The sequence below is a fragment of the Flexivirga sp. B27 genome (assembly GCF_052905685.1).
This window is the reverse complement of sequence record NZ_JBPYUM010000001.1, coordinates 513986-627774: the sequence shown is the minus strand read 5'-3', so window position 1 is coordinate 627774 and position 113789 is coordinate 513986. Positions and strand designations below refer to the sequence as shown.

At 68.3% G+C, this 113789-nt stretch carries 108 protein-coding genes and 1 riboswitch (2 of these 109 running past the window's edge); of the genes, 61 read left to right on the top strand and 47 right to left on the bottom strand.

The genetic code is table 11. From position 1 onward, the window contains the following. Nucleotides 1–435 carry the 3' end of a nucleotidyltransferase domain-containing protein gene (locus tag ACSZL9_RS03035; protein WP_446663988.1) on the top strand. Its footprint begins 459 nt before the window's first position, so the window shows 435 of its 894 coding nt (coding positions 460–894); its start codon lies beyond the left edge, outside the window; the stop codon is at nucleotides 433–435. Nucleotides 436–444: 9 nt separating this feature from the next. Then, entirely contained in the window at nucleotides 445–1479 is a 1035-nt protein-coding gene (locus tag ACSZL9_RS03030; protein ID WP_446663987.1) for a glutathione S-transferase family protein, read from the top strand. On the opposite strand, the gene ACSZL9_RS03025 is transcribed toward ACSZL9_RS03030, so the two are convergent. Next, complete coding sequence (locus ACSZL9_RS03025) at nucleotides 1464–2540, bottom strand: DUF2330 domain-containing protein (protein ID WP_446663986.1); 1077 nt, start codon at nucleotides 2538–2540, stop codon at nucleotides 1464–1466. The genes ACSZL9_RS03030 and ACSZL9_RS03025 overlap by 16 nt on opposite strands. A 121-nt stretch (nucleotides 2541–2661) precedes the next feature. Between ACSZL9_RS03025 and ACSZL9_RS03020 the strand changes: the two genes are divergently transcribed. Next, complete coding sequence (locus ACSZL9_RS03020; RefSeq protein WP_446663985.1) at nucleotides 2662–3618, top strand: nucleoside hydrolase; 957 nt, start codon at nucleotides 2662–2664, stop codon at nucleotides 3616–3618. On the opposite strand, the gene ACSZL9_RS03015 is transcribed toward ACSZL9_RS03020, so the two are convergent. Then, nucleotides 3582–4340, bottom strand: coding sequence for a phosphotransferase (locus ACSZL9_RS03015; protein ID WP_446663984.1), 759 nt, complete (start codon nucleotides 4338–4340; stop codon nucleotides 3582–3584). The two genes, ACSZL9_RS03020 and ACSZL9_RS03015, sit on opposite strands and share 37 nt — an antisense overlap. 74 nt (nucleotides 4341–4414) lie before the next feature. Between ACSZL9_RS03015 and ACSZL9_RS03010 the strand changes: the two genes are divergently transcribed. From ACSZL9_RS03010 to erpA, 3 genes are all read left to right on the top strand, one after another. Beyond that, nucleotides 4415–5089: a M50 family metallopeptidase gene (locus tag ACSZL9_RS03010; RefSeq protein WP_446663983.1), complete on the top strand. Its 675-nt coding sequence runs from the start codon at nucleotides 4415–4417 to the stop codon at nucleotides 5087–5089. 29 nt (nucleotides 5090–5118) lie between these two features. Next, nucleotides 5119–6144, top strand: a complete 1026-nt coding sequence (locus tag ACSZL9_RS03005) for a glycerate kinase (protein WP_446663982.1) — start codon at nucleotides 5119–5121, stop codon at nucleotides 6142–6144. A 108-nt stretch (nucleotides 6145–6252) separates the two neighbouring features. Further along, nucleotides 6253–6615 (top strand): iron-sulfur cluster insertion protein ErpA, encoded by a 363-nt coding sequence (gene erpA, locus ACSZL9_RS03000; RefSeq protein WP_446663981.1) that lies wholly within the window; start codon nucleotides 6253–6255, stop codon nucleotides 6613–6615. Nucleotides 6616–6836: 221 nt separating this feature from the next. Here erpA and ACSZL9_RS02995 read toward each other — a convergent pair whose 3' ends face one another. After that, a complete protein-coding gene (locus ACSZL9_RS02995) occupies nucleotides 6837–8138 on the bottom strand; it encodes a M20/M25/M40 family metallo-hydrolase (RefSeq protein ID WP_446663980.1) in 1302 nt (433 codons plus the stop codon). Nucleotides 8139–8229: 91 nt separating this feature from the next. Between ACSZL9_RS02995 and ACSZL9_RS02990 the strand changes: the two genes are divergently transcribed. From ACSZL9_RS02990 to ACSZL9_RS02970, 5 genes are all read left to right on the top strand, one after another. Next, nucleotides 8230–9216, top strand: coding sequence for a carbohydrate kinase family protein (locus ACSZL9_RS02990; RefSeq protein ID WP_446663979.1), 987 nt, complete (start codon nucleotides 8230–8232; stop codon nucleotides 9214–9216). 10 nt (nucleotides 9217–9226) lie between these two features. Further along, nucleotides 9227–9943 (top strand): leucyl/phenylalanyl-tRNA--protein transferase, encoded by a 717-nt coding sequence (gene aat / locus ACSZL9_RS02985; RefSeq protein WP_446663978.1) that lies wholly within the window; start codon nucleotides 9227–9229, stop codon nucleotides 9941–9943. Nucleotides 9944–10099: 156 nt separating this feature from the next. Next, nucleotides 10100–11053 carry an aa3-type cytochrome oxidase subunit II gene (ctaC, locus tag ACSZL9_RS02980; protein WP_446663977.1) on the top strand — a complete coding sequence of 318 codons (954 nt, stop codon included), beginning with the start codon at nucleotides 10100–10102 and terminating at the stop codon, nucleotides 11051–11053. Beyond that, the gene (gene ctaD, locus ACSZL9_RS02975) at nucleotides 11053–12825 is read left to right on the top strand and encodes an aa3-type cytochrome oxidase subunit I (protein ID WP_446663976.1); all 1773 of its coding nucleotides are present in this window, start codon (nucleotides 11053–11055) and stop codon (nucleotides 12823–12825) included. The genes ctaC and ctaD overlap by 1 nt, the downstream gene beginning before the upstream one ends. 9 nt (nucleotides 12826–12834) lie before the next feature. Then, nucleotides 12835–13236 carry a cytochrome c oxidase subunit 4 gene (locus ACSZL9_RS02970; protein ID WP_446663975.1) on the top strand — a complete coding sequence of 134 codons (402 nt, stop codon included), beginning with the start codon at nucleotides 12835–12837 and terminating at the stop codon, nucleotides 13234–13236. Between the two features lie 63 nt (nucleotides 13237–13299). Here the strand turns inward: ACSZL9_RS02970 and ACSZL9_RS02965 are convergent, their stop codons facing one another. Then, nucleotides 13300–13659, bottom strand: coding sequence for a metallopeptidase family protein (locus tag ACSZL9_RS02965; protein WP_446663974.1), 360 nt, complete (start codon nucleotides 13657–13659; stop codon nucleotides 13300–13302). A gap of 125 nt (nucleotides 13660–13784) precedes the next feature. Here ACSZL9_RS02965 and ACSZL9_RS02960 point away from each other — a divergent pair, with 125 nt between their 5' ends. Beyond that, complete coding sequence (locus ACSZL9_RS02960) at nucleotides 13785–14318, top strand: hypothetical protein (RefSeq protein ID WP_446663973.1); 534 nt, start codon at nucleotides 13785–13787, stop codon at nucleotides 14316–14318. A gap of 114 nt (nucleotides 14319–14432) precedes the next feature. Here the strand turns inward: ACSZL9_RS02960 and qcrB are convergent, their stop codons facing one another. From qcrB to ctaE, 4 genes are read right to left on the bottom strand one after another with little or no spacing between them, the layout of a single operon-like run. Then, on the bottom strand, nucleotides 14433–16220 hold the full coding sequence (gene qcrB / locus ACSZL9_RS02955) for a cytochrome bc1 complex cytochrome b subunit (RefSeq protein ID WP_446663972.1): 1788 nt from the start codon (nucleotides 16218–16220) through the stop codon (nucleotides 14433–14435). Nucleotides 16221–16222: 2 nt separating this feature from the next. After that, nucleotides 16223–17368 carry a cytochrome bc1 complex Rieske iron-sulfur subunit gene (qcrA, locus tag ACSZL9_RS02950; protein WP_446663971.1) on the bottom strand — a complete coding sequence of 382 codons (1146 nt, stop codon included), beginning with the start codon at nucleotides 17366–17368 and terminating at the stop codon, nucleotides 16223–16225. Further along, nucleotides 17368–18147, bottom strand: coding sequence for a cytochrome bc1 complex diheme cytochrome c subunit (gene qcrC, locus ACSZL9_RS02945; protein WP_446663970.1), 780 nt, complete (start codon nucleotides 18145–18147; stop codon nucleotides 17368–17370). The genes qcrA and qcrC overlap by 1 nt, the downstream gene beginning before the upstream one ends. A 54-nt stretch (nucleotides 18148–18201) precedes the next feature. Next, nucleotides 18202–18864, bottom strand: coding sequence for an aa3-type cytochrome oxidase subunit III (ctaE, locus tag ACSZL9_RS02940; protein ID WP_446663969.1), 663 nt, complete (start codon nucleotides 18862–18864; stop codon nucleotides 18202–18204). Nucleotides 18865–19045: 181 nt separating this feature from the next. Between ctaE and ACSZL9_RS02935 the strand changes: the two genes are divergently transcribed. Further along, complete coding sequence (locus ACSZL9_RS02935) at nucleotides 19046–19486, top strand: hypothetical protein (RefSeq protein ID WP_446663968.1); 441 nt, start codon at nucleotides 19046–19048, stop codon at nucleotides 19484–19486. Nucleotides 19487–19500: 14 nt separating this feature from the next. Then, nucleotides 19501–20559 carry an anthranilate phosphoribosyltransferase gene (trpD, locus tag ACSZL9_RS02930; RefSeq protein WP_446663967.1) on the top strand — a complete coding sequence of 353 codons (1059 nt, stop codon included), beginning with the start codon at nucleotides 19501–19503 and terminating at the stop codon, nucleotides 20557–20559. 9 nt (nucleotides 20560–20568) lie between these two features. On the opposite strand, the gene ACSZL9_RS02925 is transcribed toward trpD, so the two are convergent. From ACSZL9_RS02925 to ACSZL9_RS02915, 3 genes are all read right to left on the bottom strand, one after another. Next, nucleotides 20569–20850 (bottom strand): Lrp/AsnC family transcriptional regulator, encoded by a 282-nt coding sequence (locus ACSZL9_RS02925; RefSeq protein ID WP_446663966.1) that lies wholly within the window; start codon nucleotides 20848–20850, stop codon nucleotides 20569–20571. A 92-nt stretch (nucleotides 20851–20942) separates the two neighbouring features. Next, nucleotides 20943–22721: a DEDD exonuclease domain-containing protein gene (locus ACSZL9_RS02920; RefSeq protein ID WP_446663965.1), complete on the bottom strand. Its 1779-nt coding sequence runs from the start codon at nucleotides 22719–22721 to the stop codon at nucleotides 20943–20945. A 48-nt stretch (nucleotides 22722–22769) separates the two neighbouring features. Further along, nucleotides 22770–23366, bottom strand: coding sequence for a LysE/ArgO family amino acid transporter (locus ACSZL9_RS02915; RefSeq protein ID WP_446663964.1), 597 nt, complete (start codon nucleotides 23364–23366; stop codon nucleotides 22770–22772). 72 nt (nucleotides 23367–23438) lie between these two features. Here ACSZL9_RS02915 and ACSZL9_RS02910 point away from each other — a divergent pair, with 72 nt between their 5' ends. From ACSZL9_RS02910 to ACSZL9_RS02875, 8 genes are all read left to right on the top strand, one after another. Continuing rightward, the gene (locus tag ACSZL9_RS02910) at nucleotides 23439–24308 is read left to right on the top strand and encodes a LysR family transcriptional regulator ArgP (RefSeq protein WP_446663963.1); all 870 of its coding nucleotides are present in this window, start codon (nucleotides 23439–23441) and stop codon (nucleotides 24306–24308) included. A 72-nt stretch (nucleotides 24309–24380) separates the two neighbouring features. Further along, a complete protein-coding gene (locus ACSZL9_RS02905) occupies nucleotides 24381–24599 on the top strand; it encodes a hypothetical protein (protein WP_446663962.1) in 219 nt (72 codons plus the stop codon). Next, a complete protein-coding gene (locus tag ACSZL9_RS02900) occupies nucleotides 24596–25459 on the top strand; it encodes a hypothetical protein (protein WP_446663961.1) in 864 nt (287 codons plus the stop codon). The genes ACSZL9_RS02905 and ACSZL9_RS02900 overlap by 4 nt, the downstream gene beginning before the upstream one ends. A gap of 20 nt (nucleotides 25460–25479) precedes the next feature. Next, nucleotides 25480–25923: an SRPBCC family protein gene (locus ACSZL9_RS02895; RefSeq protein WP_446663960.1), complete on the top strand. Its 444-nt coding sequence runs from the start codon at nucleotides 25480–25482 to the stop codon at nucleotides 25921–25923. Nucleotides 25924–25957: 34 nt separating this feature from the next. After that, nucleotides 25958–26941, top strand: coding sequence for a hypothetical protein (locus ACSZL9_RS02890; RefSeq protein ID WP_446663959.1), 984 nt, complete (start codon nucleotides 25958–25960; stop codon nucleotides 26939–26941). Nucleotide 26942: 1 nt separating this feature from the next. Continuing rightward, a complete protein-coding gene (locus ACSZL9_RS02885) occupies nucleotides 26943–27509 on the top strand; it encodes a hypothetical protein (protein WP_446663958.1) in 567 nt (188 codons plus the stop codon). Further along, the gene (locus ACSZL9_RS02880; protein ID WP_446663957.1) at nucleotides 27506–28513 is read left to right on the top strand and encodes an ROK family glucokinase; all 1008 of its coding nucleotides are present in this window, start codon (nucleotides 27506–27508) and stop codon (nucleotides 28511–28513) included. The genes ACSZL9_RS02885 and ACSZL9_RS02880 overlap by 4 nt, the downstream gene beginning before the upstream one ends. 8 nt (nucleotides 28514–28521) lie before the next feature. Next, nucleotides 28522–29226 carry an endonuclease/exonuclease/phosphatase family protein gene (locus ACSZL9_RS02875; protein ID WP_446663956.1) on the top strand — a complete coding sequence of 235 codons (705 nt, stop codon included), beginning with the start codon at nucleotides 28522–28524 and terminating at the stop codon, nucleotides 29224–29226. A gap of 25 nt (nucleotides 29227–29251) precedes the next feature. On the opposite strand, the gene ACSZL9_RS02870 is transcribed toward ACSZL9_RS02875, so the two are convergent. Beyond that, nucleotides 29252–29818, bottom strand: a complete 567-nt coding sequence (locus ACSZL9_RS02870) for a hypothetical protein (protein ID WP_446663955.1) — start codon at nucleotides 29816–29818, stop codon at nucleotides 29252–29254. 39 nt (nucleotides 29819–29857) lie between these two features. Beyond that, nucleotides 29858–30619: an alpha/beta hydrolase gene (locus tag ACSZL9_RS02865; protein ID WP_446663954.1), complete on the bottom strand. Its 762-nt coding sequence runs from the start codon at nucleotides 30617–30619 to the stop codon at nucleotides 29858–29860. A gap of 163 nt (nucleotides 30620–30782) precedes the next feature. Here ACSZL9_RS02865 and ACSZL9_RS02860 point away from each other — a divergent pair, with 163 nt between their 5' ends. Continuing rightward, on the top strand, nucleotides 30783–31661 hold the full coding sequence (locus ACSZL9_RS02860; protein WP_446663953.1) for a lysophospholipid acyltransferase family protein: 879 nt from the start codon (nucleotides 30783–30785) through the stop codon (nucleotides 31659–31661). A gap of 47 nt (nucleotides 31662–31708) precedes the next feature. Then, the gene (locus ACSZL9_RS02855; protein ID WP_446663952.1) at nucleotides 31709–33082 is read left to right on the top strand and encodes a class II 3-deoxy-7-phosphoheptulonate synthase; all 1374 of its coding nucleotides are present in this window, start codon (nucleotides 31709–31711) and stop codon (nucleotides 33080–33082) included. An 84-nt stretch (nucleotides 33083–33166) separates the two neighbouring features. Here ACSZL9_RS02855 and ACSZL9_RS02850 read toward each other — a convergent pair whose 3' ends face one another. The 3 genes from ACSZL9_RS02850 to ACSZL9_RS02840 all read right to left on the bottom strand — a co-directional run bounded on the left by ACSZL9_RS02850 (nucleotide 33167) and on the right by ACSZL9_RS02840 (nucleotide 38378). Then, nucleotides 33167–35524 carry an FUSC family protein gene (locus ACSZL9_RS02850; RefSeq protein ID WP_446663951.1) on the bottom strand — a complete coding sequence of 786 codons (2358 nt, stop codon included), beginning with the start codon at nucleotides 35522–35524 and terminating at the stop codon, nucleotides 33167–33169. An 83-nt stretch (nucleotides 35525–35607) separates the two neighbouring features. After that, complete coding sequence (gene pknB / locus ACSZL9_RS02845) at nucleotides 35608–37473, bottom strand: Stk1 family PASTA domain-containing Ser/Thr kinase (RefSeq protein ID WP_446663950.1); 1866 nt, start codon at nucleotides 37471–37473, stop codon at nucleotides 35608–35610. Between the two features lie 68 nt (nucleotides 37474–37541). Further along, nucleotides 37542–38378 (bottom strand): lytic transglycosylase, encoded by an 837-nt coding sequence (locus tag ACSZL9_RS02840; protein WP_446663949.1) that lies wholly within the window; start codon nucleotides 38376–38378, stop codon nucleotides 37542–37544. A gap of 286 nt (nucleotides 38379–38664) precedes the next feature. On the opposite strand from ACSZL9_RS02840, the gene ACSZL9_RS02835 reads away from it, so the two are divergent. From ACSZL9_RS02835 to ACSZL9_RS02825, 3 genes are read left to right on the top strand one after another with little or no spacing between them, the layout of a single operon-like run. Next, nucleotides 38665–39033, top strand: coding sequence for an Rv2175c family DNA-binding protein (locus ACSZL9_RS02835; protein ID WP_446663948.1), 369 nt, complete (start codon nucleotides 38665–38667; stop codon nucleotides 39031–39033). A gap of 4 nt (nucleotides 39034–39037) precedes the next feature. Then, nucleotides 39038–39358, top strand: coding sequence for a lycopene cyclase domain-containing protein (locus tag ACSZL9_RS02830; RefSeq protein ID WP_446663947.1), 321 nt, complete (start codon nucleotides 39038–39040; stop codon nucleotides 39356–39358). Beyond that, complete coding sequence (locus ACSZL9_RS02825) at nucleotides 39355–39699, top strand: lycopene cyclase domain-containing protein (RefSeq protein ID WP_446663946.1); 345 nt, start codon at nucleotides 39355–39357, stop codon at nucleotides 39697–39699. Before ACSZL9_RS02830 ends, ACSZL9_RS02825 begins: the two co-directional genes overlap by 4 nt. On the opposite strand, the gene ACSZL9_RS02820 is transcribed toward ACSZL9_RS02825, so the two are convergent. The 3 genes from ACSZL9_RS02820 to ACSZL9_RS02810 form a co-directional block, all read right to left on the bottom strand. Next, entirely contained in the window at nucleotides 39588–40529 is a 942-nt protein-coding gene (locus ACSZL9_RS02820) for a phytoene/squalene synthase family protein (RefSeq protein ID WP_446663945.1), read from the bottom strand. The genes ACSZL9_RS02825 and ACSZL9_RS02820 overlap by 112 nt on opposite strands. Next, entirely contained in the window at nucleotides 40522–41964 is a 1443-nt protein-coding gene (locus ACSZL9_RS02815) for a phytoene desaturase family protein (protein ID WP_446663944.1), read from the bottom strand. Before ACSZL9_RS02815 ends, ACSZL9_RS02820 begins: the two co-directional genes overlap by 8 nt. An 89-nt stretch (nucleotides 41965–42053) precedes the next feature. Further along, the gene (locus ACSZL9_RS02810; protein ID WP_446663943.1) at nucleotides 42054–43133 is read right to left on the bottom strand and encodes a polyprenyl synthetase family protein; all 1080 of its coding nucleotides are present in this window, start codon (nucleotides 43131–43133) and stop codon (nucleotides 42054–42056) included. A gap of 68 nt (nucleotides 43134–43201) precedes the next feature. Between ACSZL9_RS02810 and ACSZL9_RS02805 the strand changes: the two genes are divergently transcribed. The 3 genes from ACSZL9_RS02805 to ACSZL9_RS02795 all read left to right on the top strand — a co-directional run bounded on the left by ACSZL9_RS02805 (nucleotide 43202) and on the right by ACSZL9_RS02795 (nucleotide 45349). Further along, the gene (locus ACSZL9_RS02805; RefSeq protein WP_446663942.1) at nucleotides 43202–44107 is read left to right on the top strand and encodes a methylenetetrahydrofolate reductase; all 906 of its coding nucleotides are present in this window, start codon (nucleotides 43202–43204) and stop codon (nucleotides 44105–44107) included. 151 nt (nucleotides 44108–44258) lie between these two features. Continuing rightward, nucleotides 44259–44702 (top strand): SAV_6107 family HEPN domain-containing protein, encoded by a 444-nt coding sequence (locus tag ACSZL9_RS02800; protein ID WP_446663941.1) that lies wholly within the window; start codon nucleotides 44259–44261, stop codon nucleotides 44700–44702. Between the two features lie 251 nt (nucleotides 44703–44953). Then, on the top strand, nucleotides 44954–45349 hold the full coding sequence (locus tag ACSZL9_RS02795) for a DUF3040 domain-containing protein (RefSeq protein ID WP_446663940.1): 396 nt from the start codon (nucleotides 44954–44956) through the stop codon (nucleotides 45347–45349). Nucleotides 45350–45409: 60 nt separating this feature from the next. Here ACSZL9_RS02795 and ACSZL9_RS02790 read toward each other — a convergent pair whose 3' ends face one another. The 3 genes from ACSZL9_RS02790 to ACSZL9_RS02780 form a co-directional block, all read right to left on the bottom strand. Next, nucleotides 45410–45889 carry a DUF456 domain-containing protein gene (locus ACSZL9_RS02790; RefSeq protein WP_446663939.1) on the bottom strand — a complete coding sequence of 160 codons (480 nt, stop codon included), beginning with the start codon at nucleotides 45887–45889 and terminating at the stop codon, nucleotides 45410–45412. A 90-nt stretch (nucleotides 45890–45979) separates the two neighbouring features. Then, the gene (locus ACSZL9_RS02785) at nucleotides 45980–46192 is read right to left on the bottom strand and encodes a DUF7455 domain-containing protein (RefSeq protein ID WP_446663938.1); all 213 of its coding nucleotides are present in this window, start codon (nucleotides 46190–46192) and stop codon (nucleotides 45980–45982) included. Between the two features lie 205 nt (nucleotides 46193–46397). Beyond that, on the bottom strand, nucleotides 46398–47681 hold the full coding sequence (locus tag ACSZL9_RS02780; protein WP_446663937.1) for an MFS transporter: 1284 nt from the start codon (nucleotides 47679–47681) through the stop codon (nucleotides 46398–46400). Between the two features lie 209 nt (nucleotides 47682–47890). Between ACSZL9_RS02780 and ACSZL9_RS02775 the strand changes: the two genes are divergently transcribed. Further along, the gene (locus tag ACSZL9_RS02775) at nucleotides 47891–50014 is read left to right on the top strand and encodes a DNA gyrase/topoisomerase IV subunit B (RefSeq protein ID WP_446663936.1); all 2124 of its coding nucleotides are present in this window, start codon (nucleotides 47891–47893) and stop codon (nucleotides 50012–50014) included. A 25-nt stretch (nucleotides 50015–50039) separates the two neighbouring features. Here the strand turns inward: ACSZL9_RS02775 and ACSZL9_RS02770 are convergent, their stop codons facing one another. Further along, complete coding sequence (locus ACSZL9_RS02770) at nucleotides 50040–51191, bottom strand: zinc-dependent alcohol dehydrogenase (protein ID WP_446663935.1); 1152 nt, start codon at nucleotides 51189–51191, stop codon at nucleotides 50040–50042. 71 nt (nucleotides 51192–51262) lie between these two features. Between ACSZL9_RS02770 and ACSZL9_RS02765 the strand changes: the two genes are divergently transcribed. Together ACSZL9_RS02765 and ACSZL9_RS02760 are read left to right on the top strand one after the other, a co-directional pair. Further along, nucleotides 51263–52546, top strand: coding sequence for a hydroxyacid-oxoacid transhydrogenase (locus ACSZL9_RS02765; RefSeq protein ID WP_446663934.1), 1284 nt, complete (start codon nucleotides 51263–51265; stop codon nucleotides 52544–52546). A 33-nt stretch (nucleotides 52547–52579) separates the two neighbouring features. Next, a complete protein-coding gene (locus tag ACSZL9_RS02760; RefSeq protein ID WP_446663933.1) occupies nucleotides 52580–52990 on the top strand; it encodes an MmcQ/YjbR family DNA-binding protein in 411 nt (136 codons plus the stop codon). Here ACSZL9_RS02760 and guaD read toward each other — a convergent pair. From guaD to ACSZL9_RS02710, 10 genes are all read right to left on the bottom strand, one after another. Next, nucleotides 52987–54279, bottom strand: a complete 1293-nt coding sequence (gene guaD / locus ACSZL9_RS02755; RefSeq protein WP_446663932.1) for a guanine deaminase — start codon at nucleotides 54277–54279, stop codon at nucleotides 52987–52989. The genes ACSZL9_RS02760 and guaD overlap by 4 nt on opposite strands. Beyond that, complete coding sequence (gene xdhC, locus ACSZL9_RS02750; RefSeq protein ID WP_446663931.1) at nucleotides 54276–55097, bottom strand: xanthine dehydrogenase accessory protein XdhC; 822 nt, start codon at nucleotides 55095–55097, stop codon at nucleotides 54276–54278. The genes guaD and xdhC overlap by 4 nt, the downstream gene beginning before the upstream one ends. Nucleotide 55098: 1 nt before the next feature. Beyond that, nucleotides 55099–57504 carry a xanthine dehydrogenase molybdopterin binding subunit gene (gene xdhB / locus ACSZL9_RS02745; protein ID WP_446663930.1) on the bottom strand — a complete coding sequence of 802 codons (2406 nt, stop codon included), beginning with the start codon at nucleotides 57502–57504 and terminating at the stop codon, nucleotides 55099–55101. Further along, nucleotides 57501–58943 carry a xanthine dehydrogenase small subunit gene (locus tag ACSZL9_RS02740; protein ID WP_446663929.1) on the bottom strand — a complete coding sequence of 481 codons (1443 nt, stop codon included), beginning with the start codon at nucleotides 58941–58943 and terminating at the stop codon, nucleotides 57501–57503. The genes xdhB and ACSZL9_RS02740 overlap by 4 nt, the downstream gene beginning before the upstream one ends. An 82-nt stretch (nucleotides 58944–59025) precedes the next feature. Next, entirely contained in the window at nucleotides 59026–60408 is a 1383-nt protein-coding gene (locus tag ACSZL9_RS02735; protein WP_446663928.1) for an 8-oxoguanine deaminase, read from the bottom strand. Next, nucleotides 60405–62390 carry a 2-oxo-4-hydroxy-4-carboxy-5-ureidoimidazoline decarboxylase gene (gene uraD / locus ACSZL9_RS02730; RefSeq protein ID WP_446663927.1) on the bottom strand — a complete coding sequence of 662 codons (1986 nt, stop codon included), beginning with the start codon at nucleotides 62388–62390 and terminating at the stop codon, nucleotides 60405–60407. Before uraD ends, ACSZL9_RS02735 begins: the two co-directional genes overlap by 4 nt. A 265-nt stretch (nucleotides 62391–62655) precedes the next feature. Beyond that, complete coding sequence (locus ACSZL9_RS02725; RefSeq protein ID WP_446663926.1) at nucleotides 62656–63042, bottom strand: helix-turn-helix domain-containing protein; 387 nt, start codon at nucleotides 63040–63042, stop codon at nucleotides 62656–62658. Beyond that, nucleotides 63035–63277, bottom strand: a complete 243-nt coding sequence (locus tag ACSZL9_RS02720) for a thiamine-binding protein (protein ID WP_446663925.1) — start codon at nucleotides 63275–63277, stop codon at nucleotides 63035–63037. The genes ACSZL9_RS02725 and ACSZL9_RS02720 overlap by 8 nt, the downstream gene beginning before the upstream one ends. Before the next feature lie 33 nt (nucleotides 63278–63310). Beyond that, complete coding sequence (locus ACSZL9_RS02715; RefSeq protein ID WP_446663924.1) at nucleotides 63311–64270, bottom strand: MBL fold metallo-hydrolase; 960 nt, start codon at nucleotides 64268–64270, stop codon at nucleotides 63311–63313. Then, nucleotides 64267–64839 carry an HhH-GPD-type base excision DNA repair protein gene (locus tag ACSZL9_RS02710; RefSeq protein WP_446663923.1) on the bottom strand — a complete coding sequence of 191 codons (573 nt, stop codon included), beginning with the start codon at nucleotides 64837–64839 and terminating at the stop codon, nucleotides 64267–64269. The genes ACSZL9_RS02715 and ACSZL9_RS02710 overlap by 4 nt, the downstream gene beginning before the upstream one ends. A 73-nt stretch (nucleotides 64840–64912) precedes the next feature. Between ACSZL9_RS02710 and ACSZL9_RS02705 the strand changes: the two genes are divergently transcribed. Together ACSZL9_RS02705 and ACSZL9_RS02700 are read left to right on the top strand one after the other, a co-directional pair. Further along, nucleotides 64913–65476: a DinB family protein gene (locus tag ACSZL9_RS02705; RefSeq protein ID WP_446663922.1), complete on the top strand. Its 564-nt coding sequence runs from the start codon at nucleotides 64913–64915 to the stop codon at nucleotides 65474–65476. Beyond that, nucleotides 65473–65967, top strand: coding sequence for an N-acetyltransferase family protein (locus ACSZL9_RS02700; RefSeq protein ID WP_446663921.1), 495 nt, complete (start codon nucleotides 65473–65475; stop codon nucleotides 65965–65967). The genes ACSZL9_RS02705 and ACSZL9_RS02700 overlap by 4 nt, the downstream gene beginning before the upstream one ends. 134 nt (nucleotides 65968–66101) lie before the next feature. Here ACSZL9_RS02700 and ACSZL9_RS02695 read toward each other — a convergent pair whose 3' ends face one another. Beyond that, nucleotides 66102–67082: a sucrase ferredoxin gene (locus tag ACSZL9_RS02695; protein ID WP_446663920.1), complete on the bottom strand. Its 981-nt coding sequence runs from the start codon at nucleotides 67080–67082 to the stop codon at nucleotides 66102–66104. A gap of 156 nt (nucleotides 67083–67238) precedes the next feature. On the opposite strand from ACSZL9_RS02695, the gene ACSZL9_RS02690 reads away from it, so the two are divergent. Both ACSZL9_RS02690 and ACSZL9_RS02685 read left to right on the top strand, forming a co-directional pair. Then, nucleotides 67239–68594: a DUF222 domain-containing protein gene (locus ACSZL9_RS02690; protein ID WP_446663919.1), complete on the top strand. Its 1356-nt coding sequence runs from the start codon at nucleotides 67239–67241 to the stop codon at nucleotides 68592–68594. A 31-nt stretch (nucleotides 68595–68625) separates the two neighbouring features. After that, entirely contained in the window at nucleotides 68626–69465 is an 840-nt protein-coding gene (locus ACSZL9_RS02685) for an MBL fold metallo-hydrolase (RefSeq protein WP_446663918.1), read from the top strand. Here the strand turns inward: ACSZL9_RS02685 and ACSZL9_RS02680 are convergent. The 3 genes from ACSZL9_RS02680 to ACSZL9_RS02670 all read right to left on the bottom strand — a co-directional run bounded on the left by ACSZL9_RS02680 (nucleotide 69417) and on the right by ACSZL9_RS02670 (nucleotide 72993). Next, nucleotides 69417–71882, bottom strand: a complete 2466-nt coding sequence (locus ACSZL9_RS02680) for a DNA gyrase/topoisomerase IV subunit A (RefSeq protein WP_446663917.1) — start codon at nucleotides 71880–71882, stop codon at nucleotides 69417–69419. The genes ACSZL9_RS02685 and ACSZL9_RS02680 overlap by 49 nt on opposite strands. A 145-nt stretch (nucleotides 71883–72027) precedes the next feature. Then, nucleotides 72028–72621, bottom strand: a complete 594-nt coding sequence (locus tag ACSZL9_RS02675; protein WP_446663916.1) for a sunset domain-containing protein — start codon at nucleotides 72619–72621, stop codon at nucleotides 72028–72030. A gap of 171 nt (nucleotides 72622–72792) precedes the next feature. Beyond that, on the bottom strand, nucleotides 72793–72993 hold the full coding sequence (locus ACSZL9_RS02670; RefSeq protein ID WP_446663915.1) for a hypothetical protein: 201 nt from the start codon (nucleotides 72991–72993) through the stop codon (nucleotides 72793–72795). A gap of 661 nt (nucleotides 72994–73654) precedes the next feature. On the opposite strand from ACSZL9_RS02670, the gene ACSZL9_RS02665 reads away from it, so the two are divergent. Then, a complete protein-coding gene (locus ACSZL9_RS02665) occupies nucleotides 73655–74305 on the top strand; it encodes a hypothetical protein (RefSeq protein ID WP_446663914.1) in 651 nt (216 codons plus the stop codon). Nucleotides 74306–75000: 695 nt separating this feature from the next. Here ACSZL9_RS02665 and ACSZL9_RS02660 read toward each other — a convergent pair. After that, complete coding sequence (locus ACSZL9_RS02660) at nucleotides 75001–75822, bottom strand: LLM class F420-dependent oxidoreductase (RefSeq protein WP_446663913.1); 822 nt, start codon at nucleotides 75820–75822, stop codon at nucleotides 75001–75003. A gap of 36 nt (nucleotides 75823–75858) precedes the next feature. Here ACSZL9_RS02660 and ACSZL9_RS02655 point away from each other — a divergent pair, with 36 nt between their 5' ends. After that, complete coding sequence (locus tag ACSZL9_RS02655; RefSeq protein ID WP_446663912.1) at nucleotides 75859–76911, top strand: alpha-hydroxy acid oxidase; 1053 nt, start codon at nucleotides 75859–75861, stop codon at nucleotides 76909–76911. On the opposite strand, the gene ACSZL9_RS02650 is transcribed toward ACSZL9_RS02655, so the two are convergent. Further along, a complete protein-coding gene (locus tag ACSZL9_RS02650) occupies nucleotides 76898–77506 on the bottom strand; it encodes a nitroreductase family protein (protein ID WP_446663911.1) in 609 nt (202 codons plus the stop codon). The genes ACSZL9_RS02655 and ACSZL9_RS02650 overlap by 14 nt on opposite strands. Nucleotides 77507–77720: 214 nt before the next feature. Between ACSZL9_RS02650 and ACSZL9_RS02645 the strand changes: the two genes are divergently transcribed. The 7 genes from ACSZL9_RS02645 to ACSZL9_RS02615 are packed head-to-tail and all read left to right on the top strand — an operon-like array spanning nucleotide 77721 to nucleotide 86803. Further along, on the top strand, nucleotides 77721–78227 hold the full coding sequence (locus tag ACSZL9_RS02645) for an RNA polymerase sigma factor (RefSeq protein ID WP_446663910.1): 507 nt from the start codon (nucleotides 77721–77723) through the stop codon (nucleotides 78225–78227). Further along, nucleotides 78224–79678 (top strand): hypothetical protein, encoded by a 1455-nt coding sequence (locus ACSZL9_RS02640; RefSeq protein WP_446663909.1) that lies wholly within the window; start codon nucleotides 78224–78226, stop codon nucleotides 79676–79678. Before ACSZL9_RS02645 ends, ACSZL9_RS02640 begins: the two co-directional genes overlap by 4 nt. Nucleotides 79679–79699: 21 nt before the next feature. Continuing rightward, entirely contained in the window at nucleotides 79700–82411 is a 2712-nt protein-coding gene (locus ACSZL9_RS02635; RefSeq protein ID WP_446663908.1) for a bifunctional acetate--CoA ligase family protein/GNAT family N-acetyltransferase, read from the top strand. Nucleotides 82412–82416: 5 nt separating this feature from the next. Then, entirely contained in the window at nucleotides 82417–83025 is a 609-nt protein-coding gene (locus ACSZL9_RS02630; protein WP_446663907.1) for a DUF5998 family protein, read from the top strand. Continuing rightward, complete coding sequence (locus ACSZL9_RS02625) at nucleotides 83022–84173, top strand: alkaline phosphatase family protein (RefSeq protein WP_446663906.1); 1152 nt, start codon at nucleotides 83022–83024, stop codon at nucleotides 84171–84173. The genes ACSZL9_RS02630 and ACSZL9_RS02625 overlap by 4 nt, the downstream gene beginning before the upstream one ends. A gap of 28 nt (nucleotides 84174–84201) precedes the next feature. Then, nucleotides 84202–84927 (top strand): thymidine kinase, encoded by a 726-nt coding sequence (locus ACSZL9_RS02620; protein WP_446663905.1) that lies wholly within the window; start codon nucleotides 84202–84204, stop codon nucleotides 84925–84927. Nucleotides 84928–84934: 7 nt separating this feature from the next. Further along, nucleotides 84935–86803: an MFS transporter gene (locus ACSZL9_RS02615; protein WP_446663904.1), complete on the top strand. Its 1869-nt coding sequence runs from the start codon at nucleotides 84935–84937 to the stop codon at nucleotides 86801–86803. Here the strand turns inward: ACSZL9_RS02615 and sepH are convergent, their stop codons facing one another. Beyond that, nucleotides 86804–88294: a septation protein SepH gene (gene sepH / locus ACSZL9_RS02610; protein WP_446663903.1), complete on the bottom strand. Its 1491-nt coding sequence runs from the start codon at nucleotides 88292–88294 to the stop codon at nucleotides 86804–86806. Nucleotides 88295–88546: 252 nt separating this feature from the next. Between sepH and ACSZL9_RS02605 the strand changes: the two genes are divergently transcribed. The 5 genes from ACSZL9_RS02605 (at nucleotide 88547) to ACSZL9_RS02585 (ending at nucleotide 92410) form a co-directional block, all read left to right on the top strand. Continuing rightward, nucleotides 88547–89704 carry a ferrochelatase gene (locus ACSZL9_RS02605; protein WP_446663902.1) on the top strand — a complete coding sequence of 386 codons (1158 nt, stop codon included), beginning with the start codon at nucleotides 88547–88549 and terminating at the stop codon, nucleotides 89702–89704. 6 nt (nucleotides 89705–89710) lie between these two features. Further along, the gene (locus ACSZL9_RS02600) at nucleotides 89711–90571 is read left to right on the top strand and encodes an inositol monophosphatase family protein (protein WP_446663901.1); all 861 of its coding nucleotides are present in this window, start codon (nucleotides 89711–89713) and stop codon (nucleotides 90569–90571) included. Nucleotides 90572–90744: 173 nt separating this feature from the next. Continuing rightward, a complete protein-coding gene (locus ACSZL9_RS02595; RefSeq protein ID WP_446663900.1) occupies nucleotides 90745–91044 on the top strand; it encodes a DUF4193 domain-containing protein in 300 nt (99 codons plus the stop codon). 89 nt (nucleotides 91045–91133) lie between these two features. Beyond that, the gene (locus ACSZL9_RS02590; RefSeq protein ID WP_446663899.1) at nucleotides 91134–92027 is read left to right on the top strand and encodes a DUF3710 domain-containing protein; all 894 of its coding nucleotides are present in this window, start codon (nucleotides 91134–91136) and stop codon (nucleotides 92025–92027) included. Nucleotides 92028–92032: 5 nt separating this feature from the next. Next, nucleotides 92033–92410: an OB-fold nucleic acid binding domain-containing protein gene (locus tag ACSZL9_RS02585; RefSeq protein WP_446663898.1), complete on the top strand. Its 378-nt coding sequence runs from the start codon at nucleotides 92033–92035 to the stop codon at nucleotides 92408–92410. A 45-nt stretch (nucleotides 92411–92455) separates the two neighbouring features. Here the strand turns inward: ACSZL9_RS02585 and ACSZL9_RS02580 are convergent, their stop codons facing one another. Next, a complete protein-coding gene (locus ACSZL9_RS02580; protein WP_446663897.1) occupies nucleotides 92456–93157 on the bottom strand; it encodes a potassium channel family protein in 702 nt (233 codons plus the stop codon). Between the two features lie 37 nt (nucleotides 93158–93194). After that, nucleotides 93195–93857, bottom strand: a complete 663-nt coding sequence (locus ACSZL9_RS02575; protein ID WP_446663896.1) for a potassium channel family protein — start codon at nucleotides 93855–93857, stop codon at nucleotides 93195–93197. Nucleotides 93858–94050: 193 nt separating this feature from the next. On the opposite strand from ACSZL9_RS02575, the gene ACSZL9_RS02570 reads away from it, so the two are divergent. From ACSZL9_RS02570 to ACSZL9_RS02550, 5 genes are all read left to right on the top strand, one after another. Next, a complete protein-coding gene (locus ACSZL9_RS02570) occupies nucleotides 94051–96054 on the top strand; it encodes an APC family permease (RefSeq protein ID WP_446663895.1) in 2004 nt (667 codons plus the stop codon). After that, nucleotides 96051–97286: a class I SAM-dependent RNA methyltransferase gene (locus ACSZL9_RS02565; protein ID WP_446663894.1), complete on the top strand. Its 1236-nt coding sequence runs from the start codon at nucleotides 96051–96053 to the stop codon at nucleotides 97284–97286. The genes ACSZL9_RS02570 and ACSZL9_RS02565 overlap by 4 nt, the downstream gene beginning before the upstream one ends. 40 nt (nucleotides 97287–97326) lie before the next feature. After that, the gene (locus ACSZL9_RS02560) at nucleotides 97327–97887 is read left to right on the top strand and encodes a TIGR03086 family metal-binding protein (protein ID WP_446663893.1); all 561 of its coding nucleotides are present in this window, start codon (nucleotides 97327–97329) and stop codon (nucleotides 97885–97887) included. Nucleotides 97888–98050: 163 nt separating this feature from the next. Next, a complete protein-coding gene (gene acnA / locus ACSZL9_RS02555; protein ID WP_446663892.1) occupies nucleotides 98051–100726 on the top strand; it encodes an aconitate hydratase AcnA in 2676 nt (891 codons plus the stop codon). A 177-nt stretch (nucleotides 100727–100903) separates the two neighbouring features. Further along, nucleotides 100904–102250 (top strand): peptidase C39 family protein, encoded by a 1347-nt coding sequence (locus ACSZL9_RS02550; protein WP_446663891.1) that lies wholly within the window; start codon nucleotides 100904–100906, stop codon nucleotides 102248–102250. A 62-nt stretch (nucleotides 102251–102312) separates the two neighbouring features. Here the strand turns inward: ACSZL9_RS02550 and ACSZL9_RS02545 are convergent, their stop codons facing one another. From ACSZL9_RS02545 to ACSZL9_RS02535, 3 genes are all read right to left on the bottom strand, one after another. Next, on the bottom strand, nucleotides 102313–103011 hold the full coding sequence (locus tag ACSZL9_RS02545; protein ID WP_446663890.1) for an energy-coupling factor transporter transmembrane component T family protein: 699 nt from the start codon (nucleotides 103009–103011) through the stop codon (nucleotides 102313–102315). Then, a complete protein-coding gene (locus tag ACSZL9_RS02540) occupies nucleotides 103008–104444 on the bottom strand; it encodes an ABC transporter ATP-binding protein (RefSeq protein WP_446663889.1) in 1437 nt (478 codons plus the stop codon). The genes ACSZL9_RS02545 and ACSZL9_RS02540 overlap by 4 nt, the downstream gene beginning before the upstream one ends. After that, nucleotides 104441–105073, bottom strand: coding sequence for an ECF transporter S component (locus ACSZL9_RS02535; RefSeq protein ID WP_446663888.1), 633 nt, complete (start codon nucleotides 105071–105073; stop codon nucleotides 104441–104443). Before ACSZL9_RS02535 ends, ACSZL9_RS02540 begins: the two co-directional genes overlap by 4 nt. Beyond that, nucleotides 105064–105166, bottom strand: a riboswitch (TPP riboswitch). Its footprint overlaps the gene before it by 10 nt. A 140-nt stretch (nucleotides 105167–105306) precedes the next feature. Between ACSZL9_RS02535 and dxs the strand changes: the two genes are divergently transcribed. Both dxs and ACSZL9_RS02525 read left to right on the top strand, forming a co-directional pair. Continuing rightward, a complete protein-coding gene (gene dxs, locus ACSZL9_RS02530) occupies nucleotides 105307–107181 on the top strand; it encodes a 1-deoxy-D-xylulose-5-phosphate synthase (protein ID WP_446663887.1) in 1875 nt (624 codons plus the stop codon). After that, nucleotides 107178–108326: an aminoglycoside phosphotransferase family protein gene (locus ACSZL9_RS02525; RefSeq protein ID WP_446663886.1), complete on the top strand. Its 1149-nt coding sequence runs from the start codon at nucleotides 107178–107180 to the stop codon at nucleotides 108324–108326. Before dxs ends, ACSZL9_RS02525 begins: the two co-directional genes overlap by 4 nt. Nucleotides 108327–108440: 114 nt before the next feature. Here ACSZL9_RS02525 and ACSZL9_RS02520 read toward each other — a convergent pair whose 3' ends face one another. Continuing rightward, nucleotides 108441–109724: a YbiU family protein gene (locus ACSZL9_RS02520; protein ID WP_446663885.1), complete on the bottom strand. Its 1284-nt coding sequence runs from the start codon at nucleotides 109722–109724 to the stop codon at nucleotides 108441–108443. An 88-nt stretch (nucleotides 109725–109812) separates the two neighbouring features. Between ACSZL9_RS02520 and ACSZL9_RS02515 the strand changes: the two genes are divergently transcribed. Then, entirely contained in the window at nucleotides 109813–110913 is a 1101-nt protein-coding gene (locus ACSZL9_RS02515; RefSeq protein WP_446663884.1) for an ROK family transcriptional regulator, read from the top strand. Here ACSZL9_RS02515 and ACSZL9_RS02510 read toward each other — a convergent pair. Beyond that, on the bottom strand, nucleotides 110887–111951 hold the full coding sequence (locus ACSZL9_RS02510) for an FUSC family protein (RefSeq protein WP_446663883.1): 1065 nt from the start codon (nucleotides 111949–111951) through the stop codon (nucleotides 110887–110889). The two genes, ACSZL9_RS02515 and ACSZL9_RS02510, sit on opposite strands and share 27 nt — an antisense overlap. Before the next feature lie 110 nt (nucleotides 111952–112061). Here ACSZL9_RS02510 and ACSZL9_RS02505 point away from each other — a divergent pair, with 110 nt between their 5' ends. Next, the gene (locus ACSZL9_RS02505; RefSeq protein WP_446663882.1) at nucleotides 112062–112646 is read left to right on the top strand and encodes a hypothetical protein; all 585 of its coding nucleotides are present in this window, start codon (nucleotides 112062–112064) and stop codon (nucleotides 112644–112646) included. 199 nt (nucleotides 112647–112845) lie between these two features. Then, on the top strand, nucleotides 112846–113789 hold the 5' portion of the coding sequence (locus ACSZL9_RS02500) for a DEAD/DEAH box helicase (protein WP_446663881.1). The gene runs 571 nt beyond the window's last position; 944 of the gene's 1515 nt are visible here — the first part of the coding sequence; the start codon lies at nucleotides 112846–112848; its stop codon lies beyond the right edge, outside the window.

The following is a 113789-nucleotide window of genomic DNA, read 5'->3' as shown; positions in this document are numbered from 1 at the left end:
GCGGAGGACGATGAACGTGGGCCGGATGTTGCGCGTCTAGAAGGGATCGGTCGGGAATTCGCGCGTCAGCTGGCCATCTTTCCCGATGCGGTGGTGGGCCGCGAGGACTGGCTGCTCGGCCAGGAAGCGGTGCACAACTACCGTCTGTTCCTCTACGAGCTGTATGTCGAGTCCAACCAGCCGCTGCCCCCGATGGGTGTGAAGCAGTGGTCGGCGAAACTGACTGCTGCGCAACGGGATCGACTTGCCGCGCTGCGCGTGCCGACAGCGGACGAGGAGTCGGTCATCGACGCGATGCGGCAGGTGCAGCAGGTGATCCGGAGCGAGGGTCGCGCATTGGTGGAGTCGGCAGGCGGCACCTGGCCGGGGGCTGCCGTGCAAGCCGGCCTGGCGCGCTGGGCGGCCCGCGGCCTCGAAGGGAGTCTCGAGGGGTAACGTCGGGTCATGGCACAGGGCAGTTACGTCGAAGCGTCATACGAGCGCGACACGCGCTACATCAACGACCGCATCACCAAGGACGGTGCTGACGGGTGGCCGGTCGAAGCCGGCCGTTACCGACTCGTCGCCGCGCGGGCGTGTCCGTGGGCGAGCCGCGCGATCATGGTGCGCCGGTTGCTCGGTCTGGAGGACGTCATCTCCCTCGGACTGTGCGGGCCGACGCACGACGCGAACAGTTGGACCTTCGACCTGGACGAGGGCGGCCTCGACCCGGTGTTGCAGATCCCGCGGTTGAAGGACGCCTACGACAAGCGCTTCCCGGACTACCCGCGCGGCATCACCGTGCCCGCGGTCGTGGACGTGCCGTCCGGTGGAGTCGTCACCAACGACTTCGCCCAGATGACACTGGATTTCATGACCGAGTGGACCGATCACCATCGCGAGGGCGCGCCCGACCTGTGGCCGGTCGCGCTGCGGGACGAGATGGCTCCGGTGATGAAGCGCATCTACACCGAGGTCAACAACGGCGTCTACCGGTGCGGCTTCGCCGGCACCCAGGAGTCGTATGACGCGGCATACGACCGCCTCTTCACGGCACTCGACTGGCTGGAGGAGCGCCTGACGAATCAGCGCTACCTGATGGGGGAGCACCTCACCTGCGCCGACGTCCGGCTCTTCACCACACTCGTCCGGTTCGACCCCGTCTACCACGGGCATTTCAAGTGCAACCGGCAGAAGCTGGCCGAGTTCGACGCACTGTGGGCCTACGCCCGAGACCTGTTCCAGACGCCCGGTTTCGGTGACACGGTCGACTTCGTGCAGATCAAGCGGCACTACTACGAGGTGCACCGCGACGTGAACCCGACCGGCATCGTGCCCCAGGGCCCCGACCTGACGAACTGGCTGGAGCCGCACGGTCGTGAGTCGCTCGGTGGTTCGCCCTTCGGCGACGGCACCGCGCCCGGCGAGATCGCGCCCGCCGAGCGGGTGCCGCAGGACGCCAACCCGGCAGTCGGCGCGGACGGTCAGCTGCGCCGCTGATGCCGCACCACCACCACGACGCCACCGACCAAGCCGGCGAGCGTCAGGGCCAACAGGATCGCCACGTCGATGGGGATGACGTAGTCGTCGACGTAGCGGTACTCGATCACCGGTGTGTCGTCAGCGGCCGGCGCGAACGTGAAGTCGCTGCGCACCTGGGTGGCGGGGTCGTCGAAGGACTGGTCGAGGACCGTCAACCACTGGTTGCCACGAGCCAGCCGCTTCAGGTCCGGCGAACTGACCAGCGCTGGGCGGATACGTGCCGCGTATGACGTCTCCAACGAGCCCTGCGACGCGCTCGGGTCGGTGCGCCGGACCCGGTGATCGGCCAGCACGAAAGTCTTGACGGTCTGGTCCTCCTTGGCGCCGCGGGACATCCGCATCGGATAGACCAGCCGGTCGCTGGTGAAGGACAGGCTCACCGGTGGCAGATCGCCGGAGAGTGCCTTGCCCTCCGCGGTGAGGCTCATCGCGGTGAACGCCCAGCCCTTGTCGAGGTATGGCGTCACGAGAGACTCGAACTCGTGCGACATGACGAAACCGTGCTTGCGCAACCAGGTGTGCAGGTCATCGGCGTTGCCCGCGGTCAGCGTCACCGCCTCCAGGGGGCCGAGGTCGACCCGGTCGAGCACCCGCACGCTCGACGGCCCGCGGTCGCCGGAGTAGTTGACTCCGCCAGCCGGGTCATCTGTGCCGAAGAGGGCCGGCGGCCCGAAGAAATGATGGCGCGTCCGTTCCCGCGGCAACGTCTGCTGCTCGAGGTCGGTGAAGAGCTTCTTGTCCGCCAGGGATGCCTTGGCCGGTTTTGGTGTCGGCACCAACAGGCCGGCGCGCGTCGCTTCGGACCTGGCGTGCAACGACATCACGATCGTCTCGCGGTCCCCGTGCCGGGTGACCAGCGCGGTCTCGCCGGAGACCGTCATCGACATACCAGGGGCGCTGACCGCACCGCCGCACGCGCACGCATCGGCGGCGGGCGTCACCACCACCAGTGCGAGCGTCGTCAGGAGTGCAGCCAGCAGGATCTGGGCCGAGCGGCGTAGCCACAAACCGGGCGCCATCGGTGTTCCTCTCCTCGTTCTTCCCCCCACGGGGCGTCACGCGTGCGATGCGACAACCCTCACCGCAGGTTTCCGCCGCACAGCGGATGTTGCCGAATCGTGACGGCGATACGGTCGTGGCATGCAACGGATTCCGGTGGTCATGGATGTCGACACGGGCGTCGACGACGCCTGTGCGCTGCTCCTGGCGGCGCAGCATCCCGAGCTCGACCTGCGTGCCGTCACCTGCGTCGGTGGCAACACCGACGTCGACCAGGTCACGCGAAACACGTTGGCAGTGCTGGATATCGCCGGTCGGCCGGAGATTCCGGTCGCGCGCGGTGCGGCGCGGCCACTGATCGAGCGTGCGGTGCACGCACGGCACGTGCACGGTGACGACGGGATGGGCGACCTCGGCTGGGTGCAGACCGACCGGGAGCCGGATCGGCGGCACGCGGTCGAGTTGCTGCACAACGTGCTGACGACGTCACCGGACCCGATCACGCTCGTGCCCACAGCGCCGATGACCAACCTGGCGCTGCTGGCGCGGACCTACCCGGACGCGATGCGCGGGTTGGGCCGGATCGTCTTCATGGGCGGTGCGGCGCATCGGGGCAATGCCACCGCGTCTGCGGAGTTCAACGTCTTCCACGACCCCGAGGCGACGGCGATCGTGCTCGACGCGGCGACCGAGTTCGGCATACCGGTGACGATGTACGGCTTGGACGTCTTCTATGCACCCACCGTCACCCGAGCGCAGGCGAAACGCCTTGCCGCATCAGTGTCGCCGGCAACCCGCCTGGCCGGGGAACTCGTCGAATTCCAGTGTGACCGCTTCGAGTCCGAGCAGGCCACCATCGGCGATGCCGGTGCCGTCTGCGTGGTCGCCGACCCGGAGGGCGTCGCGACGACCTCGCTGCCGGTGCGCGTCGAGCTCGCCGGCACGTGGTCCCGCGGCCGGACCGTCGTCGACGTCCGCGACTGGAGCGGCGACCTCGCGCACGACCCGCACGGTCGCGCCGACGCGGTGATCGACGTCGCGCTCGAGGTCGACGGTCCGCGTTACGCCGACCTGTGGCTGCGCACTGTGGGGCGATAGGAGCCCAAGTGCGCGACGTGTTCCGCACCGTCACGCACCCGTGACACCACCTCGTCGACGTCGCTCCGGCCCTGCAGCCAGCGCCCGGTCCGCCAGAGGACCGAACCCGCCAGCCGTTGGCGCACCACCCCCGGCAGAACCTCGATCTCGCCGGCCTGCAGGTCGCGCTCGGCGTCCAGGGTGTCCGCCAGCCAGCCCACGTCCACATCGTGCTTGGCCAGACGCGCCAGCAACTCCTCGGGAGCCGGCAAGCCGGGGTGTATGTCGCACAATCGCGTCGTGCTCCAGTCGCGCGGAGCGAGCTCGGGGGGAGCATCGGCCAGGGTGAGTAACAACTGAGCGAACGCCGTTGCAGTCAGGGCGATCTCGCGATCGGTGTCGTTCGGCCGATCACCGGGGATGAACGCGTGCACGGACGCCACACCACCGTCGGGCAGTTCGGCGAACGTCGTCCCGGACGTCGTGCGCAGCGGCACCGGGACACTGAAGGGGAGCTCCCTGCTGTCCAACCACTGCAGCAGTCGGTGCTCAGCCACGACCTGTCTCGCGGACAGATTCTCGTATCTACGAGACGAGGCGCCCCTGCGTTGTCCGCACGATTCGCACGTCGTTGTTCGTCCCGCGAGAGGACCGTTGCACCTGCGCGGCGGCAGTCGGAATGGCCCACGGCTCGAGGTCGGGAAGGTCCATACCGGGCAGCCTCGTCCGATCAGCCATCGCACGGCAATGCGTTTTCGGCCGGAACGGATCGCGGCTGCGGTGCGTTGCGGCGGTCGTGGACCGATGGTGGGAGCAGGTGACTGCGACGACGCCGGCGCCGGACCTCCGGGTCACGGTGCTGCTGGCGCTCGTCGCGCTCGCGTGCATCGCCTGGGCTCCCGTATGGCGAATGACCCGGCACCTGGTCACCGTGGTCCACGAGGGCGCGCACGGCGCCGTCGCACTGCTGGTCGGACGACGGCTGTCCGGCATACGGCTGCACTCCGACAGCTCCGGGCTGACCGTGTCCAAGGGCAAGCCCACCGGCATCGGCATGGTGCTCACCCTGCTGGCCGGGTATGTCGGACCGGCGGCGCTCGGCCTGCTGGTGACGCTCGGCGTCTACCAGGAGCGTGCCATCGCGACCCTGTGGCTGCTGCTCGTCGCATTGGCGTTGCTACTGCTGCAGATTCGCAACATGTATGGGCTGTGGGTCGTCCTGGCCAGCGGTGTCGCACTGGTCGCGGTGACCCGGTGGCTCGACCCGACGGCACAGACCGCCGTCGCCCAAGCACTCGGCTGGTTCCTGCTGCTCGCGGGCCCGTGGTCGCTGGTCGACCTGCAACGCAGCCGCCGGGCGGGTGCCGCCCGGCAGTCCGACCCCGACCAGCTCGCGCGCATCACCCGGGTGCCCGGCACCCTCTGGTGGGCACTGATGCTGCTGATCTCGCTCGGCTGCCTGGCCGGGGGAGCACGGCTCCTGCTGAGCTGACCGCCCGCGGTGGTCGGCACAATGGTCCGGTGCGCGTTCTGATCTGCAGCGACCGCTGGGCCGAGCTGTCCGCGACCGACATCACCTCCGCCATCGCCGCCGGCTGGCGGGAGCGTCAACCGACCGCCGACGTCCTGACCGTGCCCTTCTCCTGCGGCGGCGCCGGATTCGTCGACTCGCTGTCCGCGACGCTCGCCCCCACCCCGGACGAGGTATGGCGACTGCGTGACGGCACCACCCACTATCTGGACGGGGCACTGCTGACCTCGTCCGGCGGTTCTGCCCGGCTCGGCACGGCGCTCGCGGACTCGGTCGACAGCGGAGCCCGCCGGATCGTGGTCGGCGTCGGAGGCGCAGGAGATGTCGACGGGGGAGCCGACCTGCTGCACACGCTCGGCGACAGCGACGACCTGGAAGTCGCACTCCGACGGGCCGAGGAGCGCGTCAGCGGCATCGAGCTGGTGGCGGCATACCAAGGAGACACACCGTTGGTCGGCCTGAAGGGTGCCTCCGCGGTCGCCGTGGAGTTGCTCGGCTGGACCCGGCAGCAGGCGCAGGACCACGAGCGACGCATCGGCGAGTTCGCCGACCGGGCCAAGCGGATCCGACCGCCACGCACCGACCTGTTGACCGGCAAGCAGCGACGGCTCGATCTCGAGCCCGGCAGCGGTGCCGGCGGGGGAGCCGGGTTCGCGCTCGGCGTGCTGGGTGCCCGGCTGGCGCCCGGTGCGGACGTCTTCGCCGAAAGCGTGGGATTCGGCAACGAGGTCGCCCGCGCCGATCTCGTCGCCGTCGCCACGCGGATCTTCGACTGGCGCAGCCTCGCCTACGACACCGTCGCCACCACAGTCGCTGCCGCGGTCGCCGCCGCGACCCCGGCGATCCTGCTCGCCGAGGAAGTCGAGGTCGGCCGCCGCGAGACCATGTCGCTCGGCGCGTCGGCGGCATACCCGCTGGTGGACCCGCGGAGCCTGCGACACCGAGACGATCCCGACACACTGACCGGACTGACCGCCCTGGCACGCCGACTGGCGGGGACGTGGTCGGCAGCGTGACCGGAGGACGTACGCTTGAACCACCACGCACGGGAACAAGAGCGGGCGGCACCGTGTTGCAGCAGCTGACCGCCAGCAGTTCGACCGCAACGAGAAGGACTTGATGCAATGAGTGTCGACACCAATACTTCCTCGACCACCGAGACCCATAACGTCGAGTTGACGGACGTCGCCGCGTCCAAGGTCAAGAGCCTGCTCGACCAGGAGGGCCGCGACGACCTGCGCCTGCGCGTCGGCGTGCAGCCCGGCGGGTGCTCGGGCTTGGTCTACCAGCTCTACTTCGACGAGCGCACCCTCGACGGTGACCTCGTGCGCGAGTTCGACGGTGTCGAGGTCGTCGTCGACCGGATGAGCGCCCCCTACCTCGAGGGCGCCAAGATCGACTTCGCCGACACCATCGAGAAGCAGGGCTTCACCATCGACAACCCCAACGCCGGCAGCTCCTGCGCCTGCGGTGACAGCTTCGGCTGAACCTTCTGCTTCAGCTCCTCGCAAGACAGGGAGAGGGCGGCAACGAACGAGTTCGTTCCCCCCCTCTCCCTGTCTTGGTTGTCGCTTCCGCGGGCCGTCGGCTGGTCGTTCGGTCGCCTTGATGTGGGCTGTCGCCGATCCGCCTGCCCACTGACGCACTTATCGCCGAGTGACGCAGTTGCAACTGCGTCACTCGGCGCGAACTGCGTCAGTCGGCGACGTCAGAGTGCTTGCAACAGGGCGCGGTACCAGCGGATCCCTTCCAAGTAGGACTCGACCTCGAGGTGCTCATCGACGTTGTGCAGGCTCTGCCGTTGTGCCTCGTCCATCCGGAACGGATTGAACCGGTAGCAGTTGTGCCACACCTGCTGGAAATGGCGGGCGTCGGTGGCAGCCATCACGACATACGGCACCGGCACCACGTCCGGCATCACCTCTCGCGTCGTGGTTTCCAGCAAGTCGAACGCGTCACCGAGGTCGGCGACCGGGCTCGGGTCGTACGCGTCGTGCACGACCACCTCGATATCGTCGCCGACAAGGGTGCGCACCCGCTCGATCGCATCCTCGGCGGTCTCGGTGACGGCGACCCGCAGATTGACGCCCGCCGACGCGGTGGTCGCCAGCACGTTGTTCGCCCGCGCACCGCGCAGCTCGGTGATCGCGTAGGTCGTGCGTGTCATCGCCGCCGTCGTGGGACCCATGCGGGCGAAGACCTTCGACAACGGTCTGCGCAGGGTTTGCGCGCGGCCGACCAGCGCACCGAGCGGGCCGTGCACGTGCGGGGCGACGCGTTGCAACATCTGCACGGTGGGCTCGGGCAGCTGCGCCGGCGCAGGGTGCTTGTCCAACGCCAGGATCGCCCGCGCGAGTTTCGCCGGAGCACCGTCCTTCGGCGGCATCGAGGCGTGCCCGCCCTCGGCGCGCGCGACGAGCTCGAGCGAGACCACGCCCTTCTCCGTCAGCCCGATGACCGCAAGTGGCTCGGTGACGCCGGGGAACGCGCCGCTGACCGCCATACCGCCCTCGTCCAGGATCAGCCAGGGCTCGACGGCTCGCTCGCGCAGTGCGGTGACAGCCGCGGTCGCCGTGCTCCCGTGCACCTCCTCGTCGGCGCCGAACGACAGCCACACGTCCTGTGCAGGTCGCACGCCGTCGGCGATCAGCTCCTCCACCGCGGCGCAGATGGCCACCAGCGAACCCTTGCAGTCCAGTGTGCCGCGGCCCCAGATGATGCCGTCCGCGACGACACCGTCGTATGCCGGATGCGTCCACTCGTCCCGCGGGTCGACCGGCACGACGTCCTGGTGGGCCAGCAGCACGACGGGCCGTTCGCTGCTCTCGCCCGGCCACCGCAACAGCAGGGCGTGGTCGGGCAGGTCCACCTGCTCGCAGGTGTCGAACAGCTTCGGGAAATGGTCGCGCAGGTCCGCGTGCAGAGCGTCGAACTCCGCGTCGTCCTTGGCTTCTCCGGCCATCGTGCGGCGATGGACGGCGGCCTGCAACGCAGCGACTGGGTCGGTCATGGCCGGAGTCTAGGCACGTATGGCGGAGGTACTAGGGATTCTTCGCGTGGTCCCGCGCAACCGATGCGGGCCCGGGCCGTAGGTTGGTCCCATGAAAATTGCAGTGACCGGCTCCATCGCCACCGATCACCTCATGACCTTCAAGGGTCGCTTCTCCGACTCCCTCGTCGTCGACCAGCTGGACAAGATCTCGTTGTCCTTCCTCGCCGACGATCTGCAGATCCGGCGCGGGGGAGTGGCGGCCAACATCTGTTTCGGTATGGCGAACCTCGGCCTGCATCCCTTGTTGGTCGACGCTGTCGGTGAGGACTTCGCCGACTACCGCTCCTGGCTGGAGCGCCACGGCGTCGACTGCGACTCGGTCTACATCTCCGAGACCAAGCACACGGCCCGATTCGTCTGCACCACCGACGAGGACATGGCCCAGATCGCAACCTTCTACGCCGGTGCGATGAGCGAGGCCCGGGAGATCGAGCTGGAGCCGATCGCGCGGCGCGTCGGCGGCCTGGACATGGTCATGGTCGGCCCGTCCGACCCCGAGGGCATGCGCCGGCACACCGTCGAATGCCGGCAGCGCGGCATACCGTTCATCGCCGACCCCAGCCAGCAGTTGGCCTTCGCCGACGGGCCCTTCATCCGCGAGCTGATCAGTGGTGCCGACTACCTGTTCACCAACGAGTACGAAGCGCACATGACCGAGCAGAAGACCGGCTGGTCCGCCGAGGAGATCCTGGAGCAGGTCGGCACCCGCATCGTCACCAAGGGAAAGGCCGGCGCAGCGATCCTGCGGCACGGCGAGGACCCCATCGAGATCCCCGTCGCCGGCGAGGTCAGCCGGGTCGACCCGACCGGCGTCGGCGACGCGTTCCGCGCCGGCTTCCTGGCCGGGCTCACCTGGGAGCTGGACCTGCGCACCTGCGGCGAGATCGGTTCGATGCTCGCGACCTACGTCCTGGAGACGGTCGGCACCCAGGAATACATCCTGCGCAAGGAGGACTTCCTCACGCGCCTGGGCGAGTCCTATGGCGAGCAGACCGCATCCACCGTCCGGCCGCTGCTGAGCTGCCCGCGCGGCTGACCGATCGCCCGTGCCCGTCGAACCCGCTCCGAGTCGCTGGAACCTCGACGAGCAGCAGCAGGAGGACGTCGCGCAGGACCTGATCGCCGTCGGTGCCGACCTGCAGCCCGGCACGCTACTGGCGGCATACCGCGCGGGCATGTTCCCGATGGGCATCGGCGACGAGGGGCGCAAGCCGATCGGCTGGTGGTCCCCGGTTCGCCGCGGCGTGCTGCTGCCCGGCGACTTCCATCCGTCCCGATCGCTGCGGCGGTCGCGTCGCCGTTTCCGGCTGACCTACGACACTGCCTTCGGTCCAGTCGTCGACGCGTGCGGTGACCCGTCACGTCCCGGGCGCTGGATCACTGCCGAGGTCAAGGCGGCATACGAGCAACTGCACCGGCTGGGCTGGGCACACTCGATCGAGGCATGGGCCGAAGACGGCACCCTGGCCGGCGGTCTGTATGGCGTGTGCACCGGGGGAGTGTTCGCCGCGGAGTCGATGTTCCACCACGCGACCGACGCGGGGAAGGTCGCAGTGTGGGCCCTGACCGACCTGTTCTTCGCCGATGGCGATCCGCGGCGGCTGATCGACGTGCAATGGCAGACCGCGCACCTGGCGACGCTCGGGATCCGGGAAGTGCCACGCGCCGACTACCTGCGCCGCGTGCAGCTCGCGGCGGCGGTCGAACTGCCCCGTTGCTGGGCCGACACGCCCGGCTCCGGGCACCCGTTCGACGATATGTAGAGCGGCGTGGTCGACCCGTGGAGGCGGCCGTCGTCCGCAACGCGAGGGTGGCTCGGGCACGTTTCGGTCGAGTTGGGCGTTGGGACAGTGGAATTGATCTGCTCGGAAGGCCTGCCCTGACGTCAACTTCGAATGGGGCTGGGATAGAGTCTGGGTGTGCCCGGATCTGACAAACCCCTCGTGGAATCGGCGCGCCGTACCCAGCCTTCTGGGCGGCGGCGACGCAGCAGGATCGCCTTCGGAGGTCTGATCGCCGTCAGCGCGTTGCTGCTGACCGGCTGCACCCCCGTGGAGAAGCGCGGTTACCTACCAAAGGGCGTCACCAGCCTGAGTCAGGAGATCACCGACTTCTGGGTGTCTGCTTGGGTCTGGGCGCTGGCGGTCGGCGTCATCGTGTGGGGGATGATGTTCTACTGCATGGTCCGCTACCGGCGGAAGAAGGCCGACGTCGGTCTCCCGCCCCAGCTGGCCTACAACGTTCCCATCGAGATCCTGTTCACCGTCGTGCCGATCTTCATGGTCGCCGTCTTCTTCGGCAAGACCGTGGAGATGGAGAACAAGATGCTCGACACGAGCCAGACGCCGGACGTCATGGTCAATGTCGTTGCCAAGCAGTGGTCCTGGGACTTCAACTACGTCAACTCCAACGTCTATGACGCGGGAGTGCAGGCCGATATGAAGGCGCCCGACCCGGAGAAGACCATCCCGACGCTCTACCTCCCGGTCGACAAGAAGGTCGAGTTCGTGCTCACCTCACGCGACGTCATCCACTCCTTCTGGGTGATCCAGTTCCTGGAGAAGATGGACGTCATACCGGGCAAGGTCAACCACCTCCAGGTCACGCCGACCGAGATCGGCACCTACCAGGGCAAGTGCGCCGAGCTCTGCGGCGCCTACCACTCGGAGATGCTCTTCAACGTCAAGGTGGTCAGCCAGTCCGACTACCAGAAGAAGATGAACCAGCTGAAGGCACGCGGCAACGTGGGCTTCCTGTCCAACGCGTTGAACCGCGACGAGTCCCACCTCGAGGCGAAGGACGCCAAGAAGTTCCAGCAATGGCTCCCCAAGGGCGTCAAGGGCTCTGACATCGTCAGTGAAGGAGCGAAGTAATGGCTAGCATCGTTACGCCACGCGTCGGAGACTCCGGCGACACAGGCGACGCGCGCTCAGCCACCCGGGTTCGCACTCGCCACCCCGGTCGCACGTTCGTCAAGTGGATCACCGCCACCGACCACAAGGTCATCGGCAACCTCTACTTCATCACCTCGTTCTCGTTCTTCCTGATCGGCGGTGTGCTCGCGCTGATGATCCGCGCCGAGCTGGTCGAGCCGGGGCTGCAGATCGTGGACAACCCCGAGCAGTTCAACCAGCTGTTCACCATGCACGGCACGATCATGCTGTTGCTGTTCGCGACACCACTGTTCGCCGGGTTCGCCAACGCGATCATGCCGCTGCAGATCGGCTCGCCCGATGTGGCGTTCCCGCGACTGAACATGTTCGCCTACTGGCTCTACCTCTTCGGTGGTCTGATCGCCAGCGCGGGCTTCCTGACGCCCCAGGGCGCGGCTTCGTTCGGCTGGTTCGCCTACGCGCCGCTGTCCAACGCAACCTACAGCCCGGGTGCCGGCGGCAACCTGTGGGTGTTCGGTCTGGCGCTTGCCGGTTTCGGCACCATCCTCGGTTCGGTCAACTTCATCACCACCATCGTGTGCATGCGCGCACCTGGTATGACGATGTTCCGGATGCCGATCTTCACCTGGGGTGTTCTGATCACCTCGATCCTGGTCCTGGTGGTCTTCCCGGTCCTGGCCGCCGCGCTGTTCGGCCTCGGTGCCGACCGCATCGCCGGCGCGCACGTCTTCGACGCACAGACCGCGGGAGCAATGCTCTGGGAGCACATGTTCTGGTTCTTCGGGCACCCGGAGGTCTACATCATCGCGTTGCCGTTCTTCGGCATCATCTCCGAGATCGTGCCGGTCTTCTCGCGCAAGCCGGTCTTCGGTTACAAGACCCTGGTCTTCGCGACGATCGCGATCGCGGCGCTGTCCACGAGTGTGTGGGCGCACCACATGTACGCCACCGGTCAGGTGCTCCTGCCGTTCTTCGCGATCATGACGATGCTGATCGCCATCCCGACGGGCGTGAAGTTCGTCAACTGGGTCGGCACGATGTATGGCGGATCGATCACCTTCGAGACACCCATGCTCTGGGCGATCGGCTTCCTGGTCACCTTCCTCTTCGGTGGTCTGACCGGTGTCATCCTGGCCAGCCCCGCACTGGACTTCAGCCTGACCGACTCCTACTTCGTGGTGGCGCACTTCCACTACGTCGTGTTCGGCACCGTGGTCTTCGCGATGTTCGCCGGGTGGTACTTCTGGTGGCCCAAGCTGACCGGTCGGATGCTGGACGAGAAGCTGGGCAAGCTGCACTTCTGGATGCTGTTCATCGGCTTCCACGGCACCTTCCTGATCCAGCACTGGTTGGGTGTGAAGGGCATGCCGCGCCGGTATGCCGACTACCTGCCGGCGGATGACTTCCAGTGGATGAACGACATCTCCTCGGTCGGCGCCCTCATCCTGGGCCTGTCGATGCTGCCGTTCATGTACAACGTGTGGAAGTCTTGGCGGACCTCGCCCAAGGTCGAGGTCGACGACCCGTGGGGTTACGGCGCCTCGCTGGAGTGGGCGACGTCCTGCCCGCCGCCGCGCCACAACTTCGACTCGATCCCGCGGATCCGCTCCGAGCGCCCGGCGTTCGACCTGCACCACCCGCAGGCAGCGAACTGGTCGGTGAAGCCGGCCGAAGACACCTTGGCGCAACTGTCCGGTGCCGGAGCCGGCACCGACACGACGTCGTCCGACGCAGCCGGAAAGGGCGAGTGAGGATTCACCATGCAGGTCGAATACAAGATGTTCGCAGTGATCTGCGCCTTCTTCGTAGTGGTCGGATCCATCTACGGTGTCTTCAGCAACTGGGAAGAGCCGGTCGGATCGGTCGCTCTCTACCTCACCGCAGGCATGTGCGCCCTGATCGGCGGATTCCTGTGGTGGACGGGACGCAAGATCGACCTGCGACCGGACGACGACCCGTTCGGTGAGCAGGCTGACGCCGAGGGCGACTACGGCTTCTTCAGCCCGCACTCGTGGTGGCCGCTGTACCTCGGCGCCTCCCTCGGGGTTGTCGCGCTCGGTCTGGCCGTCGGCTGGTGGCTGGTGATGCTGGCAGTGCCGTTCGTCGCACTCGCCGCCATCGGTTGGGTCTTCGAGTACTTCCACGGCGAGCACTCCATCTGATCACCCCGCGAAGTTTTTTTCAGCGGCCCGTCATACCACTTGGTATGACGGGCCGCTGCACGTTCACCCCCAGCCGAGTTCGTGCAGCCGCTCGTCGCTGATGCCGAAGTGATGCCCGATCTCGTGCAGCACCGTGACTCGGATCTGCTCGAGCAACTGGTCGCGGGTGTAGCAGTAGCGCGTGAGCGGGCCCCGGAAGATGTAGATGTGGTCGGGCAGCTGCCCCAGCCCGTAGCTGGAGTCCCGTGCCGTCAGTGGCACCCCGACATACAGGCCGAGCAGGCCGGGTGCGCTGCCCGGCTCGGGCTCCTCCTCGACGGTGATCACGACGTTGTCCAACCGGTCCAGCAGATCCTGCGGGATGGTGTCCAGAGCGTCTGCGACGGCTTCCTCGAACTCGTCGCGGCTCATCCGGATCGGCATGGGCATGTTCTCCGTTCAGGCGATGGACACCCAGCCTAGGATCAGCGCAGACCGGGCAGTCTCCTGGTCTCATCCTCGGTGTGACGAGGCGATGGACAACGAGACCGACAACGACAGGATTCAGCATGCACGTCCCGACCGGGCTGGAGTTGATGTCCGACGACGAGCGCGCCCTGCTGGACGCCGGTGAACGTGTGCTGGCCTGTGAGAGTGCGACGCAGCTGGCCGGACACTCCGGTATCGGCGATGAGGCGCGCCCCGGGCCGGGCGTCGGCTTCGACGCCGACCCGATGGCCGGGGGTGTGACCGTCGACCAGCGATGGGTGGATGCCGCCGTCGGGGGAGTGAACGCGGCAGGCGCTCGTGGTTCACTCGCCGACCGGTTCAGCGCAGCCCTCGATGTCGCCGCGGCGAAAGTGGTGATCACCGACCGGCGGCTGCTTGTGCTGGGCGACGAGGGAACGTTGCGGACCACGCCGGTGCGCATCCGGTTCGAGGTGCCGCGGGCCGGCGTGGTGGAGCTGACCAGAGCCCCGCGTGCGCTGCAGCGGGGCAGAGTGCGGATCAGCTTTCGCGACGGCTCGTGGGCGATGGCCATGACGGGACTGGTGAAGAAGGCCGCTGCCGACCGATTGGTGACGGCCTACCGGCAGAGTTGACTCCGGCAGGCCAGCTTGCCGCACCCAACGCAGCCGCCACCTAACGCAGTCGCACGCAAGGAAGCGGCCCAGCACACCGAGTGTGCTGGGCTGCTTCCTTGCTGAGCGGGTTGCTCAGTCCTGCTTCTCGCGGGGTGTCGGGTGGCCGTATGCGTGCGGTGTGCCGATCTCCTCGGCACCGCCGTGCATGTGGCCGGACTCCGCGTCGTCCGGGTGGGACTCGATCTCCTCGGTCTCGTGACCGTGGTGGTGCGCTGCCGCCAACTCCATCGGGGTGACCGGCTCGATGCGGTCCTTGAAGTAGTAGTGCGACAGGCGGGCGCGGAGCCGATCCTTGCGGGCGCCCTTGCGACGTACGCCGTTCTCGTCGGTCGCCGGCTCCAACTCGACAGGAGCGGGGGAGTCGTAGGCGACCAGCGGCCAGCGGTCGTATTCGTTGAGCTCCTCGTGCGCCTCGAAGAAGCGGCCCTTGGCGGTGCGGACCAGGCGGCCGCTCTCGCGGCCGTGCAGGACCAGATCACGGTCGTAGCGCTGCAACGACAAGCACATGCGCTTGACCACCCAGAACACGATGATCGGCATGACGATCAACCCGATCTGGAAGGCACGGGTGATGTCGTCGATCGACAGGTGGAACTTGATCGCCATGATGTCGTTGCCGCAGGCGGCGAACAGGATGCCGTAGAAGGTGATGGCAGCCATGCCCAGACCGGTGCGGGTCGGACGGTTGCGCGGCCGGTCGAGGAGGTGGTGCTCCTCGTTGTCCCCGGTGACCCACTTCTCGACGAACGGGTAGAGACCCATGATGGTCCACAGGATCGGGATCATCAGGATCGCACCGATCATGATGTTGAAGCTCCAGGTCTTCCCGAACAGGTCGAACTCCAAGAAGCCCGGCAATAGTCGCAACGCACCGTCGGCGAAGCCCATATACCAGTCCGGCTGAGAGCCTGCCGTCACCATGGTGGGTTCGTAGGGACCGTACATCCAGATCGGGTTGATCGAGATCAGTCCCGCGATCAGCGCGGTGATGCCGAAGACGACGAAGAAGAAGCCACCGGCCTTTGCGGCATACACCGGCATCATCGGGAAACCGACGACGTTCTTGTTGGTGCGGCCCGGCCCGGGGTACTGGGTGTGCTTGTGCACCATGACCAGGATGATGTGCGCGGTGAACAAGCCGACCAGGATCGCCGGGATCAGCAGCACGTGGAGGGTGAAGAACCGCGGGATGATGTCGTGCCCGGGGAAGCCACCGCCGAAGAGGATGTAGCTGACGTAGGTGCCGATCACCGGGATCGAAAGGATGAAGCCCTGCATTGCGCGGATGCCGGTGCCCGACAGCAGGTCGTCCGGCAGCGAGTAGCCGAGGAAGCCCTCGACCATGGCGAGCATCGCGAGCAGCAGACCGATGATCCAGTTGATCTCACGCGGCTTGCGGAACGCACCGGTGAAGAACACGCGGAACATGTGCAGTGCGATCGACACCACGAAGATCAGCGCGGACCAGTGGTGGATCTGCCGGATCAGCAGACCGCCCTTGACGTCCATCGAGATGCGGACCGTCGAGGCGAAGGCCTCGCTCATCTGCATGCCCTTGAGCGGGACGTACTGGCCCTGGTAGACGGTCTCACCCATGCTCGGCACGAACCAGAAGGTGAGGAAGGTGCCGCTGATCAGCAGGATGACCAGCGAGTACATCGCGATCTCACCGAGCATGAACGACCAGTGGTCCGGGAAGACCTTCTTCATCAAGTAGCTGACGCCCTTGGCACCACCGGTGCGCTCGTCGACCCAGCTGGCGACTGCGCCGACCGGGCCGGCGTTCGGGGCCGGTGCGTCCTTCTTGTCGTCTGCACGCAGCGCGTCAGCGGTGCTGCGGGCCTTGGTCTGCTCGCTCATGCTCAGCCACGCTCCCAGAAGCTCGGACCGACCGGCTGATCGAAGCCGTGCGGCGCGTAGATGTACCCGTCGGAGTCGACATCGATCTTCAACTGCGGCAGCGGGCGCTTGGCCGGACCGAAGACGACGTGGCAGTCGTCGGTGAGGTCGAAGGTCGACTGGTGACACGGGCACAACAGGTGGTGGGTGGTCTGCTCGTAGAGGCCGACCGGGCAGCCGACGTGCGTGCAGATCTTGGAGTATGCGACGACGCCGTTGATGCCCCAGTCACGCTCCCGGGCGTGCTTGATGCGGTCCTCCTGCAACGAGATGAGGATGACCGACGCCTTGACCTTCTCGGCGGCGGGGTTCTCGGTGTCGTTGATGCCCTCGGGCAACACGTGGAAGACCGATCCGAGCGTCACGTCCGACAGGCGGATCGCGGTGCCGTCGGGGTCACGCATCAGGCGCCGGGCTCGGGTGACCGGCTTGCCGTTCTTCATCTCGGGCTTGCCGTCGGCGCCGAGCACCGGGACCTGCGTGTCCCACAGGGTGGTGCGCAGGTCTTCGACGTCACCCTTGAACGGGCCGAGGCCGCCGACGAGCTGCAGGCCGAGCGGGACGGCGAACAGGCCGAGCGCACCGCCGAGGCTGTACTTGATGAGCGGACGACGCTTGATCTGCGCCTGGTCCGCACCGTCGGTCATCACGCCGACGAAGTCAGCGCGGGCCTCGTCGTCCGAGCGGAGGGTATGGCGCTCCTCGACGACCTCCTCGTCGGACATCAGCGTCTTGGCCCAGTGGATCGCGCCGAGCCCGATGCCGAGCAACGACACAGCCAGGGTGACGCCGAGCGCCACGTGCAGGGCGTGCACCTTGCCGATGATGGGCAGGGTGACGTTGTCCTCCTTGCCGATGACGGCATAGGCGACGACGAACAGGACGGTGGCGAGCATCGACAGCCCGAACAGCGACGCCACCTGACGCTCACTGCGTCGTGCGGCGGCTTCGTCGTGGTCGCCGAGCCGGTGCACGTGCTCGGGCAGGCCGGGGTTCTCGAAGCGCTCGGGGAGCGCGTCGTGCTCGTCGGCACGGGTCGCGACGGCACTGCCGGACTCGTGAGCGGTCACTGCCGACTCCTCGGGGGTGGAAGGTTCGTGGTCAGTCATCAGGCCGCCTTCTTACCGAGCCAGACAGCGATCAGGATCAACATGCCGATGCCGATGGTCCAGGCGAACATGCCCTCGGGGACCGGGCCGAGGTTGCCCATGCTCCAACCGCCGGGGCTGGTCTCGGCGTCGACGTTCTGCAGGAACGAGATGATGTCCTTCTTGTCCTGCGGCGAGAGGTTCGAGTCGTTGAAGACCGGCATCGACTGCGGGCCGGTCAGCATTGCTTCGTAGATGTGCTTGCCGGAGACGCCACGCAGGCTCGGCGCGAACTTGCCGCGGGTGAGCGCTCCGCCGGAGCCGGCGAAGTTGTGGCACATCGCGCAATTGACCCGGAAGAGCTCGCCACCCTTGGCGATGTCTCCGCCGCCCTTGGTCAGGCTGCTGGACGGGACGGACGGGCCCTCACCCAGGGACGCAATGTATGCCGACAACTGCGAGGTCTGCTTGTCGTCGAACTGCGGCTTGCCGCGCTCGGCCTGGACGCCGGGGTTGGCCAGCGGCATACGGCCGGTGCCGACCTGGAAGTCGACGGCTGCCGCACCGACGCCGACGAGCGAGGGACCGTCGTCGGTGCCCGTGGCGTTGACGCCGTGGCAGCTGGCGCAATTGCTCAGGAAGAGCTTGTGGCCGGCCTTGGCGGCTTGGGCCGTGCTGCTTGCGGCGTCGGCGTTCTTGGGTGCGAACGCGGAGTAGAGGCCACCGGTGATGATGAGACCGAGAAGCAACACGATCGCGATCGCTGCCGGGTGCCGGCGGCGGGCAACGAGTGAACTCACGAAGTCGTCCTGTCGTCGTTGGAGGGATGGGGAATCGACATCAGCGGCAGTCCGTCACTGGAGGAGGTAGATGGTGGCGAACAGCGCGATCCAGACGACGTCGACGAAGTGCCAGTAGTAGGACACCACGATCGAGCCGGTCACCTGGTGATGCGTGAACTTCTTGGCGGTGAAGGTGCGGCCGATGATCATCAAGAAGGCCATCAGGCCACCCGTCACGTGCAGTGCGTGGAAGCCGGTGGTCATGTAGAACATCGAGCCGTAGGCGTCAGAGCTGAGCGTGATGCCCTCGCCGACCATGTTGGAGTACTCCAGCACCTGGCCGGAGACGAAGATGGCGCCGAAGATGAACGCCAGGACGTACCACTCGCGCATGCCCCACGAACCGAGCTGCCACAGCTTGCCATCGCGGGAGGGCTTGCCGGCCTCGGCCTTGAAAACGCCGAACTGGCACCAGATGGAGGAGATCACCAGGATCACGGTGTTGCCGAAAGCGAAACCGACCTCGAGGTGACTGGTGCGCTCGTCCCACAGCGGGCCGGCCACGGAGCGAATCGTGAAGTACATCGCGAAGAGCCCCGCGAAGAACATCAACTCGCTGGCCAGCCACACCATGGTGCCGACTGCCGTCAGGTTGGGTCGACTGACAGGTCCATGTCCTGCCGGGATCCGGGAATCGCTCGAATGAGCTGTCGTTGCGGTCGCCACGTCCGCCATTATGGCCCCTTTGGCGCGGACATGCGCGAGCGACCCCCCGAGGTCTGACAAGAATGACTCTGGCGCGAGTTTCTTTTCGTGCCAGCGCTTCTCTTCGGACGCCGTCATCCTGCGGGTGTCTGCTCTGACAACGACCGGCTGCTGTCGTTCGTGCCCGGCCCGACCAGTAGCATTCAGGGTTATGAGCTCCTCCTCCGCAGTGGTCCCGGCAGGTAAGACAACCGGTGGCGTCCACCAGCTGACCGTCCTGCTCTACAGCGACGACATCGCGACCCGCGATGCCGTCCGGCTCGGTGTCGGTCGCCGGCCCGCCAAGGACGTGGAGATCAGCAGCTGGCGCGAGTGCGCGACCCCCGCCGCCGTCGTCGAGGCAGTGGACAACGAGCACTACGACCTGCTGATCCTGGACGGCGAAGCCGCCAAGCTGGGCGGTCTGGGCCTGTGCCGGCAGCTGAAGAATGAAGTCTTCGAATGCCCGCCGGTCCTGGTGCTGACCGGCCGCCCGTCGGACGGCTGGCTCGCCGTGTGGTCGCAGTGCGACGCCGCGGTGCCGCACCCGATCGACCCGCTGGCGATCAGCACCGCCATCGCGGACCTGACGCGCCGCGGCGCAACTTCCTGAGCAGACACTTCGCAATGGCGGAGATCACCTGGCCCGGTCTGCTCGACGCGCTGCTGGACGGCGTGGACCTGACGGCACCCCAGGCGGGGTGGGCCATGAACCAAATCATGTCGGGCGTGGCCACCGGCTCGCAGATCGCGGGCTTCCTCGTCGCGCTGCGTGCCAAGGGCGAGACCGTCGACGAATTCCGCGGCCTCGCGGACGAGATGATCCGGCACGCCGTGCCGATCGAGGTGCCGGGGCGCACGCTGGACATCGTGGGCACCGGCGGCGACGGCGCACACACGGTCAACATCTCGACGATGTCGGCCATCGTGTCCGCCGGGGCAGGCGTGACTCTGGTCAAACACGGCAACCGTGCCGCGTCCTCACGGTCCGGCGCCGCCGATGTGCTCGAGGCCCTGGGGGTGCGGCTCGACCTCGACGCCGGTCAGGTGGCCGAGGTCGCCGGGACCGCCGGCATCACCTTCTGTTTCGCGCAGACCTTCCATCCGTCGTTCCGGTTCACGGCACCGACCCGCAGTGAGCTCGGGATCCGGACGGCGTTCAACGTGCTCGGCCCGCTGACCAACCCCGCAGCGCCGCGCTATGCGTCGATCGGGGCTGCCGATGCGCGCATGGTGCCGTTGATGGCCGGTGTCTTCGCCGAACGTGGTCGCAATGCGGCCGTCTCCCGCGGCGACGACGGCCTGGACGAGGTCACCGTCACGACGACCTCCACCGTGCACTGGGTCAGTGACGGTGAGACCACCGTGCACAGTCTCGACCCGCGCCGGCACGGCATCGACCTCGCCGGTCTGGACGCGCTGCGCGGCGGTGACGCCAACTTCAACGCGGGAGTCGCCCGTGAGGTGTTCGGCGGCGCGACCGGAGCAGTGCGCGACGCCGTGCTGCTCAACGCCGGGCTCGCGCTGGCAGTCGTGGACGCGGGGGAGGCCGAAGGCCGCTTCGGCGCGCACGGATCCTTCGACGATGCGGTGGCCGCAGGTATGTCGCGGGCCCGTGACGCGATCGACTCCGGAGCTGCGGCCGCGGTCGTGGACCGCTGGGCCACGGCGACGGCACGCGCCTAAGCGTCGCGCTCAGTCATCCAGGCCGATGGCGAAGGCTGCCCCGAGATCCCGGTTGGAGTAGGTGCGGAACGCGATGTGCGTCTGCGAGTCGCGCACGCCGTCCACCTTGTTGAGCCGATCAGCGATGACGTCGGCGAAGTCCTCGTGCTTGGCTACCTTCGCGACGGCGATCAGGTCTACGTCACCGGTGACGCTGTAGACCTCGGCGATCCCGTCGATCTCCGAGATCTGCTGTGCCACCTCGGGAATGCGGTCGACGTCGGCCTTGATCATCACGATGGCAGAAATCATGCGACAACCTTAGTCGCAGCTCACCCGGCCGCGCGCCGGTGTGGCCGCAGCCGCAGTGTTGTTGATTGCACTCCTCGCGGGCCGGGTTGCGATCAGATTGCTCGCAAGCTCGCATCAGATCGCACACCACCCGGTCGTCGTCGCAAGGCGGTCGACTCCTCGAAGCCGGGGACGTCGGAGCGGTCGAAGGTTTGGTCGAGCGTCGCCTGCGCCCCCGCGGCGCCGCCCACCGGGCAGACCCAGACGCCGTCGATGTCGACGATGCGCACACCGGGCTGCTCCATCCAGTGCAGGATCTTCTCGGTCTCCTCGTAGGTGGCGGCCGGCACCGGAGCGTCCGGACGCGCAACGTGCTCCGCACCGGCGCGAAGCGCGGCGATGAAACTCGTCGGGTCCGCGCGCGGCGGGCACACCGTCGCACCGGCGAAGCGGCCGTAACGCACACAGGTGAACTCCCAGCCGCCGGCCGGTGTGGGTGCAGCGGCGACGATCTCCGGGCTGGTGGCCAGCGGCGTCATACGCTGTGCACGGGCGGCGGCACGCACGAGTGCGAGCATGCGGTCGCGAACCGTGGCGGCGTCCTCGAACCGCTGGTCGGCCGACAGCGCTCGCAGCCGGTCGCCCAACGCGTCGATCACCTGGTGGCCGTCACCGTCGAGGGCGCGTGCCACTCGGTCGGCGATCGTGGCGTAATCGTCCGGTGACTGGCGCCCGATGCAGGGCGCGCCGCAGCGCCCCATCTCGGCCAGAACGCAGGCGGTGCCGGTGCCCTTGCGGGACAGCTTGCCCGTGCATTGCCGCAACGGGACCACCTCGTGCACCGCGGCAGCGGCCTGCTCGGCCAGTGCGCGGGAACCGAACGGCCCGGCGTAGGTCGCGCCGTCGTCGCGGACGGTGCGCACGATCGACAGCCGCGGGAACACCTCGGCCGTCAGCTTCAGCCACATCGCCCGCTCCGGGTGCCGGGACCGCCGGTTGTAGCGGGGCTTGTGCTCGGCGATCAGTCGCAGCTCGCGAACCTGGGCCTCGAGCGTCGTCTGGCAGACGATCGGTGTGACGGCCGTTGCGAGGCGCACCATCTCGGCCATCCGGCTGCGTTGCTCGCTCGCGGTGAAGTAGTTGCGGACCCGGCGCTTGATGTCGATCGACGTGCCGATGTAGAGCGGCTCGCCCCGCTCGTCCTTGAAGATGTAGACGCCGGGCGCGGAGGGCAACGAGTCGGCCAGGAACCGCTTGCGCCGCTGGGCGGGCGTGACCCGGGAGGTGTAGGAGCTCAGCTCCTCCAGCGTGTGCACGCCGAGGCTGCCGACGCGCTCGATCAGCCCGTGCAGGACGTCGACGGTCGCCTGCGCGTCGTGCAGCGCGCGGTGGTCGGGTGTGACGCGGGTGCTGAACAGGCGGGCGAGTGAGGAGAGCTTGTGGTTGGGTGCCTCGTCGCGTGTCACCAGCTGGCGGGCCAGGTGCACCGTGTCGAGCACTCGGCTGCCGGGCCAGGTGAGGCCCAGCCGCTCGCAGTTGACCTTCAGGAAGGTGATGTCGAAGCGCGCGTTGTGCGCGACGAGCACGGCGTCGCCGATGAACTCCAGGAATGCCGGCAGCGCGGAGTCGATGTATGGCGCGGACGCGACCATCGGGTCGGTGATGCCGGTCAGGACCGAGATGAACGCGGGGATCGACTCACCGGGGTTGATCAGCGTCTGGAACTCGCCGAGAACCTCACCGCCGCGAACCTTCACGGCGCCGATCTCGGTGATCTGGCACTCGGTCGGACTGCCGCCGGTCGTCTCCAGATCGAGCACGACGAACGTGACGTCGGCCAGGGGCGTGCCCAGGTCGTCGAACGTCGATTGGATCGGAGCGTGGTTCGGCATGTCTCCGAACGTAGGTGTGGGGTATGACAATCCGGCTGTGACGCGCCGTCAGCCGGTGATCAACAGGACCGCGATCGTGAGCATCGTCAGCCCGATCAACACGTCGAGGATCCGCCAGGTGATCGGGCGGCTCATCAGGGGTGCGGCGAGTCGTGCGCCATACCCGATGGTCAGGAACCAGGTGACGCTGCCGAGGCAAGCGCCGGCGGCGAACCACCACCGGCCGGTGATCCCCTGCTGGTTGGCGATGTTGCCCAGCATCAGCACGGTGTCGAGGTAGACGTGCGGGTTCAGGAAGGTGATCGCGAGCGCTGCGCCGACGACCGAACCACGGGTGGCGGTGCGTTCGGCGGCCAGGGCGCGTGGCCGCCGCGCCGCAGCCAGCGAACGTATGCCGAACCACACCAGGTATGCCGCGCCGGCCCAGCGCAGCACCACGAGCACGTCTGCATGGCTGCGGATGATGGCGCCGACGCCGGCCACGCCTGCGGTGATGAGCAGGACGTCTCCGGCGATGCAGACCAGGACGACGGACCCGATGTGCTGCAGTGTCAGCCCTTGTCGGAGCACGAAGGCGTTCTGGGCTCCGATGGCGACGATGAGGGAGAGGCCGGTGAACAGGCCGGCGAAAGTGGGACCGAGCATGGTGCGGCCAATCTAAGTGGACCGCGGTGTGAAGACCAGCGAAAGATTCTGCATAAGCATTAGCATTGTTTCATGCAGGCGGAGCAGCTGGAAACCCTGGTCGCGGTCGCCGACGAGGGCACCTTCGAAGCGGCGGCACGTCGGCTGCACATCACACCGTCGGCGGTCAGCCAGCGCATTCGTGCGCTCGAGGTCGCGGTGGGTGCCGTTGTGGTGCAACGCAGTTCACCGGTTCGTCCGACCAGCGCCGGACAGATCCTGTTGCGGCTCGGGCGGCAGCAGTCAGCCCTCGAGCAGGAGGCGCTCGCCGAGCTGGGGCTGCGTAAGACCGGTGTCGAGTCGCTCGCCGTGGCGGTGAATGCCGACTCGCTGGCCACCTGGTTCACCGGCGTGCTGTCAGCTGTGGCCGAGTGGGAGAGATTCGCACTGCAGCTACGTGTCGAGGACCAGGCACACAGCAGCACCCTGCTGCGCACCGGCGCCGTGGTTGCCGCGATCACCTCCGATCCGGTTGCCGTGCAGGGGTGTTCGGTGCTTCCGCTCGGGCGGATGCGCTATCTGCCGCTGTGCACACCGGGGCTGCGCGACCGGCACCGCACGGGGCGCGCGCTGGACCTGGGCCGTATGCCGATGGTCCGCTTCAACGACCGGGACGACCTGCAGGACGAGCTGCTGCGGGCGCGAGGGGTCGAGCCCGAGGGTCCGGTGCACGAGGTGCCGTCCTCCGAATCCTTCGTGTCCGCAGTTGCATCCGGCCTCGGGTGGGGCATGGTGCCGATCGCGCAGGCGCAGGACCGGATCCAGCGTGGTGAGTTGGTGCGTGTAGTGCGCGGCTATGCCGCGGACGTGCCGTTGCACTGGCAGGCATGGCGGTTGCGGACCGAGCGTCTGCAGCGGCTGACCGACGTGATCACGGCGGCTGCCGGGACGGGGCTGTCATAGGTCACGCCTAGCGTCCGAGTCAATGGTTGACAGGTAGGCAGAGTCGACCACAGAGGACGAAGAGGTGAAGACATGCGGATCGACTGCGAGACGTGCCCGGTGCGCGACCGACACTGCGCCGAGTGCATGGTGACTGCGCTGCTGCAGCTCGCGCCGCTCGAGCAGCGGCTGGACGCCGATGAACGACGTGCGGTCGACGGCCTCGCGTCGGTCGGCCTGATCACCGCGCAGGAAGCAGCATCGGCGAGCGCGCGGATCGAGCCCTGGAAGCCATTACGGTCGACCGGGTGAAGGAGTCCACCTGGCCGGCGCGCAGGGGCCGCGTCGTGTGCGTCCTGTGCTGGGTGCTGCTGGTCGTGCCGTTGGCCGGCTGCTCCTCCGTGAGCCAGTCGGGCAGTCGGTCAGCAAGCCAGTCGGTAAGCCAATCGGGGAGCACAGCAGCGAGTGCTGTCACCACCGTGCGTGGCGCGGACGTGGTGGTGTCCGGAGACGTGCCGCAGTCCCGGTTGCGCGAGGTTTCGCGTGATGCCCGTGACGCGGTCGCCGACGTCCGACAGGTGTGGGGTGACTCGGTGCTGGTCGGCCGGGTGCAGGTCGAGGTGGCCTCCGACGCCGCCGACTTCCGCCGCCGCGGCGGCAACACCGAAGCCGGCGGGCAGGTGGCCGCGACCACCACTGCGGACGATCACGTTGTGCTCGCGCCGGCGCTGTTCAGCCGAGTGACGCAGCAGGGGAGGGTGGTCGTGCTGACGCACGAGCTGACGCACGTCGCACTGCACCAGGCTGATCGTTCCGACATCAGCCGATGGATCGTCGAGGGTGCGGCGGAGCTGACCGCCTATCGCCCGACGCGGCTGGGCCTGGCCAGCGCGGCACCGCAGCTCGCCCGCGCCGTTCGTGCCGGACGCGTGCCGACCGGGCCACCGAGCGACGCACGCTTCCGGTCCGCGCCCGAGGCGGCATACCAGGAGGCGTACGGGTGGTGCGCATTCCTCGTCCACCGCTTCGGCCTGAGCACGTTCACGCATTTCGTGCGGGAGGTGGACGGCGGCCGATCCGGTGCATTCCGAGCAGTGTTCGGCGTGACCAGTGACTCGCTGCAGGGCGAGTTCGCCGCTTTTCTGAGACAACAGATCGACAACGGGGAGTGACCGGCGGGTAGGCTCCCCGCATGGCTGAGAGCACCAAGTCCACTGTGACGATCAAGGCGCCGCCTGCACAGGTTCTCGACGTGATCGCCGACTTCGACTGCTATCCCGAGTGGACCGGGCAGATCAAGCACGCGAAGGTCCTGACCGAGGACGACCAGGGCTGGCCGCTCGAGGTCGAGTTGACGCTGGACGCCGGCGTCATCAAGGACACCTACGTGCTCTCCTACACCTGGGACGTCGGGGAGGATGGGACTGGAGTCGTCACCTGGGAGTTGGTCCGGTCCAGCATCCTGAAATCGCTCGACGGCGTCTATCGGCTGTCCGGTGACGACGACGGGACGGACGTGGTCTACGAGCTCACCGTCGATCTGAGCATCCCCGTGATCGGCATGATCCGCCGCAAGGCCGAGAAGACGATCATCGAGACCGCCTTGAAGGGCTTGAAGAAGCGCGTCGAAGGCTGATGAGAGTCAGTCCTGCAACCTCGGGACGCGGCTGATGGCCCCTCGCGTCCTAGTGGTCGCCGGGCCGGGGGGAGCGGGCTCGTCGACGATGGCGGCGGGCATCGCCGACCACCTTGCCGCCGCCGGGCGGCCGGTCACCGTCCTGGACAACGACCCCTACACCGGTGCCCGCTCCCGGTGTGCCGAGGCAATACCGGCCGCCGGACCTGCCGCTGCGCTGGCGGCTTCGAAGACCGTTGACCTGCAGAGCCTGTTGTCGGTGCTCGGCGACTCGGCGGAGGTGGTGGAGCCGCTTCGGCATACCGACACCGCCGCAGCTTTGCGCTTGTTGTGGTCGATCCCGGTCGAGGCTTCCGACGAGCACATCGTCGTGGTCGACGCCGGTAGCAATGGACCGGATCTTGCCCGGCTGGCCCGCATGCTGCCCGCCAGCCTCCTGCAACTGTCTCGGGTGAGCAGCAAGTGGTTGCGCACTGCGCGGCCGTTTGCCGCGGCCGTCGGCGGGAAGCTGCCCGGGCCCGCGCTGCTCGGGCAGGTGCAGGCCAGCGCGGAACGAGCACGCGCGATCCGGAACGCCGTGTGCGGTGGCTCCGGTGGCGTGTTGCTGGTCGGCGGTGACCCGGGCAAGACGGCCCGGATCGGCGTCGGTGTCGCCCTGAGCGGTGTGCTGGTGCGCGGCGTGGTCGGGCTGGAGAACGGACCGGAGGATCTGTTGCCGGGCGTGCCACGTGTCGCGTCGCCAGTGGACTGGCTGGCGTCCGACTGGGACACGCAGCCGCCGGTGCAGATCGTCGCGGATATGACTGACGAGGGATATCAGATGCGAATGCCGTTGCCACTCAGTGATTTTCGTGAGTTGAAACTGCGCTGGTCCGGGCACAGTCTGACGCTTGCGGCGACCGGGCACCAGTCGGTGCTCGATCTGCCGTCCGTGCTGCAACGGTGCCGCCCGTCCAGTGCCAGTCTGCGGGACGGCATGCTTGACGTTGCATTTCGCCCTACCCGAGCAGGAGCCTGACGTGACACCCGACGGAAGCTCAGACGGACCCACTGACGGTGCCGCTGACCAACCCACCGGCAACGACGAGTCGCAGACCGGAGCGGCCTCGGTCGCCGAGGAGGCGATGCGGTTGGCCGAAGCCTTCTCGGTGTGGGCGCAGAACAGCAAGCTGGCGGCGGACGCGGCAGCGACGCCGGACGAGGCCACCGGCGCAGGGCGTGAGGAGCAGCCTGACACCGGCGCGGCGGAGCCGAAGGATGCGGACGCGAGGCACCCGGAGCCGAGGGACACCGTGCAGCACTGTGACTGTGCGCACGGCCCCGCTGTCGAAGCCGTATGCCGCATGTGCCCCGTATGCCGACTTGCCGGGCTGGTGCAAGCCGTGCAACCGGACCTGCTAGATCGTGTTGCGGACCTGCTGGGTGTGGTGGCCGGAGGCCTGCGCACCGCGGCACAGGACCGCCGCACCGCCGATGATCCCGGTGCAGGCACGCCCGGCGCGGACGACATGGAAGTCCCGGTCACGGACGGTGCCGAGGACGGCGGCAAGGGCAGCGACGAGGACAACAACGGGGATCGCCGATGAGCGCGCCCGAGCAGGTCGCGATCGGGATCGACATCGGCGGAACGAAGGTCGCCGGCGGTGTGGTCGATCAGAGCGGACAGGTCCTGCACCACGTGCGCCGGGACACCCCGCACCGCACCACCGAGCCGAAGGTCGTCGAGGACCTGATCGTCGAGGTCGTCGAGGAGTTGCAGGGCCGAGCGCGCAGCGAGGTGATCGCGGTCGGCATCGGGGCCGCGGGCTTCGTCGCCGCAGACCGCGCGACCGTCGTCTTCGCGCCGCACCTGTCCTGGCGGCACGAGCCGTTGCGCGAGGCGCTGGTCCAGCGCCTGGCCACCCCGGTCTTCGTCGACAACGACGCCAACGCGGCGTGCTGGGCCGAATACCGCTTCGGCAACGTCCAGGGCGAGTCACACGTGGTGATGGTCAACCTGGGCACCGGCATCGGCGGGGCGATCATCGTCAACGGCCGCATCCAGCGCGGGCGGTTCGGCATCGCGGGCGAGTTCGGGCACATGCAGGTCATGCCGGGCGGGCACCGCTGCGAGTGCGGCAACCGGGGCTGCTGGGAGCAGTACGCGAGCGGGAACGCCCTGGTGCGGGAGGCACGTTCGCTGGTGTTGGCCGGCTCACCGCTGGCGCACGACCTGGCGGCCAGCATCGGTGGTGACCCCCGACAGCTCACCGGGCCGATGATCACCGAGGCAGCACGCGCGGGTGACCCGACGGCCGAAGAGTTGCTGGCCGAGATCGGCACCTGGCTGGGCACCGGCCTGGCCAACCTCGCCAACGCCTTCGACCCGGGTGCCTTCGTCATCGGTGGCGGGGTGAGCGCTGCGGGGAACATGCTGCTGGACCCGGCACGTGACTCCTTCCGCCGGCACCTCGCGGGCCGTGGCTATCGTCCCGAGGCGCGGGTCGTGCAGGCCGGACTCGGCAACGAGTCGGGTTTCGTGGGTGCCGCGGATCTGGCGCGCACCGCTGTTCTCGAGGCCGCCGCAGCGGACACCGGGCAGCCGCGGTGAGCGCGGGTATGCCGCGCCCGGCTCGCCGCGACCACGTGATCCGGGTTGCGTCATACAACATCCGCGCGTTGAAGGACGATCGCGCGGCGTTGGTCGAGATCATCCGGGCGATCGCGCCGGACGTGCTGTTGCTGCAGGAGGTGCCCAGACATCCGGTGTCCGGTCACCGGATCGCCGGGCTGGCCGACGAGGTCGGGCTGACGTGGTTCGGGGGCAAGCGTTTCCGGATGAGCACCACGCTGATGACCAGCCTGCGGCTCGACGTCCTCGAGGCGCACCACGGCAAGTTGCCGGTGCGCAGCTATGACGAGCCGCGCGGCTACGGCATGGCCACGGTGCGGTTGCCGGGGCATCGCCCGCTGGTGGCGGCCAGCCTCCACCTGTCGTTGCGCGGCACCGACCGGCTGCCGGAGGTCGAGGCGTTGCTCGCGGCGGCCGGCACTCCGACACCGCCGATGGTCACCGGGGGCGACCTCAACGAGGAGCCGAAGGGCAAGACCTGGCGCCGCCTGGCGAGTGCCCTGCCGGAGGTCTCGGCGGACCGGCCGACCTACTCCGCGAGTCGACCGCACAAACGCATCGACGGGATCTTCGCTTCAGCCGAATTGCCAGGAAGCACACCGGAATTGGCGCTTCCGGCAGAACGGCTGGCGGCCGCCACGGATCATCTCCCGGTGGTGGTCGATCTCGACGTCAGCGCACTGGCCGACTGATCGATCTGTGACCGATCGACCGTTGCTAGAGAACGGCCCCGTCGTCGTCATCGTCTAGGTCGTCGCGGTTCTTCGGGGACCGCATGAACAACTGGATGACGCCGGCGACGAAGAGCGTGCAGGCCAGCACCCACCACAGTGACTGGGCGTAGCGGTCGAAGAAGTAGAGGTAGAGCAACCACGCCGGCCCGCCGAGCAGGCAGCCGACCATCGTCCAGAAGCCGAGGTCCTCGCCGCTCGGCAGCGGCTGCGGCGGCGCGGGCACGAAGGTGTCGTCCTCGTCGTCGAGCAGTGACGACGGGCCGTCGGTCGGCATCCGCCACTGGTCGGGTATGTCGGCCAGCGGCGAACGCGCCGGGGTCTCTTCAGCGGGCTCGATGGGCTCGTCGGGTTCTTCGAGGCCGGCGAGGTCGTTGGGGTCCAGCGGGCCCGGCTCCTGCCGGCTCCGGTCCGCCGGGCCGTTCTTCGACGGCTCGGTCGGTGCCGGGGTGTCGGAGATGGTGAACGACGGGTCGATATTCCAGATGATGTCGGCAAACCGGCGATCGATGTCGGTCTGCTCCTCCGGCTCCTCGCGCCTGTCGGGACTCATGATCTTGGACTCATGATCTTTTGACTCATCATCGTGGTCTCACGATGCTGACGACGGCTCGGTCACCCGCTGGATGAACTGCACAGTCTCATCCTCGATCAGTGCGGCATCGTTGTCGAGCGTTGCGACGTGATAGCTGTCGGTCAGCAGGATCTCGGTCTTGTCGGTGCTGGACACACGCGCGAGCAGCATCGCGGAACACTCCGGCGGGACGATGTGATCGTCCGGGGAGTGCATCAGCAACACCGGCTGGGTGACCTGGGGCAGGTCGCGGGTCACCTGCGCCCACATCCCGCGCTGGGACTGCAGCGCCCGCAACGGAGTGCGTTCGTAGGCGAGCTCGGTGGCGCCGTCCTTCTTGATGTCGTTGGCGATGGAGGGGATCGACGGCACGACATGCTGTAGCAGCGGCAGGGCCTTCAACCGCAGGTCGCGCATCGTGTATGCCGGGTTGATCAACACCAGGCCGTCGATGCCACGAGGATGTGTCTGCGCGGCGAGGGTGGCCAGCGTGCCGCCCATCGACAGCCCGACCGCGATGACCCGGTCGCACCGCTCCTCGAGCTCGCGGTAGGCGCCGTCGACCGCCGACCACCAGTCGGTCCATCGGGTGCGGTTGAGGTCCTTCCAGTGCGTGCCGTGGCCGGGCAGCCGGGGGAGCCGTACGGTGTAACCCTCGTCGGCGCAGCGGCGCGCGATCGGCAGCATGCTCTGTGGCGTGCCGGTGAAGCCGTGGCAGACCAGCACGCCGGTCGAGGAGCCGTCGTGTGCAAAAGGTTCTGCTCCCGGCAGCACGTCCATCGTCGTACCTCCACTGCGGTTTCGATGCAATATTCGTTCACGGTCCGTGCCCATCCTTTCACCTGACGTGTGGTGGACCGCGGCTGCCGTATCCTGCACCAGATCGGTGAAGTTGGTTCGGCTCGGCACTGCAGCCATCACGTCGCGGTGCGAAGGAGACACGGTGTTCTATTGGTTGCTCAAGTGGGTGCTGCTCGGCCCACTGCTCAGAGGCATCTTCCGACCGACGGTCGAGGGTGCCCAGAACGTCCCGGATCGCGGACCGGTGATCCTGGCCAGCAACCACTTGTCGATCGCGGACTGGCTCTTCATGCCGCTGGTCATCCCACGCCGAGTGACGTTCGTCGCCAAGGCCGAGTACTTCAACACCCCCGGCATCAAGGGACGCCTGCAGAAGGCGTTCTTCTCCGGGGCCGGCCAGGTGCCGATCGATCGCTCCAGCGGGAGCGCGGCGGCGGGCGCGCTGCAGACCGGCCTGCGGATCCTGTCCGAGGGCGAGATCTTCGGCATCTACCCGGAAGGCACCCGCTCACCCGACGGGCGCCTCTACAAGGGCAAGACCGGCATCGCCCGCATCGCCCTCGAGTCCGGCGCACCAGTGATCCCGGTGGGGGTGAGCGGCACCGACGAGATCGCGCCGCAGGGGAAGCTCTTCGGCAAGGTCGTTCAGCCGCACGTCCGCTTCGGTGAGCCGATCGACTTCTCCCGTTACGAGGGCATGCAGGACGACCGGTTCGTGCTGCGGTCCATCACCGACGAGGTGATGTACGAAATCATGCTGCTCACCGGGCAGGAGTACGTCGACGTCTACGCCGCCTCCCTGAAGAAGGGCGGGTTGACCCAGAAGGCCAAGGAGATCGGCGGTGGCGCGGCGGCGCTCGCCACGCAGGCCAAGGGTCGACTGCAGCCGCGCAAGGACTCTGATGCCGCGGACGCCGATGCCGTGGGCTCTGAGGACGCCGTCGACGCCGAGGATGCTGTGGACGCCGAGGGAGCCGTGGACCCCGGGGGAGTCGACGAGCCCGAGGAGAAGTCCCAGTAGGCAATACCGGGCGCGGCATACTCATGCGGCGCCCGTAGTCTTGGCCCGTGAGCACGACGACCCCTGAGACCCGTTCCACACCCCGGCTGCTGACCGAGCACATCGAGTGGCCGACGCTGCCTGCTCTGCAGCAGCCCCGGTGGCCGGACGGTGACGAGGTCTATCGGGTCCGCGCCGAACTCGCGGCGGCGCCGCCGCTGGTGTTCGCCGGTGAGTGCGACGTCCTGCGGTCGCGACTGGCCGCTGCGGCCACGGGCGATGCGTTCGTCCTGCAGGGCGGGGACTGCGCGGAGCGATTCTCCGAGTCCACCGCCGACAACATCCGCGACCGGATCAAGACGATCCTGCAGATGGCCGCGGTGCTGACCTACGGCGCGAGCACGCCCGTGGTCAAGATCGGTCGGCTGGCCGGGCAATACGCCAAGCCACGCAGCAACGACACCGAGACCCGCGGCGACGTGACCCTGCCGGCGTTCCGCGGCGACATCATCAACGACTTCGAGTTCGACGCGGCGTCGCGGACGCCGGACCCGCAGCGACTGCTGCGCGCCTACCACACGGCAGCGTCCACGCTGAACCTCGTACGCGCTTTCACCACAGGCGGATTCGCCGATCTGCGGCAGGTTCACGAGTGGAACCGCGGCTTCATCTCCAACGCGGCCTACTCGCGTTACGAGTCGATCGCCCGCGAGATCGACCGGGCGATGAAGTTCATGCTGGCGTGCGGTGTCGACTTCGAGTCGACCCCGCTGTCCGGTGTGGAGTTCTTCGCCAGCCACGAAGCGTTGCTGCTGGACTACGAGCAGCCGCTGACCCGCATCGACTCCCGCACCGGCAACCCCTATGCCGTGTCCGGCCACTTCGTGTGGGTGGGGGAGCGCACCCGTCAGCTGGACCACGCGCACGTCGACTTCGCGGCACGCATCCACAACCCGATCGGGGTCAAGGTCGGCCCGACCGCGGACCCCGACGAGATCGTGCAGTTGATCGAGCGGCTGGATCCCGAGCGTGAGCCGGGCCGGTTGACGTTCATCACCCGGATGGGTGCGGGCAACGTGCGCGACAAGCTGCCGGCGATCGTGCGACGGGTCACCGAGACCGGCGCGAAGGTCGTGTGGATCTGTGACCCGATGCACGGCAACACGTTCGAGTCGTCCACCGGTTACAAGACCCGCGAATTCGACGACATCATCGACGAGGTCCGTGGCTTCTTCGAGGTGCACCGCGACCTCGGCACAGTGCCCGGCGGTCTGCACGTGGAGTTGACCGGCAACGACGTCACCGAATGCCTCGGCGGCAGCGAGAAGATCATCGACGCCGACCTCGAGAAGCGTTATGAGACCGCCTGCGACCCTCGGCTGAACCACCAGCAGAGCCTGGAGCTGGCCTTCCTCGTCGCGGAGATGCTCTCCCGCCGCTGACTCCGTCTCAGAGGTGGTTGAGCTTGTCGAAACCACCTGAGAGGTGGTTGAGCTTGTCGAAACCTCAGAGGTGTGGTTGAGCCCTCAAAGGTGGTTGAGCTTGTCGAAACCACGCTTGGCCTCGACAGGTTCGGCCAGCTGGGGGGAGACCTCAGTCGCCAGCAGGGCCGCGTCGGCGTCCAGCGCGCGCACCTGCAGGTCGGCCGCGGCAGCGAACGCCGCCATGGACTCGTCGAGCAGGCGGGCGTCGCGCAGCAACAGCTGCTCCGGCGTGATGAGCTCGGCATCCGGCCGGCCGGTCCCGATGACATCGAAGAGCGACGCCGACCTCGTGTAGACGTGATCGCTCGCGCGATGGTCGTCTGACAACGCAGTCGCGATCTGTTCGACCGACCCGGTGAGCCGGTCCCGTGCCGCGTCGAGGCGCTCGGCGTCGGGCCGTAACCCCTCACCCGGGCCCGCGACGACCTGTGTGCTCTCGCGCAGCATCATCCGCGCTCGGTGGACCGAGGCGTCTGCTGCGGACCGGAGCCCGCGGTGTACTTCGCTGCCGGGGCCGGGCAGCCCCCGCAGCGGGCGGAGCGCCGCGACGAGGCTCTGGTGGGCGCCGTCGAGTGTCCTTGCAGCGCTGCGCAATTGGGCATCTGCGCACTCGCCCGTGACGCGGCGCAGGGCTCCGTCGGCAAGTGCCTGGACCGCCTCGGCGTGAGCGCGAGCGGCTACCCGGACGACTTGCCACGAACGCAGCGGGAAGACGACCAGCACGGTCACGATCGCAACTGCGGCACCGATGGCCGTCTCCTCCAGACGGAGCCGGAGCAGGAAGTCGGAGTATTCGCCGAGCTGGACATACATCTGCGACACCATGACGGTGATCCCGATCACCATGAAGGCGTAGCTGACGCGCAGCAGGTAGATGCCCAGGCCGATCGAGATCAGCACCGTCAGGATGGCCAGGTCGGTGCGGTGCCCGATCACGTGGGCGAGCAAGGAGCCGACGAAGACGCCGACGAGTGTGCCGAGCACCCGCAGGAGCCCCTTGCGGACCTGCTCGAGGGCGTTGTTGGCGCCCATGAAGGTCACGAACGCCGCGATGACGGCCCAGTAGAACCGGCGCTCCGACAGCATGCTGCCCAGCACGATGGCGCCGCTGACGGCCACCGCGATCTGTAGCGCGACCCGCACGTTGTTCGGCAGTCGCACCCGGTCGATGCGGCGCGGACCTCGCTCCGTCGATGCGCTCGCGCTGACCTTGGACGAGCCCGGCAGCCAGCCGCCGACGAGTTCGACGGAGGAGGTGAACTCCAGATCGTCGTCGGTGCTGTGCGACCCGAACGGGTCGGCAGCCAGGCGGGACCAGTCCCGGACGCTGGTGGCGAAGCGGTGGAGTATGACGCGCCGGTGCCGCGCGGTGTCGTCGGTCGACCGCTGATCGTTCGCCTCGGTGAGCCGATCGAGCAGGCTCGTCGCCGCGGCGCCTGCGGCGTCACTGTCGTGCCGGCCGACGGCCGTGAGCGCCATACGGACCAGATCGGCGTCCTGCCGGCTCATGGTCAGGTGGGCCAGGGTCGCGCTGAACCGCGCCATGTTGCTCAGGGCCTGCTCGGCATCGAAGACGACCTGGTGCAGCTGCCGGGCGGTCACCCCGTCCGGCACCGCACCCGGTGCTGCGAGCGCGGCGTCGATCATCAGCGCGGACTCGTTGAGTTGCACCGTGCGTCGACCGAGCCGGCGTCGTGCGCCGCGGTCGTGCGGCTCGTCCAGCACCTCCAGTGCGGAGTCGACGAGAGCGCGGGCACGACTGGCGAAGCTGCGCCGAATCCGGTGCAGCGTGCGCCGGCGGCTGGGGTGGAAGAGCACCAGTTGCGCGGTCGCGGCCACTGCCGCGCCGACGAAGACCTCCGGTGCGAGCCACCTGAGGGTGGAGAAGTCGACCCTGCTGCCGAGGAAGAAGCCCATGAAGTCGCCCATGAAGAGCATTTGGCCGCCGAAGAAGCCCCACGGCCCGAACCGCCGCATGTATGCCCCGCCCGCCAGGATGAGCGTCAGGATGGTGAGGGCGAGCGCCCGGTGCTTGCCGGTGGCCAGCCCGAGGGCGAGCCCGGCGATCATCGGCACCGGCATGAGCAGGATCGTCAGATAGAGCCGCCCCACCGTGGGGAGCATCGGGCCAGCGAAGGTCGCCATCAGGCACACCATCGAGCCGACGATCATGCTCATCACAAGCATCGCGTGATTGCCCGCGGAGACCTTCGCAGCAAGGTCGGCGGGTAGTCCGGCGACCGGTTGCTGCAGTGCGCCGGTCAGGTGCACGAAGAGCCGCTCGGCCAGCAGCGCGGCGGAAATGCTGACGACGACCTGGAGGGCCATCCGAAGTCGGTTGAAGCCGGGATCTGCAGCGATGAACCGGTCGATCCACTCGGGGGAACGACGGTCAATCACTTAGGCAGGCTATCGGACGGATCCTCCGTTTCCGAATCGGCGACGGTGTGCCGCGGGCCGGTCGGAAGCTGTGTCGCAGGGTGTCAGACGACGTCGATGGTGATGGTGCCGCCCTTCGGCGCCTGGTGCTGCGCCTTCACCGACTGGCCCTGCACCTGGAAGAGGACCGGCACCAGCAGCGGGTAACTCACCTTGACCTGGAAGCCGAGGGCCTCCAGCTTCTGCTTGGCCGCGCGGGAGTTCATCCCGATGACCTTGGGCACCGTCACCATGACCGGACCCTTGGACACGACCAGCTGGATCGTGTCGCCCTTGTGGCCGGTGCCGTCGGCGGGGCTCTGGCTGATGATGCTGCCCTTGGCGACGGTGTCGCTGTGCTGCTGCGGACCGAAGGTCACCTTGAAGCCTGCGTCGGTCAGGGTCTGCTTGGCCTCGTCGCGCGACTGGCCGGTCACGTCGTCGATGGTGATCGGCTGCTTGCCCTTGCTGACGACCACGTCGACCTTCGACCCGGGCTTCTGTGAGCTGCCGGCGTCGGGAGCGACCCGGACGACCTTGCCCTTGGGGGTCTTTTCGTCATACGCCTGGGAGACGGTGCCGACCTTCAGGTGCGCTTTCTTGATCGTCGCGCGTGCGGCGGCCGAGGACCGTCCGACGACGGACGGCACGGTGTAGCGCTCCGGGCCCTTGGACACGGTGAGCATGACGGTGGATTTCTTCCGGGCGTCGTTGCCCTGGCCCGGGTCGGTCGAGACCACGACACCGCGTGCGACCTTCTCGGAGAAGACCTTGGTCACCTGGGCGTGCAGGCCCGCCTGTTGTATGGCGTCGACCGCCCGACCCTGCGGCTTGCCCGCGACCGTCGGGACCTGCACCTGGCCGTAGGGGCCGGCGGTGAACGCCCAAGCGCCCAGACCGCCCGCGACGAGCAGCACGCACGCCAGGATCGCCGCGACCCAGGGCCAGCGCCGACCCGTCCTGCGCGCCCTTCGTGGCGGTCCGCCTGCGTCGATGTGTTGCGTGGACTCGGCCTCCATCGGGCCGGTGTCGTGATCGTCTGCGGGGACGGTGGCGCGCGGCCGTGGCGTCTGGTCGAGGTCGAGTGCGTCCAGCCGGTCGCGGGTCAGATGCAACTCGTGCAGCATCACACCGGCGTTGGCCGGGCGATCCTGCGGGCTCGTCGCCGCGGCCCGGAGCACCAGGTCGTCGACAGCGGCAGGGACGGTCGAGACGGTGTCGGACGGGACGGGGGTCGCTCCGTGCACGTGCTGGTAGGCGACGTTGATGGGGGAGTCACCGGGAAAGGCCTTCTCACCGGTGAGCATCTCGAAGAGCAGCAGTCCGGTGGCGTAGACGTCGGTGCGCTCGTCCGCCTGGCCGAACTCCACCTGCTCGGGGGACAGGTAGGCCGCCGTCCCGAGCAGCACGTCGCTGTCGCCGGTCACGGTGTCGGTGGTGACGGCCCGGGCGAGGCCGAAGTCGGCGACCTTCACGCCGTGCGCGCCGACCAGGACGTTCTCCGGCTTGACGTCGCGATGCACCAGGCCGGCCTGGTGTGCTGCGTCGAGCGCGCGCAGGATGCCCTCGGTCATGTCCAGGGCGGTGCGCACCGGCAGCGGCGCGTCGCGCCGGATCAGCTGGCGCAGGGTCTGGCCACGGACGAGCTCCATCGCCAGGAAGACGTAGTCGTCGTCAGCCCCCTGGTCGGTCACCGCGACGACGTTGGGGTGTGCCAAACGAGCCGCGGACCGGGCCTCACGCCGGAAGCGCGCCACGAAGTCCGAGTCGCGGGCCAGGTCCGGCCGCATGATCTTCAGCGCGACTTCACGATCGAGGCGTTCGTCGAGCGCGATGTAGACCGAACCCATGCCGCCGTCGGCGAGATGCTCACGAACGACATATCGCTTGTCGATCGTGCGACCGACAAGCGAGGGTGCGGATATGGACACGCTCAAAGTCTACGAACCTCGTCCTCGTGCGCCCGGCCAGGCGACCGGGCGCGCCTTGATTCATTGCATTAGAGACGTTCCATCAGGGCCCGGACGTTCCGTATGTACTGCTTGGTCTCGTCATACGCCCCGTGCTGCTGCATGGCGCCCAGGCCCTGGTAGTAGCCGCCGATCGCCTGATTGAGGCTCGTGGCGTTGCTGGTCAGGTAGCGCAGGATCACGACGCCGGCGGTGATGTTGTCGTGCGTGTCCAGCAGATCCAGGTCGTGACCGACCATCGCCGATGCCCATTCGCCGGACTGCGGCATCACCTGCATCACGCCGACGGCGCTCGCCGAGGAGACGACCCGCTGGTTCCAGCCGGACTCCTGCCAGCTGATCCCCAGTGCGAGGTGCGGGTTGACGCCGTAACGTCGTGCGGTCTTCTCGATGATCGCCTTGGTCTGCGTGCGACTGGGGACGGCGCGCTTGGCCAGTGCAGACCGGGTCGCGTCGCCCCGGGATGCCGTCTTGTGTGCAGGGGACTTCTTCGAGGTGGCCTTCTTAGCCGGCTTCTTGGCGGCCGCCTTCGTCGGCGCGGTCGTCCGGTGCGGGATCTGCAACGTCGAGCCGCTGAGGACACGGTTGGGGGTGCTGATCCGGTTGTGCTTGATCAGCGCCGCCAGCGAGACGTGATGACGAGCCGCGATGGTGGTCAGGTTGTCACCGGACCGCACGCGGTAGGGCTTGGAGGTGCGGGTCGCCTTCTTGGCGACGGAGGTCGTGTGCCGTGGGCTCAGCCGGGGTGCCGTGGACTTCTTCGGCGCAGCATGCTGTGCGCCCTTCTGATGCTGCGCGTTGGCCGCGGCCTGTGCGTGGATCACGTGCGCGGCCGCAGGGGGTGCGCCGGTCGTCAACGGTGCCATGAGGTCTCCTTCGCCGTGGCGGACGGGAATGTCCGGGTGTGGCAGGTGTGACAGATGTGACTCGCCCGTCAAACTAGCCGGTTGACCATGGCAGGTTGCTCAACCATGGCGCCCCAGGCGTGTCGAGTTACCCCACGAAGTTCTCCTCCGCTCCGGCACCCCACGAAGTTCCTCCTCCGCTCCGCTCCTCCGGATACTTCGCGGGGACCCCGCCGCTCCTCCGATACTTCGCGGGGACCCCGGACCGTGTTGGGCGCTTCTCTCGGGATTACTAAACTCTGCTGCCGTGACTGATGCGAGCGAGCTGGAGACTCTGGTCGGCGACTGGCTGTCGATCCCCGAACTCGGCGACGCGCTGGGGCTGACGCAGCGCCAGGCCCGTCGGCTGGTGGACGACAAGGTCGTGCTGGCGCACCGCGTGGGGGTCAACAACGCGATCGCCGTCCCCGCCGCCTTCGTCGAGGAGGACCACCTGCTCACCGGCATCGAGGGCACCATCACCGTGCTGCTGGACGCCCGCCTGTCGGAGCAGGAAGCCCTGGAGTGGCTCTTCACCCCGGACCCCACGCTGCCGGTCGAGGGTTCGCCGATCACGATGCTGCAGGCCCACCGCAAGGCAGAGGTCCGCAAGCGCGCCGCCGAGCTGGCGTTCTGAGCCGATGAGGCACCTGGCGTATGCCGCGGTGCTGGTCGCATGTTTCGCGGTGACAGCACCGCTGGTGCCGGCGTTCCGCCTGTCGCGGATGCGCCGCGTCCGGCTGCTCCTTGCCGCAATCGGTTGTGCCGCAGCACCGTTCGTGGTGTGGGACCTGTGGGCGGCACACGTCGGGCACTGGCACTTCGACGGCGGCCAGGTGCTCGGTCTGCGGCTGCTGGGGCTGCCGATCGAGGAGTGGGCCTTCTTCGTCGTCATACCCTTCGCCGCCATCGCCAGTTATGAGGCTGTCGGTGCGTTGTTGCACCGCGAACGAGACCGATGAGCTACACACTGCTCGCGGCAGTCGCCGTGCCCGTTGCGCTGCTGGTCGACCTGGTCGTGGCTCGGACCCGGGTGGTGCTCACCGCGCAGTGGTGGATCGCCTACGCGATCACCCTGGCCGGCCAACTCGCCGTCAACGGCTGGCTGACCGGTCGACGCATCGTCACGTATGACGATTCGGCCATCCTCGGCTCGAATCATGAGCAATTCATGGGGGATTGGCGGATCTACTACGCGCCGGTGGAGGACCTCGGCTTCGGGTTCGCGCTGGTGTTGCTCACGATCGTGGCGTGGCGTCGCTGGAACGCCGCAGCGGATCGCCGGCGAGCGACCGGGCGATGACGGCGGCGCGCCGGGCGGTCGGGACGATCGTGCGCGCGACAGACCTCGAGGCCGCTCCGCTCTATCTCCGACAGGATCTCGGCGTACAACCCGAACGCGACCTGCAGACACGGGCGCACCACCGGGTCCACTTCGCCGATGCCCGGCCGGGCCGCGGCATACAGGTCACGCGCGCGAGCGATCTCGAAGGCCACCAGCCGGCGAAGGGAGGGGCTGCTGGTGCCCGTCGCGACGCAACGACCGAGCTCATCCTCGGAGCACCCGGAGTCGCGGAAGTCGTTCAGCGGCAGGTAGATCCGGCCGCGTTGCCAGTCCTCCGCGATGTCACGGACGAAGTTGGTCAGCTGGAATGCCTCGCCCAGCGTTGCCGCGTGGGGGAGTCCGGCATCGCTCGCGCCGAGCACCGGGGCGGTCATCTCGCCGATCACGGCCGCGCTGCCACGCATGTATCGGCGCAGGTCGCCCCAGGTCCGATAGCGGGTCGTGGTGAGGTCGCGGCGCATCGAGTCGAAGAACTCCTCGAACAGCCGGGTCGGTATGCCGTGCGTGAGCACCGTATGACGCAGCGCGCGCAGCACCGGGTCCGCTGGTGTCGTGCTGCTCGCGAGCGCGCTCAGGACCTGAAACTCCCACTGGGACAACACGACCGCCGGATCGGTGTCGACCGTGGGGTTGTCGACGATGTCGTCGCTGCGACGGGCCACGGCATACAACGCCCAGATGTGGCGGCGTCGGCCGGGCGGCAACAGGCTGGTCGCACGATAGAAGGAGGTGCCGTGCGCTGCGTTGATCTCCCGACAGGCGGCGTATGCCGCCGCCAGCTCATCCATCGGCGAGCACGCGTTCGGCGGCCAGCCGGCCGCTGATCAACACCATCGGGACCCCGACACCCGGAGTCGTGCCGGACCCGGCCAGGGCCAGCCGCGGTGCCAGCAGGTTCGGTTGGCGGAACGGCCCGCTCTGACCGAAGGTGTGCGCGATGGAGAACGGTGTGCCCCAAGGCATTCCACGCTCCTGCCAATCCTGCGGCGTGAGCAGGTGCTCACCCACGAGATCGTCGACCGGGTAGCCGGCGGCGGTCAGCCGACGCAGCATGTGGTCGCGGTATGCGCCCCGCAGCGACGGCCAATCCAGCGCGGCGCCCGCGCCGTGCAGTGCCGGGGCGGGGAAGAGCGCGTAGAGCACATCACCACCTGGCGGTGCCATCGACGGGTCCGTCCGGCTCGGGACGGAGACCAGGAAGCTCGGGTCGCGCATCGGTCGGCCGTCGGTGAGATCGTCGAGGGCGCCGCGCAGGTCGGCGCCGAAGTGCAGATGGTGGTGCCCGTCCCCGGGCAGCCCGCCGGGCACCCCGGCAGCCAGCAGCACGCAGCTCGGTGACGGCTCGCCAGCCGTCCCGATCGGTGCCGGGTCGGCCAATAGCGATGCAGCACAGTCGGGTTCGCAGGTCAGCACGACGGCGTCCGCCGGGTAGGAATCGACATCGGTGGCCACCTGGTAGCCGGTCGACGTGCTGCGGACGGTGTGCACCTGCTGGTCGAGGTGCAGCTCGATCCCGTGCGCGGTGGCGACGTCGACGAGTGCCTGGACGATCGCATACATTCCGCCGACCGGGTAGGTGACACCGTGCACGAGGTCCATGGCACTGATGACGGCGAACATTCCGCGAGCCCGGTGTGGTGGCACCCCGACATACAACGCCTGGAAGCTGAACGCCTGCCGCAGGCGCTCGTCCTGGAAGAACGAGGCGATCAGCCGGTCCATGCGACCCAACCCGCGCAGGGTGGCCAGGCGCAGCAGGGCCGGTCGCAGCAGCGAGTGGACACCGTCGAGGTTGCGATCGATGAAGTGCGGGAACTCCACGTCATAGAGGCGTTGGACGTGCCGCACGAAGCGGTCATAGCCCGCAGCGTCGCGCTCGCCGGCGAAGTGGGCGACCGCATCGTGCATCACGCGAGGGTCGGTGTGCATCGGCAGGGCGCTGCCGTCCGGAAAGTGTGCGACGTAGGCCGGGTCCAGGTCGCGCAGCTGCACGTGGTCGTCCATTGACTCCCCGACGGCGGCGAAAACTGCTGCCAGTTGGTCGGTTTCGGTCAGGACAGTGGGTCCGAGGTCGAGGCGATAGCCGTCACTCGTCACGTCCGGGCAGCGACCGCCGGCGGTCGGCTGCTGCTCGATGACGGTGACCTCGACACCTGCGCCCCGCAGGTGCAGCGCGGCGGACAGCCCGGCGAGTCCGGCACCGACCACGACCGCGTTGCTCACCCCACGAAGTTTCTCCCCCGCTCCGCTCCTCCGAATACTTCGCGGGGACCCCGCCTGCGCTCCGCCGGAGGCTCCGCGAGGCATTGGGGTCACGACGAGCGGGCCGTGGAGATGTCGATCAGATCGAGCAGTGCGGCCCGGCCGTCGTCGGTCAGCCGCGCTGCGTCGAGTGCGGTGCGCGCGGCGTCGGCCTGGCCGGCGATGAGCTTCTCGGTCTGGTCGACGGCGCCGGTGCGGACACACTGCTGCCGCAGCCAGGCGATGTCCTCGGCGGAGATGTGCGGATCGCCGAAGACCGACCGGAACCGCTGCAGGTCGTCCGGAGCCATGTCCTGCAGGGCATAGGCGATGAGAACGGTGCGCTTGCCCTCGCGCAGGTCGTCACCGGCGGGCTTGCCGGTCTCGTCCGGGTCACCGAAGACACCCAGCAGGTCGTCGCGCAGCTGGAACGCCTCGCCGAGCGCCAGGCCGTATGCCGACAGTGCGGCCAGTGTCGCCTCGTCCGCGCCCGCGCAGGTCGCGCCGATCAGCACGGGTTGCTCGATGGTGTATTTCGCGCTCTTGAAGCGGATGACCTTGCGTGCCCGCTCGATCCGATCGGGGGTCGGCACGCCCTCCCAGGTCTGTGCGGCTTCCACGACGTCGAGGTATTGGCCGCCCATCAGCTGGGTGCGCATGGTGTTGAGGACGGGCCGGCCGCGTGCCAACTCGTCGGCGGGCAGCCCGCTGGTCGAATAGATCTCGTCGGTCCAGTTCAGGCAGAGGTCGCCGGCCAGGATCGCTCCGGACTCGCCGAACCGATCACGGTCGCCGGTCAACCCGCGCTCGCGGTGGGTCTCGGCCAGTCGACGGTGTGCCGACGGCATACCGCGACGCACGTCGGAGTCGTCCATCACGTCGTCGTGCAACAGGGCAGCAGCCTGGAAGACCTCGAGCGACGAGGCGGCGCGGACAAGCTCGTCGCTGTCGCGGCCGCCCGCGGCGCGGTAGCCCCAGTAGAAGAATCCCGCGCGCAGTCGCTTGCCGCCGCCGAGCAGGGCGAAGACGGCGTCGAGCAGGTCAGCCATGTCCGGCCCCAGCGGTGCCAGGACATCGGCCTGGGTCCGGCGCTCCTCGTCGAGCGCGTGCTGGACGCGAGCTCTCAGGTCGTCAAGGTCGGCGGTGGGCAAGAGATTTGTCCTTCCGAATGGTGATTCAGTCGAGCGTAGTCGCCGTACTGATCCGTAGGCTGAGCGGCATGACCCTGCGCCCCACGAAGTCGAGGCACCCGATCCCCGAGCTGCTCGCACGGGACACTCCCAGCTTCAGTTTCGAGTTCATGCCGCCCCGCAGCGAGCGGGCCGAAGAGGTCCTCTGGAACTCCGTGCGGCGGCTGGAGCAGCTGCACCCGACCTTCGTGTCCGTGACGTATGGCGCCGGCGGCTCGACGCGCGACCGGACCGTCCGGATCACCGGGCGCATCGAGCAGGAGACGACGCTGCGCACGATGGCGCACCTGACCTGTGTGGGCTCCTCGGTGGCGGAGCTGCGGCGTGTCGTGGGGGAGTACGCCTCGGTGGGCATTGCAAACATCCTGGCGCTGCGCGGTGACCCGCCCGGGGGTCCCTCGGCGCAGTGGACCGCGCACCCGGAGGGCCTCGACCACGCCGACAAGCTGGTGTCTCTCGTGCGCTCACTGGGCGATTTCACCGTGGGGGTGGCGGCCTTCCCCGACATACATCCCGAGTCGAAGTCACTGGACGACGAGGCCGATGCACTGGTCCGCAAGGCGGACGCCGGGGCGGGCTTCGCGATCACCCAGATGGTCACCGACGTCGACGCCTACCTGAGGTTGCGCGACCTGGTGGATGCCCGCGGGTGCGGGATGCCGATCATTCCCGGGTTGCTGCCGGTCACGGCCGTCGGGCAGTTGCAGCGGTTGACCGAGCTCAACGGGCAGCCACTGGCCGCAGACGTGGTTGCGCGGATCGAGGCGGCCGGTGACGACGTCGCGGCCGTGCGCCGCGAGGGCATCGCGATCTGCACCGAGCACTCCGAGCGACTGCTGCGCGAGGGTGCACCGGGGCTGCACTTCATGACGATGAACAAATCGACCGCCACGCTCGAGGTCTTCGCCAATCTGCGGCAGAGCAGCCTGGTCTGAACGGCCGACCTGAGCCGGCCGAGCCTGTCGAGGCCCCCGACCTGAGCCGGCCGAGCGTGTCGAGGCCCCGGACGCGAAGGGGCTGTCGGTGGCCGCGGTTAGCCTTCTCGCATCGAACAAAAGTTCGATGAACTCGTTCCGAGGAGGCCGCATGCACTCATCTGTTCGCCCACCGTCCCCGGCTCCCGTCGCGGGCACCGTGCTCGACCTGGTCGATCGCACCCGGGTCGGGCTGTTGCAGGCCTGCCACGCCGGCACCGCGGACGAGCGCTACCACCTTGCCCACCTCGCCGCGTTGCGCGCCGCGGCGGCCGTGCTCGCCGCGGACGCGCGCCGCACTCCGGGGTCGGGTCCTCGCAACGTGTGGGCGGTCCTGCCGACGGTCGCCCCCGAATTCGCCGAGTGGGCGGAGTTCTTCGCAGGGACGGCACGCCGCAGGAGTCGGATCGATCGCGGTGTCGTGGTCGTCTCGACGCGCGAGGCGGACGATCTGGTCCGCCAGGTGGAGACGTTCCTGGAGTTGGTGCTGGGGCACCTCGGCCTGCCGATGGGTGACTCGTTCACCGCCTGTGTCGCTCCGACCGGGCCCGCGTGACCGTGTCGGGGCGACGTGACAGTTGTGTAATTGTTGGGGACTGGGCCACCGGGAGCCCGCTCTGTTGTCTAGGCTGGCGCGCAGACAACGGATTTGCGTGAGCTGATCTGTCCGTCGGGATGGTTGGGCCGCTGGCCAACTACCGCTAGGTAGCGCGGCGAACTATCCTGGAGGTGAGATCAGTCGGGGATCGCAAAGCCGGCGGGCTCGGTCGCCGCGTGGCGGCGACCGGAGGACATTGGGAGGTCAACGTGCCCCTTTCAGAGCACGAGCAGCGCCTACTTGAGCAGATGGAGCAGGCGCTCAAGGTAGAGGACCCCAAGTTTGCGTCGCACATGGTCGCTCATCCGAGCCGGAGCCGCCTTCGCCGTCGCGTCTTCATCGGCGTGTGCGGTGTCGTCGTGGGGCTCGGCCTGGTCATCGTCGGGATGACGATCGCCCAGATCTGGCTCGGCGTCGTCGGGTTCGCGGTGATGGTCGCGGGCGGCGCCTACGCCTTCAAGCCGGGACATTCGCGTGAGTTCGGCACCGTGCAGGAGGACGGCTCGGTCAACACCGCGCGCTCCAAGCGCCCGACCCGCAACAACGGCAGCTTCATGCAGCGACTCGAGGAGCGCTGGGACCGACGCCGCGGCGAAGGCTGGTAGATCCCTTCCGACGATCAGCCGCACCATCAGTCCGACCATCAGCCGACGAGCGGCCGAGCCTCAACTGACCAGCACGCCGGCGACCCAGATCCACGACACAAGCACAGCTGCGGCCAGCTCGATCCCGATGCTGGTCAGCACCGCACGCATGGCGGCTTTCGTCGCAGCCCACGCCCGCCGGGCATCCCGCAGTCGCGCGTGCTCGGCGAGAAAGACACCGACGGGGAAGCCGACGAACATCCCGACATACGGGATGACGAAGAACCCGATCACCGCGCCGACCAGGCCGGCCACCTTGGCCAGACCCGGCACACCGGCGGCCTTGAGCCGGCGATTCGGCACAAGGAACTGCACGATCCAGCCGATGGCTGCGACCGCGACGCAACACCCGAAGACGACCCAGGAGGTCGTGGTGTTCGTCTCCCACGACCACAGCAGCACGCCGGCCAGGCACAGCAGCAGACCGGGAAGCACCGGCACGACGAGCCCGAGGATGCCGACGGTGATCATCGCGCCGGCCACGACAGTCACCGCGTCCACGCAGTGAACCTAGCAACGCAAACACAGCAGGACGGCGCACCCTTTCGGCGCGCCGTCCTGCTGTGTTTGGTCAGTCAGTGGTGGTCGGTCTCACACTTCGATCGTCGACTCGGCGTGCAAGCGGTCGGTCTCATCGATCACTTCGTCAGCGATCTCGCGCAGCTTGTCCAAGTGCTCCCGCCCGTGGTGGGCGCAGAAGAGCAGGTCCTGGTCGGAGCCGAGGCGAGCACGGATGAACGCCTGGGCGCCGCAGCGGTCGCAGCGATCGGATGCGGTCAGAGTGGGGGCAACTGCGGTAGTCACGATAATCATCCTCTCGTTGCGGGTCTCTCCCGGTCGCCCGGGGATTCCGTCGTCGAAGTAGTCAACAGTCAATCACGCGAAGGGATTCCCGGCGAAACAAATCCATACCGTGTGTCGTCCTTCACAATCTTGTGACCTTCCGACGATCGTGCCCAGTCCGACGATCGGCGGGTGCATGGAGTTCCCCCGGTCGGTGCGCGGCCGTTCACGTGGCTACCCGGTCTGTCGCGGGCACTTCGGTGTGCTCGACGAGGTAGCGCTCCGCGCTTCGCGCTGCCGGATGTATGACGAACGCCGCCATCAGCACGATCACGGCGATGACCAGCCAGCCGTAGAGACCCCACTCCATGGCCCAGAAGGTGTAGGCGGCGGGGGCCCACACGGTGCCGAGGGTGTAGCCCAGTTGCGCGACGCCCTGGTATTCGCCGCGGCGCGCCGGATCCGACAGCTCTGCCTCCAGTCCCCAGCGGCCCGCCGATTGGAAGAGCTCGGTGCCGGTGACGGTCACGTGGCCAAGCCAGACCAGCGCGATCGTCAGCCAGCCGGCGGTGTCGTGCGTGACGGCGACGATGGCACAGGAGAGCACGAAGCAGAATGCCCCGCGCCGATGCGCGCGCAACGAGGTGCGTGGGTCGTCGACCCCGCGTGCGGCCAGGACCTGCAGGAACACCGCCATCACGGTGTTGGTGCCGAAGAGCCAGGCGAGCAGCACCCGGGGCGCGTCAGTGCGTTCGACGAGCCACAGCGGGATGACGGTGTTGAGCAGGACACCGTGCGTGCCCAGGACGCCGTCGCAGATGCTGGTCAGCAGGAACCCGCGGTTGCGCAGTGCGCTGCGGCGCTTGCCTGTGGTCGGTGCCGCGGTGTCCTCAGGGCTGTCCTCCGGGGCGGCCGAGGTGTGCGGGGTGACGTGCGGCAGCCGGGTCACCCAGGCGGTGTTGGCCAGCAGCACGGCCGCGGTCAGCAAAGGCACCGCCCGGATCAGCGTGTCGTCGTTGGCGGCCAGGGCCAGCCCGCTGGCAAGGGCGCCCAGTGTGTAGCCGACGTTGCGCGAGGCACGCACGTAGGCCATCGAGCGGACCCGCTTCTCGCGGGGGAAGACGTCGAAGCGGTAGGCGTTGCGCCCGGCGCGCATCCAGGTCAGCACCACCTCGAGCGTGACGGTCACGGCGACATACCCGGCGAAGTCGCCGATCAACAGCCAGGCGGCGAAGAGCAGCGCCTGGAAGAGCGCGCCGAGGATCCAGGTGCGGCGCGTGCCGACCAGGTCGGCGAGCTTGCCGAGCGGCACGGCGACCAGGAAGGTCGCCACGCCGGCGATGGTGAGGCCGAGGCCGACCTGCGCCGCACTCAGTCCGACGATCTGGGTGAAGAACACCGCTGAGCCGGTCAGAAACGCCCCCTCGCCGAAGGCGGACAGCACGGATTGGTAGGACATCGCCCGGATCAGCGGGTCGTCGGACAGGATGCGGCGCAGCAGTGTTCTCACGGGTCCCCTCGAGTGAACTATCTTGACGTCAAGATAGTTAACCGAGGGGCCGTGCGCCGCGTCAACCGGATTTCGGTGGGCCTCCGGCACGGCAGCTGGGCCACCGCACCGTGAGCCTGCGCGGCATCGTCGGCGCCGCGCGTTAATCTGCCTCGAACACCTTTTCGTCCGCGCGAGCGGACAGCGCACCAGCCAGGAGAGCACCAGCAGTGACCGCGAGCCCGTCCACCACGTCCAAGAGCGAATACACCGCGCGCCACCTGCAGGTGCTCGAAGGCCTCGAAGCGGTGCGCAAGCGCCCGGGCATGTATATCGGCTCGACCGACGGCCGCGGCCTCATGCACTGCGTCTGGGAGATCATCGACAACGCGGTGGACGAAGCGCTCGCCGACCGCGGCTCGCACGTGCTGGTGACGCTGTATGCCGACGGGTCGGTGTCCGTCGCGGACCGTGGCGCCGGCATACCCGTCGACATCGAGCCGCGCACCGGACTGTCCGGGGTCGAGGTCGTCTTCACCAAGCTGCACGCCGGCGGCAAGTTCGGTGGTGGTTCCTATTCCGCGTCCGGCGGCCTGCACGGCGTCGGTGCCTCGGTCGTCAATGCGGTGTCCAGTCGTCTGGATGTCGAGGTGGACCGCGGCGGCAAGACCTACGCGATGAGTTTCCGGCGCGGTGAGCCGGGCATCTTCAAGGACCCGAAGTCCGGCCCGAGCCCCGACTCGCCCTTCGAGCCGTTCACCGCGGGCAGCGAGTTGCGTGTCGTCGGCAAGGTCAAGCGTGGCGTCTCCGGCAGCCGGATCCGCTACTGGGCCGACCCGCAGATCTTCCTGCGTGACGCACAGTTCGACTACGAGCGGCTGATCGGGCGTGCCCGGCAGACGTCCTTCCTGGTGCCCGGCCTGGAGATCGTCGTGCGTGACGAGCGCGGCCTGCCGGGCACGCCCGGCGAGGACGGGCCGGTCGAGGAATCCTTCCTGCACCACGGCGGCATCTCGGAGTTCACCGACTTCCTCGCACCCGACCCGGCAGTCACCGACATCTGGCGGCTGCAGGGCGAGTCGACCTTCACCGAGACGGTCCCCGTCCTGGACGCTCAGGGCCACATGACGCCGACCGACGTCGAGCGCAGCTGCGGTGTGGACATCGCGGTGCGCTGGGGCACCGGCTACGACCAGCGGATGCGCTCCTTCGTCAACGTCATCGACACCCCGAAGGGCGGCACCCACGTCGCCGGCTTCGAGCAGGCGCTGATGAAGGTCTTCCGCAAGCAGTTGGAGGCCAACGCGCGCCGCCTGAAGGTCGGCAACGACAAGGTCGACAAGGACGACATCCTCGCCGGGCTGACGGCGGTGATCACGGTGCGGCTGGCCGAGCCGCAGTTCGAGGGCCAGACCAAGGAGGTGCTGGGCACCTCGGCCGTCCGGCAGATCGTCAGCAAGATCGTCGAGCGCGAGCTCACGGCGCTGTTGACCTCGAGCAAGCGTGACCTCAAGACGCAGTCGACCCAGCTGCAGGAGAAGGTCGTCTCCGAGATGAAGGCGCGCATCCACGCGCGCGTCCAGAAGGAAACCCTACGGCGCAAGAGCGCGCTCGAATCCTCTTCATTGCCGGGCAAATTGAAGGATTGCCGGTCCAACGACAACGAGCGCAGCGAGTTGTTCATCGTCGAGGGTGACAGCGCGCTCGGCACCGGTATGGCGGCGCGCAACTCCGAGTTCCAGGCACTGCTGCCGATCCGCGGCAAGATCCTCAACGTCCAGAAGGCCTCGGTCGGCGACATGCTCAAGAACGCCGAGTGTGCGGCGATCATCCAGGTGGTCGGCGCCGGGTCGGGGCGCACCTTCGACCTGGACATGGCGCGCTACGGCAAGATCATCCTGATGACCGATGCCGACGTCGACGGCGCCCACATTCGCACCCTGCTGCTAACCCTCTTCTTCCGCTACATGCGACCGATGGTCGAGGCCGGCCGGGTCTTCGCGGCAGTGCCCCCGTTGCACCGCATCGAGACCGCTGCGCACGGCCGGGCCAAGGGCGAGGTGGTCTACACCTACTCCGAGCAGCAGATGCGACAGGTGATCGCGCAGTTCCAGAAGAAGGGCCGCACCATCAAGCAGCCACAGCGCTACAAGGGGCTGGGCGAGATGGACGCGTCGCAGCTGGCAGAGACCACCATGGACCCGCGGCACCGCACTCTGCGTCGCGTGACCCTGAAGGACGCCGAGAACTCCGAGCGCATCTTCGACCTGCTGATGGGCAGCGACGTCGCACCGCGCAAGGAGTTCATCGTCGACTCGGCTCGGGAGCTCGACCGGGACCGCATCGACGCCTGACGGAGCCGGCCCGATCCGAGCCGCGTCAGCGCGGAAGGTCCAGTGGCTCCCGGTGCAATACCAGCTTGGTCGTGTGCGCGGCATACCCGTCCGGGGCGTCTTCCCACGGCAGCAGAGTGCTGGTGACCTTCTCTGCGGGGAAGTCGCTGCGCGCAACGAAGTCCAGCAGCTCCGGCAACCGCGGACGGACGTTGGAGACACCCGCCTTGAGCGTGGCGCTGGTGGCATACATGTCCATCACCGGCAGTTTGGTGCCGGCACCGACGTAGTAACCCGTGGCCGTGCACACGCCGCCCGGCCCGAGCGCGCGCAGCGCATCGCGTAGGCCCTGCTCGGTGGAGGAAGCCTCGACGGCCACGTCATACGTCCGGGTTATCGCCGACCGCACGGAGGTCCAGCGCCGGCGGGACACTTCGCGCACCGTCGCGCCGAGCGCGTCCGCGGTGGCCAGCCGGTCGGCATCATCGTCGATGTAGTCCACCTGCGTCGCGCCGAGCGCGACGGCGAGGCCGGCGGCATACAGGCCGATGCTGCGTGACCCGCCGCCGATCACCAGGACCGAGCCGTCCGCACTCTCGCCGAGGGCCGGGGCGACGGAGCGCCAGGCGTCGCTGAGGTTGTCGGCGGCCGCAGCGACACGCAGCGGATCCAGTCCGTGCGGGACCTTGACGAGCATCCGGTCGGCGTAGGGGACGCGCAGTGAGTCGGTGACAACGCCACCCCACGGCCCGCAGGAAGGACCGAAACCGAAGGCAGCCAGCGCGCTTCCGGGACTCAGTTCGCGAGTGGTGGAGCACTTCGCGGTGATGCCACGGCGGCATTCGCGGCACTCTCCGCAGGAGACGGACCACGGGACGACCACGACATCGCCGACCCGCAGATCTTGGACGTCCTCGCCGACGGACGTGACCTGGGCGATGCATTCGTGGCCGATGCCGAACGTTCCCCGGAAGGGCACTGCGCCGGTGATGTCGGAGATCACCGGGTCGATCAGGTGCAGCTTGACTCCGGCCTGCATCGCCCGCGACACCGAGTGGTGCAGCGGGAGCACGTCACCGTCGCATCGACCGGCGACGAAGGGGCGGACGAGGGCATCGGTCCCTGCCTGCAGCTGCGGGTCGGGCCGGTCGCGCCACTCCAGCCGGCCGGGGGCGACATAGGTCAGCTCGCGAGTCATCAAGTCTCCTGCATCGGGGGGTGGGCGGTGACTACTCTGGCACGTGTCGTCGAACTGGAGGGCGTGACCTGATGCCGGAGGAGCCTGCCGAGACCATCTTCACCTGGGGTGCGCCGCCGTTGAAGTTCGGCGTGGGTGCAAGTGACGAAATCGGTTTCGATCTGCGGCAATACGGCGTTTCACGCGCGCTGATCATCACCGACCCCGCGCTGGCCGCGAGCGGCCTGCCGTTGCGGATCGCGGACGCACTGCGCCACTACGACATCGAGGCGGAGGTCTTCGACGGGGTGCACGTCGAGCCGACCGACGACTCGATGAACGAGGCCGTCGAGTATGCCGCCGCGCAGGGACCCTGGGACGCGTTCGTCGCGGTCGGTGGCGGCTCGTCGATCGACACCGCCAAGGCGGTCAACCTGCTGACGACCTTCCCGGGTGAGCTCGCCGACTATCTGAACGCACCGATCGGTCGGGCGCAGGTGCCGCCGGGGGAGTTGAAGCCGCTGATCGCGGTGCCGACGACCGCAGGCACCGGGTCGGAGAGCACCGCCATGTGTGTGCTCGACGTGCTGTCGATGCGGGTCAAGACCGGCATCAGCCACTGGCGGTTGCGCCCGACGATGGCCGTCGTCGACCCGGCGCTGACGATGTCACTGCCACCGGAGGTCACCGCTGCGGCCGGCATGGATATCGTCTGCCATGCGGCGGAATCCTTTACCGCGAAAGAGTTTTCGTCATACACCAGGAAACGGCCGGAGGAGCGGGTCACCTATTGCGGCGCTAACCCGGTGTCCGACCTGTGGTCCGAGCACGCGCTCACCTTGCTGGCGCGGGCCTTCCGCCGGGCGGTCCGGCACGGCGCTGAGGACCAGCAGGCGCGGGTCGACATGATGCAGGCGGCGACCTTCGCGGGCATGGGCTTCGGCAACGCCGGCGTGCACGTCCCGCACGCCAATGCCTACCCGATTGCGGGTCAGGTCAAGAGTTTTCGGCCGTCGAGCTATCCCGGTGACGAACCGATGGTGCCGCACGGGATGGCGGTGTCGCTCACCGCGCCGGAGGCCTTCCGGTTCTCGTTCGACGCCGCACCGGAGCGCCATCTGCGAGTGGCGCAGTTGCTCGGGCCGGACACGCCCGAGCAGTCCGACCCGCGCGAGCAGTTGCCCGCGGTGCTGACGAGCCTGATGCGTGACATCGGCATCCCGAACGGCATTGGCGCCGTGGGGTTCTCGGAGTCCGACGTCCCGGATCTGGTGCCCGGCGTGATGAAGCAGCAGCGGCTGCTGAGCACCTGCCCGAAGACGCCGACCGAGGAGGACATCGCCGGCATCCTCACGCGTTCGATCGCCAACTGGTGACGACCACCGCGTTTACGCGTAAACTTCGCGGGTATGGCGACCTGGGACGACGTACGACGCATCGTGGCCGACCTGCCCGAGGTGGAGGAGCGACCTGCGTGGGGCAACCCCATGTGGCGGGTCAAGGGCAAGGGCTTCGTCTGGGATCGACCGCTGCGCAAGAAGGACCGAGCCGACCTCGGTGATGCGGCGCCGGACGGTGAGATCCTCGGCGTGCGTGTGCCGGACGAGGGCGTGAAACACGCCTATATCGCTGATGATCCGTCGATCTACTTCACCATTCCGCACTTCGACGGCTATGCCGCGGTGCTGGTGCGGCTGGATGACATCGGCGTCGACGAGCTGACCGAGGTCGTCGTCGAGGCGTGGCTGGATCGGGCGCCGCCGAAGCTGGCGGCGGCATACCTCGAGCAGCACCCGACCCGGCAACAGATCGACGACTAGATCGTGTCGTGCTTGACCTGGATGCCGTCGATCCACACTCGTGCGACGTCGGCGGTGGTGCCCATCGCGAAGATCTTCGCCAGTGCGTCTTCTGGCCCGGACGCATGCCGGATGCCGACGCCGAGCGGTGAATCTGCTTGCGGTCCAACGAAAACCGCGTCGAACTGCTTGCCGACGCTCAGATCACCCACCTGGTCGGACAGCCCGAGCGCGTCGGCGCCCGCCGAGGTGACCAGGTGCAGCAGGTGTGCCGGGGTGAGGGGTTCGCCGTCGTCGCCGAGCAGACTCTGCATGAAGTAGGCCTGCAGACCCTCCTTGAGCATCGAGAAGCCGGTGCCGCCGCCGACATCCGTGCCGGCCGCGACGCGCACGCCGTGCCGCAGGTGTGCTGCGAGCGGGAACATGCCGCTGCCGAGCGAGGCGTTGCTCGTCGGACAGTGCGCCACGGCAGCCCTGCTGGCACCGAGCATGGCCAGCTCGGCGTCGGTCGGGTGCACGTTGTGCGCGAGCACCGTCCGGGCGTCGAGCAAGCCGTGCTCCTGGTAGGTGCCGACGTAGCTCGTGCCGTCGAAAAGCCTTGTCACCTCTGCGACTTCGGTGATGTTCTCGTTGACGTGCGAGGTGCACCAGGCGTCTGCGATGTCCTTGTATGCCGCACCGCACGCCTCGAGCATCTCCCGTGTGCAGGAGTAGGAGAAGCGAGGGGTGACGGCATACCGCAACCGCTCGTGTCCCTGCCAGCGTGCGGCGAGGGCGACCGACTCGTCATACGCGCGCTCGGGTGTGGTGAGCAGGTCCTCGCGCAGCAGCCGGTCGGAGACGACGAGTCCGCTGGTGACGCGGACGCCCACCCGCTCAGCCTCGCGGAAGAGGACGTCGACCGCCGACGCGAAGTGCGACCCGAAGACGAGGGCGGATGTCGTGCCCGCCTGAGTCAACCCGTGCACGAACTCAGCCGCGACCGCCTGGGCATAGGCGGTGTCCTGCAGCTTGGCCTCCTCCGGGAGCGCCGACTGCTCCAGCCAGTCGAGCAGTGGCCTCCCGAGCCCGCCGATCGCGCGAATCTGTGGGAAGTGCACATGCGTGTCCACGAACCCGGGCAGCAGCACGCCGTCGCGCAGGTCGATGACCTCGTCGTCCGGCGCCGCGTGCCGCACGGTCTCGAACGACCCGCGCGCGGTGATCAGTCCGTCCTCGACGCAGAGGGCGACGTCGTCGTCCGCACGAAGAACGCCACCGGTGAAGGGGTCGGCCGGGGTGTCGAGCACCTTGGCTCGATAGACCGTCATGAACCCACCGCCGTGGCCGGGACGTCGGCGAACCGACGGACGAGATCCGCGGCGACGCTCAGCGCGATGACGGCCGGTGCCTTCCCGGGCAGGTCGGGAAGCCCGATGGGCGTGGTGATTCGGGCCAGTGCTGCCTGGTCGTGACCCTCCTCGGTCAACCGGCTGCGGAAGCGCGCCCACTTCGCCGAGGACCCGATCAGCCCGATACTGCCCAGGTGCGCGCAGCGGAGCGCCGAGTCGCAGATCGCGATGTCCTCGGCGTGGTCGTGGGTCATCACCAGCACGTGCGTCCCCGGTGGCACCTCGCCGAGCACGACCTCCGGCACCGGAGCGACGTGCGGCACGACACTGGCGACGGCGTCGTCCAGCACGGTGAGCCGCTCGGGGGACAGGTGCGCCGCACGGGAGTCGACCAGGTGCAGCTCGACCTCATGGCGCGCCAGGATGCGGGCGAGCTCGAGACCGACGTGACCGACGCCGAAGATGGCGACAGACTCGCGAACCGGTAATGGTTCCAATAGGACTCGGACCTCGCCGCCGCAACACTGCACGCCGTGCTCGGCCGGCGCCTTGTCGCTGAGCGAAACCGTCAGCTCCTGCGGGTGAGCGGGAGCGTCGGAGGCGAGCGACTCGCGAGCCTTCGACACGGCCGTCTCCTCGAGGTTGCCTCCGCCGACTGTGTCGTAGACGGTGTCCGCGGTCACGACCATCTTGGCGCCCGCCTCACGGGGTGCATGGCCACGGACGTCGACGAGGGTCACCAGGACGGCGGCCCGTCGTTGTCGTCGGAGCAGCCCGATCGCGTCGTACCAGTTCACGTCATACTCCTGAAGGGACAGGTTGCGTGTCGCTCACGACGTCCGGAATCTGCTGCGGCGCAACGCCGTCGGAGTTCGCGTCGCGTGCGGACTCGATGGCCCAATAGACCGCTTCCGGAGTCGCGGGCGACGCCAGGTGCACGCTGGTCCCAGCCGGACCGAATGCCGCGGCAGCCGTGCGCAGCGCCTCACGGACCGAGAAGGGCAGCATCAGCGGTGGTTCCCCGACGGCCTTCGAGCCGTAGATCGCACCCTCTTCGGTGGCGTTCTCGAACATCGTGACGTTGAAGACCTCGGGCATCTCGGAGAAGCTCGGCAGCTTGTAGGTGCTCGCGGCCTGCGTGGACAAGCGACCGCGTGCGGGGCCGTCGCCGGCGTCCCAGCGCTGGTCCTCCAACGTCAGCCAGCCGGCACCCTGCACGAAGGCGCCCTCGATCTGTCCCTTGTCGATCAGCGGCGACAGACTGTCACCGACGTCGTGCACGATGTCGACGCGCCGGGTGCGGTAGGCGCCGGTGAAACCGTCGACCTCCACCTCGGCGACCGCGGCGCCATACGAGAAGTACTTGAACGGCGAGCCCTGGTAGGTCTCTTCGTTCCACTCGAGGCCTTCGGTGCGGTAGTAGCCGGCGGCGTGCAGCTGGATGCGCTGCAGGTAGGCGGTGTGCACCAGTTCGTCCCACGGGATCGGCTGGTGCTCGCTGTTCAGCCCGTATGCGGTGCCGTCGACGAACCGCACGTCCGACGGTGGCACGCCGAGAATTCCTCCGGCGACGACCGCGAGCCGGTCGCGGATCTGGTCGCAGGCGTGCTTGACCGCGCCACCGTTGAGATCGGCGCCGGTGCTGGCCGACGTCGCGGAGGTGTTGGGCACCTTGTCGGTGCGGGTCGGCGCCAGCCGGACCTTGGACAGCGGCAGGCCGAGTGCGGTTGCTGCCACCTGCAGCATCTTGGTGTGCAGACCCTGGCCCATCTCGGTGCCGCCGTGATTGACCAGCACCGAGCCGTCCTTGTAGACGAGGACGAGCGCGCCGCCCTGGTTCATCGAGCTCTTGTTGAAGGAGATGCCGAACTTCACCGGCGTCGCCGCGATGGCGCGCTTGGTGTGCTCGTGCGTGGCGTTGAACCGCTCGATCTCCTGCTGCCGGGCGGCGAAGTCGCTCTCGGTGAGCACCTCGTCCCAGATCTGGTGCAGTCGTTCGATCTGCCGCACCCGCTGGCCGTACGGCGTCGTCTGGTCGGCGGACCGGTAGAAGTTGCGTTGCCGGATCTCTTCGCCGGTCAGGCCCAGTTTCGGTGCGACGGTGCTGAGGATGTTCTCGGTGAGCAGCATGCCCTGTGGGCCGCCGAAGCCGCGGAACGCGGTGTGCGAGGTCCGGTTGGTCTTCGCGATGCGACCGTGCGCCCGGATGTTGGGGATCCAGTAGGCGTTGTCGACGTGGCACAGCGCCCGCGACAGTACCGGCTGCATCAGGTCGAGGCTCCAACCGCCGTCGGCGGTGAAGACCACCTTGAGCGCCAGCAGGTGTCCCTCGTCGTCGAAGCCGGCCTCCCAGGTGGACAGGAAGTCGGGTCGCTTGCCGGTGAACTGGATGTCCTGGTTGCGGTTGAGTCGCACGCGCACCGGGCGGCCGGTGAGCGTGGCGCCGAGTGCGGCGATCGCGGCATACCCGTTGGCCTGGGTCTCCTTCCCGCCGAATCCGCCTCCCATCCGGAGGCATTGGACGGTGACCTCCGAGGAGCTGACTCCGAGCACGTGCGCGGTGATCTCCTGGGTCTCGCTGGGGTTCTGTGTGCTGGAGTGGATGAAGACCTGACCGGCCTCGTCGACATACGCGATGGACGCCTGGGTCTCCAGGTAGAACTGCTCCTGGCCGGACGCCTCCCAGGTGCCGCTGAAGACATGGGTGGCTGCCGTCATACCGGCGTCGACATCACCGCGCGACACGGTCGGCGCGCGCCCCTGGAAGCTGCCCGCGGCGATCGCCTCGGGGATCGTCACGATGGACGGCAGTTCCTCGTAGTCGACCTCGACCGCTGCGGCGCCCAATCGGGCCGCCTCCAGGCTCTCGCCGAGCACCCAGCACACCGGGTGTCCGTAGAACATGACCTCGGTCGGGAAGAGCGGCTCGTCATGGTTGATGTTCGAGTCGTTCACTCCGGGCACGTCGTCGGCGGTCAGCACGCGGACGACACCGGGCACCTCGTATGCCGCCGCCGTGTCGATGCGTGTCACGCGCGCGTGGGCGTGCGGAGCGGGCACGGGATAGGCGTGCAACAGGTCCTTCGTGCGGCCCACCAGGTCGTCGGTGTAGAGCGCGGCGCCGGTCACGTGGCCGACGGCGTCCTCGTGCGGGATCGTCTCTCCGACAGCGGGATTGGCGGGACGTTGGGACAGCTCGCTCATGCCACACCTTCCTCGGTGGTCGACTCGGCATACAACTTGCGCAGGGAGGTGCCGAGCATGGCCCGGCGATATTTGCTGCTGGCGCGGTGGTCGTCCAGCGGGGTGCCTTCCTCCTGCAGCACTCTCGCGGCGGAGCGGACGGTGTCGGCCGTCCACGGGTTGCCCTCCAGCGCAGCCTCGACGGCCGTGGCTCGCAGGGGAGTGGCAGCGACGCCGCCGAGTCCGATGCGCGCCTTGCGGACGATGCCGTCCGCGACGTCGATGGCGTAGCCGACCGCCACGCTGGAGATGTCGTCGAAGCGACGCTTGGCGATCTTGTGGAACGCCGTGATGCCGGCCAGTGGCAGTGGGATCCGCACGGCCTTGATCAGCTCATCCGCGGCGCACACCGTCTGCCGGTATCCGGTGAAGTAGTCGGCGAGCGCCACGACCCGCGTGCCGTCGGGGCCGGCGAGCACCAGGTCGGCCTCGAGCGCGAGCAGAGCCGGCGGTGTGTCGCCGATGGGCGAGCCGGTGCCGAGGTTGCCGCCGATGGTGGCGCCGTTGCGGATCAGCCGGGACGCGAACTGCGGGAAGAGCTGCGCCAGCAAGGGGATCCGGCCGTCCAGACGCTGCTCGATCTCGCTGAGGGTGAGCGCGGCGCCGAGCTCGACATACGACCCGGTCTCCTCGAAGGTGCGCAGCTCGGGAAGCCGGTCGATGCCGACGACGAGGTCGGCCCGGGTGGACTTGATGTTGACGTCGACGCCCCAGTCGGTGCTGCCCGCGACCGGCACCGCGTCGGGGTCGTCCCGCAGGATCTGGAGGGTCTCGGCGAGCGACTCCGGTCGGACGAACCGCCGGCCGCCCCTCTCGTATGACGTCGGCTGGGCATCCGGCGCAGACGTGTCGCGACGAGCGCCGAGCGCGTCGTCGGACGGCACGTCACCCAAGGCGTATGCCGCATCGCGGATCGGCCGGTAGCCGGTGCAGCGACAGAGGTTGCCGGAGAGCGCGTGCAGGTCGAAGCCGTTCGCTCCGTGTTCGCTGTCGGCGTGGTCGCATGCTGCGCGGTCGGGGCGGTAGTACTCGGCCGCCATACTGCAGACGAATCCCGGTGTGCAGTAACCACACTGGGATCCGCCGCGCACCGCCATCTCCTGCTGCACCGGGTGCAGCGCTTCGGCGCTGCCGAGGCCCTCGGCGGTGACGATCTCCTGCCCGGCGAAGGCGGCAGCCGGAGGCAGGCAGGCGTTCACCGCGGTCCAGCGGGTGTGCTCACCGTCCGGCCGGGCCACGAGCACCGAGCACGCGCCGCACTCGCCCTCGGCGCAGCCCTCTTTGGCCCCGGTCAGGCCCTCGGAACGCAACCAATCCAGCAGGTTGGTGTGTGGGGCATCGGAGAATTCGTGTGCCCGCCCGTTGACGGTCACGCCCAACGCGGAGGCAGGGTCAGTCATCAGCGACTCCTTTCGAGCCGGCGAGCGCAACGCGCTCAATTCTACGGCTCAACAATTTGTTGAACAAGGATTCAGGTGGCATTCAGACGCGTGGCAGGACGCGTGGCGGGTGCTCGATCCGGGTGGACGCCTCGGCGGCACCGGCGGCCAGCGTGGCCTCGTCGACCCGGGCGAGTCGGCCCTTTCGGACGAGCGGTCGACCGGCGACCAGGCTGAGCTCCAATGGGGGCGGTGTGCCCAGCACGAGTCCGGCGACCGGGTCCGCGATGCCGGCGTGTGCCATCGTGTCCGTGCGCCATACGGCGATGTCGGCCTGCTTGCCCGGCTCCAGCGACCCGATCTGGTCGTCCCAGCCCAGCAACCGTGCGCCGCCGAGCGTGGCGGCCTCGAGGGCCTGGCGTACGCCGAGAGCGGTCGGCCCGCCGGTCGCCCGCGCAAAGAGCAGTGCGTGCCGGGCTTCCTCCAGCAACGACGTCGCCTCGTTGGACGCAGCTCCGTCCACGCCGAGGCCGACCGGGACGCCCGCGTCCAGCAGATCCCGGGTGCGGCAGATGCCGGCACCCAGGCGGGCGTTGGACGACGGACAGTGCGCGACACCGGTGCCGGTGCGGGCCAGCGTCCGGATCGCGTTGTCGTCGAAGTGGATGCCGTGTGCGAACCACACGTCCGGACCGAGCCAGCCCAGCGACTCCATGTAGTCGATGGGTGACTGTCCGAAGCGTTCGCGACAGAAGTCCTCCTCGTCGACGGTCTCGGCCACGTGGGTGTGCAGGCGCACCCCGCGATCGCGTGCGAGAGCGGCAGCCTCGCGCAGCAGGTCGGCGGTCACCGAGAAGGGCGAGCAGGGCGCGACCCCGACCCGGACGAGCGAGTCCGGCGACGGGTCGTGGTGGCGATCGATTGCCGCTGCGGTGCCGCGCAGGATCTCGTCGATGGACTCCACGACGTGGTCCGGCGGCAATCCGCCGTCCGACTCGCCGAGGTCCATCGAGCCGCGGGTGGCGAAGAAGCGCACACCCACTTCCGCAGCCGCGGCGATCTCGGCGCCGAGCAGGTCACCGCCATCGCGAGGGAAGACGTAGTGGTGGTCCATCACGGTCGTGCAGCCGGACCTGGCCAGCTGCCCGATCGCGGCGGCGCCGGCCCGCCGGATGATGTCTTCGTCGAGGTTGCCCCAGATCGGGTAGAGCTCGGTCAGCCACTCGAAGAGCGTTGCGTCCACGGCATACCCGCGGGTCGCCCACTGATAGAGGTGGTGGTGGGTGTTGACCAGCCCGGGCGTGACGACGCAGCCGGTGGCGTCGATGACCTCGACGTCGTCGCGGGTGCCGACATACGGGCCGGGGGAGACCGACCGGACCCGCCCCCCGTCGACCACCACGTGGCCGACGGGGTACTCATGGCGCTCCTGATCCATCGTGACGACGGTCGCGCCGGAGATCACGGTGACCTGGTGACCGCTCATGGTGTCGTCGCCATTCGGCTGCGCGCGGTGTTGATCGGGTCGGCTTCGGCGACCAGGTCGTCGAAGCGGTGCCCGGCGATCTTCGCGCTCTCCAGCAGTGCGGTCACCAGCTCCTGCTGGCGGGAGTTCTCCAGCCGGACGGCGGCCTGCGCCACCAGTTGCTCCACCGACGCAGTTTCGCGGACACAGGTGATCAGCGGGAAGCCGAACTTCTCGCGGTATGCCGCGGTCAGTGTCGACAGCTCCTCGCGCTCGTCGTCACGCAGCTGGCTGAGCATGATCGCGGCGCGATCCCGGCTGGACGCCGCACCGACCTCGCCGTCCGCGACCTCGATGCTGCCCAGGTCCGGGTAGCTGGCGATCAGCGAGCGCTGCTTCTCGTCGGATGCGGAGAACAACGCCTCCTGGAACGACGCGCGCAGGTCCTGGGTGTCCTCGAAGGGGCGCTGCGCGTAGGCGTCCTCGATGATCCAGGTGTTGCCCTGGAAGAGCGGCTCGAAGGTGCTCACGAACTCCTTCTTGGACATCGCGTTGATCTGGGCCAGGCCGATGACCGAACCACTTGCGGTGGTCGCGATGGCCGCGCCTCGGCTCTTGCCGACGTGGAAGAAGACCATGTAGAGGACGAACGCGGCGATCGACCCGATGGTGATGCCGGAGCCCAGGAAGACCTGGTAGTCCTTCGGCAGCAGCGTCGAGACGCCCGGCTCGGCGGTCACCAGCATCGCCAGACCCAGGGAGGTCGCCACGATGATGCCGTTGCGGTGGTCGTTGAAGTCGACCTTGCCGAGCGTCTGGATGCCGACCACTGCGACGGTGGCGAACATCGCCAGGCCGGCGCCGCCAAGGACGCTGGCCGGTATGCCGGCGACGAGCGCGCCCGCCTTCGGCAGCAGGCCGAGGATGATCATGAAGACCGCGGCCGTCGCCACGACATACCTGCTCTTGATCCGGGTGAGTCGCACCAGTCCGACGTTCTCGGCGAAACACGTGTAGGGGAAGGAGTTCAGGACGCCGCCGATGAAGGTGGCCAGCCCGTCGGCGCGCAGCGCCCGGGACACGTCCTCGCCGTCCACGCGCTTGCCGACGATCTCGGCCGTCGCGAAGACGTCACCGGTCGTTTCGACCATCGTGACGAGCATGACCAGGACCATCGAAATGATCGCTGCGAGAGCGAATTTCGGCATACCGAAGTGGAACGGTGTGGTGACCCCGAGCCAGCTGGAGCTGCTGACCGAGTCGAAGTGGGCTTCACCGGCGAACCACGCGACGGCAGTGCCGATGGCCAGGCCGAGCAGCACGGCGATCGTCTGGATGAAACCGCGGAAGAGGCGCTGGATCACGACGATGAACAGCACCGTGCCGAGCGCGAGGCAGAGCGTCTTCCAGCCGCCGGCGGCCAGGTGGAAGTTGCCGTTCGCGTCCTGGCTCAGCACCGATGCGCTGTAGGAGTGGGTCTTGGGATCCCAGCGCAGCAGTGCGTCACCGGCGGCGACGGGCAGCAACGAGAAGCCGATCACCGTGATGACCGAACCGGTGACGACCGGCGGGAAGAAGCGGACGATCTTGCCGAAGTACGGCGCCAGCAGGAACGTCACGACACCCGACACGAGCACCGCGCCGTAGATGGTCAGCAGGCCGTCGACCCCGCCGCCGGCGTTGACGCCGATGATGATCATCGGCGAGACCGCGGTGAAGGTGACGCCCTGCAGCAGCGGCAACCGGACACCGACCTTCCAGAAGCCGATCGCCTGCAGCAGCGAGGCGATGCCGCAGGTGAACAGGTCGGCATTGATCAGGTGGATCAGCTGATCCTGGGTCAGCCCGATCGCGCCGGCGAGCAGAATCGGCACGATGACCGCGCCGGCGTAGAACGCCAGCACGTGCTGGAGACCGTAGACGGCCAGTTGGCCGGCTGGGAGCACTTCGTCGACAGGGTGCTTTGCGCGTGGGCGCACTTCCTCGGCTGTGGCAGCGGACATTGCGAGCGGTCCTTCCAGAAGTCCAGGGGGGACATCAATGGAGTGGTGGCAAGGGCATTTTCGCGCTTCGGCGGCCCGGCCGGGGAGATTCCGCTGGTCATGCGTTAAATTCGCTTATACGGAATGCAAGTTTCACAAGATGGAACTCAATCGCGTGCCGACGAGCGTATGGCTTGGCTCACATCAAGTCAACGGTAAGTCAACATTTTGTTGAATTGAATCCGTTTTCCCGGGTCCGGTCCGGGGCTCGACCTCCGGGAGCCGATCACCTGTCGACGCGGATGCGGTTCAGGTAGTTGTAGATGGTGAAGCGCGACATACCCATCGCCTCCGCAACGGTCTCGGCGGAGTGCCGCATCTCGAAGGCACCACGCTCCTCGAGCAGCCGGACCGCGTGCTGCTTCTGCGATCGCGGCAGCTGGGCGAGGTGCCCGCCGAGCTCGTGCTCGACGGTCCGGATCAGCCGGGCGAGGCCGTCGGACAGGTCATGGTCGTCGCGGACCCGCACGTGAATGGTGGTGTCCTGGACAGTGATCGGGATGTCGGCGGTGTCGGGCTCGCCGTCGACGACAACGGCGCCGACGCGGCTCAGCAACGGCTGCAGCGCGGTCGCCAGGTCCGTGGCTGCCGTCGTGTCGGCCGCCTCACTCATCGATCTGCTCGATCTGCAGGCTCACCCGCGTGGCTCCGACGGCCAACGCGTCGTGCAGCGCAGCCGACAAGGCGGGTAGGACGGTGTCCGCAGCTCCGCTGACCGACGTGCCGAGAGGTCCGAGATCGGGCTCGAGACCGCCGGACCGGAGGGCGTCCGCCACGGCGCGCACATGGGACGGGAGCTCGCCTTCACCCTGGAACGGCTCGGTGGTCACCTCGGCCCGCACGTCCATGCCGCCCAACGATAGCCGGGGGTGTCCGGCGGACTACCAGTGCCGGGGGAACGGGATGCGCAGCGTCTGCGGATCCACTGCGGCGTGAGGGGCGGCCGCGCGCAGGCGTCTGTCGCGAACCTCGATTGCCCCGGCATCGAGCATGCCGCTGACGAGCTCTTCGGTGAGGTCCTCGACACCTCGGCCCAGGAGTTTTGCGGCGTCCTGCAACCAGGCACGTGCCGCCAGATACGACTCGACCTGGTCGGTCGGTATGCCGCCGCGGATCATCAGGGCATAGGCGAAGACGCGGCGCGCGCCATACCAGACCGCGCCGTCGGGGTCGTCGACCAGCCGCCGGGCGCGCCGGTGCGCGTTGGCAAGGGCCGCGCCGGTGTCCTGCGGCATGGGCCCGTGCGCGGTGAGCAGGACCCGCGGGTCCAGGTCGACCAGACGCTCCAGCGACTGCAGGGCGGTGCGCGCCACGTCCGGACCGTCCAGCGCCAGGTTGACCCAGCCGACGTCGTAGTCGGACAACGTGTCGCCGACGACGAGCAGCCGCTCGTCCGGCTGCCACAACGTGAGGTGGCCGGGGGTGTGCCCCGGGGTCGCGACGACTTCCCAGTCCGCTGCACCGAGGCGAAGCAACTGACCGTCGTCGAGCGGCTGATCGACGGTGTATGCCGCAACCGGTTGATCGAGGTATTCAGCGACACAGCAACCCGGGTCCCGGCGCTGCACCGAGTCGGCGTCGTGGGTGCTGGCAGCGATGCCCACACCGCGGGACTGCAACAGGCCGTTACCGCCCACGTGGTCGGCATGCCAGTGCGTGTTGACCACGAGCGAGAGGTTTGGCGCATGGGCCTCGGCCCACTCGGCGGTCTCCAGTGCGTGACCGACGAATCCGCTGTCCACCAGGGCGGATTCACGTCCGGTCAGTAGCAACAGGTTGGCGTCGGGGAACGGCCGCTGCTGCCAGAGCACCCACTCGGGCAGGTCGTGCGGTGCCGTCACTTGGCGGCCTTGGCCGCCGCTTTCGCAGCCTTCTTGAACTCGCGGACCTTCTGCAACGAGGCATCGTCGACGACGTCCGCGACCGACCGGAAGGAGCCGACCTCGGCATACGGGCCGATCTCCTCGCGCCAGCCGTCCGGTGTGACGTCGAGCTGCTTGCCGAGCAGCGCCGCGAAGATCCGGGCCTTCTGGTCGCCATACCCGGGGAGCGCCTTGAGGCGCTTGAGCAGCTCCTTGGTGCTGCCCGCGGTGCTCCAGATGCGGGACGCGTCACCGTCATAGTCGTCGACGACCAGCTGCGCGAGCTGCTGGACCCGGCCGGCCATGGATCGGGCGTAGCGGTGGATGGCGGGTGTTGTCGAGCACAGGTCGGCGAACTTCTCCGGGTCCTGGGCCGCGATCTCGCCCGGGTCGAGAGTGCCCAGCTTGTCGACGATCTTGGCCGGTCCACGGAACGCGTGCTCCATGCCGTACTGCTGGTCGAGGAGCATCCCGACCAGGAGTGCGAACGGGTCGGTGGACAGCAGCTCGTCCGCGGTCTCGTCCTGTGCGATCTGGATTCTCGGCATACGGCAAGGGTAGGCCGAACGTCGCCGATAACTCGATAGCGCGGTGTCGGCGGTTGCTTCTACTGTCTGCGGCATGAGCGCTGCGACAGACACGACGCCCGAGTTCGACCCGGCCGCCAGGACGGACCCGCCGGGTCGGGGGACCGAGGCCGAGACGCTGCTGGCCTACCTGCGATATCACCGCGACACCTTCCGGTGGAAGACCGGTGGGCTGACCGGTGAGCAACTGGCGCACGCGGTGCCGCCGTCGGACATGACGCTCGGCGGGATGATCAAGCACCTCGCGCTGGTCGAGGTGAGCTGGTTCGACGAATTCTTCGCCGGCGCTGACGCATCCGCACCGTGGGCGTCGGTGGACTGGGAGAACGACCCCGACTGGGAGTGGCGGACCGCGCTCGACGACTCGCCCGTGCAGTTGGCCGAGCTGTACGAGCACTGTGTGCAGGTGGCGGACGGCGTGATCGCCAATGCGATCGTGGGCGATGGCCTGGATGCGCTGTCGGTGCGCGCGGCGGGTGAGCCGGAGGAGCCTTTCACGCTGCGCTGGATCATGATCCACATGATCGAGGAATACGCCCGGCACAACGGACACGCAGACTTCATTCGGCAGTCCATCGACGGAGCAACTGGCGAATGACCAGCATTCGCAAGGCAACTGATGATGATTGGGCGCAGATCTGGCCGATCGTGCAAGAGGTGCTGGCGGTGGGTGAGACCTACACGTTCCCGGCCGACCTGCCCGAGCTCGACGCCCGGGAGATGTGGCTGGAGGAGCCGCCGGGCTGCACAGTGGTCGCCGTGGACGATGCCGACGGCTCGGTGCTCGGCAGCGCGCATATGGGTCCGAACCGACCCGGGCCCGGAGCGCACGTCGGCACGGCGAGCTTCATGGTCGGGTCTGCGGTGCGCGGTCGGGGAGTCGGCCGACTGCTCGGTGAGTATGCCGTGGACTGGCATCGGGCGCAGGGCTTCCACTCGATCCAGTTCAACGCGGTCGTGGAGTCCAACACCGTTGCCGTCAAGCTGTGGAAGTCGTTGGGATTCACCGTGATCGGGACGGTTCCGGAGGCTTTCCGGTTGCCCGACGGTCGGCTCGTCGGGCTGCATGTGATGCACCTGAGACTCTGACGCTGATCGAGTGGCGGGGGAGCGCAGCGGCGGAGCTGTATTGACGCTGATCGAGTGGCGGGGGAGCGCAGCGGCGGAGCTGTATTGACGCTGATCGAGTGGCGGGGGAGCGCAGCGGCGGAGTTGTATCGAGATCACCGCATCCCGGCTCGCCATACGCTGCTGGGGGCCGGTGCCTTCGCGCACGAGGAGCGCACCTGCGGACCCTCCTCGCTCGTGACGCGCACCGACCAGGTGCGGCCGTCGCGGTGGGTGACCTCGCAGTCCCAGGCGCCGTCCGCCGCCTGAGCGCCAGTGGCCGTCAGGGCGACGCTCGCGGTCTCCGAAATGTGCTGGCGGACGAAGGATTCGGCAACCTGGAGAGGTGCGCGGAAGCAACTGCGGCCGCGATCGTGCGTGGGACCGGCCAGCTCGGCAGGCACCTCGCGGCGGCGCTCTGCGGCGAGCGCGAGCTCGGCGAGCTGCGAAGTCAGCCGGGCGTAGGTGCGGCCCGACGGCAAGGCGATGCCGGTGGGGGAGAAGCGGTGACCACCGGTGTGCGAGCACTCCCAGACCGAGTCCGGATGCGTTGCCGCGAGCTGCAGCGCCACCGGCCGGCCGCGGACGGCGCAGCACACGTCGCGCTTGCCGTTGGTGCAGATGAGCAGGGCGGGGTCGCGGGTCTCCTCAAGTTCGGGCAACCGCTCGGTCGCCGCGTCCGGGTCGTCCTCGAGCAGCAACTCCCAGGGCAGGCCGAGCAATTGGGCCGGGTCGTCGATCTCGCCGGTCAGTAGCCACGGTTCGCGGTCGAGACAGCCGGCGATGAGCACCTGGTGTGCGCCCTGGTGCGGCTGCTCCGCGTGCAGTCCGGGTCGGCGGATCAGCAGCATTCGTCCGCCGTGGTCGGCGCTCGCGCGCTCGAGTGCGGCGCCGACCTGCGGATCGAGGTGTGACTGGGTGATCGCGCTGTGGCCCCACGGTCCGTTCTGCTCCAAGCACACCCAGAAGCGCGCGTATGACGCCGAGCCCCACGCGGGAAGCTCCGCCTGCTCCCACTGCATCGAGCAGGCGGACGGCGGCCGTGGCTCGGCGTGGGCGGTCACGTGGTGCTCGGTGTCGTGGTCTGCAGGCGTCACCGTGCCACCTTACGAAAGGTGGGTGAGATGCGCGTCGGAGCGCGCGGTCGGCTCGAGGCGGTTGTCCACATCCCGAGCGCCGCCCGAAGGGGATGTGGACAAGTTCCGAGTGTGGAAAGTATTGCAGGACAGGAGAATTCAGGTATACTCGAACACATGTACGATGCACTGGAGGAGCTGCTCAACCCGACGGATGGTGCCGTCGACGCAGCTGCCGTGCGCTCGTTCCATGACCGCCTGGATGGTTCACTCTCCGGCTCGGGTGGCGGCACCATTGAGGGCTCGGTCGGTAGCTCAGTCCGACCGGATGAGTTGCTGGACGAGGTCCGCGCCTGTGAGGAGCTGAAAAACGCGCTGAGCGCGCGGCAGGCTCGTGCGACGGTCGCGTTGCACGAGCATCAGCGGGCGGTGGACGCGTCCCGTGGCATCCGAGTCGCGGAGACGGCACGAGTCGTCGGCTCGCAGGTCGCCCTGGCGCGGCGGTGCGCTCCGCAGCAAGGGTCACGACTGCTCGGCCTTGCGCACGCGGTGGTCGACGAGATGCCGCACACCTTCGAGGCGCTGCGCTCCGGGGTGATCAGCGAACACGACGCGACCGGGATCGTCGCGGAGACGGCGTGCCTGTCTCGCGAGGACCGCGAGCAGGTGGACGCCGCAGTCCAGCCGGAGCTGGGTCGGGTCGGGCACCGGCGGCTGCGCGCCGCAGCACAGCGGGCTGCCTACCAGGCCGACCCCGAGGCGATTGCAGCACGCCGTGCGAAGGCCGAGTCCGAGCGGCGGGTCAGCTTGCGGCCGGCGCCGGACTGCATGACCTGGCTGACTGCGTTGCTGCCGGTCAAGGACGGAGTCGCCTGCTACGCCGCGCTGAAGGCGGCGGCCGACGCAACTGCCACTCCTGAGCATCCGCGCGGCCAGGTCATGGCGGACACTCTCGTCGAGCGCGTCACCGGACGGGCACCGACCGACGGCGCGGACGTCCACGTCAACCTGATCATGCCGCTCGACTCGCTGACCGGTGACGTGCCGGCGGACGTGCCCGGTTACGGGCCGGTCCCGGCTGACCTGGTCCGTGAGTGGATGTCCGACCCGGAGAAGGTCGCGCAGCTACGTCGGTTGTTCTCCTACCCGGACACCGGGGATCTGATGGGCATGGAGTCGTCGTCCCGGCGCTACACCGGGCTGCTGGCCGACCTCATCGCACTACGAGATCGGACCTGTCGCACACCGTTCTGCGATGCACCGATCCGGCATACCGACCACATCGTGGCTCGTGCGGTAGGCGGTGCGACCAGCGAGCGCAACGGCCAGGGGCTGTGCGAGCGGTGCAACTACGTCAAGGAGCACCCGGACGTCCTCGTGGGCGGCGACGCCGGCGAAACCTATGTGATGACAGGCGGATTGACTGCGAGCAGTCGACCTCCCACGCCGCCGGGGCACTCACCACCGACGACATCTCCGATCACGCGGACCTTGCGGAACATCGAGTGGCGGCAGGCACTCGAACGCGAGTAGTCGTGCGGCGATGGGCAATACGCTTGGATGCGTGAGTTCACCCAACGCCCAACCGCCAAAGGCTCCAGCGCAGTTGCGGGAGGTGACTCCGGGAGTGTTGGTCGCGACCAGCACGATCATGGCGACCAACACCACGGTGCTGACCGATGGACACGACGCGCTTCTCGTCGACCCGAGCTGGACCCCCGACGAACTCGATTCGCTGGCGCGTCAGCTGCGGGAGCGCCGTCTGCGGGTCATGGGCGGTTTCGCCACCCACGCGCACCACGACCACCTGTTGTGGCATCCCGACTTCGGCGATGCGCCACGACTCGCATCGCCTCGCACCGCAGCCCTGGCACGCGAGGAGCGAGACGGCCTGCAGCAGGCGCTGGGACCGTCCTTCCCGGCAGACCTCAAAGACCTGATGGGTCGGGTCGAGCCCGTCGAACGTATGCCGACCGAGTGCGTTCCCGACGGGTTCACCGTCGAGCTGCTGATCCACGACGGGCACGCCCCGGGCCACACGGCGTTGTGGCTGCCGCGCCAAGCGGTGCTGATCGCGGGCGACATGCTCAGTGATGTCGAGGTCCCACTGCCGTTCTGGCCGGACGACCTGGCCGCCTACCGGCGCGGACTCGCATGCCTCGAGCAAGCTGCCGGCGCGGCTGGCTACGTGATCCCCGGTCACGGCAGCGTCAGCACCGATGCCGCGCACCGGCTCCTCGCGGACCAAATACTGCTGCGCGAAGCGGAGCAGGGTGTCGCGGATCCGGGCGACCCACGCCTGACCGACCCCACCATGCGCGACTACTACGCGCGCATCCGGGAAATGAGCAGTCGTCAGTCGGCTGCCGGGCTCGCGAACGATCCGCCGACAACCGCGACCTGACCGGCCGGCTGCACACCACTGCCGTCGCGCTTGCCGTCGGCCGCCGGCAGTTCGACGGCGGCACCGGTCGGGCCGGCGGCACGTGCGGGCGCAGCGCCCGCCCAGGCGAGCACCAACTGGTCCTCGCCGCGCAGGAAGCGGTGGCAACGGACACCACCGGTCGCGCGGCCCTTGGTCGGATACTCGTCATACGGAGTGACCTTGATCGACTCCGGCCCGGTGCCCGGCAGCGCACCGGACGCGCCGGCGCCGGTCACCACAACGGCGGGCACTGACGTGTCGACGGTGCCGAACCACAACGCACGGGCGTCCTTGCCGAGCTTGACGCCGGCAACCCCGCCGCCCGAACGCCCCTGTGGGCGCACGAGATTGGCGGCATACCGCAACAGGTGCGCGTCGGAGGTGATGAACGCGAGATCCTCGTCGCCGGTCAGCACCTCGACGGCACCGATGACCTTGTCGCCGTCCTTGAGCGAGATGACCTCGAACGAGTCCTTGCTCGGATAATCCGGATTCACCCGCTTGACCACGCCGTGCTCGGTGCCGATCGCCAGACCCTTGGAGTCTGCGGACAGCGACGCCAGGGAGAGCGGCTGCTCACCCTTCGCCAGGTCGATGTATGCCGCCAGCGGCGCTCCGCCCGCCAGGACCGGCGCGTCGTTGGTCGGCGGCAGCGTGGGCAGGTCGATCGCGTTGAGGCGCACCATGCGTCCCTGTGACGTGATCACACCGAAGTCCCCGCGTGCCGTGGCACGCACCCGCGAGGTCACCACGTCGTGCTTGCGGCGGGATCCGCTGCTGGTGAGCGGTCCGGCATCGGTGGTGCGCGCGAGCAACCCGGTCGACGACAGCAGCACCCAGCACGGGTCGTCGGGCACTTCGAGTGGCGTCGCGGCAGCGGCGGTCTTCTGAGCCCCGTTGCCCTCCAACAGCACGGTCCGGCGCGGAGTCCCATGGGTCTTGACCACATCGGCCAACTCGCCGGAAACCGTTTTGCGAAGCAGCTTTTCGTCGTCCAGGATCGCCTGCAGCGCGGCGATCTGCTCGCGCAACTCGGCCTGCTCCTTCTCCAGCTCGAGCCGGCTGAACTTCGTCAGCCGTCGCAGCCGCAGCTCCAGGATGTAGTCGGCCTGCACCTCGTCCAGCTCGAAGACCTGCTGCAGACGCGTGCGCGCGGTCTCGGCATCGTCGGAGGAGCGGATCACCTGGATGACCTCGTCGATGTCCAGGATCGCGATCAACAGACCATTGACCAGGTGCAACCGGTCGGTTGCCTTCTGCAACCGGAACTTCGTGCGCCGGCGCACGACGTCGATGCGGAAGTCGACATAGACCGTGAGCAGTTCCTTCAGCCCCAGGGTGCGGGGCTGGCCCTCGACGAGTGCGACGTTGTTGATGCCGAAGGACTCCTCCATCGGAGTGTGCTTGTAGAGCGACTCCAGCACCGCCTCGGGGTTGAAGCCGTTCTTGACGTCGATGACCAGCCGCATGCCCTTCATGTCCGACAGGTCGTTGACGTCGGAGATGCCCTGCAGCTTCTTGGCCTGCACCAGGTCCTTCATCCGCTCGATGACCTTCTCGGCGCCGACCATGTAGGGCAGCTCGGTCACCACGATGGATTTCTTTCGGGGAGTGAGCTTTTCGATGGTCGCGGTCGCGCGGGTGCGGAACGAACCGCGCCCTGTCAGGTAGGCGTCCCGGATGCCGTCCAAGCCGACGATCTGGCCACCGCACGGCAGGTCGGGGCCGGGCACGAACTTCATCAGGTCGTCCAGCGAACAGTCCGGGTGCGTGATGAGGTGCCGCGCCGCCGCCACGACCTCGCCGAGGTTGTGCGGTGCCATGTTGGTCGCCATACCGACCGCGATGCCGCTGGCGCCGTTGACCAGCAGGTTGGGGAAGGCGGCAGGCAGCACGACCGGCTGTTGCTCGCTGTCGTCGTAGTTGGGCTCGAAGTCGACGGTGTCCTCGGACAGCGACCGGGTCAGCTCGAGTGCGGCGGGCGCCAGCCGCACCTCGGTGTAACGGGAGGCCGCAGGGCCGTTGTCGAGCGAGCCGAAGTTGCCGTGACCGTCCACGAGCGGCAAACGCATGGTGAAGTCCTGTGCCTGCCGCACGATCGCGTCGTAGATCGCCGAGTCACCGTGCGGGTGATATTTACCCATGACCTCGCCGACGACACGCGAGGACTTCACGTGATTGCGCTCGGGGTAGAGGCGCATCTCGTCCATCGCGTAGAGGATGCGTCGCTGCACCGGCTTCAGCCCGTCGCGGGCGTCCGGGATGGCGCGCGAGTAGATGACCGAGTAGGCGTACTCGAGGTATGCCGCCTGCATCTCCTCATCGACGTCGATGTCGATGATGTTCTGCTGTGCGTCATCGACGTACTCGGTGTCACTCGTCTTCTTGCGCGCCATTACTGCCCTTCGACGTCCTGCTGCTCCACTGCCGGGTCTCGGCGCCGATCATCTTCTCTCACACCGCGCGAGCGTGCGGCACCGACACTCGTCTCGTGTGTCGAGCACCGATGTCAGCGGAGGTCACCGGCCTCAGATCAGTGCCTCAGATCAGTGCCTTGCGCCAGCCCGTGGCCACCGCCTGAGCCTCGTTGCAGAACCAGCGCTCGCCCTTGGACACGGAGATCTTGGTGACGTTGTAGTAGCGCTGCCCGGGGACGTGGTAGATCTTCTCGCCCTCGTTGCTGATGTTGCCCTTGATGTTGCACGCGCCGGTCGCGGTGGTGCTCGTTGCCACCGGTGCGGGCCGGACGGTCGTGCGACGCACCGGCGGTGTGGTCCGGGCCTGCACCACGGCGGCGGGTGCTGTGGCAGCCGGGTGCGTCGTCGAGCGGGGCACGACGGGTGCAGGCGTCGTGGTCCGTGCCGTCGTGGTTGCCGGCTTTGTGTTCCGGGGCGTTGCCCGCGTCGTCGTGCGCGGTGCACTGACTTCAGCGGACGAGGTCGTATGCCGCGGCGACGTCGACCGGCGCGTGTGCGTGCCCGATGCGGCCGGGGTCACCACGGATGTCGACGTGACGGTGCTGACCACGGTGCTCGTGACAGCAGGACCGGCCACCTCGGAGGTCGCATTGCACCCGCTCAGGGCCAACGCAGAGACCGACAACGCGCCCAACATCGCGAGGAATCGTGGTTTCACAAGCGGCAGCCTACGAATGAGTTCCGTTGCGGTGTGCGGATATTGCGGAAATTCGACGGACAGCCCGAGCGTGCGTCAGCTCGCAAGCTGGAAAGTCTGAATCTATTCGGGGTGTTGGTAACGGTGCTGTCACCAGCCGCAATGAAGCACCCGGGCCAGTATGACCGTTGGCTATCGAGCGGACTTCGCGGCGGCAGGCGCGTGACCTGCCTCCGCCTGGTGCCGGTAGAGATTGGCCCGGATCCAGCCGACCAGCCGGGCGGCATCTGCGGCGGTGCGGCCCGTTGCCCGGGCATCGGTGGCGACGGCGAGCTTCTCGCCGACGGCTCCCCGTCCCGTTGGCGCTGGTCCGCCGCATCGTGGGCGACGCATCTACCGACCGCGTACCGAACTGGTGGGCCAGTACGGTACGGCGGCGACCTGCGGCAGTGATGCAGTGGATGGTTCGGTCACGAAACTCCAGGCGTCGCAGACGCTCTCCTGGGTCAAGACCGAGCCATGGGGATCGTCTGAAAACTGGCACCCGACGTGTTTCTTTAAAAGATCGTCGTACCTGCCAGTGGGAGTGCTAGCTTGAGCCAGTTTCGCGGGGGAGGGGAATTGCCATCGCGGGGCTCGGAAATCCTCAGATCGAACGCCTCAGGCCTGACGCTACGACCCATACGCCGGTTGCGACACGGATCGACCGCGCACAATCAACCAAGCCACAAGGCTCGGCTGTCACCCCGTCACGTCCAAATCCAAAGGAGAAGACTCAATGAAACATAGAATCCGTCACACACTCGCAATGATTTCCACTGCAGCTCTCTTGACTACAGCAGCGGCGTTCTCAGCTGCCCCGCCAGCCTCGGCAACGTGCGATCCATCCACCGAGGTATGCAGCGGCGGCCCGCCATGTGGCATTTCCTGCCTTATCCCGTTGGGCGGTGGAACTGCAGAATTTGGCGTTGTAGGTTTTCCGAGCCGAGAGTTGCAGGTTGGAGACTCGCTGACCCCTGAAGATCTACAATCGGCTGGCGTCAACCTACAAACAGTGGACTCCCTCGCCTCAGCGAATGCGCCTTCTGGAGACTTGGGCGTCGTATACAGTGGCACAGCCGCGGCGCAGGACGCCGAAGACGACGCGGAATCCGACGTTGAGACAGCGAACCCGGACGTCCCCTTCGATGTCAACGGGATCGACGACGACCACGTGGACGCCACGGCGCCGGCACAGATGCAGACGTTTAACCCCGACCCTGTGACTTCGGCCGCCGCCGGACACAACCCGAGATACGACACGATGGGGACATGGAAAGATCGTGACGGATGGCGAGTATATTTACGACGGGGATACTACACGAAAATTAGCGCTACGAAAGATAGCGGCTTTGGTCTCACCAAGGTGTACAACAAACACGGCCTGAGCGCTCATGCGGTTTTGAACACTACGCGGTACCCGCACCCCGGGAACAAAGGCAAATATCACATCTCCGGAAAGAAATACCATTTCCGTACCCCGATCTATCACATCAAGTGCTCGGGATGGTGGATCTTCAAAAGCTGCAAAGTGGTCGAGAAACGTGATGTCCTCGCAAGTGTCGACTTCCGATCGCTCAAGGGTGGTGGTTCATTTGGGGTCGTCACAACATATGTGGAGGGCTACAGGTACGCCCCCGCCTGGGCGCGTAACACCATCAACTGACTGGTTGCAGTAACCCGGCGCGTCGCTGCCGATGGGCTGTCCGACAACCACGATCCCCGCTATCAGCTCCCCGCGGGCTCGTTCGCAATCGAGGATCTGCTGTGGCGAGACGACTGCGGTGAGTTCTGGCCGGAGCGTTCCGCTCGGCTCACCCCATGCGACCCAGAGCCGTGACGTTCGAATGGCCGTCGAGTCGGCATCAAAAGGGGTTCGGCCGCCGAAGTCGGCGCAGAGCATTGAGGTAGTGATCTCCGAGGGCGGCGCCTGATCCTCTTCAAGAAGCGAGTAGGCACACACCGATCCCGCACGGTACTGAGCGAAGCTCTCGGGTCCGGACTCCACCAGTTGTACGAACGAGAGGCAAAGATCATAAGCGGCGAGGACGAGGTCCAGGGTCGGTGCCAAGTCGAGTGTGAGATCCCACTCCCGCACGGCGCCTTCCATCGGAGGACTGTCCAGTGTCAGCACATCTTCGCGCCAGATCCATACCGAAAGCGGGTGCATGCTGCGACTCTACTCAAGCGGTCGTGCAGTGCCGTCACCTCAGAGCCACCTGCTCGGTAGCTGCGCTGGGTCACTGAGTGATGCTCTGGCTTGGCCCGTCGCGGTCGTGGCCGCAGTCCAGATCGAGATCCCGCGCCTGGTTCTGGTCTGGCGATCGTTTGGGGCTGGTGACAGCAGCGTTATCAACACCCCTATTCGGCCGACGCCTGGTTGACGCGGTCCCGCCATACGACCCAGTCCTGCAGTGTCGCGAAGTTGTAGTCCGGGCCACCGACGGGCACGGTGAACAGTCGCGCGCCCAGGTCGTAGAGAGGGCGGCCGACCTCCTCGGCCACGGTCGGAGTGATGCCGTCGCGGCCACGCCCGCCAACGCCGACGGAGATCTCGATCTCCTCCAGCGGCCGGCCGATCGCCTCGCAGTGCGAGCGCAGCACACCCAGCTTGTGCTCCAACACCTCGGCGTCGGCGAAGCTGTGCCAGATGTTCGCGTGCTGCGCGACCAGGCGCAGCGTCTTGCGCTCGCCACCGCCGCCGATCAGCATCGGCAGCGGACCGGCCGGCGGCGGGTTGAGCGCAGCCAGCCGCGACTCGATGCGCGGCAGTGCTGCTGCCAGGTCATCCAGCCGCCGGCCCGCGGTCCGGAAATCGAATCCGTAGTTGTCATAGTCCTTTTCGAACCACCCGGACCCGATGCCGAGGATCAGCCGGCCGCCCGAGATGTGGTCGACGGTGCGCGCCATGTCCGCGAGCAGATCGGGGTTGCGGTAGCTGTTGCAGGTCACCAGCGCACCGAGCTGGATGCGCGAGGTCTGCTCCGCCCACGCGGCGAGCATCGTCCAGCACTCGAAGTGTTTTCCGTCCGGATCGCCGTTCAGCGGGTAGAAATGATCCCAGTTGAAAGCCACGTCGGCACCGAGGTCCTCCGCGCGGCGCACCGCGTCGCGGATCTGCTCGTATGTCGCGTGCTGTGGCTGGATCTGGACGGCGATGCGCACCGGGCGTGTGGTCGTCATGACGGACAAGCCTAGGACCGGACCGGGAGCCAGGACGTGCACGAACTACTCCGCGAACTACGCGATCGAGCCGAACGCGCCGCCGACCCTGACTCGTGGAGCTATCTCAGCCGCGGCTCCGGCGACCAGCGCACCGTCGGCGAGGCCCACGACGCCTGGGACCGTTATCGGTTGCGGCCGCGGGTGCTGCGCGACGTCGAGGACGTCTCCACCGAGCTCGATCTCTTCGGCCACTGGCCGTCACCGATCGGCATCGCGCCCACCGCTTTCCACGCGCTGCTGGAGGCCGGTGGTGAGGTGACCACAGCCACCGGTGCAGCAGCTGCGGGCGCCCCGATGGTGGTCTCCAGCCGGGCGACCCGGCGCCTGGAGGACATCGCTGCCTCCCTGGCCGGTCCCTGGTGGTTCCAGGCCTACCTGATGCGTGATCGATCGGTCACCGCGGCGCTCATCGAGCGTGCGGCGGACGCCGGAGCGACGGCCGTGGTGCTGACTGCGGACACGCCATACGTCGGGCACCGGGCACGTACCGCGGCACAGGCTCGCCCGCTGCCGTTGTCCGACGAGCAGGCGCTGACGAACATGCGCGACCACCTGCCGGCCGAGGTGGACGACATCTGGGAGCTGATCGACCAGCGCGCGGACCTGTCCCTGGCCGACATCGGCTGGGCGGCGCGCGCGGGCGGGCTCCCGGTCATCGTCAAAGGGGTGCTGCGTGCCGACGACGCTCTCGCCTGCGTGCGCGCCGGAGCGTCGGGCATCTGGGTCAGCAACCACGGTGGTCGACAACTCGACCGGGCGGTCTCCACCGCGGCTGCGTTGCCGGAAATCGTTGCCGCAGTGGGTGATTCGGTGCCGGTCGTCGTCGACGGCGGCGTGCGGGACGGGTATGACGCCCTGACCGCTCTCGCTCTCGGCGCCCGTGCGGTCATGCTCGGCCGCCCCGTGCTGTGGGCCCTGGCAGCGGGCGGGAGCGAGGCCGTCGGGGAGATGCTGGTCGAGCTGACTGCCGAGCTGCGGCACGCCATGGGACTGGCCGGTGCGGCCTGCCTGGGCGACCTGGACCGGTCGGTCGTCACCACCGGCTGAAGTGGGCCACCTCGCCGAAGTCGCGTCGGCGCACCGCGCGCGTGCTGCCGGACGGCCTGGACTCCACCGGGTGCCCGATCGCGACCACGCCGACGATGTTGCGGTCGGCGGGGATGCCGAACGCGTCACGCACTGCGTCGAGCCGCTCGACCGGCACCCCGAAGAAGAGGCCGCCCAAGCTCTCGTCGACGATCCCGAGCAGCAGGAGCATCGCCGCCATACCCGTGTCGACGTCCCAGTAGGGCACCGGCCAGTGCTCCTCGGAGAGGTCCTGCCACGGTTTGTCCTCCCGGGCGTATCGCCGCAGGTAGGTGTTCTTGTCCGAGCAGCACAGGATGAGCACCGGGGCGGCGCTGACTCCCCGCAGCCAGGCATCGGGGATCGCGTCAGGTGAATTGTCGTCCGCGGTCGCCGTCCAGAACGCATCGCGCTCGGCACCCCGAAGCACGACGAAGTCGAAACCCTGGCTGAAGCCGGCGCTCGGCGCGCGCACCGCGAGCTCCAGCAGGCGCAGCACGGTCTCCTCCGAGACGTCCTTGTCGGCGTCGAAGCGCCGCACCATCCGGCGCCGGAACACGGCATCGCGCAACTCCATGGCCACACAGCCTAGGTGGGTCGCTCGACCGACCGGGCGGGTTAGGCTTTCGGCTGCGCCGGGAGTGCTCTTCGGGCGCAGCATCAGGCAACAGAATCAAGTAGCGATCGTGGGCACCAACCGCGCGAGTCGTTGCGGCGTCCACTGAGGTATGACGGCGACGATCACCGGCCAGCGTGCGGCTGTCCGCGTCCCACGGGAAAGGTGGCGATGCGTGGCTTCGGGGGAAGCAGCCGTCGAGAGTGCCGTTCGCGAGGTGTATGACGCACATTTCGGACGACTCGTCGGCTGGACGACACAGCTGATCGGCGACCGTGACCTGGCCCATGACGTGGCCACGGACGCGTTCGTCAAGCTGTTGACGCACTGGCACTCGGTGCAGGACCCGCGTGCCTGGCTCTACACCGCTGCCGCGAACCAAGTGCGCGACCACTGGCGCAAACGCGGCCGGGAGGCGTCGGCATACGAGAAGTTCGTGGGCGGCAACGCCCGTGCGGTCGATGTGGCCGACCCCGGGCTGGACCCGGCGACCCGGATGACCGTGCGCGACGCGGTGGAGTCCCTGCCGGAGCGCTTCCGGCTCGTCGTCCTGCTGCACTACTTCGCCGACCTGTCGGTGGCGCAGGTCGCGCTGCAGACCGGCAAGAGCGAAGGCACCATCAAGCGCGACCTGCACGACGCCCGCAAGCAACTGGCACAACGGCTGGAGGTGACCCGATGACACCGGACCCGAACCCCTACTCGACCCCCGAGGGTGAGCACGACCCGGTCGCTGCCTTCTTCGACGACGCCAGGGCCCAGGTGCGCGAGGAGCCGGCGTCCGACCTGGACTGGCAGCGCATCGTGGACGCGTCGCGTCGCACCTCCCATCGCCGCAACCGGCTGGCGATGCTGTCCAGCGCCGCAGTTGCGGTGATCGCGGTCTTCGCGGTGTTCCTGTGGCAGCAGAACGGCATCGACAACGGCGTGCAACGCGGCGAGGTCATCGCCGGTGCGACCGACGAGGCGCGCACCGGGGGACCGACGGCGAGCCCGTCGTCGGTGTCCCCTCAGCAGCAACCGACGAAGGTCCCGGACAGTTTCCGCACCTGGTCGGTCAGTTATGCCGGACAGAGCACGATCTACGCGCTCGGCCAGCAGGACTGTGGCGGCGACAAGTGCCCGGTGCTGCTGCGGTCCAACACCAACGGCAAGTCCTGGAATGCCGTGCACAAGTTCACCGGCACCGACGTGTCGGCCGCGACCGGTACCACCGACGTGGCGAACATCCAACCGCAGCGTGCCGTCACGCAGGTCCGCTTCGCGACGCCCAGCGTCGGCTACGTCTTCGGCGGCGACCTGTGGATCACCCGCGACAGCGGCGGCACCTTCACCAAGATGAGCCACCCCGGTGACACGGTGCTGGACGTCGAGATCAACCAGAAGCAGGCCGTCCTGCTCAGCGCCAACAACTGCGCGCAGGGGATCTGCAACGGACCGGTCTACGTCAGCAGGTTCGACGTTTCGGCGTCCGGTGTCAGTGGAACGACCGCCCAGGTCACGCCGAGCAGCTCGATCAGGACGGGCAACATCTCGGTGCAGAGCGGCAACGTCATCGTGCAGCTGACAGCGTCCGACTCCGACAAGTCGATCGCGCCGATGCGGCTGGACGACGACAAGCTGACCTCGCTGAAGGCACCCTCGGTGTGCGCCGGCAGCAACCTGCAGGCGGTCACTCCCGTCACGAATGTCAGCACGGAGCTCGACCTCTTCGGCCTCTGCGACCCGCAGCGGTCCGGTGCCGACCACACGGCATACACGATCGTGCGCAGCTCCGACGCAGGTCGCTCCTGGCAGAAGGTGGCGCGCGGGACGCTGATCCTGCCGCGGCTGGGGCAGGTGTGGCTCGCAGCCGCCGACTCCAACCACCTGGTCGCATCGGCCGGTGGGCCGCGGGAGACGGGCGGGGTGCCGGCGCCCAACGGTGACGACAGCCTGATGGTGTCCGACAACGGCGGCCAGGGTTTCGCCGCGGTCAAGGCGCCCAAGGGCTCGGAGCTGCCCGCCACCGGCTTCGACTGGGTTGCCAGTGCAGGCGGCCCCTACTTCTTCGCCGTGCCGCGCACCACGCACGGGTTCTGGATGACCACGAGCTTCGACGGCCCGTGGACCGTCGTCGACCCGCGACATTAGGCCACCTGGCATGCTCGGAGCATGAACTCGACCGACGACACGCCCGCGGACGAGCTGCCGCCCGGTTACCCACACGAGTGGGAGGCCGACGTGGTGTTGCGCGACGGGTCGGTCGCACAGGTCCGCCCGATCCGGCCGAATGACGTGGCTCTGCTCCAGGACTTCCACGAGCGCCAGTCGCCGGAGTCGATCTATCTGCGCTTCTTCGCACCGCTGAAGCACCTGTCCGACCGTGAGGCCACCCGGTTCGCCAACGTCGACTACGTCGAGCGTGTCGCGCTCATCGTGGAGGCGGCCGGCCGGATGGTCGGTGTCGCCCGCTACGACCGCCTCACCGGACCCGACGGGCCGCGCGCCGAGGTCGCGTTCAACATTGCCGACGACTTCCAGGGGCGCGGCGTCGGGTCGGTGCTGCTGGAGCACCTCGCCGCGATCGGCGCCGAGGCCGGTGTCCAGGAGTTCACAGCCGACGTGCTGCCGCAGAACCACAAGATGATGGGCGTCTTCACCGACGCCGGATTCGAGGTGAGCCGCCGCTTCGACGACGGTGTCATCGCGCTGTCCTTCCGGATCGAGCCGACCGAGCAGTCACAAGCGGTCTTCGCGGCGCGCGAGCAGCGGGCCGAGGCACGCAGCATGCGCTCGCTGCTGGCGCCGTCGTCGATCGCCGTCGTCGGCGTGGGCTCCCGACCCACCGGGCTGGGTCGCGGGGTCTTCGAGCATCTGCAGGCCGGCGGATTCACCGGCCAGCTGTATGCCGTCAACCGCAACACCCACCACGAGATCCGTGACGTGACAGTGCATCCCAGCGTCAAGGAGCTGCCGGGGCCCGTCGAACTCGTGGTCATCGCGGTGCCGGCCGGTGAGGTGCTGCAGGTCGTCGAAGAATGCGCTGCGCACGGTGTGAAGGCGCTGGTCGTGGTCTCCGCCGGTTTCGCCGAATCGGGACCGGAGGGCGAGGCGCTGCAGGCCGAGTTGCTGCGCACCGCCCGCCGGCACGGCATGCGCGTCGCCGGCCCCAACTCCTTCGGGCTGATCAACACCCGCGAGGACGTGCGGATGAACGCCACGCTGGCGCCGGAGATGCCCAGCCGGGGGAGGTTCGGACTCTTCGCACAGAGCGGCGCACTGGGCATCGCGGTGCTGGACTTCGCCGACCGCCGCGGCCTCGGGCTGACCGACTTCGTCTCGACCGGCAACCGCGTCGACGTCTCGGGCAACGACGTCATGCAGGCGTGGATGGACGACGACCGCACCGAAGCGGTCGGGCTCTATCTGGAGTCGATGGGCAACCCGCGCAAGTTCTCCCGCATCGCGCGGCGGCTGTCGCTACAGAAGCCGGTCATCGTGGTCAAGTCCGGTGTGTCCGCCTACGGCGTGCCACCCGGCCACCGGGTCCGGGCCACCCAGATCTCACCGGACGCCTTCCGGTCGATGCTGCGCCAGGCGGGCGTCATACGCGTGGAGAACCTGCACCAGATGTTCGACGTCGCACAGCTGGTCGTCAACCAGCCGATCCCGCGCGGCCCACGGGTGGCGATCGTCGGCAACTCCGACGCACTCGGTGCACTGGCTGCCGACAACGCGGTCAGCTGGGGTCTGCAGATCGTCCACGGCCCGGTCAACCTCCCGGCCGACTGCAGTCCCGAGCAGCTCGAGGAGGCGCTCGAGGCGGCCTTCGTCGACCCCGACGTCGACAGCGTCGTCACGGCACTGATGCAACCCATCATCATGCAGGGCCTCGGCCTCGCAGCCGCCCTGGCCAAGGTTTCAGCCCGACACCAAAAGCCCTGTCTGACAACCTTTTTGGGTGTCACCGGTGTCAACGACGCGCTGGCCGCGCCGGATCCGGAGACCCAGGTGGAGCGGTTCGTGCCGTCCTACACCGTCCCCGAGGACGGCGTTCATGCACTCGCGGCGGCCACCCGGTATGGCGAGTGGCGCGCCACCGATCGTGGCGCGCCGGTGCTGCCGGAGGGCATCGACCGGCTGGCGGCCGAGCGGCTGCTCGACCGGATCCTGGAGGCATCGCCGGACGGCCGGCCGCTGACCGCGGCGGAGGTCCGGGAGCTCCTGGCGGCATACGGCGTCGAGGTGTGGCCGGCCACCCCTGTGCAGTCCGCCGACGAGGCGATCCGGGTGGCCGAGGAGCTCGGCTATCCGGTGGTCGTGAAGTCCGTGTCGCCGCTGGTGCGCACCCAGCCGGTCAGCGCGGTGCGTGCGGACCTGTCGCACGCCGACGCCGTCCGGGAGGCCTTCACCACGCTGGACGAGCGCCTGCGGCCGCTGCACGCCAACCGCCTGGTCGTGCAACGTATGGCGACCCCCGGCATCCCGTGCATCGTCGCGACCGGTGAGGACCCGCTCTTCGGGCCGGTGGTGCGTTTCAGCCTCGCGGGAGCGCCGACCGAGGTCATGGGAGACATCGCCTACCGGATCCCGCCGCTGACCGAGGTCGACGTGCGTGACCTGATCAACTCGGTGCGGGCCGCGCCGGTGCTGCACGGGCGGGGCGGCGGGCTTGCGATCGATCAGGCGGCCCTGGAGGATGTCGTGGCGCGCGTCTCGGTGCTCGCCGAGCACCTGCCGGACATCGCGGCGCTGGAGCTCAACCCGGTCAACACGCACGGCGGGGGACTCGAGGTGCTCGGCGCCTCGGCGACCGTCGCGCCACCGGCCGTGCGCACCGACTCCGGACGGCGGTCCCTGCCGAGCGTGAACCTGCGACAATGACCGGCATGTCTTCGTCCAGCAAGCAGATCACCGCGTCGGCGCTGCCGACCGGGCTCCTCGCCGACATCGAGCAGGCGGGTTACTTCCCGCTGCTGGTGGCCGACGTCGTCGCCGCCGCGGTCGGCACCGAGAGCATCGCATCGCACCTGGTGCACGCGGAGACCACCATCGACAACGAGACGGTCCGTCGCCACGTGACGGTGTTCGCGCTGACCGGCACCCGGCTGATCCTCGCGCACGCCGACGACCATTCACCGACCCCCGACTCTCCGGTGCAGCACCTGGGCATGGTGGCGACAGCCACCAGCGAGACCGTCCCGTTGTCCTGCGTCCGCGGCGTCATGCTCGGTCGGGTCGTGCCCGATCCTGAGCGGTATGTCGAGGGGACTTTCGGGCGTGAGGTGACGCTGACGATCTCCTGGGGCGCGGTCTCCCGGGTCGACCTGCTGCCCGCCAACTGTGCCGACCCGACCTGCGACGCCGACCACGGCTACGAAGGCACCATCACCGGTGACGACGTCACCGTGCGGGTCAGCGCCGACGCCGACGGCGACGCCAATCTGCAGCAGGCACAAGTGTTCTCGACGGCGTTGTCCGCCGCCATCGGCCGGTGAGGGACGCGACGCCGCCGTCATACGACGGGCGGGGCCTGGCCGGCGTGCTGCCACGAGTAGTGGCGTCCCTCGACGGTCCGCAGCTGCCGGCCGCGGCTTCGACGACACCGTTGCCCGCCGCCAAGCGCGCGGTGGTGGTCCTCGCGGACGGCCTCGGCGCCGACCTGCTCCGTCGCCGCTCGGGTCATGCACCGTTCCTGAGAGCGGCGACAGCGAAGCAGGACCCCGCCATACCCGCGGTGCTGACCGCAGGGTTCCCGTCGACGACGGCCACCAGCATGGGCACGTTCGGCACCGGACTGCCGCCCGGCGCACACGGACTGGCCGGCTACCAGGTGCGGGTGCCGGGCAGCGACCGGCTGTTCAACGAGCTGGACTGGATCGACGGACCCGATCCGCAGCAGTGGCAACCACATCCGACGGTCTTCGAGCAGGCCGGTGCCGGCGACATACCGGTCACCATGGTGGGCCCGACGAAGTTCGACGGGTCCGGACTCACGACGGCCGCGCTGCGCGGCGCCCGGTTCGCGGGTGCACGCGACCTGGGAGCGTGCGTGGACGCAGCGGTGCGTGCGGTGCGGGCGACGCCGCGAGCGCTGGTCTACCTCTACTGGGGCGAGGTGGACCGCACCGGACACCAGCACGGTTGCGAGTCCTGGCAGTGGGGTGAGGCCGTGGAGCAGCTCGACGGTGAGCTGCGCCGGCTGCGGGCGATGCTGCCGGACGACACGTCGCTGACGGTGACCGCCGACCACGGCATGGTCGATGTGCCCGACAGCGCCAAGACCGACGTCGCACTCGACCCCGAGCTGCGGGCCGGTGTCGAGCTGGTCGGCGGCGAGCTGCGCGGGCCCCAGCTCTACTGCACGCCGGGTGCGGCAGCCGATGTCGCAGCTGTCTGGACGGACCGTGTCGGCGACGACGGGTGGGTGATGACCCGGGAGGAAGCTGCCGACAGGGGGCTGTTCGGCCCGGTCGATCCCGAGGTGCTGCCCCGCTTCGGCGACGTCATCGTCGCGGTGCATGCACCGATCGGCTTCGTCGACAGCCGGGTGATGAATCCCCGGATCATCGCGCTGATCGGCCAGCACGGCTCGCTCACCGATGCCGAGCAGCAGGTGCCCTTCATCCATCTGCCTGCTCGCTGAAACCCGGTGACCCATAAGGTGTTCGACCGTGGCTGAACTCGTCTTCTTCTCCGGCACCATGGACTGCGGCAAGTCCACACTCGCGTTGCAGATGGATCACAACCACCGGGCACGCGGCCGCAGGGGGCTGGTCTTCACCAAGCTCGACCGAGCCGGTTCGGCGGTGCTGTCCTCACGGCTGGGCCTGTCGCACGAGGCGATCGAGGTGGACGACAACCTCGACTTCTGGGAGGTCGTCGTGGAGCAGGCGACCGGCGGACGGGTCATCGACTACCTGATCTGTGACGAGGCCCAGTTCTACACGCCGCTGCAGGTCGAGCAACTCGCACGGTTGGTCGATGAGATGGGCATCGACGTCTTCACCTTCGGCATCACGGCAGACTTCCGCGCCCAGCTCTTCCCGGGGTCGAGGCGACTGATCGAGCTGGCCGACCGCACGCAGGTCCCGCAGGTCGAAGCCCTGTGCTGGTGCGGCAAGCGCGCCACCCACAACTCTCGTGTCGTGGACGGCGACATGGTCGTCGAGGGTGAGCAGGTGGTCGTTGGCGACACCGGCGCCGGCAGCCCGGCCGTCGTGGAATACGAAGTGCTCTGCCGCCGGCACTACATGCGCCGAATGACGTCGCACGCCGCCCGTGCGCAGTCGGCCTCGGCGGAAGCCCTGCCCTTCGACCTGGACCTGTGCCCGCTGCCCGGCCTGCATCCCCGCGAGACCGATGCCGCTGCCGCAGATCACCGGGCGAACTTGGCATGATGGACACATGAGAGGCGACGGACGTTCTGGGAGGCAACGTCGCCGCGACGAACGTGAGCGGGCCTTCACCGAGCCGGTGCAACGGCAAACACCGGGCAAAACACCGGGCACGACACCGCGCACCCGGCCGATGCCGCCCGCCCAGCGACGGGCGCCGCGCGCGGCATACCCGCCCGCAGGCGAGCAACGACCGCCGCGCGCGCAGCAACCCGAGCCCACCTCCAACGGCGATCAGCATCGGCAGCCGCCCGACGACTCCACCCAGCAGACCGACCAGCACGGAGGTCGCGACACGGCGCTCGCCGCCGGCCGCGGGGTGGTCCGCGGCGCCGGCGCGATGGCGCGCCTGACCGCCACCGCCAGCAAGAAGACGGTGTATGCCGCCCGCAAGGCCAGCGAGGCCCAGGGTGCGGGGGAGAGCGGCCTGGCGCGGCTGATCCAGGTCCATGCGTTCAGCTCCGCCGGTGACGCCGCATTGACGATCGGCCTGGCCGGCACGGTGTTCTTCTCGGTGTCCTCGGCGCAGGCCAAGAGCCAGGTGCTGTTCTTCCTGTGCTTCACGATGCTGCCGTTCGCGGTGCTGGCGCCGCTGATCGGACCGTTGCTGGACCGCTTCAGCCACGGTCGCCGTTGGGCGATCGGTTTCACCCTCGCCATCCGAGCCTTCCTGTGCTGGGTGCTGGCGGGCGCCATCGCGGACGATTCGTTCTGGCTCTTCCCGCTCGCGATGGGTGTGCTCATCGCGTCCAAGGCATATCTGGTCACCCGCTCCGCCGCCGCACCGCGCTTGCTGCCCGATCAGCTGACACTGGTCAAGGCCAACGGCCGGTTGTCCCTGGCCGGCGTGGTGGGCGCCGGTATGGCGGGCGCGCTCGCCGGCGGCGCGGCGAAGTTCGGCGGCGGGGAGTGGGCACTGCGGGTGGCCGCGTTCCTCTTCGCGGTCGGCACGGTGCTGGCCATCCTGCTGCCGCCACGAGTCGACTCGAGCGTCGGTGAGAAGCCGGCGCCGTCCGGACTCACCACAGGGAAGGCGACCGGTCGCGGGATCGGACCGGCCGTCGTCACGGCGCTGCGCGCCAACACCGGTCTGCGCTGGCTGTCCGGCTTCCTGACGATCTTCCTGGCGTTCCTGGTGCGCAGCCACCCGTTCCCGGGCTGGGCCGGCAAGGAGACGCTGCTGCTCGCGCTCGTGCTCGGTGCGGCCGGTGCCGGCAACTCGGTGGGCACCGTGGCAGGTGCCGCGCTGAAGATCGCCTCGCCCAAGATGATCGTGCTGGCGACGCTCGTCGCGGACGCCGTCATGGTCGTGATCGCGGCTGCGCACTTCACCGTGTGGACCGCGACCGCGGTCGGCTTCGTCGCCGGACTCGGGCAGCAGTTGGGCAAGCTCGCACTCGACTCGCAGATCCAGGACACCGTCCCGGAGCACATGCGCACCAGCGTTTTCGGGCGCTCCGAGACCCTGCTGCAGCTGTCCTGGGTGATTGGCGGCATCGTCGCGGTCGCGATCCCGACCAACGCAACCTTGGGCATGATCATCGCTGCGGTGGTGCTGGTCGCCTGGGCGAGCGCAGTGCTGATCTGGAACAGCGGGCATTCGTTGCCGGTGCCCAAGCGGGCCAAGGCGGCGGTGCCACCGGCACCACCGTCGCAACAGTCGGAACAGGCGCAACCGGTCCGGCGTGCGCCTGCCTCGCCGGCACGACCGTCGCAACAGACACAACAGCCGCAGCCGGTCCGGCGTACGCCTGTGCCGCCGCGGCATACCGACGAGGCGGAGACGATCAGCATCCGCCGGGGTCAGGTGCCGCCGCGCAGGGCGGGCGATCACCTCGACGACGACAGGCCGCGACGTAAGCCGGGCGGCTGGCGCTGATCAGTCGCGGCCGGGACGCCGACCGAACATGATGTCGTCCCAGCTCGGCACGCTCGGGCGGCCCTTGCGTGTCGAACTCGGGCGATCCGGGACCACGGTGTGCGAGTCCTGCGGGTCGTCCTTGGGCTTCGGTTTCGGATCCGATGGCGCTGTCGGCTTCGCTGACGTGGAGGGCTCATCATCGCGTGCCGCGTCGGTTTCGGCGTCGGGTGCCGTGTCGGACTCGGGGTCGGACTCGGCGCGAGTCTCGGCATCTTCCTCGAGATCGGCGAACAGATCGGCCGTGCCGGTGACCGGGTCGTGGCCCAGTCGCTCGTTCTCTGCGGACTCGGCGGATTCGGTCGACTCCGCGGAGTCAGTAGTTTCGGTGGACTCAGTGGTCTCTGTGGCCTTGGCAGTCTTGGTGGGCTCCGCAGACTCGCCGGACCCGTTGGACTCCGGTGCCTCGGCGTCCTCCTCGCGAGGGTGTGAGCCGACCGGTGGCGGCGCGCCGGTGGTGTCGAGCTTCTCGCGCGGCGCGGCATCCTCGGGGAAGTCGTGCTCCGGGAAGTCGTCGCCCTGCTGCGCCGGATGTGCCGACGACTTGCCCTTGCGGCGGCGGTTCTTGGATCGTTCGCGCATCGCCGCGACCAGGTCGACCGGTCGTTCGGCGGGCTCTGCCTGCTTCGCGGCCGGCTTCTTCTTGCCCGCCGGTCGCTGCGCGCCGGCACCGGACGGCTCGGGCTGCTGGGGCACCGACGTCGCGGAGGTGCGGCCGCCTCGCACGCGGCGAACCGGGGTGCCCTTGGGGGCGTTGAGGCCACCCTCGGCCTCGACGTCGTAAACGGATGTCTCACGTGCGGACGCGGCCGACAACGGACCGGCCGAGCCTTCGTCCTCACCCAACCAGCGCGCCTCGTCATCGGTCGGGTCGAGGGTGCGGCTGCGCGGGTCGAAGCTCCAGGTAGCGCGGCGCTGCCGACCACCGGCGGGGAAGGAGCACAGCACCGTCCAGCCGCCGTCGCGACCCCGCCAGGAGTCCCACACGATGTCGTCGGGGTCGACGCCCCGCCCGTCGAGCCGACGCTCGACGCGGTCGCCGAAAGTGGTGTCAGCGTCATCGCGGACGCCACCGCTGCCTCTGCTCGCGCCGCCACCCGCACTGCCGCTGACGACGATCGCCCGGGCAAGACCGGCGATGTGCTCGCGTTCGGCGCGGATCGGGCCCTCGTAGCGCTCGACCTTCTCGGTCGTCCATCCGGCGCGCTCGGCGACGTCGGCGACCGAGGCCCCGGCACGCAACAACGCCTGCACGTCGCGGGGGCGCAACTCCTCCGGCACCGGCACGGAGTCGACCGCCGCCGACGGGCCCGCGGCAGCGCGTTTGAGGGCGGTGCGCAGTGCGATGTCGATCGGGACGGTGAACTGCGGCTGCCCGTCGTCAGCTCGGTCGTCGGCAAGAAGCAGGTGCTCGCCGTCGTCGTGGACGCCGATCAGTCGCAACTCCCGCATGTGCGTCTCTCCCAGGTAGCCCGTGGTGCGCCGAGTCCAGCTCGGATCCGTCCGGCATTGCCATGGCGCAGCAGCGTGCGCAGCAATGCCGCAGTCAACCATGCCACGCGGGCACGCGCGCAGACGGCAGGGCACGCCGGTCGCCGCGCCATCCGAGGACGCAGCAGCCGGTCCGATCGCCGGTGTCTGCGCGTCGTACGCTGACGGTGCCGAACGTCCCCACACACCTGCTCACTCGCCAGGAGACAGCCGATGTCCTCGCCGACTGCAGAGCCACCCGCACCTTCGCCCGAACCGTCGCCCGAGGGCCAGCCGACCGCCCTCGAGCCGTATGACGCCGTCCTCGTCCTCTCCTTCGGCGGTCCCGAGGCCGAGGACGAGGTGATGCCGTTCCTGCGACGGGTGACCGGAGGTCGCGGCATACCCGACGAGCGGCTCGCCGAGGTGGCCGAGCACTACTACGCCCGTGGCGGCCGCAGCCCGATCAACGACCAGACGCGCGCGCTGCGTGATGCGATCCGTGCCGAGCTACGCCGCCGCGGCTTCTCGACCCCGGTGCTGTTGGGCAATCGCAACAGTGAGCCGTTCCTCGCCGACGTGCTGCGCGGTGCGCAGGAGTCCGGCGCCCAGCGGGTGCTCGTGGTGACCACGAGCGCCTACTCGTCATACAGCTCCTGCCGGCAATACCGAGAGGACATCGCGGAGGCGCTCGAGCAGCTCACCGACGATGGCCGCACGCTGCAGGTCGACAAGATCCGGCAGTACGCCACCCACCCGAGCTTCGCGCGGGTCAACGCCCGGCTGGTGACCGACGCGGTCCGGGAGATCGGCCAGGAGGACGACGACAAGCTCCGCGTGGTGTTCGTGACCCACTCCATCCCGACCGCGATGGACGACACGTCCGGTCCGGGCGACGGCGAGGGCAACCTCTACGAGCACCAGCACGACGAGATCGCGCACGTCATCCTCGACGAGGCCGGCATCACCCTGGACCGCAACCTGTCCGGTGCGCTGGTCTACTGCTCCCGGTCCGGCCGCCCGGAGCAGCCGTGGCTGGAGCCGGACATCAACGACCACCTGCGGCAGCTCGCCGACAGCGGCGTCACCGATGTCGTCGTCGCGCCGATCGGCTTCGTGTCCGACCACATGGAGGTCGTGCACGACCTGGACACCGAGGCTGCCGAGACCGCAGCCGAGGTCGGGCTGCAGATGAAGCGGGTGCCGACGGTCGGCACCGACGCGGAGTTCGTGATGGGTCTGGTGGACCTGGTCGAGGAGCGCGCCGCCGAAGCACGCGGCGAGCGGGTCGACGCGCTCGCCTGGCCGGGCGAGGCGATGCCCTCGACCTGCGCACCCGGATGTTGCCCCAACCTGCGGATCGCCAAACCAGCAGCTTGTGGAAGGGACTGAGCACCCGTGGCCGACGAGATGACCGACCAGCTGCCGGACGATGCACCGCAACTGTCCGCGGACCAGGTCGCCGAGTTGGAGCAGATCGCCTGCACCGTGGCACGAGCGTCCGGGGACCTCATCGTCGACGAGCGGCCCGACCATCTCGGCGTCGCCGCGACCAAGAGCACCGCGACCGACATCGTGACCGAGATGGACAAGCGCAGCGAGGAGCTGCTGCGCAACCGACTGGCCACAGCGCGCCCCGGCGACGGTCTGCTCGGCGAGGAGGGCGCCTCCAGGGAGTCCGAGACCGGCATCACGTGGGTCGTCGACCCCATCGACGGGACCGTCAACTACCTCTACCAACTGCCGGCGTACGCCGTGTCGGTCGCAGCGTGTGTCGGTGACGTCCACACGCCGGGTGCCTGGCGCACGGTCGCGGGAGCGGTGTGCAACCCGAAGACCGACGAGCTCTTCCACGCCGGCCTCGGCAGGGGGGCGTTCCTGGAGCATGCCGGCCGCAGCATCGCGCTCGCGGTGACCGCACAGGACGACCTCGCGCTGAGCCTGGTCGCGACCGGCTTCGGCTACGACGTCGACAAGCGCAAGTGGCAGGCCGGGATCGCCGCTGAGCTGCTGGGCCACGTGCGTGACATCCGACGCGCCGGCAGCGCCGCGATAGACCTCTGCTCGGTCGCCGCGGGCAGGCTCGACGGCTTCTACGAGGCCGGCCTCAACCCGTGGGATCTGGCCGCCGGCTGGCTCGTCGTGACCGAAGCCGGCGGCGTCGTGCAGGGCCCGGCGGGCGGAGCTCCGTGTGCCGACCTGGTGGTCGCCGGAGGGCCCGCGCACGTCGCTCAGCTCGCGCCCCTGGTCGACCGCTGAGCAGGTCGCGGAACAAACAGGGGACCCCGCGTGTTCCGGCCGTCAACAGATGAGGCAAAATCCCGGCGGTCCGGGCACAAATCGGGGGTCTTCAGCGTTATTGCGCGCGAGGGACGCTGTATTTGCCGCCCGTGAGTGCACACAGGGCGACGAGGAGACGGGAAAGGCACGCAATGGCAACAGATTATGACGCTCCACGAAAGACCGACGATGACATCGAGAACGACTCGATCGAGGAGCTGAAGGCACGGCGCAACGACAAGAGCACCGCAAACGTCGACGTCGACGAGACCGAGCAGGCCGAAGGATTCGAGCTGCCCGGTGCCGACCTGTCCGGCGAGGAGCTCTCGGTGCAGGTCGTGCCGCGGCAGAACGACGAGTTCACCTGCTCACGATGCTTCCTGGTCCACCACCGCAGCCAGCTGGCCAAGGAGGTCGGCGGACTGCCGGTCTGCACCGAGTGCGCGGCCTGATCTCAGGCTGCGACACTGAAACCGGGGCAACCCCCGGTCACCACCGTTGAACGACGAAACCGACAACCAGCAAAAGGGGCACGAGCGCAGTGGGAATCTTCCGGCGTAAGGCCAAGGACGCCGACGCAGGGGCCGACCCGGCCGACGGCACCACCGAGGCCGAGCAGGACACCGAGGTCGACCAGACGGACGAGACCGGTGACCCCGCTGTGGACGACGCTGCCGAGGCCGCGGGCTCGCAGGACACGGACGACTCGGCTGACGCTGATGCCGACGCCGAGACCGCCCGGTTGCCCCGCCCCTACGACCTCGACCGCTCCGACGGACCGTTCGACCGGTCCGAGGTCGACAACCTGGACGAGCACCTCGACTTCGGTGCCGTGGCGATCACCCCCGTGGCAGGGATGGAGTTGCGGCTGGACGTCGACGACGCCGGTCAGGAGATCACCGGCCTGACCGCGGTGGTCGAGGGCGCCGCATGTCAGTTGCAGGCGTTCGCCGCTCCCAAGAGCAAGGGCGTCTGGGACGACATACGCGACGAGATCGCCGACAACCTGCTCGGCGGGGGTGGCACCGCCGAGGAGAAGCTCGGTCCGCTCGGCATCGAGTTGCACACACGGATGCCCACGCAGGGCGCCGACGGCCGCACGACATACGCACCGGTGCGCTTCGTCGGTGTCGACGGACCCCGGTGGTTCCTGCGTGCGGTGCTGTCCGGCAACGCGGCGATCGACGAGGCCGTGGGGGACCAGCTGGTGCAGTTCCTGCGCGGCACGGTGGTCACCCGCGGCAGCGAGCCTCGGGCGCCGCGCGAGATGCTGCCGCTGCAGATCCCGCAGGACGTGCAGTCTCAGGTCGACGCCGAAGCCGCCGCGGCGGAGATCGACCCCAACGCCAAGCCGGACCAGACGGGGGACAAGTCGGACACCGCCGACGACTTCAAGCCGTTCGAGCGCGGCCCTGAGATCACTGAGGTTCGTTGACCGAGATGAGCTGGAAGACATCACTGGGCAAGGTCACCGACCGACTGACCAAGTCGGACGAGATGCTGGAGAGCGACGACCTGCAGGCGACGACCCGCAAGCTCGGTGCGACGCCCATCTGCGACGCAGCGGATCGTTCGATCTCGTGCTGCTGCGGCACCGTCCGCAGCGTGAGCCTGCGTCCCCGCGCCGACGCCGTGCCGGCGATGGTTGCCGACCTCGACGACGGCAGCCGGACCATGAATCTCGTCTGGCTCGGCCGCCGCAAGATCACCGGCATCGAGCCGGGCACCTACCTCAAGGTCACCGGCCGCGTTACCTACATCAAGGGCGTCCCGACGATCTTCAATCCGTCCTACGAGATCAAAACGGGCGTGCACTGAGTTTTCCTGCGCGCCTCCTCGCGCGGGAGTGGCTGGGTGGGCGAGTTAGTCGTCGCCTGCGGGGGAGTGGGTACGGATCTGCTCCGCGGGACGACCGGTCAGCACGGCACCCAGCGACTGCTCCGCCTCCGGCGTCGCGAGCAGCAGCAGCTCGTCGAGCGCCTCGATCGCGTCGTACTGACCGGGCGCGATCGGCTTCTCGTCCCTGATGATGCCGACGAGCACGCACTCCGGCGGCAGCTGCAGTTGCCCGACGGCGACCCCGACATTGGGGCTGTCGATCGGGACGGTGATCTCGACCATCGTTGCCTTGCCCTGCTGGAACTGAAAGAGCCGCACCAGGTCACCGACACTGACAGCCTCCTCGACTAGGGCGGTCATCAGCCGTGGCGTCGACACAGCCACGTCCACGCCCCAGGCCTCGTCGAACATCCACTCGTTTCGGGGGTTGTTGACCCGGGCGACGGTGCGGTTGATCCCGAACTCCGTCTTGGCGAGCAGTGAGACGACCAGGTTGACCTTGTCGTCACCGGTGGCGCAGACGACGACCTCGCAAGTCTCCAGGCCGGCTTCGCTCAAGGTCGAGATCTCGCACGCGTCGGCGAGCAGCCACGACGCGTCGGGCACCAGGCCGGAGCGGTTCTCGTCGGCATACTTGTCGATGATCAAGACTTGGTGACCGCGCAGGATCAACTCACTGGCGATGGAACGTCCCACGCTCCCGGCTCCGACGACAACAACGCGCATCTGACGAATCTCCTTGGAATTGCAGCTGTTTCGTGGCTCAGTCGACTGGCTTGACGGACTTGAGGACGTCCTCGATCTCCTGCACGCGCGACGTCGGCAGGCTCAGGTGCAGCAGGTCGCCCTCCTGGAAGACCGCGTCGGCTTCCGGGATCATCCCGTCGCCGAGTCGGGTGAGGTAGGTGACCCGCGAGCCGGTCGCGTCCTCGATGCGCTGCAGCGGAGTGCCGATCCACGACGGGTGCGGCGGGATCTCGGCGATCATGATCTTGCCGCTGGCGTCGGTGTGCTCGGGCAGCGCGCCCATCGGCAGGATCTTGCGCACCATCTGGTCGCTGGTCCAGCGCACGGTCGCAACGGTCGGTATGCCGAGACGCTCGTAGACCTCGGCGCGTCCCGGGTCGTAGATGCGGGCCACGACCTGCTTGACACCGAAGGTCTCGCGGGCGACCCGCGCAGCCAGGATGTTGGAGTTGTCACCGCTGCTGACCGCGGCGAACGCATCGGCTTCCTTGATGCCGGCACGCAGCAGCGTCTCCCGGTCGAAACCGATGCCGGGGATGCGCAGACCGTCGAAGCCCGGGCCGAGGCGACGGAACGCTGACTCGTCGCGGTCGATGACCGCCACGCGGTGTCCGTGCTTCTCCAGACTCACGGCAAGCATGGAGCCCACACGACCACAACCCATGATCACGAAGTACACGAAGCAGACGCTACCGGAGTGCGCCCGTCGCACTTGCAGCACGGGCGGCGCACGCGGCAGTGACCACGGCGGGGTGCGGGTCCGATGCGAGAGCGTGCGCGCGGATACGTGTCACGACCCTGTGACGAAGATCGCTCAAGTCGTATTTCGGAGCGGTCGGCGGGAGCGGTGAACAGTCCTACACTTGCCGGTTGTGTCTGGCACAAGTCGCGCGCTGAAGCGCCTCGTCGTCGGCCGCGCGATGCGCAGCGACAAATTGGGTGAAACGCTTCTTCCCAAGAAGCTGGCGTTGCCCATCTTCGCCAGTGACGCGCTGTCCTCGGTGGCCTACGCGCCCGACGAGATCCTGCTGACGCTCGGCCTGGCCGGCGGCTCCTTCGCCTTCACCCACTCGTGGCACATCACCCTCGGGGTCGTGTGCGTGATGGCCGTGGTCGTGGCGTCATACCGGCAGAACGTCCACGCCTATCCGTCCGGCGGCGGCGACTACGAGGTCGCGACCACCAACCTCGGACCCAAGGCCGGGCTGACCGTCGCGGCCGCGCTGCTGGTCGACTACACGCTGACCGTCGCCGTGTCGATCGCGTCGGGTGTGCAGAACGCCGCCTCGGCGCTGCCCTTCCTGCACGGTCACGAGGTCATCGTGGCCGTGCTGCTGATCGTCGCGTTGACCGCGATGAACCTGCGCGGTGTGCGCGAGTCCGGCAGCTTCTTCGCCATACCCGTCTATTTGTTCATGCTCGGCGTGATCGGGCTCGCGATCGTCGGCGTCACCCGCAAGCTGCTCGGTGACCTGCCTGCCGCGGAGAGCGCGAAATTCACCCTCGCGCCGCAGCCGCACATGGACACGCTGTCGCAGGTCGCCGTGGTCTTCCTGCTGCTGCGAGCGTTCTCCAGCGGTTGTGCGGCACTGACCGGTGTCGAGGCGATCTCCAACGGCGTGCCCGCGTTCAAGAAGCCCAAGAGTAAGAACGCCGCATCGACGCTGCTGCTGATGGGCTCGATCTCGGTGGTGATGCTGGTGTCGATCGTGACGCTGGCGAACTGGACCGGCATACACATCCAGGACCCGGACCACCCGGGCAACCTGCTCTTCCACGGCAAGCCGGTCACCGGCTACGACGAGGACACCGTGCTGGGGCAGCTGTCCCACGCGGTCTTCCAGGGCTTCCCGCCCGGTGTGCTCTTCCTGGCGATCGTCACCGGTGTGATCCTGGTGCTGGCGGCCAACACGGCGTTCAACGGTTTCCCCGTGCTCGCCTCCATCCTGGCCAGGGACGGGTGGCTGCCGCGGCAGCTGCACACCCGTGGTGACCGGTTGGCCTACTCCAACGGCATCCTGATCCTCGCCGGCGTCGCCATGCTGCTGATCGTCGTGTATGACGCGGAGCCGACCCGCCTCATCCAGCTCTACATCGTCGGCGTGTTCGTGTCCTTCACGACCAGTCAGATCGGCATGATCCGGCACTGGAACCGCAACCTGCGCGCCTCGGATCCGCCGACCTCGCCTTCCCGGATGAAGCGGGCGCGGGTGATCAATGCGATCGGCGCGGTGATGTCCGGCACCGTCCTGGTCGTCGTGCTGCTGACGAAATTCACCCACGGTGCGGGTTATGCGGTGGCCGCGATGGTCGTGCTCTTCGCACTGATGGTGCAGATCCGCCGGCACTACACGCACGTCAGCGAGGAGCTGCAGCTGTCGGAGTCGGCAGACGACCAGTTGCTCCCGTCGCGGGTGCACGCCGTGGTGCTGGTGTCCAAGCTGCACAAGCCGGCGATGCGCGCACTGTCCTACGCGATGGCGACCCGGCCGTCGGTGCTCGAGGCCATCACCGTCGAGGTCGACCCCGAGGAGACCAGGGCGTTGCAGGACGAGTGGGACCGACGCGACATCCCGGTGACGTTGAAGATCATCGCGTCGCCATACCGGGAGATCACCCGGCCGATCATCAAGTATGTCAAGACGATTCGTCGCGACAGCCCGCGCGATGTCGTGATGGTCTACATCCCGGAGTATGTCGTCGGCCGGTGGTACGAGCAGCTGTTGCACAACCAGTCCGCGCTGCGGCTGAAGTCGCGCCTGCTCTTCACGCCCGGCGTCATGGTGGCCAGCGTGCCGTGGCAGTTGCGCTCCAGCCAGGGGCACGAGACGCGGTATGACGGGCCGGCGCCCGGCTCGGTCCGGAGGGGCCGATGAGCAGTCAGCTGGTCGGCCAGGAATTCGAGCTGGAGGTCGGCGACGTCGCCCACGGAGGGCATTGCGTTGCGCGGCACGATGGCCGGGTGATCTTCGTCCGGCATGCACTGCCCGGGGAGCGGGTCGTCGCGCGTGTCACCGACGGCGGCACGACCTCGCGCTTCCTGCGGGCCGACGCAGTGCGGGTGCTGCAGGCCTCGCCCGAGCGGCGCTCGGCGCCGTGCCGGTTCGCCGGCCCGGGCGGGTGCGGCGGTTGCGACTGGCAGCACACCTCGGCCGCGTTCGGCCGGGAGCTCAAGGCGCGGGTCGTGCGTGAGCAGCTGCAGCGGCTCGCGGGGATCGACTGGTCCGGATCCGTCGAGCCGGTGCCGGGCGACGACGACGGACTGCGCTGGCGGACCCGTGTGGAGTTCGCGGCAGACCCCGACCGTCGGCTCGGCCTGCGCAAGCACCGCTCGCACGAGGTGGTCCCGGTCGACGACTGCTTGATCGCGGTCCCCGAGATCGCCGCCACCGGACTGCTCGACGAGCCCGCCGAGCCGGGCTCGACCGGCGTCGACGTGGCGGTGGCGTCGGACGCGGAGGTCGTGGCCGTCGACCTGCCGGTGGACGATTTGGACGACTCAGCCGTCCCGCAGGTCGTCGAGAGTGTCACACCTGCCGGTGTCTCAGGTCGCGAATTCCGTGTCGCCTCAACGGGTTTCTGGCAGGTGCACCCTGGCGCGGCGGCGACGTTCGTCAGCGCGGCCCTCGACGGTCTGCAACCGCAGGCGGGGGAGCAGGTGCTCGACCTGTATGCCGGGGTCGGTGTCTTCACGGCGTTCCTCGCCGATGCGGTCGGCTCGACCGGCCGTGTGCTGGGCCTGGAGGGTGACGCCCGTGCTGTGCGCGACGGCGGCCCCAACCTGGGCGGACTGGACCATGCGTCGTTGCGGCGTGCCGACATCGGCCGGGGCGCGTGGAGCCGCGTCGTTGATGCCCGGCTCGACCGGGTCGACCTGGTCGTGCTGGACCCGCCGCGCTCCGGAGCCGGACGTGCGGTGATCCGGGACGTCCTGGCACGAGGGCCGCGTCGGGCGGCATACATCGCATGTGACCCGGCAGCGCTCGCCCGTGACCTGTTGTATGCCGCGGACGCGGGTTATGAAGTCGTCTCGCTCCGGGCGTTCGATGCGTTCCCGATGACGCACCACGTCGAGTGTGTGGCGATCCTGGCGCCTGCCGATCGCTAGGAGCGGCCCGGCACGACCGGCACAGTGGCATGCTCGAACCATGAGCGCAGAGATGAGCCAGATCTTCGCCCTCGGACAGGCGACGACGACGTTGAGCCGACTGGTGAGCGCAGTGCGCGACGACCAGCTGGAGTTGCCGACGCCCTGCTCGGAGTGGACCGTTGCGGACCTGCTGGCTCACATCCACCAGTTCGCCAGTGTGTTCACGACGAACGCGGCGAAGCAGCCGCCGAACCCGCCCGAGACACTCGTGGCCGACTGGCGCACCGCGATCCCACGTGCACTCGACGAACTCGCGGCGGCGTGGCAGGACGAATCCGCCTGGCAGGGAACGGTTTCCGCAGGTGGAGTGGAGATGGACGCCGCCGACAACGCCGTTGTTGCGGCCGAGGAATTGTCCTTGCACGCCTGGGATCTGGCACGAGCGACGGGGCAGGAGCTCGACCTCGATGACGCGAGCCTCGACCGGGTCGACACGTTCTTCGACCGCTTCGGTTCGTCGGCGTGGGGTGAGCAGGCCGAGGCGCCCACCGACGCGACCCGGGCGGAGCGAGCCGTCGCGCGCGCCGGACGTGATCCGCGCTGGATCGCGCCGCGCTGAGCCGGTGGGGTGAGAGGTGGGAAGTGGCAGTATCGAGAGCGTGTGGCGTGGCCCGAGCGGGAGTTAGGCAGACCTTCGCTGAAGCAGGGCGGCGCGCTGTGATTAACTTATCTTGACGTCAAGATAAAGCCGTCCACCAGTGCTGAGAGACGAAGGAGTCGGCGTGAGCACGAATAGTTTCGGAGCGAAGGACACGCTCGCAGTAGGCGAGAAGTCCTACGAGATCTACCGCTTGGACAAGGTCGAGGGCAGCAAGAACCTGCCGTTCAGCCTGAAGGTCCTGCTCGAGTGCCTGCTGCGCACCGAGGACGGCGCGAACATCACCAAGGACCACATCAACGCGCTCGGCCAGTGGGACGAGACCGCGAACCCCAGCACCGAGATCCAGTTCACGCCCGCCCGCGTGATCATGCAGGACTTCACCGGCGTGCCGTGTGTGGTCGACCTGGCCACCATGCGTGAGGCCGTCAAGGACCTCGGCGGCGACGCCAAGAAGATCAACCCGCTGGCACCCGCCGAGATGGTCATCGACCACTCCGTCATCATCGACGTCGCCGGTCGCCCCGACGCCTTCGAGAAGAACGTCGAGATCGAGTATGGCCGCAACCGCGAGCGCTACCAGTTCCTGCGCTGGGGCCAGACGGCGTTCGACGACTTCAAGGTCGTCCCGCCGGGCACCGGCATCGTCCACCAGGTCAACATCGAGCACCTGGCCCGTGGGGTCATGACGCGTGAGAGCGGCGAGAACGGCGCTGTTCAGGCCTACCCGGACAGCTGCGTCGGCACCGACAGCCACACCACCATGGTCAACGGCCTCGGCGTCCTCGGCTGGGGCGTCGGCGGCATCGAGGCCGAGGCAGCCATGCTCGGCCAGCCCGTCTCGATGCTCATCCCGCGCGTCGTCGGCTTCAAGCTCACCGGTGAGATCCCTTCCGGCGCAACGGCAACCGACGTCGTGCTGACGATCACCCAGATGCTGCGTGAGCACGGTGTGGTCGGTAAGTTCGTGGAGTTCTACGGCGACGGTGTCGCCTCGGTGCCGCTCGCGAACCGCGCCACCATCGGCAACATGAGCCCCGAGTTCGGCTCCACCTGTGCGATCTTCCCGGTCGACGACGTCACGCTGGACTACCTGCGCCTGACCGGTCGCCCGGACGAGCAGGTCGCGCTGGTCGAGGCCTACGCCAAGGAGCAGGGCCTCTGGCACGACCCGAGTGTCGAACCGCGCTTCTCCGAGAAGCTCGAGCTGGACCTGTCCACCGTCGTCCCGTCGATCGCCGGCCCGAAGCGTCCCCAGGACCGCATCGTGCTCAGCGACGCCAAGGACCAGTTCAACCTGGACATCAAGAACTACGGCGTCCAGGGCGACTACCGCGAGACGCAGGTGCAGCCCGCCGAAGGCCCGGCATACGGCCTGAAGGACGGCGCCGTCGTGATCGCCTCTATCACCAGCTGCACCAACACGTCCAACCCGTCGGTGATGATGGCCGCTGCGTTGCTGGCCAAGAACGCCGTCGAGAAGGGCCTGACGGTCGCGCCGTGGGTCAAGACGTCGATGGCACCCGGCTCACAGGTCGTCACCGGCTACTACGACAAGGCCGGCATGTGGCCCTACCTGGAGAAGCTCGGCTTCTACCTGGTCGGCTACGGCTGCACCACCTGCATCGGCAACTCCGGCCCGCTGGCCGACGAGATCTCCGAAGCGGTGCAGAAGGACGACCTGACCGTGGTCTCGGTGCTCTCGGGCAACCGCAACTTCGAGGGCCGCATCAACCCCGACGTGAAGATGAACTACCTCGCGTCCCCGCCGCTGGTCATCGCCTACGCGCTGGCCGGCACGATGAACTTCAACTTCGACACCGACCCGCTCGGCCAGGACGAGCAGGGCAACGACGTCTTCCTCAAGGACATCTGGCCGAACCCGGACGACGTCGAGTCCACGATCGCCTCCTCGATGGACCGCGACATGTTCATCAAGGACTACGCCGACGTCTTCGCCGGTGACGAGCGCTGGCAGTCACTGCCGACGCCCGAGGGCGACATCTTCGAGTGGGACGCCGACTCGACATACGTCCGCAAGCCTCCGTACTTCGAGGGCATGGGCAAGACCCCGGAGCCGCTGCAGGACGTCACCGGCGCCCGGGTCCTGGCCAAGCTGGGTGACTCGGTCACGACCGACCACATCAGCCCGGCCGGTTCGATCAAGGGCGACAGCCCCGCGGGCAAGTACCTCAAGGACCACGGCATCGAGCGCAAGGATTTCAACTCCTACGGCTCGCGGCGCGGCAACCACGAGGTCATGGTGCGCGGCACCTTCGCCAACATCCGGTTGCGCAACCAGCTGCTGGACGACGTCGAGGGCGGCTTCACCCGCGACTTCACCGCCGGTGGCGAGCAGACCACGATCTTCGACGCCGCGCAGAACTACGAGAAGGCCGGCATCCCGCTGGTCGTGCTCGCCGGCAAGGAGTACGGCACCGGCAGCTCGCGTGACTGGGCCGCCAAGGGCACCGTGCTGCTGGGTGTGAAGGTCGTCATCGCCGAGTCGTTCGAGCGCATCCACCGGTCCAACCTGATCGGCATGGGCGTGCTGCCGCTGCAGTTCCCCGAGGGCGAGAACATCGAGTCCCTGGGTCTGTCCGGCACCGAGACGTTCGACGTCACCGGCATCACCGGGCTCAACGACGGCATCCCGTCGACCATCCACGTCGCCGCCACCAAGGAGGACGGCTCGAAGGTGGAGTTCGACGCGGTCGTCCGCATCGACACACCCGGTGAGGCCGACTACTACCGCAACGGCGGCATCCTGCAGTACGTTCTGCGGCAGCTGGTCGACTGACGGTCACCGCTACCCGGATGAAGGGCCCCACGCGTTTCGGCGCGTGGGGCCCTTCATTTGTTCCAGGCTCTTCGCCCCGTGCGGAAAGAATTTGCGCCGAATCGACAATGGCGACCGTCGTTTACGAGACACTTGTCAGGCCGCTCACCCCGTCCGCGGCTCGAAGGAGTCTGTCCCATGTCCGATCGTTCCGGGTTGATCGTCAGCAGCCACCTGCCGACCCCCAACCGCCGCCAGGTCTTGCTGGGAAGCGCGGCGGCCAGTGGTGCCCTCCTGTTCGGTGCTCCGGTCGCCTCCGCGGCTTCGCAGGCCGCCGCGGCGTCCCCGCGGCACATCCGCTACCACCGCTTCACCGGTGCCCAGGCGTGGGCGCACGGCAGGGGCGCCGGCGTCCACTTCGACCAGCACGGGCTGCGCATCTCCCGGCCGTCGGGCACCCGCGAATTCGCCGACCCCACAGTCGAAAACGCACCGACCAAGACCTATGACGTCAGCACCTGGACCTCCGGGTGGCGCACCAGCGGCTTCGGGCTGACCGAGCTGATCAGCTCCTGGAACGCCGACACCCCGAACGGCACCTGGATCGAGGTCGACGTGCGCGGGCACGTCGACGACGGCACGCTCACCGACTGGTTCGTGCTCGGCCGGTGGTGCAGCAACGATTTGGAGCAGGGTGGCGCCATACAGCGTCAGACGGTGGACGGTCAGGGCACCGACTACGCCACGGTGTGGACCGACACGTTCCACATGTATGACGGCCACACGCTGTCCGACTTCCAGCTGCGCGTGCAGTTGCTGCGCCCCCACGGCACGTCGCTCACACCGACGGTGCGCTTCCTCGGAGCCGTGGCCTCGGCGTTGCCGGACGACGCGACGATCCCGGTCAGCAAGTTCACGCTCGGACGCGAGCACATCCTGGATGTGCCGACCTTCTCCCAGGAGACGCACATCGGGCAATACCCGCAGTGGGACAACGGGGGAGAGGCGTGGTGCTCGCCGACGTCGTCGGCGATGGTGCTGTCCTACTGGGGCGGTGGTCCGACCAAGGCCGACATGTCGTGGGTCGACCCGGCATACGCCGACCCGGAGGTCGACTTCGCCGCCCGCAACACCTACGACTACGTCTACGAGGGTTGCGGCAACTGGCCGTTCAACACGGCATACACCTCCCGCTACGGCCTGGAGGGGTTCATCACCCGGCTGCGCAACCTTGCCGAGGCCGAGCCGTTCATCGCTGCCGGCATGCCGGTGATCACCTCGGTCTCCTTCAAGAGCTCCGAGCTGGACGGCGCGGGTTACTCGACCAACGGTCACCTGATGGTGCTCGTCGGCTTCACCGCCGACGGCGACCCGGTGATGAACGACCCGGCGTCGCACCTGATCCCCGACAACAACGAAGTCCGCGTCACCTACAAGCGCGAGCAGTTCGAGAACGTCTGGGTGCCCCACAGCGGCGGCACGGTCTACATCAACCACCCGCCGAAGCTCCGGCTGCCGCAGGCGCCGGGCGAAGCCAACTGGTGAGACGTAGGTGATCGAGTAGCCGGGGGAGCGCAGCGGCGGAGGCGTATCGAGATCCTGCGGCGTCAGGCCAGCCGCAGCGCCAGCGGTATGCCGATCGTCACCAACACAGCCACGGTGACGACGGCGCTGTCCCGCCGGGACCAGGGTGAGGGTTCTGCCCAGGTGCGCTGCTGTGCCGTGGCGAAGCCGCGCGCATCCATCGCGAGGGACAGCTGAGTGGCGCCACGCATCGCGGACACCAGCAGCCCGAATGCCAGCGGCCCGGTCGTTGCGGCCCGTGCGATCGGACCGCCGGCCGGGCCGAACCCGCGGATCCGTCGCGTCCGCTGCAGCTGGTCCCAGGTCTCTCCGAGCCGGTCGAAGCGGGTCAGCGACGCTGCGAACGCGCCGACGAAACGCGCTGGCAACCGGAGGTTCTGGGCGAGCGCGTCGCCGAACCGCATCGGGTCGATGAACGCTGCGACGACGGCGCCGGGCAGTGCGAGCACCAGGATCCGTCCGGCGGCGGTCGTGGCCGTCGTCGGGTCGTGCCCGCCCAGCAGCCAGGACGACCACCACAGGGACACGGCGGCGAATCCGACGGCGAAGAGCCGCCAGCGCAGCGGCCGCCAGGACGGCACGCAGGCGACAGCCAGCACGGCATACACCGCGACGACCAGGAGCGCGGTCATCGGCCGGTCGACGAGGAACGACCCGATGATCGCGGTGAACCCGAAAGTCAGCAGGGCGAGCGGATTGGCTTGCGGCATCAGCTGTTTCATCCGACGGCCTGCCCGTCCTTGACGTGTATGACGTCATCGGCCCGCAGCACCAACGACTCGTCGTGGGTGGCGACACCGACCGTCGCACCGGCGTCCCGGGCGGCCAGCGCCCACCCGGTGACGGCAGCCCAGGTGTTGCGGTCCTGACCGACCGTCGGCTCGTCGAGCAGGACGACGCCGGGACGGTGGGCCAGGGCCGCGATCACCGCGAGCCGGCGCTGTTCACCACCGGACAACTGGAAGGGGTTGGCGCCTGCGAGGTGCTCCAGGTGCAGCAGCTCCAGCAGCCCGTCGACGTCGACCGATTTGCCCAGAACACCTGCGGTGCAAGCGACTTCGTCGCGCACGGTGTTGCGCAGGAAGCCGTGCTCGGGGTTCTGCGGCACGAAACCGGCGGCAGCGGCCAGTGCCTTGGAGCGCCGGCGAGCCAGCGTCGGCTCGACTCCGGTGATCTCGCCGCCGCTGGGACGCAGCAGTCCGGCAAAGGCCGCGAGCAGCGTCGACTTCCCGGCGCCCGACGGGCCGACCAGTGACGTCATACGCCCGGGGCGTAGCGCGGTGCTCGCGCCGTCGAGTGCGCGATGGGTGAGCGTGCCGTGCAACGACCGGGTCGACAGGTCGACCTGCAGTGACTCGGCACGCAGCTCCGGACCCGGCCGGTCAGGCGTGACCCACTCGGCATCGACCTGCACGGGTGTCGGGTCCGGCACGCCCGGCATCCAGACACCGGCCCGGACCATCCGCTCGGTGTGCTCGGCGGTGAACCGGGTCGGCGTCGTGTCGGCGACCACCCGGCCGCGCTCCAGCACGACCACCCGGTCGCAATGCCGCAGCCACGGTCCGATGCGGTGCTCGACGACGAGGGTCGTCGCACCGACCGCGCGCGCCGCGTCCAGGACGCAGCGGCGCACGACGTCCGAGGTCTCGGCGTCGAGCATCGAGGTGGGTTCGTCCAGCAGCAGGAGCCCGGGCCGGATCGCCAGCACGCCCGCGAGTGCCAGGCGCTGCAGCTCACCGCCGGAGAGCGCGGAGGTGGGGCGCGCGACGTCATACCGCAGGCCGACCCGGTCCAGGCCGTCGTGCACGCGTCGCCAGATCTCCTCGCGGGGGAGGGCGAGGTTCTCCGGCCCGAACGCGACCTCCCGGCCGACGGTTGCAGCGACGATCGAGTCCGCGGGATTCTGCAGCAGCAGGCCCGCCGGTGCGTCCACTTCGACGGTGCCGGCGAGATCCCCGGGCACGGCCTCGCCGAGCAGGCCGGCCAGTGCCCGCAACACCGTGGACTTACCGGCGCCGCTGCCGCCGGCGAGCAGCACCATCTCGCCGGGGGAGAAGCTCAGGTCGAGTCCGCTGATGACCTCGTGGCGGCGCCCCAGGGGGCGCCAACCGAAACCTGAGATCCTTGCGTGCGCCCCGGCGGTTGCCCCGCTCACACCGCGTTGCGGGCGTGGTGCTCACGACCCGCGCCGAAGGCGTCCAGGACGCCGGTCGCGGCCAGTGCGCGCACCAGCAGCCAACCCACGACTCCGGCCAGCACGGCCCCGGATAGGACCGTGCAACCGAGATAGGCCAGCTTGTAGTTCCAGGTCCAGACCGAGTAGTAGCTGTGCCACTCGTAGAGCACGACCTCGAAGACCGCCGCCATCGCGCCGCCGAGGGCGGCGATGGTCAGTCCGAAGCGCTTGTAGAGCAATAACGCGAGCACGACCTCGACGCCGAGGCCCTGCAGCAACCCGGAGACCAGGGTGCCCGTGCCCCACTGGTTGCCGATGAGCATTTCGACCGAGGCGGCGATGAGCTCGGCCGCGACGGCTGCGCCGGGCTTACGGACGACGAGACCGCCGAGGACGCCCGCGATCAGCCAGGGGCCGACGAGCAGGCCGACGGCGGGCGGGGTCGCGAACAGCGCCAATGTGCTGATGCCGTTCCAGGCCTGCGACCAGCCCCAGAAGACGACACCGGACGCGACGCCGAGCGTTGCGACGGTGACCAGGTCGATAGTGCGATAACGAAGTAGCGAGGTGGTGGTGGCCCGTTCCCCGGGCGCGCTGACAGTCGTCATGAAGAACTCCCTTCGCCGGTGCTAACCGGAGCAGGTTCGAGGGTCTGCGGCGAGCCGCACTCTCAGCGCCGAAGCGCTCCCCTGTCTGATGTGTCTGTATTTCCAAGTGCCAACGCTACCAGCGTCGGGGTCGTGCAACCGAAGTGAGCCGTCGGACGTCCTTGCTCGGTCAGCGCCGACCCGGCGCGTAGACTCGATCGACGCGTAATCGAGAACGGAAGGCGCGAACTGAAGTGGGACTGCTGGACACGATTTCCTCACCCGAGGACCTGCGACGGCTTCCGGCAGAGCGCTTGGACGAGTTGGCCACTGAGATCCGGGCGTTTCTCGTGGAGTCGGTGTCGCGCACCGGCGGTCACCTCGGCCCCAACCTGGGAGTCGTGGAGCTGACGCTCGCGATCCACCGGGTCTTCGAGTCGCCCACGGACTCCATCGTTTTCGACACCGGTCACCAGTCCTACGTGCACAAGCTGCTCACCGGGCGGCACGACTTCTCCAAGCTCAAGAAGCAGGGCGGCCTGTCCGGCTATCCGTCACGCGCTGAGTCCGAGCACGACATCGTCGAGAGCTCGCACGCGTCGTCCTCGCTGTCCTGGGCCGAGGGCATCGCCAAGGCTCGCGTGCTGAGCGGGGAGCCGCATCGTCATACCGTCGCGGTGATCGGTGACGGCGCACTCACCGGCGGTATGTCGTGGGAGGCGATCAACAACATCGCGGTCGAGCGTGACCTGCCGCTGGTCATCGTCGTCAACGACAACGAGCGCAGCTACGCGCCGACGATCGGTGGACTCGCCGACCACCTCGCGGCGCTGCGGACCACGCGGAAGTACGAGCAGATGCTCGACTGGGGCAAGACCACGCTGAAGGGTGTGCCGAAGGTCGGCGGTCTCGCCTACGAGACGCTGCACGGCGTCAAGCGCGGCATCAAGGACATCGTCTATCCGCAGCAGGGCATGTTCGAGGACCTGGGCATCAAGTATGTCGGGCCGGTCGACGGGCACGACGAGGGTGCGGTCGAGCAGGCGCTGCGTCGGGCGCGGGCGTTCGGCGCGCCGTGCATCGTGCACGTCATCACCGAGAAGGGACGCGGCTACCAGCCCGCGCTGGACGATCTGGCCGATCACATGCACGGCATCGGCAAGATCAACCCGGAGACCGGGCTGCCCTTCGAGGTGGCGGGCCGCATCTGGACCGACGAATTCAGTGACGAGATGGTGCGGTTGGGAGCGGAGCGCACGGATCTGGTCGCCATCACCGCGGCGATGATGATCCCGGTCGGCCTGGACAAATTCGCCGAGGTCTACCCGCAGCGGGTGATCGACGTCGGCATCGCCGAGCAGCATGCGGTGACGATGGCGTCCGGGTTGGCGTATGGCGGCATGCACCCCGTCGTCGCGGTCTATGCGACCTTCCTCAACCGGGCGTTCGACCAGATGCTGATGGACGCCGGACTGCATCACGCCGGAGTGACGTTCGTGCTCGACCGGGCAGGCGTGACCGGTTCGGACGGTGCCTCGCACAACGGCATGTGGGACATGTCGATCTGCTCCATCGTGCCCGGTCTGCGACTGGCGGCACCGCGTGACGGCGAGCAGGTCAAATCGCAGCTGCGAGAAGCAGTCTCGGTCAACGACGCGCCCACAGTGATCCGCTTCCCGAAGGGAGACGTCGCTGAGCCGCTGGCCGCGGAGCGCACTGACGGAGCCGTGGACGTGCTGCGCGACGCGACAGACCCGGAGATCATGATTGTCGGTGTCGGGTCGATGTGCCCGACAGCGCTGCAGGTTGCGGAAAAGCTTGAGGCTCAAGGGCATTCGACGCTCGTCGTCGACCCGCGATGGGTGCTTCCGGTCTCCGAGGACGTCGTGCGTATGGCGCGCTCGGTGCAGCACGTCGTGGTCATCGAGGACAACCTCGTCACTTCGGGTGTTGGAGTCGCGACCGCGCATGCGCTGAGTGCGGCGGAGGTCACTGCTCGGGTGCACACCTTCGGCATACCCAAGGAATACCTGGAGCACGCCTCACGTGGTCAGGTGCTCGAGGCGATCGGCCTGACCCCCGACGTCATCGGCACGCGACTGATCGCGCGCTTCGCCGCTCACGCGTGACAGCCGACAACCAGACCGGTCGAGTGCCGCAGGAGTCCCAAGCTGGTCGAGTGCCGGAGGAGCATGCGGGTCGAGTGCCGCAGGAGCCACAAGCTGGTCGAGTGCCGGGGGAGCGCAGCGGAGGAGGTGTAGCGAGACCGGCGACCGGCCAACTCTCGAATTCCGAGCGCTGGCAGACCGATTCGTGGCGCCGCGAAGCCACCCGCTGGATCGACGAGTCCCTCGAGCGCCGCGGCCTGACGCGTGTCCCGGTGACACCACGCCAGCCCCGTGTGCGGCCGTGGTCCACGCAGCTCGTCGTCGACACCTCTGCCGGGCGCGCGTGGTTCAAGGCATGCTCACCGAGCACCTCACCCGAGCCCGCGATCTACCGCGTGCTGACCGGAGTCGCCCCTGACCGGGTGCCGGAGATCTGGGCATCGGACGAGGAGCGTGGCTGGTTGTTGATGCCCGATCAGGGCGCGTTGTTGCGCGCGGTTGCCGACGCCGAGACGATCGTCGGCCTGTGGTCCGGTGTGCTCCGCCGCTACGCCCGGCTGCAGCGTGCCTCGATCGATGTGGTCGACGACCTGGTGGGCGGCGGTGTGCCGAGGTGGGACCCGCAGAGCCTGGTGACGCACTGGCTCGAAGGGCGCGGAGCCCACGTTCCGGAGACCGAACGTCCGCTGCGCGAGGCAGCCGCCCGGCTTGCCGACTCCGGCCTGCCGGAGACGATCCAGCACAACGATCTGCACGCGGGGAACGTCTTCTGCGCCGACGGCTCACCGGCCGCCATACACGATGCGCGGTTCTTCGACTGGGGCGACGCGTATGTCGGAAATCCGTTGTGTTCGTTGATGATTGCTCTTCAGGGGCCGTCATACCACTTCGGTCTCCCGGATGACCCGGAGCGCGACGCACGGCTGACGCGCGCCTATCTGTCGGCGTGGGCGGACCTGGTGCCGAGTGCGCAGCTGAAGGAGCTGCTGCCAGATGCCACGCTCATCGCGTGCCTTGCCCGAGTGCGTGCCAACGGGCGTGCCCTGCAGTACGCGACCGACGCCGAACGTGTCGAGTGGACCCCGAAGATCGTCGATCCGGTCATCGAGCAGATCCAGGTCGCGCTGGGCATCGAACGACAGGTGGACACCGACGACGCCGACTGACGTTCCGCACCGCCGTTGACGCTCGAACCTGTCATTGACGTCCCTGCAGCGCCGTCAGCCGCCGGTTCGACCGTCAATGGGTGGATCCCGGTCACGGTTCGGAGCAGTGAGTGCTCAGTCCGTCAGGCCCAGACCCCGGCGACCCGTCTCGTTCAGCTCTGCCTCGGTGAAGCGGCCAGTCCAGTCGCGCTCGTAGTGCTCGGCCGGGAAGTCGGTCGGGCTGTCACCGGCGGCGAACGCAGCTCGTACGGACTCGGCATACGTCTCGTTGCGCGGGCACCACGGCGCTGCGGGGATGTACATGACGTTGCCCCAACCCTGTTGGTCCTGCACGGAATCCACTCCGTGGATCATGTCGCAGTGCCACCACACGGAGTCGCCGGCCTGTATGTCGGGCAGTCCGCTCAGCGCCTCCATCAGCAGCGGCTGCCATTTCCAGCCGGCCGGGAAGACCTGGCCCGTGGTCACACCGCACATCTCGTCCTCGGGAACGTCTTCGAGCAGCGGACGCAGCATCAGATAGGCCATCGCCTCGGGGATCGGCACGGTCTGCAGCACGCCCTGGTCGTGCCGCATGTCCGACAGCGCCGTCCAGCCCTGGAACGTGCGGAACGCCGAGCACATCGTGCTGCCCGGGTATGGCGTACCGACCGTCCGGTATGCCGCGTCCCACGGGTCGTACTCCTCGACTGATCCGTCGAAGAGATGCCGGAACGCCTGCTGGTTGGTCCGGGTCATCCACAGGTCGAGCGTGCCGGGGTCGAGGTGCGTGCCGAGACCCGCGGAGTCCGCACCCGGCGGCCGGCGGCGGATGCGGTCCGGGTAGAGCGAGTCACGGTCCGGGTCGAACCACTGCCGGCCCTCGGACTCGTTGCGCCACACGTGATTGAGGAAGGACTGCACGGTCGCCATCCGATCGCTCTGCCGCGCCTCCATCTGCGGGCGGGACCAGTAGATCGGGTAGATCTCCGGCTTGGACCCGACCGAGCCGAAGAAGTCATCGCCGGGGCCGCGGTAGTTCTCGAAGAAGTGGTTCTGCTCGACATAGTCGACGATGCCCGCATCCCAGGCTTCGGCCTGCTCGCGCGGGAAGTGTCCGCGGATGACCGCGCAGCCGCGGCGGCGCACCTGATCCTGCAGGGCATCGCGCTTGCTTGGGTCGGCCAGATCATCGAATTCGATGACAGGCCAGGGAGTTCCGCCGGCCCGCTTGATCTCGTTGATCTCGGCGACGCGCGCGGCGACGCGGCGTTCGATGACGTCGAAGACCTCGTCGACCGAGCGCCCTGACGCTTGGATCCGCCGGCGCAGTGCCTGCTTGATCTCTCGGATCGCACCGCCGAGGTCGGTGGGTGGTGTCGGCCAGTCGGGCAGGGTGGGCGCGGCGGTGGTTGCCATGAGCTCTCCTCATTTGTAAGGTCACCTTACAAATGGAGCGTAGCTGGCGATTGCCAGTTGGGCAAGGGTCCTTACTAAGTGAGGTCGTATGGCGATTCCACCACCGGACGTGGTGCGTGCAGGCACGGACCAGCACGTCCTGGAGTTGTTGCACGAAGGCCCGCTCAGTCGCGCGGAACTCGCTGCCAGAGGTGGCTTTTCGAAGCCGACCGCGTCCGAGAGCGTCCGGCGCCTCGAGGCGCGCGGCCTGGTGGGGGAGACCGGGGACCGTCGGCACGGTGTCGGCCGGACCGCCACGCTGATGGGGATCCGCCCGGAAGCCGGTGTGGGGCTCGCAGTCACGATCGAGCCGACCGGCATATCCGCGAGCACACATAGCGTCCCCGGAGAGATCATCCGAACGGCTGAGGTCGCACTCGGTGCGGGGCGAGGCTCACGGGCAGTGAAGGCGGCGCTGGGCAAGGCGGTTCGAACAGTTGCGGACGGCGGAGCCCTGCCGATCCGAGTGGCTGCTGTGAGCGCCGCGGACCCGGTGCGCCGGTCCGACGGTCGGTTGGCGGAGTTGCCGGACGCGCCGTTCCTGGTCGGCTCGCTGGACCCACGTGCGGTGCTCTCGTCATACGTCGACGGGGACGTGCACGTCGACAACGACGTCAATTGGGCGGCCAGTGCGGAGCTCTCGGCTCGTTCCGGCACCACCGACTTCGGCTATCTGCACCTCGGCCCCGGTCTCGGCGGCGCGGTCGTCACTGACGGAGCAGTGCGCCGGGGGCAGCACGGTTTCGTCGGGGAGATCGCACACATCATCGTTGCCGGTCCGCGAGGGCGCGCGATGCCGATCACCCGGATGTTTGCCGAAATGGGTTTGCGCCAACCGGATTCGAGCGCCATTGACGTGTCTCGGGTCCGGAAGGCATTGCAGGATCGCCGGACCGCAGCGGTGATCGGTCGTGGGCTGGCCGGAGTGGCAAGTGCCTTCGTGGCGCTGGCAGATCCGGAGCACATCGTGGTGGCCGGCGAGTGGGGCGACGCCGCGCGCCAATGCCTGGAGGAGGCGCTGCAGGACGCTCCGCGACCGATTTCCGTTGTCGACGCCGCAGTGCAGCATCCGTCACTTGTCGGCGTCCGTGATGGCGCGGTGTCCGCCTTGCGACGGTGGATCTCAACCGCTGCGGTCGCTGCCGACTGATTCAGCGCGTCGATGCCGGACGAGTCGCGGCCACGGCACGAGCAGGACCAGCGCGATGATTGCACCGAGCGCGGTCTCTGCTGCCCGGTCGGTGAGCACCGTGCCGACCCCACGCGGTGCAGAGAGCTGCCCCATCAACAGGGCGAGCGGGGTGATCGCGAGCAACGCGATCGCGTAGTTGCGGCCCACGAGCAACTCGGCCGCGACCTGCAACACCATGATGAGCACGACGATCACGATCGGGGAGGGGTGGGCCGCCAGGAGTGGCCACGCGACCAGCACCCCGGCCAGGGTGCCGACGACTCGGTGGACGCCGCGGACGATCTGCGTCTGACGGCGTGGTCCGGTCAATGTCGCAACGACGGCGACCATCGCCCACGACGGGTGGGAGCCACCCACGCTGGTCGAGATGGTGCCGGCGACGAGGATGCCGATCAGCAGACGTAGCAACGCGATTCGCTGCACCGGGTCCCGCAGCGCGCCGGAGAGGTCGGCCGCGGGTACCGCTGCCCGCGGCCGGGTCGTCGGCTCGCGGAGCGCCCCGACACGGCCCACCAGCATGGCGAAGAGCGCACTGAGTGCGGCCGCAGCGGCGGAGATCGGCACCAGCTCAGCTCGTCCAGGGAGCGATGCCGAGACAGTGATGCCGAAGACCAGGAAGATCGATCCCGGCGGGTGCCAACGGAATGCCGTCGACACGACCTGTCCGGTGATCGCCACCAACGCCGCGCCGGGCACGGTCCACCACACACTGCCCGGCAGCAGCGCGATCGCGGTGCCGAGCACGACGGACCCGGTCAGGAACAGGCCGGCCATGGCCTGCATGCCGGTGCGCTCGGCATACCCGCTGCGCCGGCCGTAGAGGGAAGTGAAGGCACCGAAGGCTGCGTATGGTGCCCACTCCGTGCGATCGATCAGCACGAGGATCAACAGCGGCACGAAGACGGAGACACCTGCGCGTGCCGCGACTCGGTGCGCCCCCGCATGGGGCCCGAAGGTGAATGCGGTGCGGAGGGGACTCGTCGCAACATCATTCATAAGCATTGACATTCTATCGTCGGACGCGGCGTGCTCCACCTCATCTCCGGTGTCTGACTCGTCACGCCACGTGCTTGTGCGGACGGGCCCCAGCGGGTAGTCAGGTGTGTATGTCGAGCGACGCAGCCACCCCGCAGTCAGTGACCGAAGCATGGCCGCCGCGCACGGAGCCGGTGGATCATGTTGCCAAGCGGGTGATCGTGCTGCCCGGTCGCGCGTATCCGATCGACGCGCCGCTACTTTTCTGGACGGCCGCAGGCTTGGTCGAGGATGGCTGGTTCGTGCAAGCCGTGCGCTGGCAGCGTCCGCCGATGGAGGCCGACTTCGTCCGCGACGCGTTGGAGAAGGCGCTGCGCGAGGCGCCGGCGGCCGATCAGACCCTTGTGGTCGCGAAGTCTCTCGGCACACTGGCGGCGCCGCACGTCGCGGAGCTGGATCTGCCAGCCGTATGGCTGACGCCCGTGCTGACCGACGAGCTTGTGGCGCAAGCCCTTTCGACATACCCGGCGACGCAGCTGGTGGTTGGCGGTTCGGCTGATCGGCTGTGGCCGACCGATGCGCGACCGGCCGGGGAGATCATGCATGTCGACGGCGCCGATCACGGAATGGGTCGTGGGGGAGTGCGCGAGAGCAACGCCATACACATGGATGTCGTGGACCGGGTCCGCGACTTCGCGGCGCAGGTGATCACCTGAGCAGTGCGTCTCAGGTCACGGGGGGCGCTGGTATGTCGCTCGATTCGTCAAGCGAGGTCGTTAGCCGGTAGCCTGCACACATCGGCTCGTCACAGTCCTCGCCACGAGTTGATCCGCATGTCGAGTTCGCTCCGTGCGCAGCCCCTGACCTTCAGGAACCGGCTGGCCAGGCGAGGCAACCGAAGAGAACGTAGCTTTCGTGACCTCATCGTTCGATGCCCTCGGCGTGCCCGCACGCCTCGTCGAAGTCCTTGCCGCACAGGACATTACGACTCCCACACCTATCCAGGCAGCCACCCTGCCCGACTCCCTCGCCGGACGAGACGTCCTCGGACGGGGGCGCACCGGCAGCGGCAAGACCTACGCCTTCGCGCTGCCGTTGGTCGCGCGACTGCAGGCGAGCAACACCCGGCGGACGCCGAGCCGGCCGCGTGCGTTGATCCTCGCGCCGACCCGTGAGCTGGTCAATCAGATCCGCGACTCGCTCGAGCCGCTCGTGCAGGCTGCAGGTCTGACCACCCAAACCGTGTTCGGCGGCGTCGGTCAGAACCCGCAGGTGCGCGGATTGCGTTCCGGCGTCGACATACTCATCGCCTGCCCGGGTCGCCTCGAGGACCTGATCAGCCAGGGACACTGCTCGCTGGCATCCGTGGAGATCACCGTTCTCGACGAGGCCGACCACATGGCCGACCTCGGCTTCCTGCCCGGTGTGCGGCGTCTGCTGAAGCAGACCCCGAAGGGCGGCCAGCGGTTGCTCTTCTCGGCCACCCTCGACAAGGCGATCGATGTGCTGGTCCGCGAGTTCCTGCGCAAACCCGTGACGCACGAGGCGGATTCGGCGCAGTCGCCGGTCGCCAAGATGAGTCACCACGTGTTGCACATCGCCAGCCGGGACCTGCGGGTGCCGGTGCTCGCCGACCTCGCCTCCGCACCGGGTCGCACGGTCGTCTTCACCCGCACCAAGTACGGCGCCAAGGGCCTGGCCCGGCAGCTGAACCGGCGTGGCGTGCCGGCGGTCGACCTGCACGGCAACCTCGGCCAGAATGCCCGGACCCGCAACCTCGCGGCATTCCACTCGGGTGCGGCAAGCACGCTGGTTGCGACCGACGTCGCCGCACGCGGGATCCACGTCGACGACGTCGC

Coding starts and splice junctions, on each gene's coding strand:
- ACSZL9_RS03030 (WP_446663987.1), top strand. CDS start 445: ATGGCACAGGGCAGTTACGTCGAAGCGTCATACGAGCGCGACACGCGC.
- ACSZL9_RS03025 (WP_446663986.1), bottom strand. CDS start 2,540: ATGGCGCCCGGTTTGTGGCTACGCCGCTCGGCCCAGATCCTGCTGGCT.
- ACSZL9_RS03020 (WP_446663985.1), top strand. CDS start 2,662: ATGCAACGGATTCCGGTGGTCATGGATGTCGACACGGGCGTCGACGAC.
- erpA (WP_446663981.1), top strand. CDS start 6,253: ATGAGTGTCGACACCAATACTTCCTCGACCACCGAGACCCATAACGTC.
- ACSZL9_RS02995 (WP_446663980.1), bottom strand. CDS start 8,138: ATGACCGACCCAGTCGCTGCGTTGCAGGCCGCCGTCCATCGCCGCACG.
- ACSZL9_RS02990 (WP_446663979.1), top strand. CDS start 8,230: ATGAAAATTGCAGTGACCGGCTCCATCGCCACCGATCACCTCATGACC.
- ctaD (WP_446663976.1), top strand. CDS start 11,053: ATGGCTAGCATCGTTACGCCACGCGTCGGAGACTCCGGCGACACAGGC.
- ACSZL9_RS02970 (WP_446663975.1), top strand. CDS start 12,835: ATGCAGGTCGAATACAAGATGTTCGCAGTGATCTGCGCCTTCTTCGTA.
- ACSZL9_RS02965 (WP_446663974.1), bottom strand. CDS start 13,659: ATGCCGATCCGGATGAGCCGCGACGAGTTCGAGGAAGCCGTCGCAGAC.
- ACSZL9_RS02960 (WP_446663973.1), top strand. CDS start 13,785: ATGCACGTCCCGACCGGGCTGGAGTTGATGTCCGACGACGAGCGCGCC.
- qcrB (WP_446663972.1), bottom strand. CDS start 16,220: ATGAGCGAGCAGACCAAGGCCCGCAGCACCGCTGACGCGCTGCGTGCA.
- qcrA (WP_446663971.1), bottom strand. CDS start 17,368: ATGACTGACCACGAACCTTCCACCCCCGAGGAGTCGGCAGTGACCGCT.
- ctaE (WP_446663969.1), bottom strand. CDS start 18,864: ATGGCGGACGTGGCGACCGCAACGACAGCTCATTCGAGCGATTCCCGG.
- ACSZL9_RS02935 (WP_446663968.1), top strand. CDS start 19,046: ATGAGCTCCTCCTCCGCAGTGGTCCCGGCAGGTAAGACAACCGGTGGC.
- trpD (WP_446663967.1), top strand. CDS start 19,501: ATGGCGGAGATCACCTGGCCCGGTCTGCTCGACGCGCTGCTGGACGGC.
- ACSZL9_RS02925 (WP_446663966.1), bottom strand. CDS start 20,850: ATGATTTCTGCCATCGTGATGATCAAGGCCGACGTCGACCGCATTCCC.
- ACSZL9_RS02920 (WP_446663965.1), bottom strand. CDS start 22,721: ATGCCGAACCACGCTCCGATCCAATCGACGTTCGACGACCTGGGCACG.
- ACSZL9_RS02915 (WP_446663964.1), bottom strand. CDS start 23,366: ATGCTCGGTCCCACTTTCGCCGGCCTGTTCACCGGCCTCTCCCTCATC.
- ACSZL9_RS02910 (WP_446663963.1), top strand. CDS start 23,439: ATGCAGGCGGAGCAGCTGGAAACCCTGGTCGCGGTCGCCGACGAGGGC.
- ACSZL9_RS02905 (WP_446663962.1), top strand. CDS start 24,381: ATGCGGATCGACTGCGAGACGTGCCCGGTGCGCGACCGACACTGCGCC.
- ACSZL9_RS02895 (WP_446663960.1), top strand. CDS start 25,480: ATGGCTGAGAGCACCAAGTCCACTGTGACGATCAAGGCGCCGCCTGCA.
- ACSZL9_RS02890 (WP_446663959.1), top strand. CDS start 25,958: ATGGCCCCTCGCGTCCTAGTGGTCGCCGGGCCGGGGGGAGCGGGCTCG.
- ACSZL9_RS02880 (WP_446663957.1), top strand. CDS start 27,506: ATGAGCGCGCCCGAGCAGGTCGCGATCGGGATCGACATCGGCGGAACG.
- ACSZL9_RS02875 (WP_446663956.1), top strand. CDS start 28,522: ATGCCGCGCCCGGCTCGCCGCGACCACGTGATCCGGGTTGCGTCATAC.
- ACSZL9_RS02870 (WP_446663955.1), bottom strand. CDS start 29,818: ATGAGTCCCGACAGGCGCGAGGAGCCGGAGGAGCAGACCGACATCGAT.
- ACSZL9_RS02865 (WP_446663954.1), bottom strand. CDS start 30,619: ATGGACGTGCTGCCGGGAGCAGAACCTTTTGCACACGACGGCTCCTCG.
- ACSZL9_RS02840 (WP_446663949.1), bottom strand. CDS start 38,378: ATGGCACCGTTGACGACCGGCGCACCCCCTGCGGCCGCGCACGTGATC.
- ACSZL9_RS02830 (WP_446663947.1), top strand. CDS start 39,038: ATGAGGCACCTGGCGTATGCCGCGGTGCTGGTCGCATGTTTCGCGGTG.
- ACSZL9_RS02825 (WP_446663946.1), top strand. CDS start 39,355: ATGAGCTACACACTGCTCGCGGCAGTCGCCGTGCCCGTTGCGCTGCTG.
- ACSZL9_RS02820 (WP_446663945.1), bottom strand. CDS start 40,529: ATGGATGAGCTGGCGGCGGCATACGCCGCCTGTCGGGAGATCAACGCA.
- ACSZL9_RS02805 (WP_446663942.1), top strand. CDS start 43,202: ATGACCCTGCGCCCCACGAAGTCGAGGCACCCGATCCCCGAGCTGCTC.
- ACSZL9_RS02800 (WP_446663941.1), top strand. CDS start 44,259: ATGCACTCATCTGTTCGCCCACCGTCCCCGGCTCCCGTCGCGGGCACC.
- ACSZL9_RS02770 (WP_446663935.1), bottom strand. CDS start 51,191: ATGACTCGCGAGCTGACCTATGTCGCCCCCGGCCGGCTGGAGTGGCGC.
- ACSZL9_RS02765 (WP_446663934.1), top strand. CDS start 51,263: ATGCCGGAGGAGCCTGCCGAGACCATCTTCACCTGGGGTGCGCCGCCG.
- ACSZL9_RS02760 (WP_446663933.1), top strand. CDS start 52,580: ATGGCGACCTGGGACGACGTACGACGCATCGTGGCCGACCTGCCCGAG.
- guaD (WP_446663932.1), bottom strand. CDS start 54,279: ATGACGGTCTATCGAGCCAAGGTGCTCGACACCCCGGCCGACCCCTTC.
- xdhB (WP_446663930.1), bottom strand. CDS start 57,504: ATGAGCGAGCTGTCCCAACGTCCCGCCAATCCCGCTGTCGGAGAGACG.
- ACSZL9_RS02740 (WP_446663929.1), bottom strand. CDS start 58,943: ATGACTGACCCTGCCTCCGCGTTGGGCGTGACCGTCAACGGGCGGGCA.
- ACSZL9_RS02735 (WP_446663928.1), bottom strand. CDS start 60,408: ATGAGCGGTCACCAGGTCACCGTGATCTCCGGCGCGACCGTCGTCACG.
- uraD (WP_446663927.1), bottom strand. CDS start 62,390: ATGTCCGCTGCCACAGCCGAGGAAGTGCGCCCACGCGCAAAGCACCCT.
- ACSZL9_RS02725 (WP_446663926.1), bottom strand. CDS start 63,042: ATGAGTGAGGCGGCCGACACGACGGCAGCCACGGACCTGGCGACCGCG.
- ACSZL9_RS02720 (WP_446663925.1), bottom strand. CDS start 63,277: ATGGACGTGCGGGCCGAGGTGACCACCGAGCCGTTCCAGGGTGAAGGC.
- ACSZL9_RS02710 (WP_446663923.1), bottom strand. CDS start 64,839: ATGCCGAGAATCCAGATCGCACAGGACGAGACCGCGGACGAGCTGCTG.
- ACSZL9_RS02705 (WP_446663922.1), top strand. CDS start 64,913: ATGAGCGCTGCGACAGACACGACGCCCGAGTTCGACCCGGCCGCCAGG.
- ACSZL9_RS02700 (WP_446663921.1), top strand. CDS start 65,473: ATGACCAGCATTCGCAAGGCAACTGATGATGATTGGGCGCAGATCTGG.
- ACSZL9_RS02690 (WP_446663919.1), top strand. CDS start 67,239: ATGTACGATGCACTGGAGGAGCTGCTCAACCCGACGGATGGTGCCGTC.
- ACSZL9_RS02680 (WP_446663917.1), bottom strand. CDS start 71,882: ATGGCGCGCAAGAAGACGAGTGACACCGAGTACGTCGATGACGCACAG.
- ACSZL9_RS02670 (WP_446663915.1), bottom strand. CDS start 72,993: ATGCGTCGCCCACGATGCGGCGGACCAGCGCCAACGGGACGGGGAGCC.
- ACSZL9_RS02660 (WP_446663913.1), bottom strand. CDS start 75,822: ATGACGACCACACGCCCGGTGCGCATCGCCGTCCAGATCCAGCCACAG.
- ACSZL9_RS02650 (WP_446663911.1), bottom strand. CDS start 77,506: ATGGAGTTGCGCGATGCCGTGTTCCGGCGCCGGATGGTGCGGCGCTTC.
- ACSZL9_RS02640 (WP_446663909.1), top strand. CDS start 78,224: ATGACACCGGACCCGAACCCCTACTCGACCCCCGAGGGTGAGCACGAC.
- ACSZL9_RS02635 (WP_446663908.1), top strand. CDS start 79,700: ATGAACTCGACCGACGACACGCCCGCGGACGAGCTGCCGCCCGGTTAC.
- ACSZL9_RS02630 (WP_446663907.1), top strand. CDS start 82,417: ATGTCTTCGTCCAGCAAGCAGATCACCGCGTCGGCGCTGCCGACCGGG.
- ACSZL9_RS02615 (WP_446663904.1), top strand. CDS start 84,935: ATGAGAGGCGACGGACGTTCTGGGAGGCAACGTCGCCGCGACGAACGT.
- sepH (WP_446663903.1), bottom strand. CDS start 88,294: ATGCGGGAGTTGCGACTGATCGGCGTCCACGACGACGGCGAGCACCTG.
- ACSZL9_RS02605 (WP_446663902.1), top strand. CDS start 88,547: ATGTCCTCGCCGACTGCAGAGCCACCCGCACCTTCGCCCGAACCGTCG.
- ACSZL9_RS02595 (WP_446663900.1), top strand. CDS start 90,745: ATGGCAACAGATTATGACGCTCCACGAAAGACCGACGATGACATCGAG.
- ACSZL9_RS02585 (WP_446663898.1), top strand. CDS start 92,033: ATGAGCTGGAAGACATCACTGGGCAAGGTCACCGACCGACTGACCAAG.
- ACSZL9_RS02580 (WP_446663897.1), bottom strand. CDS start 93,157: ATGCGCGTTGTTGTCGTCGGAGCCGGGAGCGTGGGACGTTCCATCGCC.
- ACSZL9_RS02565 (WP_446663894.1), top strand. CDS start 96,051: ATGAGCAGTCAGCTGGTCGGCCAGGAATTCGAGCTGGAGGTCGGCGAC.
- ACSZL9_RS02560 (WP_446663893.1), top strand. CDS start 97,327: ATGAGCGCAGAGATGAGCCAGATCTTCGCCCTCGGACAGGCGACGACG.
- ACSZL9_RS02550 (WP_446663891.1), top strand. CDS start 100,904: ATGTCCGATCGTTCCGGGTTGATCGTCAGCAGCCACCTGCCGACCCCC.
- ACSZL9_RS02545 (WP_446663890.1), bottom strand. CDS start 103,011: ATGAAACAGCTGATGCCGCAAGCCAATCCGCTCGCCCTGCTGACTTTC.
- ACSZL9_RS02535 (WP_446663888.1), bottom strand. CDS start 105,073: ATGACGACTGTCAGCGCGCCCGGGGAACGGGCCACCACCACCTCGCTA.
- ACSZL9_RS02520 (WP_446663885.1), bottom strand. CDS start 109,724: ATGGCAACCACCGCCGCGCCCACCCTGCCCGACTGGCCGACACCACCC.
- ACSZL9_RS02515 (WP_446663884.1), top strand. CDS start 109,813: ATGGCGATTCCACCACCGGACGTGGTGCGTGCAGGCACGGACCAGCAC.
- ACSZL9_RS02510 (WP_446663883.1), bottom strand. CDS start 111,951: ATGAATGATGTTGCGACGAGTCCCCTCCGCACCGCATTCACCTTCGGG.
- ACSZL9_RS02505 (WP_446663882.1), top strand. CDS start 112,062: ATGTCGAGCGACGCAGCCACCCCGCAGTCAGTGACCGAAGCATGGCCG.